The sequence below is a fragment of the Isobaculum melis genome (assembly GCF_900111355.1).
GTDB classification, from domain to species: Bacteria; Bacillota; Bacilli; order Lactobacillales; family Carnobacteriaceae; genus Isobaculum; species Isobaculum melis.
The window spans coordinates 172,788-288,130 of sequence record NZ_FOHA01000001.1; the positions used below are offsets into that span (position 1 = coordinate 172,788).

Here is a 115,343-nt window from a genome sequence, read left to right on the forward strand (position 1 = left end):
ATTAAAAATGCGCAAGCGATGGTTCAAGTATTTAAAGAGAAAAACATTAAAGTCATTAGTGGTGGGACAGATAACCATTTATTCTTAGTTGATGTGACAGATTTCCATTTAACAGGAAAAGAAGCAGAAGCGATTTTAGATCATGCAGGGATTACAGTGAATAAAAATACGATTCCTTTTGAAAAATTAAGTCCATTTAAAACTAGTGGTATCCGGATTGGAACACCAGCGATGACGACAAGAGGCTTTAAAGAAGCAGAAGCAACAAAAATTGCAGCATGGATTGTCCAAGCACTAGCCTCTGGTGGCGAAGGCGAAACTATTGAAATGATTCGTACACAAGTCTATGAATTAACCAAACAATTTCCACTCTATCAATAAATTGAAAAAAATTCCTTTTTTTTCTAGCCAAGAAGCTACTTTTCATATACAATGTTAAATAGTGTATTGAGACCAATTTATGAATGGGAGAGTTGCCAAATGGGAAAATTTGAAGTTATGGATCATCCATTGATTCAACACAAATTAACAATGATTAGAGACAAAAATTGCGGAACGAAAGTATTTAGAGAAGTTGTCAATGAAATTGCAACACTGATGGCTTATGATGTATCTCGCGATATGCCTTTAGAAGATGTAGAGATTGAAACACCAATGGGCAAAACAATTCAAAAACAAATCTCAGGTAAAAAAGTAGCGATTGTACCAATTTTAAGAGCTGGTTTAGGAATGGTTGATGGGATGCTAGAACTCATTCCTGCTGCTAAAGTAGGACATGTTGGTTTATATCGTGACCATGATACACTAGAGCCTGTTGAATATTTTGTGAAAATGCCTGCGGATATTAATGAACGTCAATTACTAGTTGTAGATCCAATGTTAGCGACTGGTGGTTCAGCAATCATGGCGATTGATGCGATTAAAAAACGTGGTGCTAAAAATATTAAATTTGTCTGCTTAGTAGCAGCTCCTGAAGGTGTGAAAGCACTTCAAGAGGCACATCCTGATGTAGATATTTATGTTGCTTCACTTGATGAAAAATTAAATGAAGAAGGTTACATCGTTCCTGGTTTAGGGGATGCTGGTGACCGCTTGTTTGGTACTAAATAGTAAAAATAATAGAAGTGATAGAGAGGTCAATTGACTTTTCTATCACTTTTTTTGTTGAAATGAATGCTTTTTTAACTAAAAGGCTCCTTTTCAACAAATTGTTATTCTAGTATAATATCTGGCCGCTGAAAGAAGCGGTTAAATAAAAGAATAGTTAAATGAATCATTGCAACCAACAGCTCATTTAAAAAGGAACAACTAAAAGGGTTCTTTTGCAAAAATGCTTCAATTGAATTCTTGTTAAAAATAGTGAGCCATCTGAACCATTTTTAAAGAGAAAATGAAAGTAAACTAAATTTTTTCTAATGTAAAAAAAATATCTAAAAAAAGCGCCGATTTTAGCCCTTTAAAGTTAAAAAATAGGGGGATAAATACTAAGCTAATAGGCTTTTTCTGAAAAACAGAATTGTTTTTCAAAAATCTTTGTATTTTAGTTTGAATGGTGGTATGATAACGAATGTTATGAGAACATACACAACATTCTTTCCTATTTAAAATAAAAATTATTTTTTAGTCCATTTTAGCAAGGGTTATTAAGTGAGATTTGTTCAATGTTTATGCTAGAATGGAGGCATAGAAGGTAACACTAATTGTTCCCTCAAGCCAATTTTAGTCATAGCTAAAAAATGGAAATTGTGTCACTGTTTTCGAAAGTAAAGAATCTTTTGATATAGAAAAGAGGTGAATCTTGTGGAAAGTGAAAACCCCATTATTCAGTTGTTTGGTATCAACTTTAATGTGACCAATATGATTACAATTGTCGCTGCATGTGCAATTGTTTTTATCATTGCCGTTGTTTGTACCAGGAATTTGCAAATGAAGCCAAAAGGAAAGCAAAACTTCATCGAATTTATTGTTGATTTTGTTAAAGGGATTATTTCCAGTTCTATGGACTGGCATGAAGGCGCTAGGTTTCATATGTTAGCAACAACACTGTTACTTTTTGTGTTTGTTTCTAATATAATGGGCTTGCCATTGTCTTTAATGATAGGTGGACAACAATATTGGAGGAGTCCAACAGCTGATCCAATGGTAACATTATCAATGGCGTTTATGGTCATTTTGTTAACGCACTATTATGGTGTGAAACTTCATGGTTTGAAAGGCTATTTTGTAAACAGTTATTTAAAACCAGTACCATTTATGCTACCAATTAAAGTGTTGGAGGAATTCACAAATACCATTACATTATCCTTGCGTTTATATGGAAATATCTTCGCAGGTGAAATGTTAGCAGGCTTAATTGCATCATTTGCAGTAAGCAATGCCGTTTTCCCAATTATTGGGATACCGCTGGAAATCATATGGCAAGGATTCTCCATTTTCATCGGAGCCATTCAAGCATATGTATTTACAACATTAACGATGGTGTATATGTCTCACAAAGTTGAAGTCGAGTAAAACAAGATTCGCAAGAAAAAAACAAGATAATGATTATCTAGGGGGAAATTTAACATGGAAAATATTCAATATTTAGCAGCAGCAATTACAGCATTTGGAGCAGCGATAGCAGCATCACTTGCCAATGGGAAAGTTATTTCAAAAACAATCGAGTCAGTAGCACGTCAACCAGAATTACAAAGTCGCTTACAAACAATTATGTTTATTGGGGTAGGTTTAATTGAAGCTGTTCCAATTATGGCGATTGTTATTGCATTTATCTTAATGAATAAATAATTCGTTCAGTCCAATAAAAAGGCAGTTTTGCTGCCTTTTTAAATAAGATTTGACCGATTGGCTGAAGGGAGTGTAAAGGATGTTTGGACATTTAGTAATGGGTGCAGCAACAACATTGGGAGACATGATTGTAACCAGTGTCTCTTTCTTGATTCTATTAGTATTGTTACGTATTTTTGCATGGAAGCCTTTAATGAACGTCATGAAGCAACGTGAAGATCACATCTCAAGTGAAATCGATAGCGCTGAAAACGCAAGAGCGGAAGCCAATCGTTTGGTTGCTGAGCAACGAAAACAAATAGATGCAACTCGTGATGAAGCTGCAACGATTCTAACAAACGCAAAGGATGCAAGTCAAAGAGAGCATACAACGCTTATTCAAGCAGCTCATGAGGAAGTTGAAAGAATGAAACGCGATGCAAAACGAAGTATTGAATCGCAAAGACAAGAAGCAATGGATGAAGTCAAAGAGCAAGTGAGTACGTTATCACTGCAAATTGCTTCGAAATTAATTGAAAAAAATCTATCAACCGAGGACCACAACGCTTTAGTAGACGAATTTATTGAAGGGCTAGGGGATCAAGATGAAGTTAGATAAGTATACAGTAGCAGTCCGCTATGCAAAAGCTTACTTCTTACTAGCTGAAAAAAAAGGTTGTTTAGAACAAGCTTTTGACAATATGATGGATTTGCGTCAAATATTTCAAAATAACCCAGGATTAGGACCTATTTTGACAGATGCAAGGTTAACCCTTCAAGAGAAGAGACCCATGGTGGCGACGTTAACTGAGTACTTACCAGAACTCATGCAAAACTTTGTTCAAATGGTATTTGACTATGGTCGAATGGAAGATATGGAACTAATCATTGATGAGTTTGAGAAATTATATGATTTAGAAAAAGGAACGATTTTGGCAACTGCTAAAACAGCTGTTCCATTAACCGAAGAACAAATGACAAAGCTTTCTGATGCATTTGCTAAAAAAATGAAGGCAACAAAAGTCATGTTAACCAATATTGTCGATCCTAGTTTATTAGGTGGCGTTATTGTTGAAGCAGGAGATCTTGTTTTTGATGGGAGCATTAAAACAAATTTAGAAAAATTAGAAAAACAAATGAATAATTGAGCGAAACAAGCAAAGAGGTGAATACGTATGGGCATTAAAGCTGAAGAAATCAGTGCTCTGATCAAAGAACAGGTAGAGAATTACCGTAATCAGTTAATTGTCAGTGAAGTAGGTACAGTAACGTATATCGGGGACGGAATTGCTCGTGCGCATGGTTTAGAAAATGCAATGTCTGGAGAATTAGTAGAATTTTCTAATGGCGTATACGGAATGGCACAAAATTTGGAATCAAATGATGTTGGGATTATTATCTTAGGCCCTTATGAAGAAATTCGTGAAGGGGATAAAGTGAAGAGAACCGGACGCATCATGGAAGTTCCTGTAGGAGAAGCGATGATTGGTCGTGTGGTCAATTCCCTTGGACAGCCAGTTGATGGAAATGGTCCAATCGCTACAACCAAAACAAGACCAGTTGAAGCAATGGCACCAGGTGTCATGGAGCGTAAATCTGTCAGTGAACCCTTACAAACAGGGTTAAAAGCGATTGATGCTTTAGTTCCAATTGGCCGTGGTCAACGTGAATTAATTATCGGTGACCGTAAAACAGGTAAAACCACCATTGCGATTGACACGATTATCAATCAAAAAGATCAAGATATGATTTGTATTTATGTGGCAATTGGACAAAAGGAATCCACTGTCCGTTCACAAGTTGAAACACTTCGTAAGTATGGTGCAATGGATTATACCATTGTTGTCACTGCAAGTGCCTCACAACCAGCACCCATGTTATATATTGCGCCATATGCTGGTGCTGCAATGGGTGAAGAATTTATGTATAATGGCAAACATGTTTTGATTGTCTTTGATGATTTATCAAAACAAGCAGCTGCTTATCGTGAAATTTCTTTACTACTTCGTCGTCCTCCAGGTCGCGAAGCCTATCCAGGAGATGTTTTCTATCTACATTCACGTTTATTAGAACGTGCTGCAAAATTGAATGATGAATTAGGTGGCGGTTCAATGACTGCTTTACCATTTGTTGAAACACAAGCAGGAGATATTTCTGCTTACATTCCAACAAACGTGATTTCAATTACTGATGGACAAATTTTCTTAGAAAATGACTTGTTCTATTCTGGGATTCGTCCAGCTGTAGCTGCAGGTTTATCTGTATCTCGTGTTGGGGGATCAGCTCAAATTAAAGCAATGAAAAAGGTTGCGGGAACATTGCGTCTTGATTTAGCAAGCTTCCGTGAACTAGAAGCATTTGCTCAATTTGGTTCGGATTTAGATGAAGCGACACAAGCAAAATTAAATCGCGGTCGTCGAACTGTTGAAATTTTAAAACAAGGCTTACATGAACCGTTAGCTGTAGAAAAACAAGTTGTGATTCTTTATGCACTAACACATGGTTTCTTAGATTCAATTCCAGAAGAAGATATTTTACGCTTTGAAAAAGAATTGTTTGCTCAAATTGATCATCAACATGAAGAAATTTTCACAACCATTAGAGAAACAAAAGACTTGCCAGAAACAGAAGTTCTTGATCAAGTTATTGAAGAATTCAAAGGGATGTTTACACCAAGTGTCGGCATGCGTTCAAATATGACAACTGCTACTGGCGGAGAAAACAAATAATTTAGATAAGATTCTGGTAAATAAGGGTGGTGAATATCAATGGCTGGTTCGTTAATTGATATTAAAAGAAGAATCGCATCAACAAGTAAAACAAGCCAAATTACAAATGCTATGCAAATGGTTGCTGGTGCTAAATTAGGTAGAGCGGAATCCGTTTCTAAAAACTTTGCGATTTATGCCTCTAAAGTGAGAGAAATTGTCACTCATATTATGGCAAGTCAACAATTAGAGCAATCACAAGAGGATTCAGCACAAAAAGCGGTAGCTGGTGAAATTGATTTTCATTCATTACTAGTGGAGCGTCCAATTAAAAAAAGAGGTTATATTGTGATTACCGCAGATAAAGGCTTGGCAGGTAGCTATAATAGCTCAGTGATTAAATCAGTCATTGATTTGCTAGTTGATGGTCATGAATCATCAGATGAATATGTCTTTATGGCTGTAGGTAGTGCAGGCGCAGATTTCTTTAAAGCACGTGGGATGAATATGGCTTATGAATTAAGAGGGATTTCTGATCAACCAAACTTTGAAGAGGTCAGAGATATCGCTACTACAGCAACACAAATGTATGAAAATGAAGTGTTTGATGAATTATATGTTTGCTATAATCACCATATTAATTCTCTTTCACATGAGTTTCGTGCAACCAAAATGCTGCCTTTGAGTGACCTCGATATCAGTGAAGCAACAACATATGAGGACGAGTATATCTTTGAACCATCACAAGATGCAATCTTAGATACCTTACTTCCTCAATATGCTGGAAGTTTAATTTATGGTGCAATTTTAGATGCTAAAGCAGCAGAATTAGCTTCTAGAATGAGCGCAATGAAGAGTGCAACTGACAACGCTAAATCGATTATTGAAGATTTGACTATTGAATATAACCGTGCACGTCAAGCTGCTATTACCCAGGAAATAACTGAAATTGTCGGTGGCGCATCAGCGTTAGAATAATGACGGGAGGAATAAAAGCATGAGTGTTGGGAAAATAGTACAAGTAGTTGGACCCGTCGTGGATGTAGAGTTTCCACTGGAAGGTTCTTTACCTGATATTAACAATGCATTAGTAGTAGAAACAAATAAAGAAAATGGCAAAAAAGCCGTATTAGAAGTAGCTCTTGAACTGGGAGATGGGATTATTCGTACCATTGCAATGTCATCAACAGATGGTTTGCAAAGAGGCATGAATGTGGTTGATACAGAAAAACCAATTTCTGTCCCAGTTGGAGATGTGACTTTAGGTCGTGTCTTTAATGTGCTAGGAGAAGAAATCGATTTAGATGAGCCGCTACCAGCGGATACGCGTCGTGATGGCATTCACCGTTTGGCACCAGTATTTGCTGATCTTTCAACAAATACTGAAATCTTAGAAACAGGGATTAAAGTCATTGACTTATTAGCCCCTTATTTAAAAGGTGGTAAAATTGGTTTATTCGGTGGTGCTGGGGTTGGTAAAACCGTTTTAATCCAAGAATTGATTCATAATATTGCACAAGAGCATGGTGGGATTTCAGTCTTTACAGGTGTTGGCGAACGAACACGTGAAGGAAATGACCTTTATTATGAAATGAAAGAATCAGGCGTTATTGAAAAAACAGCTATGGTCTTTGGACAAATGAATGAACCACCTGGTGCACGTATGCGTGTGGCCTTAACTGGTTTAACCATTGCCGAATACTTCCGTGATGAAGCTGGACAAGATGTGCTATTATTTATTGATAACATCTTCCGCTTTACTCAAGCAGGTTCTGAAGTATCAGCATTACTTGGCCGTATGCCATCAGCCGTTGGTTATCAACCAACTTTAGCGACAGAAATGGGGCAATTACAAGAACGTATTACATCAACAACAAAAGGCTCAATCACTTCAATTCAAGCGATTTATGTGCCTGCTGATGACTATACTGACCCGGCTCCTGCAACAGCCTTTGCCCATTTAGATGCAACAACGAACTTGGAGCGTAAGCTAACAGAAATGGGGATTTACCCAGCTGTAGATCCACTTGCTTCATCATCAAGTGCTTTAGCACCAGAAATTGTTGGGGATGAGCACTATAAAACAGCAATGGAAGTTCAACAAACTTTACAACGTTATCGTGAATTACAAGATATTATTGCCATCTTGGGGATGGATGAGCTATCAGATGATGAAAAAATCTTGGTAGCAAGAGCGCGTCGTATTCAATTCTTCCTTTCACAAAACTTCAATGTAGCAGAACAATTTACCGGACAACCGGGTTCATATGTACCTGTAGAAGAAACCGTTAGAGGATTTAAAGAAATTTTAGATGGTAAATATGATCATTTACCAGAAGACGCTTTCCGTTCAGTTGGACGTATTGAAGATGTCGTTGAAAAAGCAAAACAAATGGGATATGGTGCATAAGTTAAAAACAATTCTCTTTTAGATGTCTCTGAAGTAGATGGAGAACACTGTCATTTTCAGATACATCTTAATCTAAATGAAAAAAGAAAGGTGGATAACCAATGTCTTTTATGCAAGTTAATATTGTGACACCTGATGGGATTGTATTTAGCCACCGTGCTGAAATGATTGTTGCTAAAACACTTGATGGAGAAATCGGTATTCTTCCAAAACATGCACCGATTATTGTTCCTTTAAAAATTGATGAAGTTCGAGTGGAAAGGGTTGGTCCTGAAAACTGGAATAACGCAATTGCGGTCAACGGTGGTGTCATGGAAGTTCGAGATAATGTTTGTAATATTATTGCGGATAGTGCGGAAAGAGCACGAGATATTGATTTGAGTCGTGCTGAAAAAGCCAAACTTAGAGCAGAAAAACGCATTGAATCTGCGAAACAAGTTGCAGACAGTGATGAGCTGCGAAGAGCAACAGTTGCTTTACACAAAGCAATCAATCGTATCAGTGTTTCAGGTCACCGAAGATAAGAAACCCATTCATTATGATGGAAAAAGAGAGATCACAAATAGCTCATGTGATCTCTCTTTTTTGTATGGCTGTAAACGAACCGAATTGCTAAGCATATTTTTCCTTTCCTACCGAACATTTTTACTTTATCTATCATTACAAATATGTTACACTATACTTTGCTTTAAGAAAAAGAAAAGAGGAAGAAAATGGCGCAATTTGGATGGAATGCACTCTTACAAATCGTTTCACATTTTTTCTTTATTATGGTCAGCTTTTGGGCGCTACAAGCTTTAAGAATTGAACATCTTATAAAGAAAGATCAAGTAACACGAGCAAGATTACTTTATATTTTGTTGGCTGTTGCAATTGGCTTGAATGTAAGTAACTTCTTTTTGGATATTGTGGTGCAAACTAAAAATATTCCATTTATCTTTTCAACCTAATGAATAAAAAAATTAACTTAAATCATACAACAAAGGCTTCTTATCGGATTGAGTAATGATTATGGAAGCAAACAATCTTCGGAGGGATAATCATGGAAAAAATAATTGTTCGTGGTGGGAAAAGCCTGAAAGGAACAGTTAAAGTTGAGGGCGCTAAAAATGCCGTTTTACCTATTTTAGCAGCTGCTATTTTAGCAAGTGAAGGAAAAAGTCAATTAACAAATGTACCAACATTATCAGATGTCTATACAATTAATGAAGTCTTACAACATTTAAATCTAGCTGTCCAGTTTGATACAGCAAAAAATGAAGTTACATTAGACGCAACAAAGGAATTAGAATATGAAGCACCATTTGAATACGTAAGTAAAATGCGTGCCTCAATTGTTGTTATGGGACCATTATTAGCGCGTTTAGGTCATGCAAAAGTGGCTTTACCAGGTGGCTGTGCAATTGGCACACGTCCGATTGATTTGCATTTAAAAGGCTTTGAAGCAATGGGTGCTAAGGTCATGATTGAAAATGGTTATATTGAAGCCTTCGCTGAAAAACTAGTTGGCGCAAGAATCTATCTTGATTTCCCAAGCGTAGGTGCGACACAAAATATTATGATGGCTGCGACCCTTGCTGAGGGAACAACCATTATTGAAAATGTAGCGCGTGAACCTGAAATTGTTGATTTAGCAAACTATTTGAATAAAATGGGCGCAAATGTGAAAGGTGCAGGTACTGAAAGTATCCGTATTGAAGGGGTAACCGCTTTACATGGTACTGCACACTCAATTATTCCAGACCGTATTGAAGCGGGCACCTTTATGGTTGCTGCTGCAATGACACAAGGAAATGTTCTAGTTGAAGATGCTTTGACTGAGCACTTATTACCCCTTATTTCTAAATTAAAGGAAATGGGTGTAGAAATTGTTGAAGAAAAAAATGGGATTCGTGTGATTGGACCTGAGAAATTAATAGCCACAGATGTTAAAACAATGCCACATCCAGGTTTCCCAACGGATATGCAGGCGCAAATGACTGCTATTCAATTAATGGCTCAAGGAACAAGCATGATGACTGAAACTGTGTTTGAAAATCGTTTCATGCATATGGAAGAATTAAGAAGAATGAATGCTAATTTTAAAGTAGAGGGACAATCTTTAATTATTGAAGGTCCTACTTCATTAAAAGGAGCAGAGGTAGCAGCAACAGATTTACGTGCAGCTGCAGCGCTCATTCTATCTGGCCTTTGCGCAGCTGGTTATACAACCGTTACACATTTAGAATATTTAGATAGAGGCTATTTTGAATTCCATAAAAAATTACAGCAATTAGGTGCTGATATTGAACGAGTAGATAGTATGGTGATTGAAGAAAAAGGTAGTCTTGATAAAATATTTGCTTAAAACACAAAATAAGAAAAGAGGAAAATCTTCCTTTTTTCTTATTTTGTTTTATTTTTTAGTAAAAATTTAATAGAAATAGTTATTTCAGATTTTTTCGAACTATGGTATAATTTTAAATTAGATGGTTCTGCTTTGACAGAACTAAAAGAGACTGTAACGATATTGGGAGGAGAACAAGGTAATGGCGAAAGATATTGGGGTAGATTTAGGCACAGCTAATGTGTTGATACATGTAAAAGGAAAAGGAATCGTATTGAATGAACCATCTGTTGTTGCAATTGATACGACGACTGGACGCGTACTAGCCGTTGGTTCTGAAGCATATAGAATGGTAGGACGTACTTCAGGAAATATTCGTGTGATTCGTCCATTAAAAGATGGTGTGATTGCAGATTTTGATATTACAGAAGCAATGCTCTCTCATTTTATTGACAGTTTAAATGTAAAAGGATTTTTATCTAAGCCAAGTATCCTCATTTGTTGTCCAACAAATATTACTTCTATTGAACAAAAAGCTATTCGCCAAGCAGCTGAAAAAAGTGGTGGAAAAAATGTGTTCTTAGAAGAGGAACCAAAAGTTGCTGCAATTGGAGCAGGTATGGATATTTTCCAACCAAGTGGAAATATGGTCATTGATATTGGCGGCGGAACAACTGATATTGCCGTGTTATCAATGGGAGATATTGTAACGAGCCGTTCTTTAAAATTAGCTGGAGATAAATTAGATACTGAACTGATTAACTATGTTAAAACAAACTATAAATTATTAATTGGTGAACGGACTGCTGAAACCATTAAAATGGAAATTGGTACTGTCTTCCCAGGAAATCAAAGTGAAACAATTGAAGTTCGTGGCCGCGACTTAGTGAGTGGTCTTCCTAGAACCATTACTATTTCCTCTGAAGAAGTAGAAAGTGCTTTACATGAATCAATGGCATTAATTGTCCAACAAGCAAAAGATGTGTTAGAACAAACACCTCCAGAATTAGCTGCGGATATTATTGACCGAGGCATTATTCTAACTGGTGGTGGCGCATTACTAAATGGGATTGATCAGTTACTTTCTGAACAATTAAAAGTACCTGTATTTGTTTCAGATCAGCCATTAGATGCTGTTGCGTTAGGAACAGGGATTTTATTAGAGAATATGAATAAAAGACGTCGCTAAGTTAGGAACTCTTTTGAGGTGAACAAATAATGAGTGAAGTAGAACAACAAGGAAAAAAAATAAAAATTGCTTTAATTCCTGTACCATTAAAAATTTTGGCTTTTATTGTAAGTTTTATTTTGTTAGTCATTGCTGGTTTGATGATTGGCTATGGTGTTCTTGGAGATGGAAAAGCAACTGAAGTTTTCAATTCCAGTACATGGTCTCATATTATGGAATATTTTCAGAGTGGAAAATAGCTTTTGCTATTTCCGCTCTTTTTTTTATCTGATAAATATGATAAACTATTAGCACTAGATGCTAAAAGAGGTGCGAAATGGAATTAAATATAGACGAAATTAAAAAAATATTACCCCATCGTTATCCATTTTTATTGGTGGATAAACTATTATCAGTAACAGAGGGACAAACAGCAATTGGTCTCAAAAATGTCAGTGCAAATGAACCCTTTTTTGAAGGACACTTTCCTGATTACCCAGTGATGCCAGGTGTTTTAATCATTGAAGCCTTAGCGCAGACAGCAGGTCTTTGCTTATTTGCTGGTGGCAATCCAGAAAATAAACTAGGTATGTTTGCTGGTATTGATCGTGCAAGATTTAAACGAGAAGTACGTCCTGGAGATGTTTTACAACTAGAAGTGAACATTACAAGATATCGTGGCAGTATTGCAAAAGCGACTGGCACAGCAACTGTTGCTGGAGAGCTTGCCTGTGAAGTAGACATGATGTTTGCAGTTGTTACTAAATAAGTGAGAAAAGAAGACAAATTTGTCTTCTTTTTTTAATGCCTTTTAGCTTTATTTACGTAAATTATCTAATAGGAGGTGAGAAAGATGAATCAAGTATCAATGATAGGTCGTTTTGTAAGAGAGGTAACCTTAAATTTCACAACTGAAAATAAGCCTGTCTTAAATAACACACTAGCTGTCAGAAGAAGATTTAAAAATGAGCACCATCAAACGGCCGATTTTATCCCCGTTATTGCTTGGGGAAGTGTTGCAACTGTCATCGCAGACCATTGTGAAAAAGGAATGCTAGTTGGAACCACAGGCAGAATTCAATCCCGCACTTACATGAATAAACAGGATGAAAAAATATTTTCTTTAGAGTATATAATAGAAGAAATTCAATTTTTACAACCTAAAAAAAGTGAATAAATGCTTATTTAACGTTCTTTTTGCTAGAAAAAGGGTGTATTACTTGTTAAAAATGTGTAATAAAACATGTTTAATGGGGAATATTTGCCCATTATGAGAGAAAAATGGGTCTAAAGGACTAGTTTTTTATGAATTGTTGTAACAGAATTTCACAAAATTTATAGAAAAAACTTTTTTTAGAAAATGATTCACTAAAAAAATCAAAAATTCCCATTTTTTATCATTGGCTTTATATCAGTGTTTTAAGCCGTTTATTAAGTGTTTTATTGAAAAATATTCTAAAATTATTTTTTTAGAATTGTCAGAATCATTACGAATGTAACAATAAAAACTGTGAAATCGCCTTTTAAGTCACACACCCTTAACTACCTAGTAACCTAACATAGTTTTTTAAATGTTAAGATTTTTCAGGTAAGATAAAGGGAGGGAATAATTCTTATGAGAAAGACAATCGTATCAGCTGCAGTAGTTGGCATGTTAGCCATTGGTGCTAGTGTATCTACAGTATTTGCTGCAACAGGTGAAACAGTGTCAGATAAGAATGAAACACAAACAAACACAGTGACAGAAATTGGTCAACTATTTAATGGGGAAACACCAGACCAGTCATTTGAAACAAAAATGGTGAACTTAAACGAATTGACAGCAACAGAAAAAATGAATAATAAAGATTCAAAAGGCGTAAAAGAACCAAAACCATTGGTTTCATATACAGTACAAAAAGGAGATACTCTTGAAAGCCTTGCGGCAACATTTGAAGTAGATGCTAATGAGCTACACAAATGGAATCAAGAGGTAGATGCAGCGACAGTTGTTGAACCTGGACAAATCGTTGTTTTCAAAACCTATCATGATGTAGCGGCTTATCAAGCACAAAGAGAAGCAGAAGTTGCAGCTCAAGAAGCAGAAGCTCAGGCAGCAGCAGAACAAGCTGCTCAAGAAGAAGCGGAAGCTCAAGCGCAAGAAGTAGCGGCTCAAGAAGAGGCTCAAGCGCAACAACAAGCAACAGCTCCAGTTGGAACACCAGTAGCACCAACATCAGGTACTACCGTAACGGTTAGTGCATCAGCTTATAGCTATGCGCAACCAGGATTAAGCAGCTTCACTTCATTAGGAATTGATTTATCAGTTAATCCACAAGTGATTGCAGTAGATCCAAGTGTGATTCCATTAGGCTCACGTGTTTACGTTGAAGGTTATGGCGAAGCCATTGCTGGAGATACCGGTGGCGCAATTAGTGGTAATAGAATTGATGTTCACTTTTCATCTGTAGCAGCATGTTATGGTTGGGGAATGCGCACAGTTCAAGTAACAATCTTAGACTAAAAAAATAAATGAAGCACAGGCCAAGTGGTCTGTGTTTTTTTATTCAATCATGAATTTTTTATGAAGAAAGTAGCATCTTTTTAAGTCTTTATGCCCCCTTTCTTTTTTTGTGAGACGAAGCATAGTATAATACTAAATAGGAGTAGTAGAAAATGATGAGGTGAGCAGATGAAACTATTAATGATAGAGGATAATGTTTCAGTAAGTGAAATGATGGAGATGTTTTTTTCAAAAGAAGGCTGGGATGCTACTTTTAAATTAGATGGTAAAGAAGGGCTAGAGACCTTTTTAGCTTGCCCAGATGAATGGGATATTGTGACCTTAGATTTAAATTTGCCTTCAATGGATGGGATGCAAATTTGTAGAGAAATGCGTAAAGTGTCAGCAACCGTTCCAATTATTATGCTCACTGCAAAAGATTCAGAAAGTGATCAAGTGATTGGCTTAGAAATTGGTGCAGATGACTATGTTACGAAGCCTTTTAGTCCGCTGACATTAATTGCCCGTATCAAGGCCTTACACCGGCGTGCTGATTTACTCACAACAGATCCTGTCAAAACAGCAGCAGAAGAAGCTTTTGATATTGTCACAAAGCATTTTAAATTAAGTACAAAAACAAGAGAAGTTTATATTGATGATTATTTAATTGAGGGCTTAACACCCAAAGAATTTGAGTTATTGTATACATTAAGTAAAAATCCAAAGCAAGTTTTCTCAAGAGAACAATTATTAAGTTTAGTTTGGGACTATCAATATTATGGTGACGAACGAACTGTTGATGCTCATATTAAAAAATTACGACAAAAAATTGAAACAAGTGGACGTCAACTCATTCAAACGGTTTGGGGTGTTGGGTATAAGTTTGATGATGCTGGAGATGAGAGTTAGATGAGATATTTATATCAACAAATGTTAACATCCTTTATTATTGTGATGGCAGGGTTTGGAATTGTCACATTGGCTTTTTTTAAAACGACAACAGATACAGTTTATGAAAGTACAGAAGCGCAATTATTTGGTTACGCTGATTCGTTGTTGAGCATTGTGGAGAATAGTGGTGGACTTCATAAAGAAACGGTTGCAGGTGCAGAGCGTTTATTAAAAAATCAAGGCGTTGCTTTTTATATTTTTAATGAGGATAAAGAGCTGACTTACCCTAATTACCAAGAAGCTTTTACTTTAAAATTATCTAAAGATGATTGGGAAAAACTAGAGAATGGTAAAAATGTCTCCATTCGCAAAGAAGAAGAACGAAAATATGCTTTTATTGTGATACCTTATGTTGTTGATGGGGAATTTTTAGGTGGGATTGCTGCATCTGAACCTTTGAGTGGTATTGAAGAAAGCTTAACGCAATTAAAACGAAATTTTATTATTGCCATCTCTCTTTCTAGCTTAGGCGCAGCAGCTCTTAGCTTTATTTTTGCTAAGTATCAAGTGAAGCGTATTAACCGGATGCGAAAAGCAACACATGAGATATCAGAAGGAAATTTTGAAATTCAATTAGAAGATAAAGGAAAAGATGAGTTTGATGAATTATCTGGAGACTTTAATCAAATGGTAACGAATTTAAAGGCCTCTCATGAAGAGATAGAGCGTCAAGAAAATAGAAGAAGGCAGTTTATGGCAGATGCAGCTCATGAGATGCGTACGCCGCTGACAACGATTAATGGCTTATTAGAAGGACTAGAGCATGATATGATTCCTGAGGATAAAAAAGGAAAAAGTATTACATTGATGCAAAATGAAACTAGAAGGCTAATCCGCTTGGTGAATGAAAATCTTGATTATGAAAATATTCGCTCCAATCAAATTGTTTTAAATAAACAACACTTTAATTTAAAAGATACACTAGATATTATTGGGGAACAATTAGAGCAGAAGGCTGCTGATTCTGGGAATATCATTAAATTGGCGGTTGATCCAAGGCTTAAGGTTTATGCAGATTATGACCGCTTTATTCAAATTGTTGTGAATATTGTCCAAAATGCCATTCAGTTTACAAAAGATGGTGAAATTACATTATCAGCTACAGAAAACGATACAGCTGTGAGGTTGGAAATCCAAGATACAGGAATTGGAATGAATGAAACGGAATTAAAAAACATTTGGGAACGTTACTATAAGGCAGATCCTTCACGCAAAAATACGAAATATGGTGAATCAGGCTTGGGTCTAGCAATTGTGCAACAGCTTATGACACTGCATGGTGCAACGATTGAGGTCACAAGTGAAAGCAATCAAGGAACAACCTTTATCCTACAATTTCCTAAAAAACCATCAGAAACAGAAAAAAGTTAACCCATTGGGTTAACTTTTTTTGTTGACTGCTTGCTGAAGCCAATCCAGCATTTCCTTAGCAATCCATCCTTGTTGCTGCCCATCCGCCAAAATAGTATCATTGTCGCCTCTTTGTGGACCATAGCTACCAAAACCAGCATGATTTCCATCAGGCAATTGATGAAAAATAGTTGATTGCGGTAAAAGGGTTTTGCTTTCTTGATAATTCTCCCAATTTAAGACCCCATCTTCAGTTCCTGTTAAAGAAAGAACTGCTAGCTTAGTATCAGCAATTGCCCCTTTAGTATCTGGATAGCTAGCTAAGAAAAAGACGCCTTTTAAATGTTGATCCTGCAAGTGTTCTGCAGCATAACGACTAGCAGCTGTTCCTCCTAGTGAATGCCCGCCAATGACATAATCTTGTATCTCATATTTTTTAATCACTTTTTGAGCAAAATCAGTTGCTAAAATTGGTAAATTTAAAGGTTGCTTACAAAGATAAACAGGATAGCCAGCAGCTGCCAATTCTTTTGCCCAAAGACTATAACTTTCAGCTTCAACTAATGCCCCTTGATAAAAAATAACAGCAGGTAAGGTGGTTTGTTTTTTAGTGTTTTTCAAAATAATGACGTCATTTGTTTCCGTAATGCTGATTTCAGTAGTTGCTGTTAAGGCTTGCTGTGCTTCTGAGCTTGCGCCATAAGTAAAATAACGAAGGGCACCATAAGCGAGTCCAATCAAAAGAAATAAGATGATCAAAATAGACAGACAGATTTTTTTCCAACGCTTCATTCTTTCCCTCCTCAAACGTGCTAATTACTTCAATCGAACATTATTACATAAAACCATCATAAAAACAAATTTTTACCATTAAAGTGTTAAAAAAGTGCAAAAGATGAATAGATAAGCTACAATCAACTTGAAATAGATAAATGGAAAGAAACTGTAGCGAAAATAGGAACCTAGATATTCTATTTAACAGGCATTTGGAGGGATAAAAAATGAAAAGGAAAATAATTTTTAAAGCGGTAACAATTTTATTTTTTTTCTTCGCTATTTTTGTGCCTTTAATGCTTCCTGTTTTTGCAGAAGCTGAACAGCTAGCGGAACCTAATTTATCAAGTGACATACAAGATACACCACAAAATGGTGGGTGTGCCATTATTCCAACAGAGGAAGAAGCTCAGGTTATCCCTAAACTGGAAAATAACGTAGAGGCTGTCGCCCAGCTTGAACCAGACACGAGAGCATTAGCACTAGGCAACAGTAGTATTGCTGGCACCTTTACAAATGGGGCTTGTAATCAGAATATTGTCAGCATTAACTATTCTTACTCATTGATTCTTTCATTAGCGATTAATGATACACCTGTGATTGCCATTCAAATACCAGAAGAAGTTGCTTCACAAATTAATAATAGTCCAACAAAGCAAGCAGCTTTTTTAAAAAGCTTAACTGGAAGCGTTACCTATCCTTTAAATCTATTGGGGAACCAAACCTATCCAATTCAGGCAACCAATAGTAATGTCAGTATGGTCTATGATGTAACAAAGAATGCGGTTGTTTTTACTTTTCCAAGCTCATTTTTAACCTTATCCTTGCTTAATAGCTGGAATGTGAATTTAAGCTTTGACCCAGTTGCACTTTACAAAAAAGGGATTGCGATTCCACCTGCAACAAATGGTCAAAATTATGTGATTAGAGGCAATATTCTTTCCCTATATGGATTGATTGATTTTACAACAGGAAATGCTAAAACAGGCGCTATTTCCCTTAAATCAATGAGTCTAGGAAATTGTCCAGTCTTAAATGTAATCCCACCAGTAGTGAGTAGTCCAGTGCTTCATCAAACCAATCAAATCAATGGAACTATCAATCAAACACAAAATAGTGGCTACACTTACACCGTGGATCTCACAACGAAAACCACTACAGGCATCACAACCAGTTATCCCAATATTCCAGTTGATGCTACTGGAAGTTTTCATGTGACAACCAAAACAAATTTAGAATATGAGGATCAAATAACAGGCATTGTGCGCGCCACTTCCAAAAGCAATGCCGATTTATATGAAAGTCAGATAAGCGCTATTACAACAGTCGTATGGCCACTTGCTACTCCGACAATTCAAAGTCTAGTGGCAGGAGCAACAGCCATTAGTGGATTGTCTCATCAAACGGTGATAGGCAATTATCAAGCAGTGGTTGTCATCAATCAAAATGCGCTGACAACTTATACCGTTCCAGTTGATTCACAAGGTCATTACCAAGTAGCAAACCTTCCGCCTTTAAAGGGGGGAGATACCGTTCAAGTCACCGTTAATGGTTATAGCTCAAGAGATGGTTATTTACTGGTTTCTACAGCACCCGTCACAGCAACGGTTCAATTTAACAAGCCTTCATTTATTTTAGACTTGGCAGTTTATCGTAGGAATGGAAATGACCAGTGGGAAGCAGCACCAAATGCCGTCACAGGACAAGCTATCAAATATGTGACCAAAGTGACACTGCAAAATGCCCATGCGATTTGGGATCATCAAACGGTAACGAGTCACATTCCTGCAGGGTTAGTCAATGTAACGGATATGAGTTTATATAAAATCAATGTAGATGGTACAAGGCAGTTGGTAGGTGTCCCACAAGTGATTGCGGATGCTGCTAGTCCATCTGGAAGCAGTTTATATTATCAGAATTTGAATACTAGTGATTCCTTACAAAACATGAATGAGGCTTTAGAGTTTCAATATACAGCAACGATTACCAGTATTTCACCTCCAACCGCTCTTACTTACAAGATTACTTTTGGTGGACAAAATGGTGGTGGACAAGGAATTACACCTTTATCAATTGGGACAACTACTGAAGTTGGTGATGGCAGGCTGAGATTAATGAGTGTTCCAACTACTTTTGGTTTTCAACAGACAACGATTCCCACCAGTTCAACTATTTATAATCGCACAACGACCACGAGCAATCTTGTGATTTATGATGGACGAGTCAAAAAAAATAAATGGAACTTATATGTCAGAGAAATTCAACCATTAACAGCTGGCTCCACGCAATTACCAGGAGCCATCATTTATGGTTTAAATGGACAGAATAAGGTGCTAAATGCAGAAAATAATCTGATTTATAGCCAAACCGCTCCAGATAATCAGCCTTATATTATTCCCTGGGAGCAAGCAGATGGTATTCGCTTAAAGGTAGGACCTGGTCCAATGCTTAAAAGCAATCAGAGGTATCAAGGACAACTAGAATGGAATTTAACAGATGCACCACTTTAAATCAATTTTATCTTCTTTAAAAAGAAGTGAAATAAATCATCATCACACAGAAAGAGGGAGAAGAAAATGAAAAAGAAAGTTACTTTATTATTGGTTAGTGCTACGTTATTAGGTGGATTTTTAGTCAATAGTCATTCAGCTTCAGCAGAAATTGCTGGAACCATGAATTCCATTACAGATGTGACCTTTACCCAAGATACAACTCCGACAAATCCAGTGAGTCCAACAGATCCTAACACACCCGTGAGTCCTGTTAACCCGACAGATCCTAATGATCCACATACTCCTGGAACGGCTGGTCCGCTGAGTATTGATTATGTGTCAAACTTTCATTTTGGCAGCAAGATTATTAATGATGAGGATATGATTTACTATGCAAAATTAGATAATGTCTTACAAGCTGGAAGTGTTGTGCAAGTACCAAACTTTGCTCAGATTACAGATAAACGTGGTTTAAATGCTGGTTGGAAATTAACTGTGAAACAAAATGGTCAATTTAAAACAACAGATGGAAACGATACTGAGCTTGTGAATGCACAATTAAAAATGGTTAAGGCAACTACTAACTCATTACTAAGTCCAACGTTGGCACCCGTCACCTTACCAGCTAGTTTAGATCCTACTGGAACCAATTCTTCAACGATTGCCACTGCTTTACCTGTAACAGGTATGGGGACTTGGACAATGGCCTTTGGTGCAGATAATACAGCTGGAGTAGAAGGGGTTTCTTTACATGTCCCCCTCACAACTTCAAAAGTGAAAGATGTTGCTTATCGTACATCCTTAACCTGGAATTTAGAAGACGCACCTTAGAGAATGATTGTGTCTGGGATGAAATTGAAAAAGTTTTATCCCAGGCTTTAATGGTTAAAAAGTGAAAGAACAGAATCGACTTGTGTCATGACAGCTGGAGGAGAGAAGAAAATGAGAAGATATTCTTTTGTTTTTGCACTGATATTATTGTTTAGTTTATTTTTGGCAAATCCTGCCAGTGCGAATGAAATGGGGTTTTCTGTGCAGGCTATTTTACCTGAAAATCAAGTGACTGCTGAGCATTCCTATTTTGATTTGAAAATGACACCTGGTCAAGTACAAACGATTCAAGTGGCGCTTACCAATGATACAGAGCGAGAAATTGAAGTTGCTATGGCCGCGAACGCTGCGATTACAAATGGCAACGGTGTGGTGGAGTATAGTCAAGAAAATCCAACTTTAGATCCAACCTTAAACACATCATTTTCAGAAATAGCTCATGTGGAACCTACAATTATTTTGCCACCAAAAGCAGTGAAAGTTGTAGATATTCAATTAAAAATGCCAGTTGAAAGCTATGATGGCGTCATTTTAGGTGGTCTTTATTTCATTGAGAAAAATAACCCAGAAAATCCAGCTCAAGCAACAAATGTCCAAATAGACAATCATTTTTCTTATACAGTGGGCGTTTTGCTGACTGAAACAGAGACAAAAGTCCATCCTAATTTAATCTTAAATCAAGTGTCAGCGAGTCAAACTTTAGGGCGTAATGTGATCTTAGCGAATTTACAGAATCCTGAAGCAGCGATGTTAAGCAATCTGAGAATTGAAGCAAAAGTGTATCAAGGAAAAGAAGAGACCCCACTTTATGAGCAAGTAACAGATGAACTTAGAATGGCCCCTAATTCTAATTTTGATTATACAATTGATATGAATGAAGCCTTTTTTGAGCCTGGTGATTACCGTGTTGAGATTGTCGCCATTTCAAATGGCAAGACCTGGCAATTAGAGAAAGAATTTAACATTCAAGCCAAAGATGCAAAAGCATATAACGACCAAACAGCGTATCAAGACAAACGACCTAAAATAGATTTAATGCCCTATTTTATTGGCGGCGGTATCATTTTAGTTCTTTTTGTTGGGGGAGCTTTCTGGTTAGGAAAACGAAGCAATAAAACGACTAAAAATGACTAAAAAGTTCACAAAAATGTCACAGTTATATTCCGTACGGAATATGGTTGTGGCATTTTTGTGAACTTTCTTATTTTGGCGTATCTAACTGTAAAAAATATGATAGTGTAAAGAATAAGGTGGTGATTTTACTGATGTTAGAAGACTTGATTCAGAAAAAAGAATATGAAGGAAAAAGGAATCATTATGAAGATTTGTATCAAAAATTAGATAGGTTAATCGAGCGGCATCAAGAAACCTATCAGCACATCAAGCAAACCAATCAACAATTTATTTCGATGATGCCAGTCATTGATCAACAAGCTTATCCAGGCTTAGATTTTGATTTCAGACAAAAAGGATTACACGAGGAGCTTGAACAGTATATCAGTAAGGAAGGCGCTCACCTCATTCATCTAAGCTCAGCACGAACAGAGAGCTATAACCGCTATTTGCACTATCAAGAATTATTAAACCAATAAAAAAGAGGTGAAAACAATGGGACATTTTAAAGTAGAAAGTGAAGGATTAAGTAAAATGATTCGCGCATCTTTGAGAGTAGATGCAGCAGTAGAGGACGCATTGAAAAAGTGTGATCTGCTAAAAAGTGAAGTAGCATCTGCTCAATGGCAGGGTGAAGCAAAAGAGGTTTTTGCGTCTTATTTAGATATTATTCAGCAGTATCATCAAGGCTTAAAAAAAGCCACAGCACTGCAAGAAAAAGCCTTGCAAACCTTGTTAAGTGACTGCATGAAATACCATCAGTTTTATGAAGTAGAAGCCGTGAGGAAGTTAGTATGAAAAAAGAAGATGTCTTCAGCTTAGAGGAACTTTATTTTATCTGCTCAGTCATCGGTGCTGGAAACCTGTATGGGTTACCAGATTTATCAATGTTTACGATGATTAAGCAAGAGGCGGCTCACAAGGCTACGCAACAAATGCAAGCAAAAGGCCTATTGGATAAGAATGGTAAGCTCACACCTATTGGGGGCTACATTTTAAATGCCTTCAAACAATACCATGAGAGTAAAACATACTTAGTAGTAAATGGGGATTTTATCGGCTTTAACAATGAGCAAGAGCTGATTATTTTATCTAGTCCTGATCAAGTAGGTATTCAGATGGAAATCACTACAAAAGAAGCTTATTTCCGCAAACTCTATCAAAATGTTCGCCTCATTAGAAGAGAGGCAGAGGAAGAAGAGCAGACCTTTTTAAAAAAACTTGTTCCACGTAGTGAAAGAGCAGCATTAAACCAACTGCCACTTGAAGGTGGCTTACTCTTAAAAAAAGTCAGACAGCCAACAGAAGAAACCTGGTTTATCAAACGACATGAAGGCAAACTATATGGCTATCAAGGAAGCCGCGTGTATCAGCTGAGCCAATATTGGCTCATCAAGTGGTTATTAGACGAATTAAACATTCCAATCAGCAAAGAGGAAGTGAGACAGCAATGAGTGAAGCAGAAATTTATATTGACCCAGTAGAAATGTTAGATTTATCTAGAAGATTAGAAGAAATACTAGATATTTTTAATGGCGAAATAGCAGAACAGATTGAGATATTAGCGAGCACTACATTTTATGAAGAAGGAGCAGCCAAGCCAGTCATTGATATTTATCCCCAAATTTCCAAAAGTATTTATAAAATTGCGGAAGACTATACAAGACTTTACGCCTTTATTCATTACACCACAGAAAAAGTCACAGAGAAAGACCGCATCTTGGCAGAGCGGATTCAAAATAATGAGGTTCAGAGCACATGAACATTCAATATGATGACAATCATTGGCGACAAATGGAAGCAGCTTTGGGTATGTTACTTGGATCAGGCTATGGCAGTTATGGACGACCTTTAATAGAAGAAATGATTGAACTATCTGACATTGTAGATGAAGCCATTCGGGCAGTGGACACCTATGATGTAGATGGTGTGGTTCATTTAACGGATCACACAGATGCAGCATTATATGAAGAGTTTAGAGATAAGTATAAATGGTTAGCAGAATTTTCATCAGCAGTAGGAAACAGCCTATACCATGAAGTAGACCGTCCCTTTTATGAAAACATTGATACCTATGCAGTGGCAATGAGAGATTTAGATATCAACCAATTTACAACTGAAAATAAATATGGTATTACCGGAACAACAACGGATAGTAGTGGCAATAAACAACCTTTTACAAAAACGGAAATAACGTTAAGTGATTTACTATCAGGAGGAACAGAGCTAGAAAATTTTGTAAGAGAAGAATTTGAGTTATGGCAAGAAATGACCAAAGATATACCAGAAGCACAAAAGCTAAACTATGAAGACTATCAGCAATACCTGATGTATTCCCATGCATTTATCTATCATTCTCTAGATGATAAAACAGCGGATATGATAAAAGGAGTTGTTGTGAATGCGGCAGTTATTAGTTTAGGCTTTGTGCAAAAAAAAAACTCAGGAAGAGAGCTAGATATTTTTGAACGAATCTTTAAAGGTGCGCTTGCTGTGACTTCTATTAGTTTTAGTGGCTGGAAATTAGTGAAGGATATTGGTGGGTTGAATGCGTTTAAGGGAGTTAGTTCATTTGGAGAAATGAGCCCATCAGATGCTAAAAAATATAATCAATTTTGGGATGATGTAGCCAAAGGCAAAACAGTCAATCAACGTATGGGTGTCGAAAGTGCAATTGATAAATTATTACCTTCTAGGAAAGTTCCATATGAGTTTGGAGAGTATATGGCAGATCCAGCTAAAACTTACACAGGAATGGGCAAAAATAGTCATCCAAATGAATGGGGAAATTCAATCAATGATTTAAGAAATAAAGGAGTAGAAGTTGTCGAAAAACCAAATGGTACAATGGGATATGCTCCAAAAAATGATTTCCATCCACCGCAACTTAATATAGATGGTGAAGCTTCGTATAGTGCTTTAATACACGAGCAACAGCATTATTTGGATGATTTAGCAAAGGGATTCCCTGGAAATGAATTTAATTATCAAATAAAAAATAGGATACAAGCTGAGTTAAATGCATATATGAAAGAAATACAGTTGGCGGAACAGGCCGGCAATAAAACATTAGCGAACCAATTGTTTGAAAACTATGTTAGAGAACGAAATCAAATATTATATGGATTTTAACTCTAAATGAAAGGATAGAAGTTTATATGAATTCAGTATTTAAAATCGAAAAAAAACTAAAAGCAAAAGATTATTCAAATCAAGAAATATGTCAATATTTAGAATCTAAAAGTGTTTCTTTAGTCTACATGACATTAAAAGAAATTAGTGATGAAAAGATAGACAGTAAAGATGTAATTGATACAGTATTAGCAATTGCAAATAATGATAGAGAGATATCATCAAGAGGATTAGGAGTAACGACACTTAGGATAGTGGCAATTGCAACATTAAATAAATTAGGAAATAGTGAAATATTTGATAGTCTAGATGAAAATGAGAAAAACTTAGTTAGAGGAGCATTTTCATAGAAGAAATTAGTAGTGACAAGTATCAGTTTAAAGAAATTATATTTTTAAAATCAAAAGGCACTCTTCCACTTGATTGGAATCGAGAAAATAGAGCCTTTACTAGTAAGCGCGAACTCACTAATCAAGTTGCCAATGGCTAATAAAAAGTTAGGTTTATTTATTGTACAGAAATTCAAAGGGATTTTCTAGTCTTTTTGAATGTTTATTAAGTGTACAGTAATTTCAGCAAGAAGAGTGTGAAGTTATTGAAACGGTATTAGTGAGTGTGTAACCACTGATGCCGTTTTTTTATGTGTATCAAAAATAACAATTGAAGAGTAAATACGATATTGCAAACAAGGAGTAATCAACTAGTAAGAGAAGAGTTTGAGTTGTGGCAAGAAATGACTAAAGATATACCAGAAGCACAAAAGCTAAATTATGAAGACTACCAGCAATATCTGATGTATTCCCATGCATTTATCTATCATTCCCTGGATGATAAAACAGCGGATATGATAAAAGGAGTTGTTGTGAATGCGGCAGTTATTAGTTTAGGCTTTGTGCCAATAGTTGGCCCCATATTAGGCGTTGGATTTGGTATAATGGAGATGAAGGAAGCCATTCAAGGAGTAGATGGATCAGGAAGAGAGCTAGATATTTTTGAACGGATCTTTAAAGGTGCGCTTGCTGTGACTTCTATTAGTTTTAGTGGCTGGAAATTAGTGAAGGATATTGGTGGGTTGAATGCGTTTAAGGGAGTTAGTGGGGCTAAAGGAACAGGAAATTATAACAAAGGTTATGTGACAGGAGAAGAATGGGAAAAATATTTTAAGAAAAAATATGGGACAGAAAATGTAGAACATGTGACAAAAACAACTATAAGTAGTACCGAGAGGGCTAAACTAAATTCTTGGGGATGGCCACCATCAGATGAATTGTATTTAAAATATAAAGATATTTATAACAATGATTTGTACTTTAATCAAGTAACAGGAGCCCCAAGATATCCTGCTAATGATGGATTTTTAAGTGACTGGCCAGATATAGTAGGTATGGCTAAGGGTGATGTAATAGATCGTATTGGAAGCAACGGCAGTGGTCAATATTTTTCACCAGTAGGAAGTACATTTGAAAGCAGAGCATTACCCCCATTTATGCAAACACAGCCTTATACAAAATATAAAGTCTTAAGACCATTTGAAACAACAACAGGAAAAGTTGCACCATGGTTTGGACAGCCAGGTGCAGGAACTCAGCATTATACTAATTTTTTAATTAAAGATAGGTATGGAAATTTAATTAAGGCTAATGTAGAAAATTTATTGGAATGGGGATATATTATTCCAATTGAATAGGAGGAATATTAATGTTAACTTTAAATAAAATTGTAAAGCTATTAAATGAAAAAAGTATTAAAGTAATAGTAACTGAAGACAAAATATATATTGATAATAGATTAGATGAATCTATCCCAATAGAGAACCATTATGGAATATCTATACAAGATGGGAAATGGAGTTATTGTTTTTATGTGTTAGAGAGAAAAAATAATATACAGACTGAAGTTTTAAAATCATTTATTAATAAAGAAGAAGCTGAAAATTATTTGTTTCTTCAACAAATTAATAAGTATTTTATTAATAATTATGTGATCGCTAGTAGAAATCATGAAATAGAAAATTGGACTATTGAGCTAGTAAGAAAAGAAATGAAAAGAGTGGGAATCCCAAGCAATTATTTATCTTATGGTTCTGAAATATTTTCCAATTCTATTTTATATTCTAACGAGTCAGGAAAATGGTACAGTGGATATATTAATACAAACAATGAATTAATATATAAGACAAAATGCGGAAATGATGAGCAAGATTGGTTTTTATCATTATATGGAAATGATGTTTATATTTTATATTTATTTGATATCTACCAAAGTGAATTATTGGATAAAAAAGAAGTTTTAAGACCTTTTTCAGATAAAGAAAAACTCATAGTACTTGGTTATGAATAAAAAATGGGTGAATTCTTTTTACATTAGCAGAAAAATATAGAAAAAAGTCAATACAAATAATAAAAAAGTGAGTTTACTTTTTGGTATTGAAAAGATGTGCATTAATTAAGTGGCAGAAGCCTAAAAATATCGTATTAATGATGGGTTTTTATATTTAAGTGGGTTAGTAGAACTAATATCTATTGCTAGAATGGACTTGAAAAGATAGAGACTTGACTAGTAAGAATAGCCCCCGACTAATCAAATTCTAGTTATATTTATTGAAACGGTATTAGTGAATGAATAAACACTAATACCGTTTTTTTGCATGTATCAAAATAACAATTGAAGCGTGAACAAAATATACTTCAAACGGAAAGTAATCAATTAAAGAAGAATTTAAGTTATGGCAAGAAATGACCAAAGATATACCAGAAGCACAAAAGCTAAACTATGAAGACTATCAGCAATACTTGATGTATTCCCATGCATTTATCTATCATTCTCTGGATGATCAAACAGCGGATATGATAAAGGGTGTTGTTGTGAATGCAGCTTTTATTGGTTTAAGATTTGTACCAGTAGTTGGCCCCATATTAGGCGTTGGATTTGGTATAATGGAGATGAAAGAAGCCATTCAAGGAGTAGATGGCTCCGGAAGAGAGTTAGATATTTTTGAACGGATATTTAAAGGCGCACTTGCTGTGGCTACCATTAGTTTTGATGGCTGGAAATTAGTGAAGGATATTGGTGGGTTGAATGCGTTTAAGGGAGTTAGTGGGGTTGAGAAAACTAGTGGGGCTGATTTTTCAAAACCAAAACACTACTTAGATGATGCTCTTAAGCAACAAGGATTAGATAAAGTACCTGAAAAATTGAAACAGAAATGGATACACGGTGATTATAATTATGAGGTGAGAGTACATCCAGGAGACCCTAAATACACAGATGCTAAAATAATATATAGAGTTTCAAGAAAGGCAAAACCAGTCCCAGGAAAACAAGGGTCCGGTATGGAGTATATGGATAAAAATGGAAAATGGTGGCATCAAAGTGAGTTAAGAGAATTTAATGGAGATGGCACTCTTAATCCACTTTTTAATCATGATGCTGCAAAAAATACTCATATTCCTACAGACTAACAACTAATAAAAGGAGAATTTAAAATGGAAAAAAATGAAATTATAAATGAACTAGATAAAATTAATGAATATTTAAAAAAATGTATGTGGATGGATTTTGAATTTGCTCAAATGAATGCGAGTAATGTAATTATAGGTGGTAGAAAAGATGTAAGTTATGATGAATGGGCTATTAATATTGATTTTGGTAATCCTTTTTATGTTACAACTTTATTTTCTTGGCAGCTAGACAATTCTAATCCTTTTATTAAGTTAGTAGAAGGTGATGAAATGTGGGATATTATCAATAAATACCAAGTAGAAGAAGGCAACTATATTTTTAAAATTAATGCTGAAGATTTTGAAACGGCTCCGATAGTAATTGCAAGTAAAAGTCTTAAAGCCAAAATTATAAATGAAAATCCATTTTAAAAAATAAAAAGGCACTTTGCTATCTGATTGGCGTCGGATAGTAAAGTCTTGACTAATAAGGAGCAACTCACTAATCAAGTTGTCAATAGCTAACAAAAAGCTAGCTGTATTTATTGTGGAAAAAATCATGATTAAAAAAAGAAACGATTTAACTTTATCGTTTCTTTTTCTGTACTTATGGGAGTCAGTCCCCCACCCCGAGAAAGCCAGTGGACTTACCAAAACACAAAAAGTTGAGAATTTCCAAAATAGGGTTGATAATATTAGGAACCAAATGCCAAATTCTAAGTTGAAAAATCAAGGGAATATGGCTGTTGCTGATGTTAAAATAAAGGATTTACCAGATGAGTTTATGGCGCATAGTAAAATTCATGGTCCAAATAGTAAAGGTGCTGATTTAGGTAATTTTTCTCCTTCATCAGAAAATAGAATTTTTGAATCATACACCATAGATAAGTTTCCAAGATATAATGATACTGAGGTTAAAATTTTGGAAGATATAGCATCTAAAATTAAAGACCCAAATATTTCTGGTAAGATAGATTTGTTTACAGAATTACCAGCGTGTCAAAGCTGTACAAATGTCATATTAGAATTTAGGAAAAAGTTTCCAAATATAGAACTTAATATATTTACGAAGTAGGTGGAAAAATGAGCGAAATCAGTTATTTAGAAGCAAAAGAATTAACTTTAGAAGATTATGAAGATTTTATTGAAGATGAAGGGTTTAGTCCGAGTCAAGCAATAGCCGCAACTTTTGAAGACTCTGTATTAATGATGAAAAAAAGTCATAAAGTTTACGTATCAGTTATGATAAATCTTTCAATTTTAAGTTTAAAAGAAAATTTCATACCAGATTATTTATTAGAGAGAAAAGAAAATCTATCTAAACTCGAAGGCTTAAACGAAGAGGAACAATCAGCCTATAATTGGGATATTAATGCTTTGAATCAATTATTAAGTAATCAAACTTTTGAGATTGATAAAGATGAAGAATACAGATTAAGAGTGAACATGCTGCTAGGGTAATACTCTAAATGAAAAAATTGGATTTTTAATCTGCTATTTTGCTAGATTCTGAGGGTGAAGTAGAAAAGGTATGAAAGAACAAATTCAAATGTTAAAGCAAACGGTGGTTATGTTATGCTGAAAAGGCTCGAGGAACAAGTCAAAGTGCTAGCTATTTAGTGAGTTCCTCGGGCACCAACAAACAGACATGCCCAATAAATAAAGTCAATAGCAACGTTGGGAGAGCCTAGCAGTCTATTGACTTTATTTATAGTGTCTTACGGATTAGAAGAATTATATTTCTTTTTTTCATTCATTTCTTTAAGAAAATTTTTTATAATAATTGCTTTCATAAGCGCCATTTCCTGTAGATAAGAGTTTGATCTAATCATGTTTTTAATAATCATCCACGAAACAATCAAATGAAACATAAACAGACCTATGATAGCTATTTTAATTAAAATAGGAAACAGATGAAAATCATATCATCCTTCATTAATATCCTATGAGACAAAGTCTTTCCCTCTTTTCTCCCCAAACCTATTGGCAGTTTTCCCTTAATATGGTAGGCTGTTCTATGAGCTTAAAAAGGGGGAAGAAAGAAATGATTGAACTGATAGCTACAGCTGAATCAGTTGCACAAGGAAAAGCCTTAATTGACTGCGGTATTGACACACTTTATATTGGCGAAGATTTTTATGGACTTCGTTTGCCGTATTCCTTTTCACTTGAAGAAATTGAAGAATTAACAACATATGCACATCAAGCAAATAAAGAAGTTTGTGTGGCGGTAAATGCACTCTTTCATCAGGATAGAATTGAAAAGGTTGCACCTTACTTAAAGGCATTAGAAGCCATTAAGATTGATCGTGTGACAGTAGGGGATCCTGGTGTGATTCGCATTTTGAAAAAGGAGGCACCGACTTTAAAATTTGTCTATGATGCACAAATTCTTGTAACGAGTGCCAATCAAATTAATTTTTGGGTCAATCGAGGTGCTGTCGGTGCTGTTTTAGCACGTGAAGTAACCTATGAAGAGCTACAGATTATTCGTCCACAAGTGCAAGTCCCAATTGAAATGTTGGTCTATGGTGCAACTTGTATTCATCAATCTAAACGACCTTTAGTTGAAAACTATTTTCATTTTATCGAAGAAGAAGAAGATACTTCTAAAGAACGTGGCTTATTTATTTCTGAACCAAAAAAAGAGGATACGCATTATTCTATCTATGAAGATATTAATGGGACACATATTTTTGCGGACAATGATATTAATTTGATGCCAGAGTTAGACAAATTAATCAACAATGATTTTGCGCAATGGAAACTGGAAGGTATTTATACTAAAGGAGACACATTTGTCGCAATTGTTCAATTATTTGTGCAAGCAAAAGAGGCTTTTGAGGCTGGAAAATGGACACCAGCATTGATGGAAATATTGAATCAACAGTTAATCGAACTGCATCCAGCAGAACGTGGCTTAGATGAAGGGTTCTTTGTGAAAAATCCAGGGGATGTAAAATAAAAAGGAGCAAGGCTATGAGAACAATTACCAAAAAACCAGAAGTACTTGCACCAGCAGGTACTTTAGAAAAATTAAAAACCGCCATCCATTATGGGGCAGATGCCGTCTATATTGGGGGCGATGCCTATGGCTTAAGAAGTCGTGCTGGCAACTTCTCCTTTGATGAAATGCGTGAAGGGGTTGCTTTTGCTAAAGAGCGTCATGCCAAGGTTTATGTAGCAGCGAATATGGTGACTCATGAAGGGGATGCTGATGGTGCTGGAGAATTTTTCCGTACGCTTAGAGATATTGGCATCCATGCAGTGATTGTATCAGATCCTGCTTTGATTGAAATTTGTGCCACAGAATCACCTGGTTTGCCGATTCATTTATCAACACAAGCATCTGCCACCAATTATGAAACATTAGAATTTTGGCGTGAAGAAGGACTAGAACGTGTTGTATTAGCGAGAGAAGTTGGTATGGAGGAAGTTCAAGCGATTCGTGAAAAGACAAGCGTTGAAATTGAAGCCTTCATTCATGGGGCAATGTGTATTTCTTATTCAGGCAGATGTGTACTATCTAATCATATGTCGCAAAGGGATGCTAATCGCGGTGGCTGTTCACAATCTTGTCGTTGGAAATATGATTTATTTGATATGCCTTATGCAGGGGAGCATCGTTCCTTAGTTGGTGGAGAAACAGAGGAGCCTTTCTCAATGAGTGCGGTAGATATGTCAATGATTCATCATATTCCTGAATTAGTGGAAAATGGCATTGATAGCTTGAAAATTGAAGGACGGATGAAATCTATTCATTATGTGTCCACTGTTTCAAATGTTTATCGTCAAGCAATTGATACTTACTGTGCCGATCCGGATAACTATGTGTTTAATCAGGAATGGGAAGATGAGCTATGGAAAGTCGCACAAAGAGAGCTTTCAACAGGCTTTTATTATGGGGTGCCAACAGAGGATGAGCAACTATTTGGCAAACGCCGTAAGATTCCTGTTTATGGTTTTATTGGACAAGTTTTATCCTATGATGAGGAAACTCAGATTGCAACCATTCAGCAACGCAATAATTTTGGTGTGGGGGATGAAGTTGAATTTTATGGTCCAGGCTTTACACACTTTACACAAACAGTGGATGTTTTGTGGAATGAAGATGAAGAAGTGATTGATCGTGCACCAAATGCCATGATGATTGTCAAAACAAAAGTTGCGGCACCTGTGAAACCATTTGATATGATGCGGAAGAAAAAATAAATTAAGAAATAGCCAGTAATCTTTGAAGTTAAGATTGCTGGCTATTTTTTGAACTGTAAAATAAAATGATATTTTTAATAGTGCACACTATATATAACTATTGCATCTTAATGTGACATACTATATAATAAGTGACATACTAATAGAAAATGCTTTAAAACAAGCAAAGGAGTGTCGTAAATGTCAACATTGGTTTATTTATTTGAAGAAGGAAACCGTTCAATGAAAGGTTTATTAGGTGGAAAAGGGGCCAATTTAGCAGAGATGACCAATTTAGGCTTACCCGTCCCTCCAGGATTCACCATTACAACAGCAGCCTGTAATCTTTACTTTAAAGAAGCAGAAAAAATGTCACCAGACTTAATCAAGCAAATTAGAATTGCCATTTTAAGCTTAGAAGAGAAAATGAATCGAAAATTTGATGACCATGAAAATCCTTTATTGGTTTCAGTCAGAAGCGGCTCTGTTTTTTCAATGCCAGGAATGATGGATACGATTTTAAATCTTGGTTTAAATGATGATTCTGTTCAATCATTAGCAAAACAATTAAATGACCAGCGTTTTGCGTATGATTGTTATCGTCGATTGATTCAAATGTTTGGGGAAGTTGTAAAAGAAATTCCTAAAGCAAAATTTGAAAACGCTTTAGAAAAATTAAAAAAAGCAAAAAATGTTCAGAATGACACCGATTTAACGGCAACAGATTTAATGGCTTTAACTGAAACCTTCAAAGAAATTTATCAACAATATACAAAAGAAGCCTTTCCACAACAAGCTGAAGATCAGCTATTATTAGCAGTTGAGGCTGTTTTTAAATCTTGGTTTAATCCACGCGCAAAAATTTATAGAGACTTACATCAAATTTCTGAAAGTCTTGGTACAGCAGTGAACATCCAAGCAATGGTTTTTGGAAATGCAGGAGAAACGAGTGGTACTGGTGTTGCCTTTACACGCAATCCAGCAACCGGAGAGAAAAAATTATTTGGTGAATTTCTACTAAATGCACAAGGGGAAGATGTGGTAGCTGGTATCCGTACACCAGAACCAATTGCTGATTTGAAGGCAAAAATGCCAGCTGTTTATCAACAATTTGAAAAACTAGCAGCACAACTAGAGAAACATTATCAAGATGTTCAAGACATTGAATTCACGATTGAAAATGGCAAGCTTTATTTACTACAAACAAGAAATGGCAAACGAACTGCTCAAGCAGCCATCCAGATTGTTGTAGATATGGTCAACGAAGGGCTTATTACAAAAGAAGAAGCTATTTTAAGCATTGATGCACCACTGATTTCTAAATTGCTTCATCCAATATTTGATGAAGTTAATGAGAAAAAGACCCCTTTAATCGCTACAGGTTTACCAGCAAGTCCAGGGGCGGCATCAGGAAAAGTTTACTTTGATGCCGTTTCAGCAAAAGCAGCAGCAGAGCAAGGCGAAAAGGTCATCTTGGTTCGTTCAGAAACCTCTCCAGAAGATATTGAAGGAATGGTTGTGAGTGAGGCGATTGTCACCAGTCGTGGAGGAATGACGAGCCATGCAGCAGTTGTGGCTCGTGGCATGGGGACTTGTTGCGTTGCCGGATGTGGGCAATTAATTGTTCATGAGCAAGAAAAAGTAATCTTTTATGATCAAGGAGAAATTCATGAAGGCGAAGTGATTTCTGTTGATGGTGGAACAGGAAAGCTTTACCTAGGCGAGATTCCAACACAAGTCGCAGGAGAAAATCCAGCGTTTAAAGAATTCTTACAATGGTTGCCTGCCTTCTCCGATTTAAAAGTTCGCGCAAATGCAGATACACCTCGAGACATTCAAACAGCCTTAGATTTTGGTGCTTCAGGTATTGGATTGGTTCGTACGGAGCATATGTTTTTTGAAGGAAAACGTCTTTTCAATATGCGTAAGCTCATATTAGCCAAAGATTTTGTTGAACGAAAAGGCCCATTAGCTAATTTATTAAAAATCCAAACACAGGATTTTGAGGCGATTTTTAGAGCGACCAAAGAACATGCTGTAACCATTCGTTTATTAGATCCACCCTTACATGAATTCTTGCCAAAAACTGAAGACGAAATTGTCACAGTAGCGGGACAAATGGGCATTCGACCTGATCAGCTAAGCGCAAGAATTGGTGAACTAGAAGAAGTTAATCCAATGTTAGGGCACCGCGGCTGTCGTTTAGCCGTTACCTATCCTGAAATCTATGAGATGCAAGTGGAAGCAATGATTAAAAGTGCGATTACAGTCAGTAAAGAGGGACATCAAATCACACCAGAAATCATGGTACCATTGATTGGTAGTAAAAAAGAATTACAAGTCATCAAAGCGAGTCTCATTAAGAAAATAGAAGAAGTGTTAACGGTTGAACGTGTGACATTAAACTATACAATTGGCACAATGATTGAAATTCCGCGCGCATGTGTAACTGCGGATCAAATTGCAGAAGAGGCTGATTTCTTTAGCTTTGGAACCAATGATTTAACTCAGCTGACTTATGGTTTTTCAAGAGATGATATTGCAAAGTTTGTGGGAGAGTATTTAGGTAAAGGGATTTTACCACAAGATCCATTCCAATCATTAGATATTGAAGGTGTGGGTAGCTTGATTCGGATTGCAGTTGAAAAAGGTAGACAAACAAAACCAAATCTGAAGATTGGGGTTTGTGGAGAAGTAGGGGGAGATCCAGCTTCTATTGCTTTCTTTAAAGAGGTTGGCTTAAATTATGTTTCTTGCTCACCTTATCGTGTTCCAATTGCCTTACTTGCATGTAGTCATGCAACCTTAAAAGCATAACCAAAATAAGAGTCAGTCAAATTGGGTTTTGGCTGACTTTTTGCTGTTCTCTATTTGATTTGAAACCCTGAGAAAGTTATGATAACATTTTTAGGTAATAGATTAATACGGAGAAGGGAACGAAGCAAATGCAGTTAAAACGAAAATTAGGGTTAACGCTTTATTTAATTGGTTTTCTTGTTTTATTGGTAGGCTGTGGTGGCAAAATAAATTATCAAGGAGAATGGTATGGTGCCCTACCCAATAATGAAGAGGTCAAGATTACGATTTCAAAAGATACATATACAATTCAAGGAGATACTGAAGAGAAAAAATCAGTGTTAGCTTACCAACAAACTGGGCAGGGCTTTGAGAATAAAACCAGATATGTGTTGCTAAAAATTAAAGGGGAAGCCTATACACTCTCTTTTCCAACTGGTAAAGAAGCAGATGGTGCTGTTCTAATTAAAACATCGGATAAAGATGAACCACTTTATGGAAATGCTGTCCATGTGATGAGTAGAGAGGATTATCCTGATTATCAAGAGTATATTGATACCTATCTTGAGCAATAAAATGAAGAGAAGGAAAATACTAAAACGTATTTTTGCTTCTCTTTTTTTATGATCAGAGAAAAAATAGCGCTTAACCTAACATGGCTATGGAATCTTTTTTTCAAAGGTCGTTTATGCTATACTGTTAAAACAGATTAAAATTTAATGAGGAAAGATAGGGTGAACTGGATGGAAGAAACAAACAAAGTAAGTACAACATCTAAAAACAATGGGTGGATGTTATTTGCTCTATTTCTAGGCTATGTCATGATTTATATTGATAAATTAACGATAGGCGTAGCGTTAGTGCCAATGGCGCAAGAATATGGCTTATCAGCTGAAAATAAAGGGTTGATTATGAGTGCCTTTTTCTTAGGTTATATGTTCTTACAAATCCCAGCAGGTATTTTAAACAATAAAATTGGTTCAAGAATTATATTAATAGGGTCGATTGCTTGTATTGGACTCTTTATGTTTTTCTTTGGATTTGGCAGTTCATTATTATACTTTGTCGTGATTCGCTTCTTATCAGGAGCTATTGCACACTCAGGATATCCTTCATCTGCAAGTAAAGAGCTATTATTAAATTATCCTGTTGAAAAACGAACTTTTGCACAAGGAATTCTATTAGCAAGCTCAGGCGTTGCTGGTTTTATAGGACCAATTTTAGTATCACCATTGATTAAAAATGTCGGTTGGAGAACTGCTTATCAAGTCATAGCTGCTGTAGCGATTGCCGTTGCTGTTTTTATTGCGATAAAGATTCCTAAAAATAAACCAGCTGCAGCTGTTGAAACGAAGAAAAGTATGTCAATGAGAGAAGTCTGGTCTGATTACCGTGTTTGGGTACTGACATTCGCTGCATTAGCCATCAATTCTTTATTATATGGTTTTACAAGTTGGTTACCTACTTACTTAATCGTTGAAAAAGGTTTGGATTTAGTCCAAGCAGGTTATATCAATTCAATTACAGGATTATTCGCTTTGGTGGGTGCAATAGGCGGGAGTTATGTGATTGGAAAATATTTTGCAGGCAAAGAGAAAATGATTATCTTCACTTTTTGTTTAATTGGTACATTATTAATGTTTAGTGCTTATTTTGTAGGAAGCTTTGTCCTATTAACCATCATTTTAGGTTTAGCAAACTTCTTCTTAATCATCACCTTCATTACAATGATGAGCTTGCCATTAAAATTATTTGCTGGCGAACGCTTTACACCAAGCTATGCGACAATCGGTACAGGTGGGGTTCTAGGTGGCGTGTTAGCACCTATTATCATTGGGAAATTACTGACCTTGTTTAATGGTGCATTTTTAGGGGCGTTTTTCTTCTTCCTCATTGCAGGAGCCTTAACCAGTATCATTATTTTATTTATTAAAATTAAAAAATAGATGGGAGTTTTGAAGATGAGCTTAAAAGAATTAATTCCAGTAACGGATATGATTAAATGGAGAAGACATCTACATCAACATCCAGAATTGTCTTTCCATGAAGTAGAAACAGCTAAATACATTTATGACGTATTGAGTGGCTTTGAGCATTTAACCTTATCTACACCAACAGAAAATAGTGTAATCGCAGTTTTAAAAGGTGCAAAAGATGGTGAAACGATTGCCTTAAGAGCAGATATTGATGCTTTACCGATTGTAGAAGAAGCAGATGTTGAGTTTCCATCTCAAAATCCAGGAGTGATGCACGCTTGTGGACATGATACCCATACAGCCATGCTTTTAGGTGCAGCAAAAATTTTATCTGGGATGCAAGCAGATATTGCTGGAACAGTAAAATTCATTTTCCAACCAGCAGAAGAAGTACCACCAGGTGGTGCGAAAGCCATTGTTGAAGCAGGCGTGTTAGATGATGTGGATAAAGTTTTTGGCATCCATATTTTCCCAACCATTCCATGTGGTGCAATTGGTATGCGGACAGGTGCGGCATCAGCAGCATCAGATGTTTTTGAATTAAAAATTCAAGGACGTGGTTCACATGGTTCAACACCAGAATTATCAGTAGATCCCATTTTAATTGGTTCAGAAATTGTGACTAATTTAAACCATATTGTTTCTAGAAATGTTGCCGCATTAGATAGTGCCGTTATTTCCATTGGTGAATTTACAAGTGGTAACTCAGCGAATGTGATTCCTGATACAGCTAAATTACAAGGAACTGTTCGTACAAACAGCAAAGAAACAAGATTATATGTTAGAAAACGTATTGAAGAAATCATTGAGCACATTACAAAAATGTATGGTGCAACCTATGAATTAAACTATACAATGGGCTATAGTGCTGTGATGAATGATCCAGAAACAACCGAACTAGTTCGTGAAGCCGCACTAAAAGTTGTTGGAGAAAAAGGCATTTTTGCGGCACCAGCAATGATGGGTGGAGAAGACTTCTCAGCATATACAGATGTTGTTAAAGGAACCTTCTTCATTTTAGGTGCAGGAGTAGCAAAAGATGGTTATGGCTTTATGAATCACCATCCAAAATTCAAGATTGACGAAGCTGCCTTACCAGTTGGTACCATGATGGAAGTTCAATTAATCTTAGACTTATTAGTCAATAAATAAAAAAGTAAACGTCTAATGATTACTACATCATTAGACGTTTTTCAATATCATCCTAAGGTCTGATGGCAGGGGAAAAATCATCTGCTATACTTTAAATATAATAAAGATTCAAGAAAAGGAGTGTTGTGTTATGAATAGAAATACTTCACCAGCTGTTTACATCCTAGCGTTTATTGGCGCTCTTGTATTAATCCCATTTGTATTAGGTTTTTTTGGCTTAGCGATTGGTTTAACTTTTGCACTCATCTTTAAAGTAGCAGTTCCAGTTTTAGTCATCTTGGGAATTGTTTACTTAATTGGTGGAAATCGACCTAGAAGATACTAATAAGAAAAAAGCAGTAGTCTGTTAAGTAAATAAGCTTACAGCTACTGTTTTCTTTTTTGTTGTTACCCTTTTATATTGTATCTTTTCTTTCTCACAACTTATCTCAATATCTATGTATCATTAACTCCCCTTTTGATATAATTAGTGTAGGAGGAATGACGTAAATTATACATATGGATATGAAAGGGTTAGCATACGATTCCAAGAATTAAATAGACAATTAGATATTTTAGAAAAAATGACTAATTTCATGGTTAAACAATAATATAAGAGAATGACGAACCGTTTAGAGTAAACAACATGACATTTTTACAAGAGGAGTATAAAAAACTTCAGAATCTGATACAGAGTATTATCAAGAAGTCGTAAAATGGAAGAATGAGTTTAAAAAATTTAATTTTATGGAGTGGATACAACTGAATAAAAAGAGTGCTGATATTTATCGTGAAGCAATTGAATATATTTATCGTTATTTTGAAAAAGATGGTTACAAATTGTTAAAGAATAATGTTATCAAAAAAAGAGATCATGATTTTGTTTACGAAATCACTTTTAGTTCGAGTCATTACAATTATATTGATTTTCATAAAAAAGTGGGTAGCGTTAAGCTACATATACATTGTGATATTATACTAAACAAAAGCTCTGCATATCGTTTTTTCTTTATAGAACCACAAAATAGAGCTCCTTTTATTGAACTTTTAGATAACCAATTAAAAATTAGATATGAGTTCTTAGATTCAATAATGTTAGATGTTGATAAGCATTTTTTAAAAGTGATTGAAAAAATAAAAAATAATCCTAAAGATTTTTTGCTCAAAGAATTGAAACTAATGCCAGAAGGACAATCAAAAGATTATTCTTATCAATGGTGTTTAAACAGAAGTTTAGTAGACTATTATGGAGATGATAGTATGTTATGTATTTATGATAAGAATAAGCAAGTGTATAAAGAAATAGCTAATATTGTGCATCGGATATCACAAGAACATTATATATGTATGAAATCTAAAGGGAGAATAAATGAAGTTTGGTGTGAAAGAATGGGGCAAGACTATTTCTATGATATAACAAAAAAAGTCAAAGTTTATAAAAAAAAGACAAATTCTCTATCTGAGTATGATAAAGAACGTTTCAAAGAGATAATGGCGATGAAAAATAGTAATGTTACAAAGCTTGCAGTAATAAGTAGAATATTTTGTTTGGATTTGCTATCAGATTCTAGGCTAGAGACAAGTGATTTAAAAAAAGAGATTCAACAACTGTGTGAAAATGTTTTGTACTAGTGTTCTTGGAGAATCATTTGAAAGCTGTGTTTTTAGATACATAAAAAATCTCAAAAAGGAACGATAGGAGTATTTTTTTAAAGTAAATCAATCGGATTAAAAATTGTGAAATTGGTAGAAACCTTAGTAACAAAAAAACTGAAGGAGTTGATGATTTTGAACAGTCAGAAATTTGAAAGTATCTCAATAAATGGGAGAATAGCATTTGCAATAAGTTGTTTGGAAAAGGTATTAGATGAAGAAAATATAAAAAATCATTTGTTAATCAAAAATATTGATTATTTCTGGGAGTTTGTTTCATCAGATAGCTTGGACATTTGGGATGATCAAGTATCTAGTTTTCCAACGAATTTAAATGACTTTATTGAGAGGTATCATTTAAAGAATCATAAATCTGATAAAGTAATAATTATCTTTGAATTATTCGATCTTATAATAGACATAGGTAGAGCTAATCTGTATGGAGCGTTTCAATCGGAATTAACGCTAAAACAATTGGATAAGATTATAGAAATAATGACAGTGAATAGTTATAAACTTCCTAATTTATTGTTTTTTCAGAAATCAAAAGTAACTGATTATCATGGATGGGGACACAGAGTTTCCCCTGCTTATTTCAAGTGTCTATAGTTTCTCAAAAAAGAAGGTTGAGGAAGAAATGAAAAAAATAATAATCAGTATGATTAGTGTTTTTATTACGATATTCTTAATGATTATAACGAATGTAAATTTTGCGAAAAAAAGTGGAATAGAAGTTAGCGTACCAAACTATCACGAAAAAGAGACTATCCTAAAAGTTTGCACTAATAATAAAGGGAATTTTAACCTTGAAAAATTACCTGTAAGTGAATATATAATCCAGGAAAACGAAGATAAACTTATAGATGGAAGAGTAGAATATGTAAAAAAAAAGAGATAATATTATTAAATTCTCAAAGAGGATATTTCGGAATTTGGAAAATTGATTCTTACAAACAGAGAAGCAGTGGTAATAGTAAATGGAATAATCAAATTCTATAGCAAGATTATTTTTAGATTCTCAAAAAAGAACAGTAAGAGGGATTACGATGATTAACGAACAATACGAGTTTATGAATAATAGGATGAAAGAACTTGAACTATCTTTTGATAAGGATAATCTAACGTCGTTATTTGGAATGATAGATCTCTATGGAGAATTGCAAGATACTACTTTTCACGATCTTTCCAACGCTATTGAATTATGGATAGATCAATATTCTAATACAGAAGTTCTAGAATATATTCATAGAAAAAATGATTCATATTATAACAATTTAGTTCATTAGATAAAAAATATTTCACTCAATATGTGATGGCTAACAGGAACTAGATTCTCAAAAAAGAATATTTAAGGAGTGATTGCTATTAAAAGACCATTTGTTGTGAGTAAAAAAGAGTTGATAAAAGATGCTACCTTATTTTTAAAAGAAAAAGGCTTTAAAAAGAATAAAAATACTTGGCTAAAATTTGATACTAAAGTAATAGCAGGATTTAATATTCAAAGTTCTTATTACGATGGAGAGACCTACTATATTAATGTTGGAATAATTATAAAAGGAGTGGATAAAAAATTAATAACGAGTCCGTCGCATTGGCATTTTTCACAACGAATAGATGAAGTAAGGAAATCAACAAAGGACATACTATCAGAAGGTTACAATTGGATAGAATTACATTCTGATTTAGAGTATTTGAAGATACTTTGTAGTTTAGATTATCAAGAAAGGCTACCAATAGTAGTTTATAAATCAGTAATTGACTATTTTCTTGAAAAATAAACTCTAAAGATAGATATGTATTAAAATTTTCTCAAAAAAGAACGATAGAAGAATGCATGAGATGCGAAAAAGATAACTAAGGAGGATTTAAAATGAAAAAGATGAAAAGAAAAAAATGTTACAGGAGTGGAAAAAGCAACAAAAGCTGGACTTTGAAAAGTCTCTTCCTATGAGTCGAGAATATTTTGAAGGGTTGTTTGATTATCTAGATATAAAGTTGGAAAAAGGATGCTCACATAACCAAAAACTCACGATAGAGTATCTACAGAAATATGAACTTGAGGAAGAAAGAATTCTAAGTTGGTTGAGAGATAATGGTGGCTATTGTGATTGTGAGATTTTAATGAATGTAGAAGAAAAGTTTTATTAACCTATTAAAGGAGACGATATGAAAAATCGTACACAAAAGCTAATAATCTGTACTTAATCGTATCAAAGTGATGCAGAATGGATTGGTTTACCAATAAAATACTTAAAAGCATAGTTTATAAAGGTTGATTAATTTTTTTCTCAAAAAGGAAGGGTTGTGGGCTGCCAAATAAGCTTGAATTTTTATGATTGCTTCTTTTTAAACTTATTTTAGGATACAAGTTAATGATTTTAAATACTTGATATATTCTGCTATATGGAGCTATAAAAATTCATCAAAAAGAATGAAAGAAGATAGGTCCCTAGGCTGATGAGAAAATGCTGCTTTATTGCTATACTTAGTCCATCAAGAAAATCGGAACAAAGAGGAGTAATAAACATGAGAACAAAGTCAATCGGCACATATATTATAGCTTTTTTAGGAGTAGCACTTGCACTAACAGTCATTTCAGCAATTTTAGGAATCTTCTTCTTCCTATTATTTAGAGTCGTATTACCAATCGCCTTATTCCTATTCTTAGTTTACCTAGCAAAACAGTATCTAGATCAGCGCCGCTACGGTAAAAATTGCAGAAGACGTTAATGAAAAAGTTCTAACTAATGCTTCATCATTAGTTAGAACTTTTTGTGTGTAATGGCTTTTTCTCATGAATCGCTTGTTTTAAAGCTTGTTGCATATAACCAATGCCGCCAAGACCAAGTAGTGGGAAAGTTAGTTGAATGGTTGATGGAACAATTTGTTCAAGCAGAGGCTTAAATTTTTCGCCTCCTAAAACCACCATTTCTTTTTCTTCAAAAGCCAAAGCAGTCCACTGTTTTTTTAAATCAGTCAGTGAAATCGTCTGTTCAGTTGTGCCTTTTTGCGTAAACCGAACATCATAGGTTGTGCCAATCAATGTATTGGGTGTAAGAAATCCATAAAAAGGGGACAGAATCAGATAGTCTGTATCAAATAATGTAGCATATTCCTGACAAAGCTTATGAAAGGTTCCTGTATAAGCTTGGTTTGCTGGCATAGTACCTGCATCAGGTTGTTTGTCCCAAATTTTTGGTTTTCCAGAAGGGATAATCATCATGATATCAAGCTCCTTTAAAATAATGTCATGATAGGGTGCTGATTTCATGTTATACTAAAACAGTAAAAAAATACATAGTAATAGGAGTGTTTGGATGAAAAAAGTAACATTACTAATTGTAACTGTGTTGATGTTAGTAGGCTGTGGCAAAACTATTTCGATTTCAGAGTATAATGAAGAACGCCAAAAGATAGAACTGGAAATGTCAGATGAAAAACTCAAGTTGTATGAAGGGGAAACTGAGGATATTGAAAAAATGCTTTCTGGAAATCGTAAGATTGAAGAAACCTACTATAAACAGCTAACGGAATTAGCGAAACCTAAATCATTGGAAAAAGAAAAGCAAGAATATGATCAAGTCTTAAAAGATATCATGGAGCTAGCAAAAGATACTGAAAAAGAAAATATTGAATATATCAAAACTGGGGAAGCTAGTGAAAAATTCAAGGAAAAGCTTGAAGAAATGATGAAACTGAATGAGAAAAAAGAGGAACTAGAAGCAAAGTTTGATAAAGCAGAGGAATAGTTAAGTGATAAAACATACTGAGATGAAAAATCTTGGTATGTTTTTTTAACTCAAATAAATAAGTAAGAATCCTTGAAAAAAGGCTTCATTTTTAGGACAATAGATAAGAGAAGTAAAGAGGAGGACAAATAGAATATGACACATTATGATTACATTGCAATTGGTGGCGGAAGCGGTGGCATTGCTTCTATTAACCGAGCAGCAAGCTATGGGGCAAAATGCGCCTTAATAGAAGGAAAAGAATTAGGTGGTACTTGTGTGAATGTAGGCTGTGTTCCCAAAAAAATTATGTGGCATGGTGCACAAATAGCAGAAGCCTTAAAGTTATATGCTCCTGACTATGGTTTTGAGGTAACACAAGAAGCCTTTCATTTTGACACTTTACGCAAAAATAGAGAAGCTTATATTGACCGTGTGCATCAGTCTTATGAACGTGGCTTAAGCAATAATAAAGTAGATGTGATTAGAGGCTATGCTCGTTTTATTGATACACATACGGTTGAAGTCAATGGTGAGCAAATAACAGCAGATCATATTTTAATAGCAACCGGTGGCAAAGCAACTTATCCAGAGATTCCAGGTGCTGAATATGGTATTGATTCAGATGGTTTCTTTGCTTTAACAGCGCTACCTAAAAAGGTAGCAGTAGTTGGTGCTGGCTATATTGCAGTTGAATTAGCAGGTGTCTTACATGGCTTAGGCAGTGAAACGCACCTATTTGTCAGAAAAGACGCGCCTTTACGTTCATTTGATCGTTTAGTGAGAGAAACGTTAGTTGAAATCATGGCTGAAGAAGGACCAACCTTACACACCTTTAGCGTGCCTAAAGAAGTTGTGAAAAATCAAGATGGTACCCTGACTTTACATTTAGAAAATGGACAATCTGAAACAGTTGATACCTTGATTTGGGCGATTGGGCGTACACCATTAACAGAAGGCTTAAACCTTGCAGCAGCAGGTGTAGCACAAACTGAAGCAGGTCATATTGCTGTAGATGATTATCAAAATACCAATGTCGAGCGCATTTATGCAGTAGGTGATGTCACTGGAAAAATTGAATTAACACCTGTTGCCATTGCAGCTGGTAGAAGACTATCAGAGCGCTTATTTAACAATAAACCGAATGAGCATTTAGATTATACCAATATTCCAACGGTTGTTTTCAGCCATCCACCAATTGGGACAATCGGCTATACAGAAGAAGATGCTATCCAAAAATTTGGTGCTGAAGAAGTCAAAGTCTATCAATCTTCTTTCACAGCAATGTATACGGCAGTTACCGCACATAGACAGCCATGTCGAATGAAATTAGTTTGCTTAGGAAAAGAAGAGAAAGTAATTGGCTTACATGGTATCGGTTATGGTGTGGATGAAATGATCCAAGGCTTTGCAGTCGCGATTAAAATGGGCGCAACAAAACAGGATTTTGACAATACTGTAGCCATTCATCCTACTGGGTCTGAAGAGTTTGTGACAATGAGATAACTAAGCTGTAACAAGATAACAGACAGCTAACGAAATAGGCTACTTTGATGACAAAGTAGCCTATTTTTACTAGAGAAGCTTAAGCTATGGTATACTTTTCCTCTAATTAAAGTAGGAGGATTCTCAAATGAAGAAAATATTGGCTGGGCTTTTATTGATGGTACTCATTTTAGCAGGCTGTTCAGGTTCAAAAGAAGAAAAGGAAAAACAAGCCAAAACAGATCGCATTATTATGGAGCAGGTTCAAAAAGCAGTGGAAAAAACAGAAAAAATCGAACAAGTGACCTGGTCAGCTGACGCCTCTGATTATGGGATAGAGAAAATAGAGGATTTAAAAGAAATTGAAACAGGGAAAGTTTACAAAAATATCTATGCAACTAGTGGTATCTTTGAATGGGAAGGGAAGAATTACAGGTTTGATGTGATTGTTGCCATCAATGATGAGGAACTACTATCAGATCGAAAAGTAATTTTTCTAACAACTGATTTAGGTGGTTATCTAGAAGTTCCAGTAGAACCGGTTTAACCAAAAAAAGAGAGCAAAATGGCTCTCTTTTTGTTAAACATCAAATTGGCGTAAATACTCAGATAGCTTAGCTAAACCATTTTTTAAGGTATCTGTATGCGCACAATACCCTAATCTAGCATGACCTGGTACATCAAAGCGTGTTCCTGGAACAAGTAAAACACCTGTATCCTTTAACAACTTGATACAGAATTCCTCCACATCCATTGGGATATCTAGTTTAATAAAGGAGGTGGAAACATGCTTAGGTAAAACTAATGAGACGAGGGGTTCAGCAGCAATCCAAGCTGTTAAAATAGCCAAATTATCTTGTACAATTTTGCGGTTACGTGCTAAAACAGCCTCTTTATTTTTTAAGGTATGCACCGCTAAATAATCATCAAAAACACCTGCACAAATCATGGTATAATCACGATATTTTCTGAAGATATCTGCAATTTGATGATTGCTAGCAGTCCAACCAACACGAACGCCAGGCACAGAATAAGTTTTAGATAAGCTATTGGTAGCAATTCCTTTATCATATAAATCAACAATAGAGGGAACAACCATACCTTCTTCTAATGGTGCATAAACTTCATCAACTAAGATATAAGCGCCAACTTCCTGAGCTAATGTAACAATTTCTTTTAACATGGCTTCATCCAAAATGGTTCCAGTAGGATTATTCGCATTGTTTAAGCAAATCATTTTTGTATTTGGACGAATCAGTTCCTTTAAGTCTGCTAGATGAGGCAACCAATCGTTGTTTTCATCAATTTCCCAAAAGCTGACTTCTGCACCTAATGATTTTGGAATATCATAGAGCTGCTGATAACTTGGATGCATGGCAATCACATGATCATTTGGTTCAATTAATGCATATAAGGCTAAAAAGTTGGCACCAGTAGCCCCATTAGTTTGTAAAATATTTTCTGGTGGTACCGTTTGGTAAAGCCTGCTGACTTCTTCTTTAAAGCTAGGAGAGCCTTCAATCCAACCATAATTCATTTTTGTTTTAAGCAACTCAGCAAAAAAAGCTTCAGGAGTTGTTTTTCCATCAATCCGAATAATTTCATCCAATGTAAAAGAAGCAATTGAACTCCCTGCAATGTCATAAATGGCATCGTTTTCCCACACATTCAGCCATTCTTCTACCCCAAAATTTGCAATATCCATGAAAACGCCTCGTTTCTTTTTAATGATAGACTTACATTATGATTTCAACTGATTATAACATAAAAAGAAGCGCTAAAATGTTATTAAATGCTCATTTTAAGTCCGCTATTAGCCTAAAAAATACAGCTGTTTTTTGAAATAAACTATTTATTCTGAAGATATGATGGTATAATAAATTCATATTCAAAAAAAGGAAGGAATTTAAAAATGAAAAAATTAAGTAAAACGTTGTTACAAATTGGTTTAGTTGCAGTGCTTGCATTAGTGTTAACAGCTTGTGGTAAAAAACAAAGTGTTACATATGAGAAAGAAGAATCTGGCATTGAAATGGAAATGACACTTCATGCTAAAGGTGATAAAGTTTATGAACAAATCATTAAAACAAGCATGCCTTATGAAATGTTTGGCATCTCAGATAAAGAGGAAGCAAAAGAACAATTTGATGAAGTCTTTGAAGAGTATGAAGAGATTACAGGCGTAGAGCGAGAAATTGCCTATTCAAATGATAAAGTAAGCTTATCTTACACAATCGATTTGAAAAAAGTAGATTTCGATAAAGTTGAAGAACAATTAGGCGCTGAGTATGAAGACAATGCTAAGAAAAATGGCGTGAGCTTTAAAGCAACTTCTGAGAACTTAGAAGAAGATGGCTGGACTAAGAAATAAAGAATGAAAAGAAGCTAAGACAATCCTCTTTAATGAGTTTGTCTTAGCTTCTTTTTTTAGACCTTAACCTGTCCAGTAAATAATAGTGTTAATGCAATGATTGAACCAATGACAATAAAAATCGTGGCAATCACTTCATTTTTGCTAAATAAGGTTTTACGGCCAGCCTCTTTTCTCGCTTTAATAAAGAAGTAAATACCTGGAATGTAAGCTGTGAAGCAAAGTAGTGTAAAGAAAATACCAGAAGCGAAGATTGCCCAAATTTGAAAAATGGATCCAATTAAGCCAATGATGAGTTGTTTTTTTGCGCCCTGCTCATTCAAATGCTGATAAGAAAATTTCACTTGGTAGAGTGTGACAAATAAATAACAAATCAAAATCGCTGCGGTACATAATGAATACGCAAAGTTATAAGCTTTATCTGTAAATAAGAAGGTAAAGACAAAGACTTGAATCAAGGCAGCTGTAACCATTAATGAAAAAGTAGGTGCCCCTTTTTTATTTGTTTGTCCAAATTTTTTAGGGAGCATTCCAGCACGTGACATCAACATAGTCGCTTCTCCTGGAAACATAGTCCAAGATAACCAGGCACCTAAAATCGAAATAATTAAGCCAATACTAATAAAGGCTGCCCCCCAAGAACCAACAATATGTTCAAATACATAAGCCATTGAAGGCTGCTTTAAACTAGCCAATTCTTGTTGCGACATAATCCCATAAGGTATCATTGAAGCTAACACATAAAGAGATAAAAGTCCTAATAAACCAATCACAATTGATTTACCAACATCTGATTTTTTATTGGCACGAGTAGATAAGGTTGAAGCCCCTTCAATCCCAACGAAGACCCACATCATGACCATCATACAATTTTTAATTTGATTCGTCACTTCGCCAAATTCAAAGTTTGTTGAAAAAGTTCCCCAAAAATTAGCGGTAAACAAATCTGCTTTAAAAGCAACAATCCCAAGAACAATAAAAACAAACAAGGGAATCAATTTACAAATCGTTACAATTGCATTAATAAAAGCGGCACTTTCTACTCCTTGATTGACAATAAAAGTTAAGCCCCACATTAAAAGACTTGCAACAATAATAGAAGGAATATTTTGACCATCATCAAAAACTGGAAAGAAATAAGAGACTGTACTCATCAGCATTGTTGCAAAAGCGACATTTCCTAGCCAAGCAGAAAGCCAATAGCCCCAACCACTGATAAAACCAGCAAATTGTCCAAAACCAGCTTCTGCATAACTAAAAATACCATTTAAGTCTGGCCGCTTTAAAATCAGATTATTGAAAGAAAGAGAAAGCATTAAAATGCCAACTCCGACAATGACCCAGGCAATCAAGGCAGAACCAGGTGCTGCGCCAGCAGCTAAATCGGTAGAGATACCAAAAATCCCGCTTCCTAAGGATGAGCTAATTACCAGTGCTATCAGTGAGAATAAGCTTATTTTCTTTACTTTATCAGTCATATGACAAACTCCTTCATCGTGCTTTTTTCTTTTATTGTAGCCGAGATTCCCTTGAAAAAAAGAGAATTTTCTCTCATTTGTTACTAAAAATTTGCCTGAGATAGGAAGCCTGTTATTTTTTCTGATAGATAAAAAATGAATTACACACTAAAGTCCTTTAATTTTAGTGTGTAAGGAGAATTCCTGAGATTGTGTAACTAGTGAAATGTTGATATAACAGCGTTTTCATAGTTTCTAAAGTTGGCACGATACTTGCTTTATAGTAAAGTAGTAGAAGAAAAATAATGGTGTTGCATTACTTATATTGTATTCATGAGATTTTGTTATCAAAATGACAACCATTGTTTTCAGACACTAATTGATTTTTTGTATCTTAAAAGAATGTAAACGTATTCAAATCTGAGTCTTTTATATTTATTTAAATGATACAAATACTTTTTAGGGGGAATTATAAAATGAACGGATTTATTGCTTTTATGGAGAAACACTTCATGCCAACCGCTGGTAAAATTGCCGCACAACGTCACTTGGTTGCAATTAGAGATGCTTTCCTAGTAACCATGCCTTTAATGATTTTAGGCTCGTTGGCAGTTTTAATTAACAACTTTCCAATTGATGCTTTCCAAAAATTTATGACATCAATCTTTACTGAAGAAGTTTGGAAAAGCTTTGGTGGAAATATCTGGAATGGTACATTTGGTATCCTTTCAGTGCTTATCGCTTTCTTGTTAGCTTATAACTTATCAAAAAGTTATGGTAAAGATGGCGTAGCAGCGGGTGTTGTTTCATTAGCTTCATTCTATGCTTTAGGTGGCGCTACTGGAACTGGTACAACTGGACTATTTATCGCTTTATTAGTTGGGATTTTCTCAGCAGAAATCTTCTCACGCTTAAGTGGAAGTGAAAAATTAATCATCAAAATGCCTGAAGGTGTTCCACCAGCAGTTGCAAGATCATTTGCTGCATTATTACCAGCAATGTTCACAGTGATGATCTTCGCTTTCATTACAACAATCTTCTTTGCTTTTGGCGTAAAAGATATTATTGCTTCTTTCTATGAAGCAGTTCAACAACCATTTATGAAATTATCAAATTCTTTCCCATCTGCTTTATTATTAGCATTTATTACACCATTCCTATGGTTCTTCGGTTTACATGGCGCAAACATGATCGAACCTTTAATGCAAACAATCAATGCGGATGCAATTGCAGCTAACCTTGCAGCAGTTAATGCAGGAGATGCAGCTCCTTATATTGTCAACAAACCATTCTTTGATTCATTTGTAAACTTAGGTGGTACTGGTGCTACTTTAGGTCTAATCATTGCGATTTACCTATTTGGTCGTCGTAACAAAGCTTATAAAATGGTCACTAACTTAAGTGCAGCACCTGGTTTATTTAACATCAATGAACCAATGATGTTTGGTATTCCAATTGTCTTAAACCCAATTATGTTTGTACCATTTATTTTAACGCCAATGGTATTAGTAACAGTGGCTTATATCGCAACTGCAACAGGTCTTGTGCCAGCAGCAATCGTTATGCCACCATGGGTAACACCACCAGTTATTGGCGGTGTCTTAGCAACAAGTAGTATTGCCGGTGGTGTCCTTGCCGCTGTCAACCTTGTCATCTCTGTTTTAATCTATGCACCATTTGTTAAGATTGCAGAAGTACAAGAAATAAAACGTGAACAAGCAGCAGAAGCAGCGATGAAACAAGCAGAATAAAATAGTCTATTAAAAGACCTGACAGTAGCGAATAGCTATTGTCAGGTCTTCTTTTGTCTGCTATCTTTTGCCATCCATCATCATACTAGTATGCATTTGATGGCGGCTTTCTGATGATGGCTGATGATTATTTATATCACGTGTAGAAGAATAAGAATGACAAGGTTTTTGATGGCGTTCCATTCTGTCATACATATCATTTGCTTGTTCTTCAGAGATAATATCATCTTCTACCATCTCATTGATGTGCTGTTCACGGTTTTCTGATGAATGTGGTCTGATATCATGATGATTCATACCAAAACCTGGAGAAAAAGCACTTACAACTCGATTTGTTCCTAAGATAATAATTAATAGTAGCGTACCTACAACAGCAATTCTTTTAAATTTTTCCATTTTTTCACTCCTTTTTTACTTGTGGCTAAAGTATAATCAGTAATTGTGTCAAAAGTATGTTTTTGGCACATAAAAAGCAACTAAAGAAAAACACACTTTCGCCATGATTATCATGTACAATAGAAGGGAAAAGAATGAAGGAGCGTTGAGGATGAAAAAAATGCTAATTGTAGATGATAACAAGCAAATTACAACAGTCTTGGAAAGCTATGCTAAAACTGAAGGTTATCAGTGTGAAATAGCCAAAGATGGTGAAGAAGCCATTGTTTTATTTCAGCAATTTCAACCTGATATCCTTTTATTAGACGTGATGATGCCAAAAAAGGACGGATTTCAAGTCTGTCAAGAAATCAGAAAGCAATCTACAGTTCCAATCATTATGATTACAGCTAAAAGTGAAGATTATGATAAAATTATGGGCTTAGATATGGGGGCCGATGATTACATTGTGAAACCTTTTTCACCAGCTGAAATCATGGCAAGAGTGCGGGCTATTTTGAGACGTGTGTCTGTACAGGAAGCAACCAATGAACAGCAGGTTTGTGAAGATTTAGTCATCGATATGCAACAGTATGAAGTGAAGATAAAAGGGATTGCTGCTTCATTAACAAAAAAAGAAATTGAACTATTATGGTTATTAAGTACAAATAAAAATAAAACATTTTCAAGAGAAAACTTATTAGATAGCTTATGGGGGATTGATTATTATGGAGATAGTCGGACCGTTGATTCTCATATTAAAAGACTACGCGCTAAGATAGAAGCAATTGGTCAAACAAAATGGTCTATTCAGACAATTTGGGGAGTAGGGTATAAATTTGAAGACAATTAATATCACACACAATAAAATTGCTAAAAAACTTCTGCTTTATTTTGGTGGCACCTTACTATTTTTTTCTTTCATTATTGGTGTCTTATTTACTTTGTTGTTTCGTTCGCATACATTAACGATTCATCAGCAAGAAATGAAAAAGCAAGGAAATGCTATTGCAGCTTCAATGGCTGAATATATGGAGGACTCACATAAAGGCATGATGGGACAAAGACGATACTTACAAACACTTGATGACGTGATGACTGGTGATGTTTGGCTCATTGATAAGAATCATGATTTGATTACAGCAGATACTCATAATAGTGGACACATGGGTGGAATGATGAATGATTCGACGCCTCTTAACTATCAAGATTTACCAGAAAATGCTTCTCAAGTAATTGAAAATGCATTACAGGGAGAGGCATCCTTTAATGAAGAGTTTAATACCATTCTAAAAACACCCGCTTTAACTTTTGCGACACCAATTTGTTCAGCAAATGGCAAAATTCTAGGTGTTGTTTTATTGCATAGTCCAATTACAAACATTGCTAGTGGCACCACTGCTGGATTAAAAATACTTGGATTAAGTATGCTGATTGGCCTTGGCTTATCCACTATAGTGACCTATTGGTTAGCACATCATTTTACACATCCTTTAAATAAAATGAATGAGACGACTAAGCAATTGGCAGATGGAAAATATGATGTCAAAACTCAAATTGCTCAAAACGATGAAATTGGTGAGCTAGCACAATCTATTGACCAGTTATCAATGACCCTCTATGATGCAAGTCTTGAGACAGAAAAGCTAGCGCAATTACGAGCAAGCTTTATTGCCAATATTTCACATGAACTAAAAACACCAATCACAGTCATTCGTGGATTTTTAGAATCTTTACAGGACGGCGTTGTGACAAATCCAAAAGATGTTGCAAGTTATCATCAACAAATGCTTGCAGAAGTTCTGTTTTTACAGAGATTGGTAGGAGACCTACTAGACTTATCTAAATTACAGCATTATGAGTTTGCAATCAAAAAAGAAGCAATAGATATAGCAAGCCTGATTCAAGATCTTAGTCGTAGCTTAAAGCCTCTTTTAACAACTAAGCAGCTTCAATTACTTGTTTCATTTGAAGAGGAGCAGCCTTTGGTTGAAGGAGATTATGGTAGACTTAGACAGCTATTGATGATTTTGTTAGATAATGCAGTTAGATACTCACCTATTTCTGGAATGATCAAGATCAAGCTTTATCAAGGGGCTTTGGAAATTCAGGATCAAGGTCCTGGTATACCGATAGCTGATCAGCCTTATATATTTGACCGCTTTTATAAAGCAAGAGATGAGTCGAATAAAAAAGGAACAGGGCTTGGTTTAGCAATCGCAAAAGAAATTGCGAAGCGCCATGACATGGATTTAACCGTTTCTGCAACAACTGAAGGAACCACTTTTAGGTTAATCTATTGAGTAGCTAGACTAAACTAACAACCGACAAACTAACTGATGAGGATGTCGGTTTGTTTATACTTCATATTCAATGATATACGGCGTTAGTTCTGTATTGTAAAAGGAGTAAGTGACTTGAATGATTTTCTGCTCTGGTGTGTAAACTTTTCTGATACGTTGTAGCATATTAGCTTCATTTGTTGAAAAGACTTTTTGTTGTTGCTTTGAAAGTTTTCCAATTGTGAAGGAATCTGTAAAAGAGCAGGTGCTCTGTTGATTTTTGGTGAGCCATTTAGTTAAAGTTGTCTGTTCTAATTCCGTTTGGATGGAAATGAGATCTTTATCTTGTTGTAGAGGAATAAAGTGTTCTAAAAGTAGATAAGGAAGCCCATTTAAAAGAAAGATTTCTATGATAGAGAGACATTCGCTACCAAATATGGCATAAAGTGGATGGTCTTTTTTTAAGGCTATTTTGGTAATAGAAGAGCTATCATTTGTTAATATTAGACCCTGTGCTTTTAAAATATCAACAAAAGAATGGACTCTTGTTAATTTATTAAATAAACGATTGCTAAGGACGACTGTGCCAATGCCTGTTTTTTTCTGAACATATCCATCAGCTACAAGGAGGTCAATGGCTTTCCGAATGGTAATTTTACTGACCTTAAATTTATTTTCTAAGATGATTTCAGTTGGAATATGTGCACCAACAGGGTAGATTCCTTTTATAATTTCTTGCTTAATTTGATGGGCAACTTGTTGATAAACTTCTTTTTCTGGTTTCATAAAGCACCTCTTCATTTTATTGAAATTACTAGTAGAACAGCTGGATTAATTCATCTTTTTTTTATAATATTTTGACAGTTAACGGGGAGATTGTTAATAGTAAATGTAGTGAAAAACACTTCGTTTTATCCGCTTCTTTTTAATGGGTTTATATTATTTTAACATATCTTTTTCGATAGGTAAAAATATATACATTTATATTTTTGATTGTTTTTGAAGATAAAATTAAAAATAAAATAGGGTTAGGTTTTGTTTTTAATTGTATTTATGAATAATTTTTGGTAGGGAGAGGAGAACAAAAAAACTGTCGGCAGGAGAAGCCGACAGTTAAGGAGTTTGTTCATTTTACTTTGGAGGAGTAAAATTGAAAAAGTTTGGTTTGTTTGGTATGACTAAAGTATACAAATAAAATGTGAAGAATGATTGAAGAAAGAGTAAAGAATTCCTTTAAAAGATTAAGAAAGTTTATGGTTTCTGCTGATAAATTTGTTATACTAGCTTTTGAGAGCAATGATGATTGGGGTGTCAAATAATGGGGAATAAAAGGTCTAACTGTCCAGACTACGGTGCAGCAATAACAGTTGAACAGACTCGTTGCGAGGATTATTATCCTCAAGAGCGTCAACTGCTAACACCAAGTGAGATGACAGAAAATTTAACAAAACAACTCAATCAAGCAGCAGCTTATTTTTCAAATCAGATAAGCTTAAAATGCTTTAAAGGTTTTTTTTATTTTGGTATATTAAGCATACTGATTGGTGCAATTGAATTATTTAATGATAGAAATAGTGGGATTGAAATTCTTATTTTTTACTTGCTTTGGACAGTCATTTTTTATTTTTTAATCATTATCCAAAAAAATAAAATAGCGTCAGAACAAGAAATTGATCAGCTACATCAAGTTGTGGTGAATCAAGTGATAAAAAAAATATTTTCAGAAGAAAAACAAGTCAATCAAAGGATTGCTCAGCCCATTCAGCTGGATGATTATGATCTAGATAAAAGAGCCCATTTGCGTTTGGTTAAAGGAAAAGATGGTAGGGTTAGATCCTCTCAATATCAGGTGGCATCTATTCAATTTTATCAGGAATATTTAGCCATCTACACCTATCATTTTTCATTATTAAAAAATGAAGGTAGTGCGTCTTTTATTCAGGTACCATACAGTAAAATAACAGCTGCGACGTCTATTGTTCAAGCTTATATAGAGATGGATTGGCGTGGGAAAAAACAAGAAATCCCTATTGAACAGTTATTCATTCAAGGAGAGAAATTGGCATTTTTAGAAATGACTTTGCAGGGAGAAAACATTGGTCATGCTAGCACAAAAATAAAACAAATGATTCAGCAAAAAAGTCATGTTTATTCATCATGAAAAGGAAAGGTCTAACCAGGTGTTAGGTCTTTTTTTATATTTTTTAAAAGTAAAAGAAAAATAGGATGTATCAATAAAGAATGATTTTTACTTTTCTCGAAAGCTTGTGTCCCTTGTTTCTGTTGGTGTTTTTGGGTGTTCTGATACTTGCTGAAATAAATATTATCTTTAAGTTATAAAAACTATATGCTAGAATATAGCTGATTTACTATTCTGATATAAGAGGGTGTGGCGAGTGAAAAAAATATTGTTTGTAGATGATAATGAGGAGTATCGCCTGTTTTTTAAAGAATTATTAATCGTATATCATTATGATGTAACCGTAGCAAGTAGCGCTAGTGAAGGATTAGAAATGTATAAAACAGAATTCTTTGATTTAATTATCAGTGACTTAAAAATGACAATTATTGATGGTCTGCAATTCCTCTATCTGATTCGAAAAATGGATGAAAATGCAAAGGTAATTTTATTGACTAGTTCAGATGAGGATGAAGATGAAGTAAAAGGCTTAGAGCTTAATGCAAATGATTACATAAAAAAATCAGCTTCAATCAAGGTTTTATTAAAACGGATTGAGAAAGTATTAAATGAATCCATTGTTTTTGAAACAGCAGAGTTAAGAAGTAGCGCTGAAAATATAAAAATTGATTTAAAAACACGAAAAGTCTATAAAAACGAAGAAGAAGTCAGCCTGACCTTAAAAGAATTTAGTATTTTGGTGCTTTTTTTAAGAAATAAAAATATTGTGCTTTCAAGAGAATTGATGATTAAAGAAGTTTGGCGAACGAATGATGAATTTGTAGATATAAGAATTATTGATACACATGTTAAACGCATTCGAGCCAAGCTTTTTGTGAATTGTATTTTTTCAATAAGAGGAGTTGGCTATGAATGGGTGGAGTAGAGGTATGAAAAGGATATTTAAGGATCGGTTTATTTGGGTAATGACACCAATTTATCTACTTGTGATTTGTTTATTAGTGTGGCTGATTTATTCTTTACCAGCAATCTATAATCAAATTGATACAAATAGGGTGGAGGAGATACGTGAAGATATCACGCAAATCATTCAGAGAGAGGAGCCGGATGATTTAGAAGAGAAATTAGCAGATTATGTGGCAAAACAACCATTAGAATTAGCTGTTATCAATGAACATGGTTTTTATTATGCGACAGTTCCAACAACAGATTTTGCAACATTGGATCAATGGGTCAACGAAGCTGTTCTGAGTTATCATTCAGCGTATACTATTCAAAAAGATCAAGAAGAATACCAAGTTTGGCTTGCTATTTATCAATTAGAACCACAAAACTTTTTTGAAATTTCAACTTTTTTTATTTTTTTAGGTATTATTCTGTTATTTAGTATTGTATTGCTTTTAGTATTGATGATGCGTAAACAAATACTGCATCCATTGAAACGTTTAAGAATGAATATTCTCAAGTTAAAAGAATTTCGTCTTTCTGAAGTTTCACCAATAGATAAAACATCTGCTTATGATCGTTTATCTGTTGAGCTCCATGAATTTACAGATGATCTTCAAGGGAAAATGGAAACGATTGGTACAAAATACACGGCTTTAGAAAAAGAGTTACAAGCTAAAAATGAGGAGAGTATTTACAAAGAACAATTAGTGCGTTCTGTGATTCATGACTTAAAAACCCCAATCAGTATTGTTTCGCTAGAATTGGAGCAAGTGAAGGAGCAAGCTTCATTAAATCCAGCCTTAGTTCAAAAAATAGAAACCATTGAAAAACGAAATCAAGGTGTTCTGACAGAAATTAAGGAAGCAATTCTATTGATTCATGGAGAAAGGGTAATCAATCAATGTGAAAAAATCGATTTAGTAAAAGAGGTTCAAAATACGATTCGTAGATTTAACCCGATTTTATCGAAACGTCAAATTCGTTGTATTGTAGATGTGCCAGCTGAGTTAATGGTTTATATGGATGTGATTGAAGTTAAGCAACTATTACACAATATTATGTCTAATATTGCGCAATATACAGATGAAAAAGGTGTCTTTGAATTTACTTTATTTGAAGAAAATCAATCTTTAAAAATGAGTGCCTATAACGAAAGTGCGGATATTGATGCGATTGATTTTGAACATGTTTTTGATTTGTTTTATCAAGGAGAAGTACTTGCTAAAACAAGTACAGGTGTCGGAATGTATACAATTAAAAAGACAGTTCAAAAATATCAAGGTACTTGCCAGTTTTCTAAAAAAGAAAACGGTGTTGAGTTAAGGATTGAGATACCACTGGAGGCTGTCCAAGATGAATAGAAAAGTGAAATGGACAGTCTTTTTTTTAGTCTCCTTTTTTAATCTATCACATCCCGTATTGGCGCAAGAAGAAATAGCAGATAGCTATGAAGAAGCCTTTCGCAAAGAAACAATTCGTTTACAAGAAACCATTGATTCACCAGGAACATACTTTGTAGATTTGACCTATGACCATCAAGGAGAAATGATCAAAAAACAAGTGAAGGTAACCGTCACAGGCGAACAGACTATTATTGAGAAAGAAATAGCGATTGATGCCCAACCAATTGAAGTCACTACAACTGAGGTCAAAAGCTTCACAAAAGAAGACTGGATTCGTTTAGGGCAAGCGAAAGCTTGGGAAACCAAAGATGGTGAAACCTTACCGATTATTGATGTTGGGATGCAGGAGCTAAAACCAGAAATTGGAAGCTATCCTTTAACCTTTCAAACCATTCATGATGTTTCAATTACTGTGCAAGTGAATGTATTAAGAGATACTAAAACTGATTTTAAAAGCAATCAGGAAAATGGTTGGCATGAAAGATTACCTAGCGATCATCCTATAGGCTGGGAGCAGTATGAAGTTTTTTTAAAATGGATGATTCAAATTGGTTTATTTGCATCACTATTGATACCATTGGTTTTTCTATTAACACAATACTTTGTAACAGAAGCAACCATTAAGAAAATTATTCAAGCGATGATTCAAAATTTAAAATGACATAAAACTCCGCAATTGTCCTGTTGGATAACTTTGAGTTAGTTGGGTGGGTTAGATATTATAAGTGTATAAGAAAAATGCAATACACTTATGATTGATACAGGAGGAAAAAAGATGAAGAAGAATGTTTTTTTAGGGAAGCTCATGATTTTGCTAACCGTTGCCTTGATGATATTTAGTCAAGTCAATCTAACCGTATTAGCTGATTCGTTACATAGTGAGGGTGAAGCACCTGAACAGTTAGAGTCAAATGATACAACAGAAATTTTAGATGAATCAGAAAATGAGGCAGAAGAAGATCCAGCGGTAGATTCAGCAGTAGATTTGATTCAGCCAGAAACAAACAACAACATTCAACCAGAAAACAACAACTTAGGAGAATTATTTGAAAACCCATTATTACCAGTAAAAGAAGAACCAAAAGGACCAGTTCAAAGAATTGGCGAGGAAAAAGAAACTGTAAAAGTTTCATTTACAGTTAAATATAATATTCATGAAAAAGATCCATATACTAAGCCTGAATGGGCTACAAAAGAAGTTTATTCAGTTGAAAAAAAACCTGGTGAAACAATTGATGTGGCACCAGAAATTGATTTGACTTTTGAGGATAATTTACTAGAAGGCTATACGCTTCGTGAGTGGTGGGATCGTTATCCAAATCCTTCAACAGGAGAAGGATTGATTTCATTTCCTTATGTAGTGGGAGATGAAGATATTACCTTACAAGGACGTATTAATAATTATTATACTCTTTGGTATTTGGGTACAGGTGATAAAAAATATGGCGAACTTCTTAAAGAAGACCCATATCCACCTACAAAAGAAGGGTATACATTTATAGGCTATTCTGAAATCTATAATGATGATCCTGAAACTGCTAAATTGTGGGATTTCGCTGTAGATAGAATGCCAGCACATGATTTAAGATTACATCCAGTGTTTGCACCAATTGTGCCAGAAGAACCAGAAAAACCTGAACCAAAAGAATACCAAGTAACTTATAATGTTGATGGTGTTGAAACAAAAGCAACAGCTGTGGCGGGAGAGTTTTTAACAGAACCACCTGCGCCAACAAAACCTGGTTATACCTTTAAAGCTTGGTATACAGAACCAGTTGGAGGAACAAATTGGATTTTTTCTTTTGGAAAAATGCCAGAAAATGATATGACACTTTATGCACGATTTGAGAAGATTAAAACTTACTATTTAGTAACGATTATGGATGGAGATACAAGAGTTTACTTTGGTCTTGTATTTGAAGATAAGCTGATCAAAGAACCAGAAACACCATCAAAACCAGGCTATACTTTCTTAGGCTGGAAACCAAATAAACCAAATGCTCCTTTCTGGAATTTTGCGACAGATACAGTTTCAGCTATCACAACATTGAATGCTGTTTATCAAGCAGATGATCAAACCATTACATTTGATGTGAATACAGGTGATCCTGCCAGTCAACCAAATGATTTAATTTCACCAACAGATAGTGATGTAGACGTAGATGCGATTCAAGTACCAACAAAACCAGGTTATACCTTTACAGGTTGGTTCAATGGTACAGAGCAAGTATCAGGAAGCATCAAAATGCCAGTAGGTGGACTAACACTGACTGCGCATTGGACTGCAGCTGATCAAACGATTGCGTTTGATGTCAATACAGGTGATCTTGCGAGTCAACCAAAAGACTTAGTTGCACCAACAGATAGTGATGTAGATGTAGATGCGATTCAAGCACCAACAAAACCAGGGTATGCTTTTGCAGGCTGGTTCAATGGAACAGAGCAAGTATCAGGAAGCATCAAAATGCCAGCAGATGGCTTAACACTAGCTGCACATTGGACAGCCCTTGATCAAACGATTACATTTGATATTAATGGTGGAGATGCAGCAAGCAAACCGCAAGATATCATTGCACCAACAGATAGTGAATTAGATATTGATGCAATCGAAGTACCAACTAGAGAAGGCTATACCTTTGCAGGTTGGTATGATGCAGCTGATAATAAAGTAACTGGTAAAATGATGATCCCTGCTGGAGGTTTAACGCTTAAAGCAGTATGGGATGAAATCGTAGTGGAAAGTGAATTAACAATTCAAGCGAATGATTTTGAAATAAAATTGTCTGAATTAAAAGACTCTCAAGCTAAAGGCACGTTAGAAGAAATCGTGTTAACTAGAAGTGGAGCGCAATTATGGGATAAAGTTACAAATCAATCAATTGATGGGGCAATTGATGTGAATGCAGCAGATTTATATCTTGTGAAAGAGACTGGAAATTATCTAGTTGAGATTTCTCATACCATCGATAATGGTATCACTAGAGCAATGCCAAAAGTTGTGACTGAAACTGTTCAAGTAACGGTTACAAATGATGTGACTGAAAAACCAATTACAGAAGATCCAGTAATTACAGAACCAAAAGCACCAGTAGAAACAGCGGAAACACCAGTAGCAAGTAAAGAAGAAACAAAAGAACTTCCTTCAACTGGAGAAAAAGTATCCTTTGAATTCTTAGGTGGTATGATGCTGTTAGTAGTAGGTTATTTCATCCAAATGAATAAAAAAAGAGCAACAAAAAATTAAGTTTATTTAAATACAGATAATGAAAAATAAAAGTATCCGATCTTAGTTATTGAAAAAACTAGGCATCGGGTACTTTTTCCTTTATGATAGTAGAAGTGACAGAATAGAGAAATAGAGGAATCAATATGTGTATAAAAGAAAATAGAACAGTTGAAGTGACAAAAGAACATCATCCAATTCATGGTGTCATTGCCTTAAAAGCAGAAAATGCAAGTGAATTGATTTTTGAGAATGCGATTGTATTGAGTCGCATTTTATTTGAGCCTAACTTGATGAGACAAGCTGAACAGGTCGCTGAACCTTATCAGCAAGAGAAGCTCATGAATGTCTTAAAAGCCGAGACTGAATTTACAATAGAAGTATTTAAAGAAGGCATAAAAGGCGAATCACAACAAACCTTATCGATTACCTATGATCAGGAATACATAGGCATTCATTTTATTATCCCTTATCATTGCTATCAAAAACATGCGACATTAATCACAGATTTTATCGAACAAACTTTGAAGGAAACGGGTCTATTTGCCTATTTACGTAGTAATGAAGAACGACTATTTAGTAATATTTGGCAACCAGAATTACGACAAGATGGCTGTGAAGGGCTAACGATGGTTAGAAATGAACAGGGGCAAGTCATTGTTGATTTAAACCAATTTCCTGGACAAAATTTGACTTATCAAGCCTTACAATTTACTTCATGTTGGCAGATGTGGTTTTGTCAACCTTATTATCAATGGCTACCAAAGCAAGTATTGAAAGATTTCCGTGAAGGTGTATCTAATGAAGCAAAAGATTTTGGCGTAACCCATATTACCTTATATAAGGATCCTACAAAGTGGCAACAAAAGGAAAATATTATAAGACAATGGGCATTTAGAAATCAGTGTGGTATTGATGAAGTGACCCAACATTTAGTGTTAAGAGAGCCTTTTGTAGAAGTTGCAGCGGTAACTGAAAAACAGGCCATTTATAGTGTGCAATATCTGGATGATTACTGGCGACCAACCAGTAAATTAACCGCAACGAGAGGCTTATTTCGAATTTATGATGATAGAGGAGAAGAGATTCTATTTGAACAAAGGAAAGGAACAGTAGCGCACCCAGAAGATTATTTCACAAAAAAGACGTTCTTTACACAAGAATGGCTGACAAAAATTGAGATTTTTACAGAAATGTTAATAGATGGAGGCTTACAAATTTGTCAATTCTATCTCCATCGTTATTTGCATTTGAAAATGGATTTAGATAAGAAAAAAAGTAAACGTAAATTGGTTATTTTAGTGCCAAAGGGTGGACTAGAAGCTTTAAATGTAGAAGTGTTATTAGCGCCATATGTTGTCCAAAAAATGAAAAAAATCAAGCAAGGTTGTAGTTTTGTCATTAAGAAAAAAAAGACAGTTTTACATGTGGTCATCTTTGAAGGAAAGAAAAAAGAAGCTTAATGTTTTTTATTCATTAGGCTTCTTTTTTGTCAGATATTCTTTTTCTATCGTAGTCTCTCCATTTAAAAACAAAGCTTTATCTTCAAGTAATAAATCAATTAAATGCTGTTCCTTTAACAATTCTAAAATCTGAATGGCTTCATCCATTTCTTCATTTTCTATCTCCGGGTAGTTTGCTTGCAGTAAAGCTCCTTTTCGAAATAATGCGACAGCATAACAATCATACATGCCGTTCTCTTTGGATTCTATCAAAATTTCTTCTAATAAATCTAAGGTTGTTTGAGAAAACTTTCCGTTTGTAAGTAATAAGCCAGTCAGATTTAATTTAAAGGCAACCTTTAATTGACTATCAGGTAAAAATTGCTTATATTTTTCTAATTGAGAAATTGCATTACGGCCAATATTAATCGCGACTTCAATTGGAAAGATAAATAGGATACAATTAATTAGCTTTAAATCTGAGATTGTCCAAAGATCAACTTTAGAGAGTCTAGTCCAAATGGGTTCAACTAATCTAGTTGCATTTTCAAAATTATTTTTTCTAATATCAATAATAGCTAAGGCGACTTCCTTTAACTCTTTAATATAGAAACTATCATGTTCATTTAAATAATCTGAAAACTCCGTTACTAGATTTGATAACTTATCAATATCTGAATTACTTAAACTAGAATAAAATTTATTGGTTAATTCTTGATATTGGGTGAGTCCATAATTTCTGTGTATAAAGAAAAATTCATCAAAAGATAAATTTAATTGTTGTAAAATTAGTTGGAATTTATGGATGCTAGGTATCACTTCATTTTTTTCAATTTTAGCAATCAGGGAGCGATTAAATTTACCATCAGTCGCACTTTTTTGAGAAATACGTCTGGCAATTCTAATAGATTTCATTGTATTACCATAGTAATCTTTGGCCATATCATCACATCTCGCTTCTTTATATATTTTAAATAGAAATAAGTATTTGGAATAAGGGGTATGCCTACATTATACATCATAAAATGTGTTATGATAAGGGCAAGAAATAAGGAGGTGAATGAATATGTTCGATATTTTATTAGGATGGATTATCCGTTAAAGAAATGAAAAATTGGTGCAAAATTATGTATGCATTTTGCATCAATTTTTCTTGTTTCTAACAGAAATTAATTTCATTATATTTCTCATCTAAAAAATATTGCTCTTCATATATACCTTTTTTCGCTTCATAAGACTTTTTGACTAGCTACAACACAACCTCTAAAGTACTCTCAAATTCCTTCATTGCTTTAGGAATCCTCTTAATGATTTCACTTGGTAGAGTGACATAAGACGTTTCGGCAATTAAGTCACTAATATGGCTGTGTAAAAAGACCGCAGCTAAGATGGCTGATTTCTTATTATGCATTTGAGCCAAGAAGCCACCTAACATACCAGCAAGCGTATCCCCCATGCCACCAGTTGCCATTGCAGCTGTTCCGCTTTGATTTTGCCAGACATCTTGTGGAAAATAAATTTCAGTGAGATGCTTTTTCAGCACAATCACACTATTCAATTGCTCTTGACTTGCTTGATTATTTTTAACTGTTTGCTTGTCAATTGGGAGACCACTTAATCGTTCCCATTCTTTTTCATGTGGCGTATAAACGGTAAAGGCCTTTGATTGTGGTAACGGATTTTCAGCTAATAAGGTAATTGCATCACCATCAATAATCAGGCTTTGCTCAGCAGTTAAGCTTGAACAAATCGTTGAAAGCAGTAATAAATCAGCTCCTGTTCGACCTAACCCCGGACCAACTACCACCACATCTGTGGCTTGAAGTGCCGCCATTAACTGCGCTTGATCTTTGATGTCTAACACCATTGCCTCTGGTAATCGAGCATGGAGTGCAGCATGGTTACAAGAATGTGTTGCAACCGTCACAAGCCCTGCCCCACTCGCTACAGTTGCACTAGCAGCTAAAATGATAGCACCGCCCATTTGTTCATTTCCGCCAATTAATAGCACACGACCATAGTCACCTTTATGTGAATATGCTTGTCTTTTAGGCAACAAGCCTTGCACGATTTTTTTCTCTAATAAATGCATTATCAGCACTCCCTTCAGTCATTTCATGCTTTTATTATACTGCTTATAAAGCTGATTTTCTACAGAGGAGGGAATTTTTTGCATAAAGCCCATAACTTTCCCCTTTTTTTATTCAAAAAATGATATGATAGACTTAGTTGAAAAAAGGATTGGAGTGGATAAAATGACAATTGATTGGCAAAAAGAAGCAGAAGCACGCAAAGAAGAAATGTTAGCAGACTTATTCTCACTACTAAAAATTGATAGTGTGCGCGATGATAGTCAGGCAACAGCAGATGCACCCGTTGGCCCTGGACCAAAAGCAGCTTTGTTAGCCTTTTTAGAAATGGCAAAACGTGATGGCTTTGAAACCAAAAATATTGATAACTTAGCAGGTCATGCCGTTTATGGTGAAGGTGCTGAAACAATGGGCGTTTTTGCACATGTAGATGTGGTTCCTGTAGGTAGTGGCTGGGATACCAATCCTTTTGAGCCAATAATTAAAGAAGGTAAGCTATATGCCCGTGGCTCAAGTGATGATAAAGGACCAGGGATTGCTGGTTACTATGCAATTAAAATGATTAAAGAACTAGGGCTTCCTATTTCAAAACAAGTGAAGTTTATTGTTGGAACAGATGAAGAAAGTGGTTGGAAATGTATGGACCGCTATTTAGAGGTTGAACCTAAACCTGATTTTGGTTTTTCTCCTGATGCTGAATTCCCAATTATCAATGGAGAAAAAGGGATTTTAACGGTTCATTTAAGTTTTAATGGTAGCAATGCTGGTGGAACAAATGAACTGGTCAGCTTTGAAGCAGGCTTACGTGAAAATATGGTGCCACAAGATGCAACTGCGGTCATTACAGCAGTGGATGTAGCACAAATTGAACAAGATTTTGCTGCCTTTATTGAAAAAAATCCGATTACAGGTACTGTAACAGCTAATGGCAACCAAGTGACGATTGAAGTCATTGGTAAAGCAGCTCATGCAATGGAACCAACTGGTGGGATTAATGCTGGAACCTATCTAGCAACTTTCTTAACACAATATGATTTCGGAAGTGATGCAAAAGCTTATCTTGAAGTAACTGCGAACGATTTACATGAGGATTCTCGTGCTAAAAACCTTGGCATTGCTTATACAGATGAAAAAATGGGCGATTTAACCATGAACCCAGGAATTTTCAATTTTTCATCAGACAAAGGTGGCACTATTGCACTGAATTTCCGTTTCCCACAAGGGGTAACAGCAGATGGCCTTGAAGCTGATATCAGCAAAAAATTAGCAGCTTATGGTGTGACTTTAACAAGAGGTAAATATCAAACACCGCATTATGTTCCTGCAAATGATCCATTAGTGAAAACTTTGCTAGATGTGTATGAAAAGCATACAGGACAAAAGGGTGCTGAAAAGACAATTGGTGGCGGCACATATGGTCGTTTATTAGAGCGTGGTGTAGCTTATGGGGCATTATTCCCAGATCGTCAAGATACCATGCATCAAGCCAATGAATTTATGTGGGTGGAAGATATTGTGAAATCAGCTGCAATTTATGCAGATGCAATTTATCAGCTGATTAAATAAGTACTTGTTTTAAAGCTAAAAATTAAAGATTCGTGTGTTATTTTTACAAAAAAGTAAAAATAGCACACTTTTTTTAGAAAAAAGAGGATGCAATGAATCATTACGAATGAGCTAGAAAGGATGATAAAAATGCAAAGTACTCATATGAAAGAAATCGGTTTTACAATAGGGGAAAAAGAAAATGAGAGGCGTAGAGCGATATTACCAGAGGACATCCTAAAGGTCAGATATAAAGAAGCTTTATATTTTGAAGAACATTATGGAGAAATTCTGAATATTCCAGATGAAGCTTACCGTGCGCTGGGGTGTCATATTGTTTCCCGAGAAATAGTTTTAACAAAGGATATTATTTGTGAACCAAAAATTGGGGATGCCAGTTATCTTCATCAATTAACCGAAAAGCAAACAATTTTTGGCTGGATTCATGCAGGGGAAAATAAACAAAGAAATCAATTGTTACTTGATCATAAAGTGACAGCTTATGAATGGGCGAATATGATGAAGGATAATCGTCATTGTTTTTGGAAAAATAACTACTTAGCAGGTGAAGCAGCCATTCTTCACGCGTATCAATGTATTGGTAGCCTGCCTAGCAGAGCAAAGGTTGCGGTAATTGGACGTGGCAATTCAGCACAAGGCGCCATTGCGATGTTAACAAAACTAGGTGCAGAAGTGATTGTTTATAATCGCAAACAAGAAGCGCTATTGCGTAAAGAATTACCAGTCTATGATGCGTTGGTCAATGCTATTTTATGGGATAATCAGCGAAAAGATCATATCATTTATGAAACAGATTTAGCAAAAATGAAAAAAGGTGCGTTGATTATTGATATTAGTTGTGATGAAAATGGTGGTATTGAAACGTCTATTCCCACAACCATTGAAGCACCTACTTATGTTGTGAAGGACATTGTACACTATGTTGTTGATCATACACCGAGTATTCTCTATCAAGAAGCAACCCGTTCGATTTCACAAGAAATTTGTAAATACTTAGATGATTTGATTGAAAGCAAAAGAAATCATGTATTAGAACAAGCCTTGATCACACAAGCTGGCCGACAAGTCAATGCTGTTTGAGTGAAAAATAAGTCTATTAGCAGCGTTCTTGCTAGTGGCTTATTTCTTTTATCAGAATGTGCTATGATAAAAGAAGGTTTATTTAGCATAAATTTGATGGAAAGTTGACAAAAAAATCGTTAGCACTTATAGTAACAGTACTAAGTGGTCATTACCACTTAGGAGGAAGGAGGCTTACACTTGATTAATAAGTTTAGTAAAATCCCGCTATATTCTCAATTAGTAGACATTTTAATTAAGAAAATTGAAACAGAAATGCAACCAAATGATAAGATGCCATCAGAAAGAGATATTTGCCAAATCTATAGTGTGAGTCGCACAACTGTTAGATTGGCGATGTCTGAGTTAGAAACAGCTGGTTACATTTACAAACGCCATGGAAAAGGAACTTTTGTCTCTTCACTTAATAAGGATAAGCAAAACTTAATGGACAACTATAGCTTTACAGACCAGATGCGTCAAAATGGAAAAGTGCCTCAAACAAAGGTTTTAGCATTTGAAATTATTGAAAGCAACCACTTTGTAGCAGGTCAAATGGGCTTAGAAGTTCCTGAAAAAGTCATCCGTTTTGTACGATTAAGACTGGCAGATAATGTCCCTATGATGGTAGAAACAACCTATATTCCTTATGGTGATTTTTCTGGTTTAACAGAAGAAGAGCTCAGCCATAAACCGCTTTATGATATATTTAAAGAACGCTATGGTGAGTTTGTTGAAGTAGCTGAAGAGCAGTTTTCAGCAGGATTGGTCAAAGAAAAAGAAGCAGATCTTTTAGGGATTGATAAAGGGGATGCTTGTTTAAATCTAAAAAGATTAAGCTATGACCAATTTAATCGTGTGATAGAGTTCACTTTAAGTGTGGCGCGAAGTGATCAATTTATCTATAAAGTCAGACATTTAAGACAATAAGATGTGGTCTATTGACCACATCCTAGTTTTGAAAGGAGAGGGAAATATGATAGGAATGGTATTAAGCGGACATGGCAATTTTGCAACAGGTGTTTATAGCTCTGTTCAATTAATTGCAGGTGCCCAAGAACAATTTGAAGCGATCGATTTTACAGAAGATTTAAGCTCAGAGGAATTAACTAAAAAGATTCAGGCAGCGGTTGCTAAGGTTGATACTGGAAGTGGTGTACTGATTGTAACGGATATTGCTGGTGGCACACCTTTTAATGTATCTTCTAAGTTAACTGCAGAAGTAGCAAATCTAGCAGTTGTTGCAGGAACAAATGTCGCCATGCTATTAGAAATTCTATTTATGCGAAACCAAGCTTTAGAAACTTTTTCTGATCAAGCAATAACAGCTGGTATTAATGGTATTAAAAAATTTAGTCTGAAGAAAATAGTAATAGATACAGCTGAAGAAGGCATTTAACAAAAACTTTTCGTTTGACAAGTAAGCGTTTACAGTATATGCTTATGATGCATAAAGGAACGAAACAAAAAATAACTGATACCTCAGTATATTTTTTTAGACTTAAAAGTGGTAATGACCACATTACCATACAGAGACATGGAGGGTTCAAAATGTTTAAAAAAACAAATCAAGAATTAGCTGCAATTGGCGCAAATATTACAGTTAGAGAAATAGAGCAGCAACCAGAGTTATGGCTAGAAACCTTAGCGATTGTGAAAGAGCATGAAACAACCATCCAAGCTTTTTTACAAGGAATTAAAGAGAAGCATGGACAGGCAAAAGTTATTTTTACAGGAGCGGGTACATCAGCTTATGTTGGAAATACAGCGCTTCCTTATCTATTGCCATTACCATCAATGAAAGCATTTACCGTGATGAGTGTGGCAACAACGGATATCGTTTCTAATCCCTATGAATTTTTAGAAGCAGATATTCCAACCTTACTTGTTTCATTTGCAAGAAGTGGTAATAGTCCAGAAAGCTTGGCAGCTGTGAATTTAGGAAAAGAAATTGTGAAAGATTTTTACCAGTTAAATATTACTTGTGCGGCAGAAGGTCAATTAGCTAAACAGAGTAAAGGTTTAGAAAATGCTTATTTATTACTCATGCCTGAGCGTTCTAATGATGCAGGCTTTGCGATGACAGGAAGCTTTAGCTGTATGCTACTTGCAACTTTACAAATTTTTGATGGCTTATCTTATGAAACACATCAAGCTATCATCAAGGAAATTAGTAAAATGGGGCAACAAATGATAGTAGATGAAGCAGAAATTGATAAAATTATGGCTTTAGATTTTGAGCGCATTATCTATTTAGGTTCCGGTTCATTAGCTGGCTTAACTCGTGAAGCACAATTGAAAGTATTAGAGTTAACAGCTGGCCAAATTACGACCCTATTTGATTCATCAATGGGCTTCAGACATGGACCTAAATCATTCACACAGGATCAAACGTTAGTCTTTACCTTTGTATCAAATGATGTCTATACGCAAAAATATGATGTGGATATTTTAGAAGAAGTTAAAGCTGATGGCATTGCACCATTAGTTATGGGAATCTTCGCTTTAGAAGAAGGAGCAGCTCTTCCTTTTGATGGTGACCATTACCGCTTTAATAAAGGGAAAATTGAAATTCCAGATGTTTATCTAGCCCTTCCTTACTTGATGTTTGCACAAATTTTAGCTGTTAAAGCATCTATCAAGGTTGGCAATAAACCAGATACACCATCACCAACAGGAACAGTAAACCGCGTGGTTAAAGGGGTAACAATCCACTCTTATGGGAAATAAAAAATATCTAGCTTCACAGGCTAGCACTACGCTTTGCTTCGATCTCAACAATTCCTAAGAGCTAAAGCTCTAAGGATTGAAGGTCTTCGGAAAAAAGATAAAATCTGTCTGTGACAAAAAGCGTCACATTCATATTTTCCTATTTTTCTGTCAGAGCTGATGAGCCTGTTCAGCTTTTAATGTTATCTAGCTTCACAGGCTAGCTCTAGGCTTTGCTTCGATCTCAATAATTCCTATGGAGTAAGGTTCAGAGTCGAACAAGTTCGATCTGTATCATGTTTTTAAGATGTGATTAATGTTCAGAGTTGAACTGTGTTCAATCTGTATCATGTCTCTAAGGATTAAAAATCCTAAGAGGCATGACAAGAGGCATGACAAGAAGCATGACAAATGAGCCTGTTCAGCTTTTAAATTTAAAGGAGGCAGAGGAAATGAGTACACCAAATATTTTAGCAACAAGAATTGATAACCGATTAGTTCATGGTCAAGTAGGGGTTACTTGGACCAATACCCTTGGCGCCAATCTAGTCGTTGTAGCAAATGATGAGGTCGCAACAGATCCTGTTCAACAAAGTTTAATGGATATGGTTTTACCTGATGCGGTTCAAATTCGCTTCTTTACAATTGAAAAAACAGTGGCGATTATTGGGAAAGCTGCACCTCATCAAAAAATCTTATTAGTAGTTAAAACACCGCAAGATGCCCTTCGTTTAGTAGAAGGTGGCGTACCCATTAAGGAAGTGAATGTTGGTAACTTACACTTTTCAGAAGGAAAAAAACAGTTAGCACCAACATTATCAGTAGACCAAGATGATATTGATACCTTTTATAAATTGCATGATTTAGGTATTAAATTAGATGTTCGCGGTATTCCAAGTGATCGAAGCAAGGACATGATGGAATATATTAAATAGTTGTAAGGGGTAGTAGGAAAAAATTTTGATTATGTTTGATTTGTATCATGTCTCTCAGGATTTTTAATCCTGAGAGACATGATAACAACAAAGGAGGAGAAAGTATGTTAGTTCAAGCAATACTCATTGGTCTTTGGGCAGGAATTGCGGGGGTGGATTTATTTAATGGGTTAACCCATATTCACCGTCCACTTGTTACAGGGGCAGTCGTTGGATTGATTTTAGGAGATTTCCAAACAGGTTTAATTGCAGGTGCAACATTGGAATTGGTTTGGGCAGGGATGGTACCACTTGCTGGTGCACAACCGCCAAACGTTGTTATTGGAGGAATTATCGGAACGGCCTTTGCTATTTTATCTAAACAAGATGCAAGCGTTGCAGTTGGGGTTGCTGTACCTTTTGCTGTAGCTGTTCAAGCTTGTATTACATTTATCTTTACTGCTTTTTCACCAGTTATGCATAAAATGGATGCCTATGCTGCAAAAGCAGATACAAAAGGTATTGATCGTTTAAGCTATTATGAACCAATGTTTTTATTCGTTTTCTACTTTATTATCTCATTCTTACCAATCTTCTTAGGCGCAGACAAGGCACAAGGCTTAGTAGAAATGTTACCTACTTGGTTAATTGGTGGTCTAAGTGTAGCTGGAGGTATTATGCCAGCAGTTGGTTTCGCAATGTTGATGAAAATTATGTTTAAAGTTTCTTATGCAGCCTTTTTCGTTATCGGGTTTGTTGCCAGCGCTTATGGTGGGATGGATATTTTAGCTGTTGCCTTAATTGGTGGCGCGATTGCAGCTTATGATTACTACTCAGGTAAAGGTGATGGAGAAGATAGTGGCGGGAAAAAAGCCATTGTTACACAAGATGTTGTAGAGGAGGATTATAGTAATGGAATCTAATCAAATCAGTGAATATCAAGACCCTAGTGTAGAAAAGGTCTTAACAAAAAAAGATTTAAATAAAATGGTTTGGCGCTCATTATTACTCCAAAGTTCTTTCAACTATGAGCGTATGCAAGGTGGGGGTTGGACTTATGGTCTAATTCCTGGACTGAAAAAAATTCATAAAAATGATCATGATTTATCAATGGCCTTAAATGACCATTTACAATTCTTTAATACGCATCCATTTTTAGTAACTTTTATTCAAGGAATTACTTTAGCGATGGAAGAAAATAAAGAATCTCGTGATACGATTCGTGGGATTAAAGTTGCCACCATGGGACCTCTTGGTGGGATTGGGGATGCCTTATTCTGGTTAACCTTACTGCCAATCACAGCAGGTATTGGCGCAGCCTTAGCATCACAAGGCAATATTGCAGGACCCATTTTATTCCTAGTAGCCTTTAACATCGTTCATTTTGGCTTAAGATTTGGTTTAATGCATTATGGCTATAACACTGGAACCAATGCAATTGTGACCTTAAAAGAAAATACGAAAAAAATCTCTCGTGCAGCATCAATCGTCGGTTTAACCGTTATTGGCGCATTAGTTGCTTCATATATCAACTTCACATTAACACTAAATGTCAAAGCTGGCGATATTACGTTTAATTTACAAGAAGGCGTATTAGACGCGATTATGCCTAAATTGTTGCCATTACTCTACACATTCTTCTGTTTCTGGATGTTGAAAAAAGGCAAATCACCGCTCTTACTCATTTTAATTACTGTATTAGTAGGTGTCCTAGGTCGTTTAGTTGGCGTGGTTTAATTAAAAATAAAAAAGGGCAAATCTGTGCCCTTTTTTATTTGTTTTGATAAGATACTACTATCATAAAGGAGGCAAAGAACATGAAAACATATCTTCATGGTCAAAAATTTTTCCTAGCAAATGAAGTCAAAGAAGCAGGTTATTTAGACATTACAGATGGTCAATTTGGTGCCTATCAAGTAGAGAAACCAACTGAAGGAGAGATAATCGAATACGGTGAGCAATGGATTGCGCCAGGCTTAGTAGATACCCATATTCATGGCTTAGTCAATCATGATGTGATGGATGGCGATTTTGAAGGGTTAAATGAAATTTCAAAAGGATTGCTAGCCTGTGGTGTCACGAGTTTCTTACCAACAACTTTGACAGCTTCAACAGAAGAGTTAAATCAAGTGGTAGAAATGATTGGAGCGAATCAAACCAAAGTAGAAGGTGCAAAAATTGCTGGTATCTATTTAGAAGGACCATTCTTTACAGAAAAGCATAAAGGGGCACAAAATACGGCTTATTTCTCTGATCCTGAAATTCAAACGTTAGAAAATTGGCAAAAATTATCAAATGGATTGATTAAAAAAATTGCTTTAGCACCGGAGCGCGCAGGTGTTCCTGCCTTTGTAAAAAAAGCAACGGAAGCTGGAATTGTTGTGGCATTAGGTCATAGTGATGCTACTTATGATCAAGCCAAAGCAGCTGTAGATGCAGGGGCTAGTGTCTTTGTGCATACTTATAATGGTATGAGCCCACTAAATCATCGTGAGCCTGGTATGGTTGGGGCTGCAATGTCGTTACCTGCTGTCTTTGCGGAATTAATTTGTGATGGGCATCATGTCCATCCTGTAGCTGCAGAAATTTTAATGGATGTACGTGGTAGAGATCATACGGCTTTAATTACTGATTGTATGCGTGCAGGAAGTATGCCAGATGGCGATTATACACTAGGTGAATTTCCTGTGATTGTGAAAGATGGTATGGCTAAACTTCATAGTGGGAGCTTAGCTGGTAGTGTTTTAAAATTAAAAGAAGCGATTAAAAATGTAGTGGATTGGGGCATTGCAACACCTGCAGAAGCGATTCAAATGGCTACCTCAGTTCCAGCACTAAGTTGTAAAATTGCAGATAGCTGTGGGGAAATTAGCCCAGGTCGTGCTGCTGATTTTATTGTATTAAATTCAGATATGACCCTACAAGCAACTTTTTTAGATGGAAAATGTCGATTTGAAAAATAATGGCTCATTTTGAATCAAGCTATTGTATTGCTAAAGCCCAATACAATAGCTTTTTTCTGATATAGAAAATAAAAGTGTGAATATATTACACATTTTGAAAAAATAGCCAACAATGATGTTATACTAACGGTACATCTTAGAAAACGATTTGTTTCACGGTTATACATAGCGATCAGACATCATGAAACAAAAATCTAGCGTAATCACATCATAGAAGGTTTGGCTCTAGACTCACCCATCGTATTGAACATCATTGAGCCAAACCTACATCTGGATACCGCAAGTTGATAATAGCGTAAAGCTATTTTTTTTTGCTTTTTTTAATCATGTCCCTTTCTGACAAAAAAGTCATGTGGAGGGGGCTTTTTTTGTATATAATAAATGAGAGGTGAACAAGATGAAAATATTACTGGTAGAAGATGACCAGGCGATTATAGCAGGATTAGAATATTCCTTAACACAGGAAGGTTATGAGCTAGTTATTTGTCCAAATAAACAAAAAGCATTACAAGCTTTAACTGAAACCACATTTGATTTATTATTACTCGATGTGACACTGCCAGATGGTACAGGCTATGAAATTTGCCAAGAGATTAAAAAGAAGCAAGATACGCCTGTTATTTTTTTAACAGCTTGTGATGATGAAGTTAATGTGGTGATGGGCTTGGATATGGGGGCAGATGATTATATTACTAAACCCTTTAGAATTCGTGAGTTATTAAGCAGAATCAAATCTGTTTTACGTCGTTATATGAAAGAAGAGCAACAGGATGGGGTGCATGTTATTGGTGATCTTGAAATTCAAACCAAACAAGCAAGAGTGCTTAAAGCAGGCCTTGAAATTCCTTTAACAGCATTGGAATATCGCTTATTATTAGTTTTTTCCAATCATTTAAATCAAATATTAACACGTGATCAATTGTTAGAGGGGATTTGGGATGTAGGCGGAAATTTTGTGAATGATAATACGCTGACGGTTTATATTAAACGCTTAAGAGAGAAATTGGATACGCCAGGTGAAGCGCCTTATATTCAAACGGTAAGAGGGATTGGCTACCGAATGGAGGAAAAAAATGCTCAAAAATAAAGAAGTAAAACGTTGGTTGCTGATGAGTCTAGTGGTAGTTGGAATCAGTACCTACTTGATTTATTCAATCAGTCCCCAAGCAGCACTGTATACTTTTTGTGCAGAAGGGGTGCTCATTGGCTTATATTATATGGAAACAAAGCAACGTTATCGCAAAATCAATCAACTCAGTTTACATTTAATGGATATGTTTGCTGGAAAATCAGCTTTAGATATTAGTGACAATCAAGAGGGAGAATTAAGTCTACTTAAAAATGATATTTATAAAATCACGCTGATGTTAAGAGAAAAAACGGAGTTATTACAAAAGGATAAAATTTATTTAGCAGATACCTTATCTGATATTTCCCATCAATTAAAGACGCCTTTAACCGCGATGTTTATGATGACTGATTTACTGTCAGATCCTCAGCTACCAGTAGCCAAAAGAGTAGAGTTTATTGAGCATATTAGACAACAGCTAGAAAGAATTGAATGGTTAGTTGGTTCATTATTAAAAATGTCGAAAATTGATGCAAAAGCAGTTGTCTTTAAAAAAGAACCGATTCTAATGAAAGACTTAATTGAGCAAGCCTTAAACCCATTGTTGGTGCCAATTGATATGAAGGAAGTTGCGATTCAGTTTACAGGAGATGACACAATTTTTTGGCATGGAGACAAGCATTGGACTGTTGAAGCCTTAGTGAATGTGCTTAAGAATGCGATTGAACATGTCTCACAAAAGGGACATGTGAGCATTCAATGTACTAAAAATCCGCTACATATTGAGCTGATTATAGCAGATGATGGAGAGGGCATTCCAGCAAATGATATCCCACATTTGTTTGAAAGGTTTTATCGTGGAGAAAATGCAAAGCCTGATAGTGTAGGGATTGGTTTAGCGATGTCTAAAAGTATTCTACAGCATCAACAGGCAACCATTGAAGTCACAAGTGAAATTGGAAAAGGAACAACTTTTCTCATTAAATTTTATCTCCCTCATGTAAGTGACTAAATTGTTAGCAAAAGGTCATTTAAAAGTCATTTCCATTTAATAAAATAAGGACAAGCAGTACAAGGAGGGAAAGTGAATGAAAATTTTAGAGGTTAAGAATTTAACCAAGATATATGGCAAAGGAGATACTCAAGTTTGTGCTCTTGATAATGTCTCTTTTTCTGTTGATAAGGGTGAATTTGTTGCAATTGTAGGACCTTCTGGATCTGGGAAATCAACTTTACTTCATCTTTTAGGTGGTGTAGATCAACCAAGTAGCGGTAAAGTCTGGATAGACAATACAGATATTTATGATTTAAACGAAAGCCAACTAGCTATTTTTAGACGCAGACAAATTGGTCTGATTTATCAATTTTATAATTTAATTCCTATTTTAAATGTAGAAGAAAATATGACTTTGCCTTTATTATTAGATGGTAAAAAAATCCATCAAAAGCATGTGACGGATATGCTTCATGCTTTAGGACTTGAGACAAAACCAACCAGTCTTCCTAATCAATTATCTGGTGGACAGCAACAGCGTGTTTCTATTGGGAGAGCTTTAATGAGTCAACCAGCAATTGTCTTAGCAGATGAACCAACCGGTAATTTAGACCGTCAGAATAGTGAAGAAATTTTGACACTGTTGAAAATGTTTAATGAAAATCATAACCAAACATTATTGATGATTACCCATGATGAGCACCTGGCGTTACAAGCAGATCGAGTGATTACAATTGAAGATGGTCGGATTATGAAGGATGAGAGGATTCGCTGATGAATATTGTAAATAAGCTGACAGTTAAGCATCTGAAAAAAAATAAAAGAAGAACTCTTATTACAATGATTGGTGTCATTATTTCGGTTGCGATGACTACAGCAACTATCACATTAGCTATTTCAATGGTGGAGATGTTTCAAAAAAATACACGGAATTATACAGGGGATTGGCAAGTTGCGTATCAGCAGGTTCCTGTTAAAAATATCCCAATCATTGAGCAAGATCATAACACCGCTCATTTGATTATTGAAAATGAGCTTGGCTTTGCAAAATTAGTGAATCAAAAAGAGCAGGTCCGTCCTTATCTGTATCTTACAGCAGTCAATCAAGAAAGTTTTAACGATTTACCCTTTACCTTGACCTCAGGGGAATTACCACAAACGCCACAAGAAATGGTTGTTTCAGACCAACTAAAAGGAGTGGCAATTGGCGATCAACTGACGCTTGCAATGGGAAAAAGAGTTTCAATAGCAGATGAGAATAATGGAGAAGAATTAGCGAATGATCTATATGAACCTTATCAAGAAAAAGAAGAAACCTTTATTCAAGATGAAGTTAAAACTTATACAATAACTGGCTTTATTAATACTGAGCGCATTTCCCAGTCGTCTGCTGCTGATATGGCTTATTCAGTCATTGGCCCGTTGACTGAAAATAAACAGGTAAATGTTAAAGTTGAATTAAAAAAAATTAACCGTTCGCTGTATCAAGATAGCCGACTACTGAGTGAAGCGATTGATAGTAGTGAGGTAACCTATAATCAAGAATTACTAAGGTTTTATGGTGTCACAGATAATAAGGAAGTACAGGTGACATTGCTAACCTTAATGGTTATTGTTGGTTTGATTATTTTAATTGGTTCAGTTGTACTGATTTATAATGCCTTTATGATTTCTTTAGGTGAAAGAAGCCGACATTTGGGCATGTTGGCTAGTATTGGCGCTACCAAACGGCAGAAACGTAATTCGGTTTTCTTTGAAGGACTAATTGTTGGGAGTATCGCAATCCCTATTGGATTAATGATGGGAATTGTTGGAATTGCTCTTTCTTTACAGGTAGTGAGTCCCTTGATAAAAAATATATTTGATAGTACAGAAGATATCCATGTTGTCCTCTCGCCACTAGCTTTAATAGGCGTTGTGATTTTTTCAAGTTTGATTATTTTACTGTCTACTTGGATGCCAGCGCTGAAAGCATCGAGAATTTCACCAATTGATGGGATTCGTCAAACAAAATACTTACCTGTTAAAAACAAGTCTGTTCGAACTTCTAAATGGGTTAGAAAAGTATTTGGTTTTGAAGCAGAACTAGGATTAAAGAATATCAAAAGAAATCGACAGCGTTATTTAGCCACACTATTTTCGATGATCCTGAGCATTGTGTTATTTTTAAGTACAGTCACCTTTACACATGTTTTATCTAGCTCCTTTGATATGTCTTATGAGAATACAAAGGCAGATATAGCAGTCATGTTTTTTAATGATCAAACGACGACAGATACTATTGAACCAGATATAAAGAGCTATGAACAGATTGATCGAATAGACAAAGTTACACAAGTTGATTCTTATGTTGTCACAACAAAGTTAACAAAAGAAGCATTAAATCCTAAAATAAGTACGCATTATTCAGATGGTAATGGATCCTATCAGGTTGGCGTAAATCTAATGAGTGTTGATGATCAAACAATGGAAGAAATTTATCAAGCAGCTCATATCGATCAAGCAGCTTTTGAAAGTCAAGAAATGGGTGGTATTCTTTTTAATCGTGTTTCATACCATCATGAGGCAAGCTATGAAGTGTTAAATATTTCAAATTTAAAAGCAGAGGATGAAGTCTTGCTTTATTCATATGATCAGGGCGCAGAGCAAGAAAAAGTCAGTGATAGCATAACATTAAGTCAAGTTTCAGATTATCAACTCCCTTTTATGTCTTATATCCAAGAATTTCCTGAATTAACCATTGTTGTTTCAAAACCAACAATGGAAAAAATAAGAAAGAAACAAGAAGCAGAAGGAATGTATGCTGGCTTTTCTAATATCTATATTCAAACGGAAGATGCATCTTTTGTAGAAGAAAAAATAAACGACATCATGTTAGATTATCCAGATGCTAATGGTCATGTTTATAATATTAAAGCATCAAAACAAAAAGAAGAAGCCATTCATTTCTTAATCGCCTTTTTCATTTACAGCTTTATTGGACTGATGACTTTAATTGGGCTTGTGAGTGTTTTTAATACTTTAACAACAAACATTCAGTTACGTAAACAAGAATTTGCGATGCTAAAATCTGTAGGCTTAACGCCACAAGGTTTTAATAAAATGATTCGTTTTGAAAGTCTTTTTTATGGCTTGAAAGCCTTACTTTATGGTTTGCCCATCAGCTTTTTAATCATGTATCTACTTTATCAGGTCATGATGCCTCAATTTAATGGTGGTTTTTATATTCCATGGGGAAGTATTGCTGGTGTGATCCTAACCGTTTTTGTATTAACTTCAGGTCTGATGTATTATTCCACTAAAAAAATGAAGATGGCTTCAATTGTTGAAGCGATGAAAAATGAAATGCTTTAGTGGTAGATAAAAAAGAGCTTGAATATGAGTTTTAATCTCATGTTCAGGCTCTTTTGATTAGTCTTTTTTATCTGTTCGAATTAAGGCATCGCAAGGTGTTTCAATATGGCTCATAAATTCTTCACCATAATAAGAACGGACAACACCAGTTGCTTCCATAAAACGAGGTTTGTTGCCAAATAATTGTTCAATAGGCATCGCGCTTTTAACAATTAAACTTTCTTCAGCTTGCCATTTATCTTCTAATTCTTCAACAATTTTTTTTCCTGCTTCAGTAATTTCAATATAATTAACACGTTTATCATGTGTATCTTTTTCAAAATGAATGAAGCCAGCAAGCTCTAGCTTACGTGAATAGTTAACTGCAGTTGAGACATGCATCATACCGTAAATAGATAGATCTGTTAGCTTCATTTTGCCATGAAGATAAGCAGATAGTAAAATATGGTGTTCATTGATGGTTAATCCTGCACTTTCTACCCAAGTGCTCCAATCCTTCTCCACCATTTTCCATAACGCTTTGCTGATTTGATATGTACGATGACGAAAACGCACATTTTCTGCATAACTATTTTGTTCTAGTTCATTCATTTTTCAACCATTCCTTCCCCATCAATCAATATTATTATCCCCTTAAGTTATGTAGATATTGTATCAGAAAAGAATAAAAAAAGAAAGTCCTTTGAGAACTTATTTAAAATCTTTTTTGAAAGGTAATGTTAAGTCAAGTAGAATAAGAATTTCGTTTGAATAATACCAGGTGCTATTGTTTGAATAGATTTTATCTTTTTATAATAATGAACAAGTAATCGTTTTTTGTATATAATAATTTTGAACTTATAAAAATTTCGTAAGAAAAACAGCATTTCCTTTTTTTAATTCAGTAAGTCATATATAATAGAGTAGATGAATTAAAATAGATATTTTATGATAGAAGGAGATAGATAAATGAGTTCAAATGAATCAAGTCAAGACTCAAAAATAGATTATGGGATTATTTTATCTCTGATTATGTTATGCATCGTTAGTTTGACCTCGATTTATGCTGCTGCACCTAGTAACAAATTGAGGCTTACCTTGATGCAATTAGCTTTTTATATCGTTGGGGCGATAGCCATTATAGTGATTATGCAATTCGATTCAGAGCAGCTTTGGAAAATTGCACCCTATGCCTATTTATTGGGGATTATTTTGCTAATATTGGTGTTAATTTTTTATGATCGTGCGACCTATGCTGCAAGTGGTGGGAAGAGCTGGTTTAGATTTGGCTCTGTTAGTTTTCAGCCCTCGGAGGTCATGAAATCGGCGTTAATATTGATGCTAGCAAGGGTTATTACAAAGCATAATAGTCAGAATCGTATGCGCAATGTGAAAAGTGATTTTATTTTACTAGCTAAAATGGCAGGTGTGATGTTTGTGCCAATGCTTTTGATTCAATTACAAGGCGACTTAGGAACGGTCTTGGTATTCTTGGCAATTGCGATTGGGATGGTTTTGATGTCTGGGATTACTTGGAAAATTTTAGTGCCAGCTTTTGGTTCTGTTGCAGGTGTGCTTGGAACAGCCTTTTACTTTGTGTTATATAATAGGAACTTTTTAATCAAGCTTGGCTTTAAGAATTATCAATTTGACCGGATTGATTCTTGGTTAAGACCGTATTCTGATACCAGTTCAAAAGGCTATCAATTGGTTCAAAGTATGAAAGCAATTGGTTCTGGAAAAATATCTGGTAAGCATTATATGGTCAGCGAAGTGCATGTACCTGAACGCCATACCGATTTTATTTTTTCGTCAATTGGTGAAAGCTTTGGTTTTATTGGTGGCTGTGTTGTTTTATTCTTATTTTTCTTATTAATTTATCAATTAATTCGTGTGTGTTTCGATAGTAAAAATGAGTTTTATGCGTATATTTGTACAGGTGTGATTATGATGGTTTTATTCCATGTGTTGGAAAATGTTGGGATGACAATTGGTTTGCTACCTATTACAGGAATTCCATTACCATTTGTCAGCTATGGAGGTTCCTCGCTATTGGGGAATATGATCGCTATTGGGATGGTCATGTCCATGCGGTATCACCATAAGAGTTATATGTTTTCTGAGCAAGAGCGTGATTTTAAAAGGAAATAACTTGCAATCTTTTTCCTTTTCTTGCACAATAAATGAAAGATAATGGAAAGAAAAGAGGCAAAGAAAATGATTAAATTTTATTGGTATCCAAAGTGTTCAACCTGTAAAAAAGCGAAGGCTTGGATGGATGAGCATCAGATAAAATATGAAGTGATTGATATGATCCAAACGCCACCAACAGCGAAAGAATTAGCACAATGGATGGAAAAATATCCAGCATTACCAATTCGTCGTTTCTTTAATACAAGTGGTATTCGTTACCGTGAGCAGGGCTTAAAAGATAAAGTTCAAGATATGACGATTCAGGCAGCAAGTGAGTTGCTGGCAACAGATGGGATGTTAATCAAACGACCTATTTTAACTGATGGAAAAAGCTTAACTTTAGGTTTTAAAGAAGCTGAATTTGAAAAAACATGGCAAGCATAAAATAATGGGGGTTAAATCATGATATTTCCTGAAAATTGTAAATTTAGTCGCACACATCGTTGGGTTGAAAAAGTAGGAGAAAGCTATACTGTTGGTTTTACACCTTTTTTACAGGAAGAGCTAGGAGACATTACCTTTATTGATTTACCTGAAGTCGGTGAAACCGTTGTAGCAGATGATTCTTTTATGAGTGTGGAAGCAGCAAAAGCTGTAACAGAGCTTTCTTTACCAATCAGTGGTAAAATTGAAGCGGTCCATGAAGCCTTATCTGACGCACCAGAATTATTAAATGAAGCAGATGTGAAAAAAACATGGCTTGTGACATTAACAGATGTTCCTAAAAAAGAATATTTAGCTTTAATGGATGCAGCAGAATATGAAGCATTTTTAGCTGCAGAGTAAGCATAGCAAGTGATGAATCTCGTTGAGGTTCATCACTTTTTTTATGAGTAGCAAGCTGTTTTGGGAAGCTAAAAGAATAAAAATAGTGATTGACAGTATAAAAAATCAATGATAAATTGTAGGTGTAGAGTAAACGTTTACTCAGATAAGCGGATGTGCATCAGGGGGAGCAGAGATGAATCAAAGAAAAGTATCAATTAAGGAGATTGCTGAACTAAGTGGTGTTTCAGTTGCCACTGTTTCAAGAGTGATTAATAATAATGGGCGCTTCTCTGAAGAAACCAGAAAAAAAGTGTTACAAGTGATTAAGGATACACATTATGAAACGAATAATATTGCGAAAAGCTTGCGTATGAAAAAATCAAATACGATTGGCATTCTTGTTCCAGATATTAGCAATTCGTTTTTTGCAAATGTTGTTCAAGAAATTGAAAGCATTTTATTTAAAAAAGGCTATTCAACCATTATTTGTAATACAGATCGCAATGAAGAAAAAGAAGAAGCTTATCTTCGCATGTTAGAGGGTAAAATGATTGATGGTTTAATTGTCATTTCCGGTGTAAAAGAATTTGGTTCGACAGCCATCAATAAAAAAACACCTTTGATTTGTATTGATAGAAAGCCAAAAGATACTAAATCAACGATTTTGATTGAATCTGATCATTATCAAGGTGGTTTCTTAGCCACTGAGGAGTTAATTTCTAAAGGCTGTCATAATATTGCCATTATTATCCACCGAGATTTTTTATCTTCTTCTAAAGAAAGACTATTGGGGTATCAAAATGCTTTAAAAAAATATCAGATTCCTTTCAAAGAAGAAAATGTCATTCATGTAACGGTTGAAGAGAAGATGTCAAGAACGGAAGCTGCAAAAGCTGCCTTGTTACAGAAAATTTCTGAAGGGTATCAGTTTGATGGTGTCTTTGCTTTAAATGACCGTCTGGCAATAGGTGCAATTCATGCGATATTGGACTTAGGAAAGAAAGTTCCTGAGGACATTAAGGTGGTTGGATTTGATAATGATCCAATTTCAAAATATTGTTATCCTTGTTTAACAACCATTAGACAAGATAATATGTTGATTGCAGAGCAGGCTTGTGAGAATTTACTCGCTTTAATTGATGGAACAAGAAAAGACATGAAAAAACATCAAGTCATTCCGGTTACATTAGTGAGTCGTGCATCAACTTAAGAAAAGCAATGCTTTTCTTTACTCTTTGAGTAAACGATTACTCAAATTTGAGTAGATGTATGTTGAATAAAAAGGTTTTATAATCAATGTAATTATTTTTTTACCATTTGAGTAAACGATTACTCAATAAAAGGGTAAAAGTTAATTAAATAAATAGCTTGGAGGATGGAATATGGAAAGACTGATTTGTCCATCAATGATGTGTGCGGATTTTAGTTCATTAAAAGAGGAGGTGAAAGCGTTAGACGAAGCAGGTACAGACATTTTTCACATTGATTTTATGGATGGTGTATATGTCCCAAATTTTGGAATGGGTTTGCAGGACTTTGAGTTTATCAGAAAAGCAACAAACAAATTAGTAGATGTTCACTTAATGATCCAAAATCCAGCAGAATATGTAGAAAAATTTGCAGATATGGGTGCTGATATTATTTATTTTCATCCAGAAACAGATCTTCATCCTGCAAGAACCTTAGATAAAATCAGAAGCAAAGGGAAAAAAGCAGGGATTGCCATTAATCCAGGAACTGCGATTGAAACGATTAGTGAGCTGTTACCGTTAGTGGATTATATCATGGTCATGACTGTGAATCCTGGGTTTGCAGGACAACCGTATTTAGCCTATGTAGAGCCTAAGATTGAAAAATTGGTTCAGTTACAAAAAGATTATCATTATGAAGTGATGGTTGATGGAGCGATTTCTCCAGCAGTCATTGAACGACTAAGCAAAATTGGTGTTAAAGGATTTGTTTTAGGAACATCGGCATTATTTGGGAAAGAAAAGAGTTATCAAGAAATTATACCTGAATTAAAAGGAGCGCTTTAAGATGAAATTAGCGATTGGCAGTGATCATGTAGGAATTGAGTTAAAACCAATAATTATTGATTATATCCAAGAATTAGGACACACAGTTGAAGATTTTGGCCCTTTTTCATCAGATAGAACGGATTATCCAAAATATGGAAAAAAAGTAGCCGAAGAGGTTGCCAGTGGAAACTTTGATGCAGGTATTTTGATTTGTGGCACAGGTGTCGGCATTTCTATTTCTGCAAATAAAGTTAAAGGAATTCGTGCAGTTGTTTGTAGTGAGCCTTATTCTGCAAAGCTTTCTAAGGAACATAACAATACCAATATTTTAGCTTTTGGCTCAAGAGTAATTGGGAGTGAACTTGCTAAGATGATTGTGAAGGAATGGTTAGACGCAACTTTTGAAGGTGGTCGCCATGGTACTAGAGTTGAAATGATTAGCGATATCGAAACAAATTGTTAAAAAAATGAATGATACTGAAATGAAATTGCGTATAATAAGTATAAGAGCGTTTCATTTTCAGTACCAATAGCGTATTCATTCATTTCAGTCATTCAACTTGCATTTTATGTTAGCGCTTTATTTATGTTAGAACACAAATAAAAACTTAAAAATAAGGAGAAAAATGATGAAGGATAAATTATTTGGTGTATTACAAAGAGTGGGACGTTCGTTTATGTTACCAATCGCTTTACTTCCTGTAGCAGGTTTAATGTTGGGGATTGGCGCATCTTTTACCAATCAAACAACGATTGAAACTTATGGCTTACAAGGTGTTTTAGGTGATGGTAGTATTTTACATGCTTTATTAACGGTTATGAAGAGTGCAGGGGATATTGTCTTTGCAAACTTACCGATTTTATTTGCAATTGGTGTTGCAGTAGGGATGGCGAAAAAGGAAAAAGAAGTAGCCGGAATTGCTGGAGCAGTGGCATTCTTTGTGATGCATGCAACCATTAATGCATTACTAAATTTAAATGGTTTATTAGAGCCAGGCGCATTACCTGATGGTGCTGTTGGTTCAGCTGTAGGGATTGAAACCTTACAAATGGGTGTTTTTGGTGGGGTAATTGTTGGGCTAGGTGTTTCAGCACTTCATAATAAATTTTATAAAATTGAATTACCAACCGTTCTGTCTTTCTTTGGAGGAACTAGATTTGTACCCATTATTTCAGCTTTAACTTATGTGGGTGTAGGGATTATTTTATTCTTTGTTTGGCCTGCTATTCAAGATGGCATTATGATGGTTGGAAACTTAGTCAATAGTACTGGGTACTTTGGCACATTTATTTATGGTGTAACCGAACGCGCGTTGATTCCATTTGGTTTGCATCATGTGTTCTATATGCCATTCTGGCAAACGGCTGTTGGAGGCACTGCTTTAATTGATGGTCAAACAATTGTCGGCGCACAGAATATCTTTTTTGCAGAGTTGGCAAGTCCAAATACAACACACTTCTCAGTGGAAGCGACACGCTTTATGGCAGGGAAATTCCCATTCTACTTATTTGGAATTCCAGGTGCAGCGTTAGCGTTGTATCATACTGCAAAACCAAGCAACAAAAAATTAGTTTCAGGGTTATTGATTTCTGCTACATTAACTGCTGTTTTAACAGGGATTACAGAACCAATTGAGTTCTCATTCCTATTTGCTGCACCATTACTTTATGTGATTCATTGTATTTTTGCTGGTCTATCATTTATGTTCTGTCATATTTTCAATGTTGGTGTGGGACAAACGTTCTCAGGTAGCTTAATTGACTTTGTTCTGTTTGGTGTAATGCAAGGTAATGATAAAACAAGTTGGGTTAATGCGATCTTAATTGGGATTCCAATGTTCCCAATTTACTACTTTACATTTAAAACATTAATTTTGAAATTTAACTATAAAACGCCGGGTAGAGAAGATGCAACTGAAGAAACTAAACTTTATACAAGAAAAGACGTAGAGGCTGTTAAAAATGAAAAAGCTGATACTTCAAATGTTTCAGCGTTAATCGTTGAAGGTTTAGGTGGTAAAGATAATATTGAGGATGTTGACTGTTGTGCAACGAGATTGCGTATTACCGTTAAAGATAGTGAAGCTGTTGTAGAGGCACATTTAACACAAAGTGGCGCTAAAGGGATTATTCGAAAAGGAAATGGTGTACAAGTGATCTATGGTCCACAAGTAACCATTGTTAAATCTAATTTAGAGGATTATTTATCTCATCATTAAGAAAGGATGATACAACATGAATGTATTGGTAGAAAAAAACAATTTCCCATTATTATTAAAACGAGGGATTGCTTATGCAATTGATTTGGCTATTTTTGGAAGTAGTCTGTTCATTTATCGTTTAGCAGCAGGTGTCTTTTATAGTGATCCTGCTACTTATAGTCAAGGACATTTAATGGGAATATCAGCAGTTTTAATGATATTTTTCTTGTTTTCATATATCCCAGTGAAAACGCAAGGTCAAACGATTGGCAAAGCTGTTGTAGGAATTAAAGCAACAAATGTGGATCAAAGTCCAATGGGGTATTTTAAGACCTTTGTACGGGAATTTGGCTTTAAAGTAACCTTTATTGTCTTCTTTCTACCTTTTACAGTTGTGTATCAGCTTCTTTCAATTGTTCGAACGAAAACTTTTGTCTTTCAAGGTGCACATGATTTATTGCTGCAAACAAAGGTGGAAGAGAAATAGTCCTACGATAGAGAAATATATAGTGAGCCATGAAGTAACATTCTTAGATGTTACTTCATGGCTTTTTTATGTTTCATATAAGGAATGTTTTTTCAGCATTAGCTGAAACAGAGAGGGTGGGTCTTTTTTTATTTGTTCATTTCATGTTTAGAGTAGAGGTTAGGAATTGTTTTTCAAAAAAATATTGAACTACTTATAGTATTCGTATATAATAAAAAGTAGGTTGTGTTGCTTTTTTTGCTTAGGAGTAAACTTTTTTTCAGGAGTAAATATTCATTTTTAGCAATAAGATAATAGCCATCTATTTAATTTTAATGAAATCGTATGAGATTTATGATAAACAAATTTTATGGAAAATGTGAAGGAGTTATAATGAAAAAAAAGAAGAAAAGTAAGCTGAAATTAAAAAGAAGAAATCGCGTATTGTTACTGGTGCTAATCAGTCATTTGGTTCTTACGCCAATCATGACATTGGTATCCTTTTTTATCTTAGGTGGTGTACATATTTCTGCTGCGGCATTAGATTATGAAATTTTATCTAATATGAAAAGTTCAAATAACAGTGGGACAACAATTGAAGATAGCTGGTCAGCTGATGGTTCTTCGCAAAAGGTTGATTTTAATCTATCAGGTGATCCATTGAATGGCACACCAATTATAACAGGTAAAACGAAGTCTGCTGTTTTAGCGATTCCACCTGAATTAACCAATCAAGTATTGCCAGATGAACCAGCACAAATTAAGACAAATGCTAGTTTGCAAGTTGTTGATGTTGCATTATTGGAAGAGACGATACTGGCGTCTGATCAATTAATACAACTCATCTCGAGTATTGCTGCAGGTAGTTTAGGTTCTCTAACCTATATTCAATTTGATGCAATTGAAATCCAACAAAAAATAGACCAATTAAATCATGACCTATTATTTAATCAACTCATATTTAGTACGATGCCGATACTTTCCGCTGATGGTTCATTTATTCAAGTAGACCTTCATGAGAGCTTAAATAGTGTTATGAGGGAACGACTTGATGCTATTCTACTAGATATAGCTGAGTGCACGGAAAGATTACATGCAAAAGGCACAAACATGCTAGGAAACATAGTAGCAAAAAACATCAATACAGTGCTTGATCCCGCTAAAACACAGCTAATAACAGCCATTACTGCTGCACGCACTTTACTGCAAACGAACACAGGAGGTGCTGAAGAAATTGCGCGCTTTTCTGTTTTAGGTGCGACAGAGGTTACGATACCAACAATTGTTACTGCGCCTCAACATTTAGCACAGAATCTAGCAGCTAATTTTGTTGGCACTGTTATTCAAGTAGATGTGATTGATATTGAAGCAATCCGTCAGGGACAGGGCATTTCAACCATTTACTATCAAGGGGATGCACCTAAAATGGGTTCGTTTACGTTCTCTTATCGAGATGAGCAAGGTCTTGAGATTGCACCGAGCGAAACGGTAGAGCTAGTTGTAGGTGAACCTTATCATTTTACTCCTAAAGAGATTGATGGTTATACAGTAAAAGAAATACCAACTAATGCAACTGGAATTGTGACAGAAGAAGAACAGAAAATTACTTTTATTTATGAAAAAAATCCTGTCAAAGCAGCTGATGTAACCGTTCGCTATCAGGATACTGATGGTAATGAAATTAGTGATGTGATTACTTTGAAGGGCTTCCTTGGCAATGATTATGTAGCAGAACAAAAAGAAGTGTCAGGCTATACATTCAAAGAAGTGATAGGTCATCAAACTGGACCATTTACTGAGTTAGCACAAGAAATTATTTTTGTTTATGAAAAGAATCCTATCAAAGCAGCTGATGTAACCGTTCGCTATCAGGATACTGATGGTAATGAAATCAATGATGTCATTACATTAACCGGTCTCCTTGGCAGTAATTATGTAGCAGAACAAAAAGAAGTGTTAGGCTATACATTCAAAGAAGTGATAGGTCATCAAACTGGACCATTTACTGAGTTAGCACAAGAAATTATTTTTGTTTATGAAAAAAATCCTGTTAAAGCAGATGTTGAAACGGTTCACTATCAAGATACTGCTAGTAAGGACATTAGTGATACGATGACGTTAACGGGTTCCCTTGGCAGCGATTATGTAGCAGAACAAAATGAAAGCCAGCCTAAAGGAGAACAACCAGTATTACCTTATACAGGCGAGCAGGCCGAGCTACCAATTTGGGTAACGCTTGTGATGTTATGTCTAGGAAGTACGCTTTTGATTAGCAAAAAATTTCCCAAAAAATCTTAATGATTGAGGGGATAAAGCCATAAAAATAGACGATGCTGCGTCTGTTTTTATGGCTTTTTTTTAGACTTTTTAATGCGTTGATAGACTGGTTATGCTATGATAAAAAGATAGTATACATATAAAAGGGTGTGAAAATAATTGGCATTAATCGAATTAAAAAAGGTTTCTAAATATGATAAGCAGCAAGTGCTGTTAAATAATGTGCAACTGAACATCGAAGCAGGAAAATGTTTGGGCATTAAGTGTCAAGCGATAACAAGCAGTACGCTGTTTGATATTATTGAGCAAAAAACCAAGCCTTCTAGTGGTGGTGTCGTTTTCCATTCTTGCTCGGTTCTATCTAAGCGGAAAGATGATGGCTTTTATGAAAAAATGACAGTCGGCAGTTACTTACAAATGTTTGCAGTTTTATCCGCAGTTAATTCTGATAGCGCAACGATTCAAGAAGATTTTGCGTTAAATGATTTACTAGAGCAGCCAATTCATTCTTTGAGTGTTGGGCAAAAAAATCGTTTGGCTTTGGCTAGAATGTTACTATTTCAACCAGATATCTTATTAATCGAGAATCCATTGCATGATTTAACGAGTAGTGAAACGGAAATTTTATTAAGGGCTTTTCAAAAGCTACTAGCAAAAGGGATGAGTTTATTGCTTACTTCAAGCTATTTAGAAGAACTGGCGCTTATCACAGAGCATTTATATGTCTATGATGATGAAGGTCTGCGTGTGTTAGAAATAGAAGAAGCTAATCCTCAAACAAATACAGTGGTTACTGAGCTTGATGAGAAGCAGAGTGTCTTAAAAATTTCATGTAAAATAGAAGATAAGATTTTATTGTTTAATCCTAATGAGATTGCTTATATTGAAAGTATGAGTGGTACCAGTCAGGTTTATGTAGCGGGTGTTGCGTATCCTTCTCCTCTTAAAATTAGTGAGCTAGATGATAAGCTAAAGAATTTTGGCTTCTTTCGATGTCATCGTTCTTATTTAGTTAACTTACAAAAAGTAAGAGAGATTATGAGCTTCTCTCGAAATAGCTATACTTTGGTTTTAGCAGATACCGAAAAAACCATGATTCCGTTGTCTAGAACACGGTTAGATGAGATGAAACAGATATTAGATTTTTAAGTACATAGCAAAAGATAAATGAGTGCTTCATTTATCTTTTTTTATGCACCATTCAATTGATTATTTGCACCATTCGCTGATAATTTGTCACAGGGGCAGGGGTTTCTGGCATGATAGAGGTAAGCCAGGAGCGAGCAATATTCCCTGGGAAATAACAGACAGAGGAGTGGCATATGATGAGCAAAGAAGTCAGACTAGCATTAACAAATGTAGTTCAAACATTTGGCAAAAAATCAGCATTAAAAGATATTTCAATATCCGTTAAAAAAGGTGAAATCTTTGGTTTACTTGGCCCATCTGGAGCAGGGAAAACAACGACTATTAAATTGTTAACTGGACAATTGAAACCAACAAGTGGAAGTGTAGAAATATTTGGGAAGCCAGCAAGTGAAATGAAACAAGAGGTTTACCGTAAAGTAGGAATCGTTACAGATAATAGTGGGTTGTATGAAAAGATGAATAGCTATGATAACCTAAAGCTATTTGCAGAGCTATTAGATGTCAAGAAAGAACGAATTGAAGAAATCTTAGAACGTGTTGGATTAGCAAAAGATCAAAAAACTTTAGCTGGGAAATTATCTAAAGGAATGAAGCAACGCCTTATTTTAGCAAGAGCGATGTTACATCAACCAGAAATTTTATTTTTAGATGAGCCAACTAGTGGCTTAGACCCAGTTACTATGCAAGAAATACATGCACTTATTTTAGAATTAAAAGAAAAAGAAACAACAATTTTTATGAGCACACATAATATGGAGGAAGCAACAAAGCTTTGTGATCATATTGCGTTATTAGATCAGGGTAAAATCATGGAATATGGAACTCCGATGGATTTGAGATTAAAATACAATGATGCCCACGAATTTCATGTCATATTAAATCATAATAGAGAACTAAAGCTTCCATATAATGAAGAAAGTGGACGTCAAATTACCGAATGGATTCGTACTGGAGAACTACTTTCAGTTCACTCCTCAGAACCAACCTTAGAAAATGTCTTTTTACAAGTGACAGGAGGAAATAAATAATGAAAACAATCTATATACTATTTAAAAAACAATTAAAAAATATGTTAACGAACAAACAACTACTAGTGATGTTACTTTTCTCTGTTTTATATCCAGTAGGGATGAAAAGTTTAATGCCAGAAGAAGCAAGTCATGAAATGCCCCCTGCTTATTTCATTGGATTTGGCGTGTTATTCTGTGTTGCAATGGTGGGACCCATGATGATGGCGTATCCGTTAGCTGAGGAAAAAGAAAAGCATACATTAAGAGTTTTGATGACAAGTGGTGTCAAACCCGTTGACTACTTATTAGGTAGTTTACTTGCAACAGGATTAGTCAATATCTTGGGTTGTTTGTTTATATTAGTTACAGTCAATGCTACATTCATCAATATCTTCTATTATTTAGTGGGTGTTGTATTTTCTCTGATACCTTCTTTAATCTATGGTGCAGTGATTGGTATCATTTGTAAAAATCAAATGAGTACAGGACTTTTGACAATCCCATTTGGGTTACCATTGATGCTCGTTCCGATGCTTAGTTCATTAAACAGTACACTTGGTAAAATAAATGATTACTTATTTACCGGTCAATTAATGAATTTTCTAAATAAGCTCATGTTAGGAGAACAGCCTTTTACTGTTCAATTCTTTCTTGTAACTATTGTAACTTCAATTGTGTTAGGAATTGTTTTCATGATTTTCTATCGTAAAAATAAATTTGATTAAAAAAAGAGCCTAGTCCAAATTTTTAGTAAATTTCAATTTGGACTAGACTCTTTTTTTGTATTCTTAATCTTAAGGCGTTATTCCTCCAAAATCTTTTAATTGATAGTCCCAGCTATAAGGACGAATCGTTGCATTGGAAATAGGTTTTAAATAGATGGTTACCCAATATTCTTCATTTGTAGTAAAGTTCAAGATGGGTCTGTTTTGTGTAGCAGTTGGGACTATTTTATCTGCTTCATGATGTTCTGTAGCAGTCCCACTAATGGCTTTATCTGTTTTTGCAATATATCCCTCGTATTGATAATATTCAGGAATGGTTGGTTGAATCATATACAACCAATGATCAAAAGTCAGCTCTAACTTAAGCGCTTCAAAGGTTTGATCACTGTCCCTAGTTAGGAGAGGATGACTTGTATTTATTTCTTGAGAAAGGCTCATTAGAGCTGCTGCATCTATATTTTTCCATGTTAGATAGCCTTGATTTGGAATAACTAATTCATCTTTTCCATCTAGAACTACTTGTCTGACATGAAGCTTAGCGATATTTCCACTAATATGTGCGGTAGGTAGATGATTTGTGGCGGTTATCCCACTGCCGTTATCATAATCGAATTTTACTTTGTAAGAACCGACTGCTTCTACTTTATTCAATCCAGTTAAGTTGGTATTTGCTGGATCAACATGATTTAAATCAACTGTTAAATGAGCTAGTGGTAAGGCATTATGATCTTTTTCCCAATCCATTTTAAAGTTCCAAACAGTTGCTTGTGAAGCGGCAATAACTTCTGAACTAGTAATCTTTTTGACTTTTTTGATGGACTCTTCAAAGTCAAAGCCATAGATAACCACATGATTATCTATCATAGTTGTATCATCTGTAATAAAAACTGTAATCACACGTGTTAAATCATTGGAATAGCTAAATGTTAGAGGATAAGGTTTGACTAGCTTTGCTTTTTCTTTGGGAGTGATATTTTCTAAAGCATGATAAGCTACTTTAGCATCCGTGATTGCTTTTAGCTGGTCTTTATCAACTGAAACGATATTTTTTATATTTTTTCCACTATCTAGCTCATCTCCAGTTACTTTATCCCAAGCAAGCATTTTTGCAAGTTTTTTTGCTTTATCTTCATCTAATTGATTTAAGTTATTTACATGAATCGCAAAATTTGAGGCAGCTAAGGCAGTATTTTCTTGGGAAGTTGTCTCATTATCAAGTTTATTTATCCATCTTGAAGTGCTAGACAGTTGACCTTGGCTATCTGTAACAAAATAAGTGACTAATTGCGGACCTCTTTTAGTTGGATCAAATCCTAAAGCTGGCCAATCGATATTTTGTATAGCAGGTGTTAAACCAGATTTGTAATTGTAATTAATTCTATTATTTAACCAGTCTTGGTCATATAAAGACAAACTACTTTCCAAATCAAAACGATCATAGACTTTAATCGCACTTGTATCTGTTAATTTTCCATTTTTAGTTCCAGTAATGAGCCAATTAGAAATGGCTGTTTTATTTTGAGAGAGAATATCGACATCATCAATGTTGATATCAATACTTCCAGGTGCTTGAATAGCAGGTGCGTAGTCATCTGTTACTTTTAAAATACCATAAAGAAAGTTTTTGGAAATAGGGAGGTCGTTTTGGTTTGGTGCTGGATTTTTTTGTTTTACAGACCAACCTGCTCCAATTGAATTGTCTGTTTTAATTTGTTTGATTTCGTCTACTAGTAGTGTTTCATGATTGTCAAATGCTCCTGCTAAAAAGTAGTCTGTCTGAGTTATTGGAATTAAGCCATTGATCACGATTGGTACATTTGTACTAACAGTAGATAGAGTGGTTAAATTAAAATTGGTATCCGTTAAGCCAATAACGACACCTGGAGTATTTTCATAACCACTAAACACACCAGAAAAATCTGAAACATAGCCATAAATAGAATAGCCGCTAATTGATTTTGAAAAATTAATATTAGTCCCTTTTGGATAAGTCTTGATAGTTGAAACGACACCAGTAAGAGTATCTATTTTCTTTAAATAAACTTGATCAGAAACATATTCCATAAAATAATAATTGTCTTTATCAGAAATAGCAGCTTGTACCACAATTTCTCCTGATGAGATATAAGGTTGACCTTCTATTTTTCCAGTCGTATCCCATCGAGTAATTACTTGATGGATCTTTTTATTAGAGACATGAGAGGAGTAGCCAACAATGCCAATATACCCATTTTGTTTATTTTTAAAAGTTCCTGATTGCATTCCTAACCACCAATCATTTGGTTTTATGGGAACAACACTTTCGTAAGATAAAAAATCAAACTCTTTTCGTTCTATATATGTTGCAGCAGAATTGGTGTCTGTTTTAAAAGCATAAAGTTTATTTTGTTGACTACTTATTCGATCGAGATAAGTTAAATCCCAGTATTGTGCTAAATAATCAAGGGATGAGCGATTACGATGTTGTCCATCTAGTTTAAATTTATTCTCATTAAATACTCCTCTTTCTAAAATATTTAAGTCTTTATCGATTTTGATATATTTTCTTTCACCGGAGATTGGTACATAGGGTATAAAGTAAATGTCACCCAGTTGATATAAAGCACCACCTGAAGCATAGGAACCATCAGTTGTACTATTTTTCCATTGTGGGATATTTTCACCAACGAATATTGATTTTACAATATTTCCATTTACATCTACTTTCTCAGCTTTAAAAAAAGAAATTTCTGCTGGCATTCCTGTGCCCCAATTTGAAAAACCTCGTAGATAAATGATATGGTCGTCACTTGTTTTTGTATAACCACTTCCATCATCGTTAATGATAGAGCTTGATGCAAAGATTTTATTTTTTTTAGTCAAGTTAAGTAGCTTAGTATTTGTTTGTACAAAATCTGGATGAGAGCTCGATAGTGTAGGTTCATAGATTTGATTTGAATCAAAAGGAATTTCTAGATTTTTATTACTGGTAGTTAGGTGTTCATCTATATTAATCTTTGGTGAGCCATCATTTGGGTTGGGCTTGGCTAGTATATTTTCTTTTCCAAGTACAAACATTGTGAGTATGAGTAAAAGAACACCTAATAATCGTTTGAATTGCTTTTCCATTTTCGTCCTCCTTTTAAGGCTTTTTTCTCTGAATCATATTGAAAAAAACATGTGTTTATTGCACTTTACAAAGGAGAAAATCAAAAAAACTTCAAAGCATTGCCAAAGCAATATTTTGAAGTTTAAAGTTTTTTTGATTTACATATTTAAAGTATAGATATTTGCTGTTGCAAGTAACACATGTTACTTGCAAACTACATTATAATGAAATAAATTAGCATGTCAATTGCTTTATAAATCGTATGATAACAAGTTTTTGGGTCTATTGTATAAAGGAAAAGTATAATGAATCTTTTATAAACGTTTTTTTACTTTTTTGGAATACCCTAATAACAAACCTGGGTTAGGGATTGAAAAATAAAAGATTAAAAATAAACGATAAAATCTGATGAATAACTCAGAATGGTTACGCATCAGATTGATATTATTTTTTTACCAAATTCACAAAGCCCTGAAAAATAGCTTTCATCATCACATCATCCTGCCAAGCCAATTCTGGATGCCATTGCACCGCAATAATATTAGGCTGTTCCATGCTTTCATAAGCTTCAATCAACTCATCTTCCGCCCAAGCAACCGGTCTAAAATTTGGGGCTAAGGTTTTAATTCCTTGATGATGCAAAGAATTCACCACATGCTTTGTTCCTAAAATTTCTGCAAGCGCACTATCTGGAGCAATACTAACTGGATGGGTTGGAATGTCCACATCATCTTTTGGTTCATGAATGACAGTATGGGGTTGATGCTGGCTTAAATCTTGATAGAGTGTTCCTCCAGCAACAACATTTAACAATTGCATCCCACGACAAACCGCTAAAATAGGTTTACCTTGTTTTAACGCTTCTTCAATTAAAGCTTGCTCAGATAAATCACGTTCTAAGCTGACTTTCCCCAATTTTTCATCTGGTTTTTCTCCATATAAAGCAGGACTAATATCTTGTCCACCTGTCACTAATAAAGCATCAATCAGTTCAACATAATGCTTCACAGCTTGTGGCTTTGAAACAGGAATCACAATGGGTAAAACATGCTCAATCTCTTGTAAATCTAAGACAAATTGATGGGGTGTATAACTTATTTTTTGACCATGAAAAGTCGGGATACTATCGGTTAAGATATTCCCCGTAATCCCAATTTTAATTTTCAATGCAGATCACTCCCTTTGAAGAGCATTTTACAGGATATTTTTTCCTTCGTCCAACTTTAAAGATTGGGGTAAAGCACTTGATAAAGAGGCCAATGTATGTTTAAATGATAATGATTCTCGATTACGATTTACATAAAGAAAATCCTTTGTTATCAAGGTTTTTGTTGAAATGGCAATCGGGTTTTCAGTCGGTAAGTGAAAAATAAGTAAAAATAGATTGCAACAAAAAATGGAGGGAATAGCATGTCAGTATTGGAAATCAAGAATTTACATGTTTCAATTGAAGATAAACAAATTTTAAAAGGTGTGAACCTTACGATGAAAACTGGTGAAATTCATGCCATTATGGGACCTAATGGAACTGGTAAATCAACTTTATCAGCAGCAATTATGGGACACCCTAGCTATGAAGTCACTGAAGGGGAAATCCTTTTAGATGGGGAAAATGTATTAGAGATGGAAGTAGACGAACGCGCGCGTGCTGGTCTTTTCTTAGCGATGCAATACCCAAGTGAAATTGCAGGAATTACCAATGCTGAATTTATGCGTGCTGCCATTAACGCGCGTTTAGATGATGACAATAAAATGTCTGTCATGAACTTCATTAAAAAATTAGATAGCAAAATGGACTTATTAAATATGCCAGAAGAAATGGCTGAACGTTATTTAAATGAAGGCTTCTCTGGTGGAGAGAAAAAACGCAATGAAATCCTACAACTATTAATGATTGAGCCAACCTTTGCAATTTTAGATGAGATTGACTCAGGCCTTGATATTGATGCCCTTAAAGTCGTTTCAAAAGGTGTCAATGCTATGCGTGGCGAGAACTTTGGTTCATTGATTATCACTCACTACCAACGCCTATTAAACTACATTACACCAGATATCGTGCATGTCATGATGGATGGTCGCGTTGTCAAAACAGGTGGCGCAGAGCTTGCAAAACGCTTAGAAGCAGAAGGCTACACTGGTATTCGCGATGAACTAGGTTTAGATATTGAAATAGACGAAGCGTAAGGAGGAGATAAGAATGACAGTAGCAAACATGACAGATTATCTTGACGACTTACGTGCCTTTTCGGTGAGTCAAGAAGAACCACAATGGATGCTAGACTTACGTATCCAAATGTTAGAAAAAATTGAGGACTTAGATTTGCCATTTATTGAACGTGTCAAAATCAATCGTTGGCCTTTACTAGATGTCACCAGACCAGAGCACATTGTAAGCGAAGGCAACTTAAACGCTTTTAATATTCTAGATGAAGCCAAAGATAACGGTATGGTGATTCAATATGGACAAACCACTGTGATGGAACAATTACCGATGGATTTAACTGAGCAAGGGGTCATCTTTACAGACATCTTTACAGCGATGCGCGAGCATAGTGAGCTAGTGAAGGAAGCCTATATGCAATACGCAGTGAAAGCAGACGAAGATAAGATGACAGCTTTCCACGCAGCCTTTATGAATTCAGGCTTATTCTTATATGTGCCTAAAAATGTTGTGATTGAAGAGCCATTAGAAGCGATTTTCATTCAAGATAGCACTAGGACACAAAACTTTGTGAAGCATGTCCTTGTTTTAGCAGAGACAAACAGTGAATTTAGCTATGTAGAGAAATTCTATACCCATGGTGAAGAAAAGAATACAGCCAATATCATTGTAGAAGTCGTGGCGAAGCCAGGTGCAAAAATCAAGTTTTCAGCAGTGGATCAATTAGGTAAGGAAACAACGACTTATTTTAACCGCCGTGGTCACTTACTGAAAGATGCGACGATTGATTGGGCGCTTGGGATTATGAATGATGGCGATGTGGTAGCGGACTTTGATTCGGACTTAATCGGCGAAGGTAGTCACAGTGAAGTTAAGGTTGTGGCGATTAGTACAGGCAGCCAAATTCAAGGGATTGATACTCGTGTGACAAATTATGGCCGCCATTCAATTGGGCATATTTTACAACATGGTGTGATTCGTGATAAAGCTACGTTAACGTTTAACGGGATTGGTCATATTATTAAAGGGGCAAAAGGTGCGGATGCGCAGCAGGAAAGTCGTGTGTTAATGCTTTCTGATAAGGCTCGTGGTGATGCTAACCCGATTTTATTAATTGATGAAAATGATGTAACTGCGGGACATGCTGCCAGTGTTGGTCGTGTGGATCCTGAAGAAATGTACTATTTAATGAGTCGTGGAATTGCGAAAATTGAAGCAGAACGCTTAGTGATTCGTGGGTTCTTAGGTTCTGTAATTTCAGCGATTCCAGTGAAAACTGTCAGAGATGAGCTAGTAAATGTGATTGAAGGGAAGTTGACGAAATGAGTTTAGATGCTGCAACGTTACGCAAAGATTTTCCGATTTTAGATCAAGTCGTGAATGACGAAGCTTTAGTTTATCTAGACAATGCAGCAACCACTCAGAAGCCAACTGCTGTGATGGATGAAATGGTGAACGGGTATTATTATAAGAATAATGCCAATGTCCATCGTGGGGTTCATACTCTTGCTGAGCGTGCAACAGTGCAATTTGAAGCCGCTCGGGAGAAGGTTCGTCGCTTTATTGGAGCGAAGGAGACAGCTGAAGTCTTGTTTACTCGTGGGACAACCACTAGCTTAAACTGGATTGCGAGAAGCTATGGTGAGCTTGCCATTCAAGAGGGCGATGAGATTGTGATCTCCTATATGGAGCATCATTCCAATATTATTCCTTGGCAGCAATTAGCGAAAAGTAAAAAAGCAGTTTTAAAATATATTGGCTTAACAGCAGATGGTCAGCTGGATTTAGCAGACGCTGAGAAACAAATTACGGCGAAGACGAAAATTGTTTCGATTGCTCATGTATCCAATGTGTTAGGTGTGATTAACCCCATTGAAAAAATCAGAGATTTAGCCCATGCTCAAGGTGCAGTAATTGTTGTGGATGGTGCGCAATCTGTCCCTCATATGCCAGTGGATGTTGTCGCTTTAGATGTTGATTTCTACTGCTTCAGCGGACATAAGATGCTAGGACCAACTGGGATTGGCGTGTTATATGGGAAGCGCGCGCACTTGGAGCAAATGGAGCCTGTTGAGTTTGGCGGGGAAATGATTGATTTCGTGAATTTGCAGGACAGCACATGGAAGGAATTACCGTGGAAATTTGAAGCGGGTACACCGAACATTGCTGGTGCCATTGGCTTAGGCGCTGCTGTAGATTATTTAGAAAAGCTTGGGATGGACCAAGTGGAAGCCCATGAGCAAGAGTTAGTGGCGTATGTGTTGCCTAAATTGTTAGCCATTGAAGGATTAACGGTTTATGGACCACAAGACCCAAGCCTGCATACAGGTGTGATTACCTTCAATTTAGACGGTTTACATCCACATGATGTAGCGACTGCTTTGGATATGGAAGGTGTGGCTGTGCGAGCAGGACATCACTGTGCCCAACCATTAATGAAGTATTTAGACGTGTCTGCAACGGCACGAGCTAGTTTTTATTTATACAATACCAAAGAAGATGCCGACCGCTTAGTGGAAGCTATTCTTGCAACAAAGGAGTTTTTCGGACATGGCGCTTTCTAGATTAGATAATTTATATAGACAAGTGATCCTGGACCATTCCAGTCATCCTCATCATCATGGTATTTTGGATGCTTCTACGAATCAAATTGAGTTAAATAACCCAGCTTGTGGCGATGTGATTCAATTACAGTTGATTGTAGAAGATGATATGATTAAGGATATCAAGTTTTCAGGCAACGGCTGTTCCATTAGTACAGCGAGTGCTAGTATGATGACAGATGCCGTGATTGGCAAAAAAGTAGCGGACGCCTTAGAAATGGTGCAAGAATTTTCACTATTGGTACAAGGCGAAGAGCCGAAGAACCTAGATGATTTGGGGGATGCAGCGATGCTGAGTGGCGTAGCAAAATTCCCAGCAAGAATCAAATGTGCCACCTTATCATGGAAAGCTTTAAACCGTGCATTAACCGAAGGCAAACAAACGACTGTTGATGGTCACCTTCATAGAGACGAAGAATAAAATAAGGGAGTGACAGACATGAGCGAAGTACCAGAGTTAGAAGAATATAAATTTGGTTTCCATGATGACGTGGAGCCTGTTTTCAGTACCGGTAGAGGACTAACAGAAGACATTGTACGAGAAATTTCTCGTGTCAAAGAAGAGCCAGAATGGATGCTAGACTTCCGTTTGAAATCATTGGCACAATTTAATAGCATGCATATGCAAACATGGGGTCCAGATTTATCTGATATTGATTTTGAAGCGATTAAATATTATCAAAAATCCAGTGACCGTGCAGAGCGTGACTGGGAAGATGTACCAGATAAGATTAAAGAAACTTTTGAGCGGATTGGGATTCCAGAAGCAGAGCGTAAATATTTAGCTGGAGCTTCTGCGCAGTATGAATCAGAAGTGGTTTATCACAATATGAAGGAAGAATTTGAGAAATTAGGGATTGTCTTTACGGATACAGATTCAGCTTTGAAGGAATATCCTGAATTGTTTAAAGAGTATTTCTCGAAATTAGTACCGCCAACAGATAACAAATTGGCTGCGCTGAATTCAGCTGTTTGGTCTGGTGGAACCTTCATCTATGTACCAAAAGGGGTGCGTTGTGATGTGCCGTTGCAGACTTATTTCCGGATTAATTCTGAGAACTCTGGGCAATTTGAGCGGACGTTGATTATTGTGGATGAGGGTGCCAGTGTGCATTATGTTGAGGGCTGTACGGCGCCGACTTACACGACAAATAGTTTACATGCGGCGATTGTTGAGATTTTTGTGCGTAAAGATGCATATTGTCGTTATACAACGATTCAAAACTGGTCGGATAATGTTTATAACTTGGTGACAAAACGTGCCAAAGCTTATGAAGGTGCGACCATGGAGTGGATTGATGGGAATCTTGGTGCGAAAACAACGATGAAGTATCCAAGTATTTTCTTAGATGGTCGTGGGGCTCGTGGAACGATGCTGTCAATTGCCTTTGCGGGTGAAGGTCAGAATCAAGATACTGGGGCGAAAATGATTCATAATGCGCCGAATACTTCTAGTTCGATTGTGTCTAAGTCAATTGCGAAGGATGGTGGGGAAGTGAACTACCGTGGGCAAGTGACGTTTGGGCGTAAGAGTGAAGGATCGATTTCGCATATTGAGTGTGATACGATTATTATGGATGATTTGTCGAAGAGTGATACGATTCCGTTTAATGAGATTAGGAATAGTAATGTGTCTTTAGAGCATGAGGCGAAGGTTTCTAAGATTTCTGAAGAACAGCTTTATTATTTGATGAGTCGTGGGTTGAGTGAACAGGAAGCGACTGAGATGATTATTATGGGGTTTGTGGAGCCGTTTACGAAGGAATTGCCGATGGAATATGCGGTGGAGTTGAATCGATTGATCCAGTATGAGATGGAGGGATCGGTTGGATAAGGCTGTAAGTATAGGACAGAAACGCTGTTTTAAAGGCGTTTCTGTCTTTTTTTGTTTGTTTAGTAAAACAATAAATAAAGTATTATGTAAGTTTGATTTTTTCCTTCATCATTAATTTCTCAAGCTGATTTTCTAGATTATCTGTACAGATTGAAAAGTCATCCATGAACATGCCGTAAATTCGAGATAAAGAGTGGAATTCTTTGATAATTTTTTTCTTGTCTAGTGGAAGCTGCTTATTGGAAAAAAATTCATCTAATAATTCAAGTATTGCAGTCCATGATTGGAGTTGTTCTAGGGTTTCTTTCATAAGATAAAGGTCCTGATAAGAAATTGCTTTGATTGGCTGTTTGTTTTTTATGTGTAGAATTCCTACTTTATTTTTGGACATTTTTTTTATCCTCTCTTTTCCATTATGGATGGTTGATAAATTAATTTTATCTGTATTACAGATAAAAGTCAATATCTTTATTACAGATATCTATAATGAGTTTAGGTGATGAAATGATGTATGTAAATATTCGATCAATAAGAGAAGATAGTGATATTACACAACAAGAGATGGCAAAATTATTGAATGTATCACAAAATACTTATTCTCAATATGAAACAGGAAAAATTGAGTGGACAGCAAGTTCTTTAATAAAAATAGCCGATTATTTTGATGTGAGTGTTGATTATTTGCTTGATAGGACAGAAAACAAAAAATAATTTATATCTGTATTTCAGATGAAAATGAATATCTTCATTACCAGTACTTATAATGAAAATAGGTGATGAAGATGATTTATACAAATATTCGATCAATAAGAGAAGATAACGATATAACACAGCAAGAAATGGCTAATTTATTGAATATTTCGCAAAATACTTATTCCCAATATGAAACAGGGAAAATAGAGTGGACAGCGAGCACATTAGTGAAGATAGCTGATTATTTTGATGTGAGTATTGATTATCTGCTTGATAGGACGAAGAATAAAATTGTGTTGAAATAATATAAAAAACCTTACATAGTTGTACAGGTTTTTTTATGGTTAGCAAGGTTGTTTAAAACTCTAGTAAAATTTTGTGTTACGATAGAGTTTTTCTAAAGAATTGAAGGTGTTCAACTAGCTTTCAAATATAACATAATATAAAGAACGGGTGTTCTTTTCTTTTTTGTGGTATTATATATATAATCTTTAGTTTGTTAACTTTCTTCTCATTTAATGTAATTATTATATGGTAAAGTACATTTGGAGGTTGTTAAAATGATTGAATTTAAAAAGATGATTGCTCATAAATTAAATGTTAAGAATGCGCTACCTATACTTAGTGGAAGTTGTATAGATTTGGAACATGAAGATATTCAACTAGCATTGCCTTTTTTTGAAAAACATATTAATAATTCGAGAAATCAATCATCAATTAAGCGTTGTCAGTTTGAAGCAATAGAAGATAATGTAGTGCGGAAGTCAATGTCACTTTTAGTTGATGCTATTGAGAACGATGAATATGAAGATATTTTTATACAGGAGTCAAAAAATTTGGCTTTAAATTTGTCTAAACGAATCAAAGATTCCACTTCAACTAGTGATGGAACTTTATTTGTACTAAGTTATAGAAATGGTGAAAATGATTTAATAGGGCTATTAAAGATGGATCCAAATGACGGAGTTCAAATTAATGATGATTTAACCATTACAGTTCATAAGCAAATGCTTCCTTCAATAAATGAAAAACTCCATAAATCAGCATTAATATATCTTAAGGAATATAAGAAAAATGAAGAACATTTATTAGTACTTGATAAACAACAAGGAGTTAATGAGCCTGCAAAGTTTTTTATAGAAAACTTTTTGAATGCGAAAGAACTTTCATCAGATAAGAAGATGACTCTTTATGTTCAATCAAAACTGAGTTCAGAGTTTGACCAAATAATTGATAATATTATTGAATTTGATGTGCAAGTAAAAAATAAACTAGCAACATGTAAAAAGTTTAATATTGATTCCGACTTGGAAACGTTGTTGCGACAAAATCTTAGACCTGAATTTGAGACTCTGGATCTTTCTCCAAGTATTGAAGAATTCAAAGTCTCATTGTTAAAAGAGCAGCCGGATGCTGTTTTTGAATTTACCCCTGAGTTAGATTACGTGAATGAAAATGTTTTTAGAACTCCAGATAAAAAAGTTGAGTTTAGGTTTGCCCCAACACTTGAATTGGAAAAAGATTTTACAATTCAGGAAGTTAATGAAGAGGTTATTATAACAATAAAAAATGGTAGGGGACATGGACTTGAACCTATAAAATCAAGGAGGAGATAAAGATGGAGAATCAATTATTAAATTTTATAGAAACATATAGAGAAAATATAGTAATTGATTCCTCGAATATCTTCGAGCTTGAATTTAATATTGCGCTTCAAGAAATTAAATCAATTGATTTTCCAGAGAAAAGTTCAGATATAGATTATTCATTATTATACAGAGGTAGCTCAGTTGATGAAACGTCAGTTCAAGATTTTATTGAAAAATATGAAGAAAGACTACATTTCGATACTTCTGATGAAAAAATAACTATCTTTATAACAATAAAAAAGGCCCAATTAAATTTTTTTTCTTTTACCAATTTTTATGTTTTTAGTGATGTAACAAATTTTATTAAGTGTGTTAATAATTTAGAAATTGTTTCTTGTGAACATAAATTAATAGTGTTAATTATAGATGATCATATAAAATTTGAATCAGAGTTTATCAAAATAATTAGCTCGGACTTTGATAATACAAATTATAGCTCTTTGATTTGTAATAATGCGTTTGAAAAGTATACTACTTTGAATACACTTTTCAAAGATAGAACGCTAAAAAATTTCTTAGAGTATCCATTAAGCTGGATTGATATGTCTAATGGATTAGATGCTTTTAATGTTAGAAGCATACAAACTTTTTTATCAATTGTATGTAATAAAATATTGGATACAGATCACAGTTCTTTTCTGATACGTGGGTATAAAACAGTATGTTTATCTATAGAAAATGAACCTAGAATATCAAGGGATACCGTTTTTAGTATAGAGAAGTTAACTAATTTTATTATTGATGATAAACGTATTCAAGATAAACTTTTAATTCTTAGAAATACAATGACATTATTCTTAAATAGCGATGAAAATATATCTGGTCTTGACAAATCAATGAAAGAAATTGAAATGAATGTTGAATACAATTTTAATACCTATATTCAAGATAAGATACAACTTTTCTTTGATCAAAAGAATAAGCTATTATTAGAGTTTATTGCTACTGCAAGAAAATTAGAAGAACAAACAAATAGTATAATTTCTCAGTTTAGAACTGTAGTGTTAAGTTTGTTAGGAACTATATTCTTGAGCTTAATGAACAACATAACCAGTGCTAAAACTTCGGCAATAGTAAATATTGTTTTGTTGAGCTACCTAATTTTTTATGTCGTAAATTTCTTCTTAGTACTTAATCATAAAGAGGAAGTAAACGCAATCCTTAGTAGTCTTAGAAAATATACGAAAGAAATTTCAATTGATGGTAAAAATAATTCATTTGAAGAATTAAAAAAAGACTATTTAGATTACCCTTTATCTTTATATAATTGTTACAGGAAATGGGTAATACGATTTCTTTTACTATTAATTGTCGTATTCTTATCACTGTTCATATCAAATCGCATAATTGAGTTATCTTTTTTGAAAAATTTTATTAAATTTATAATTGGATACTGATTGCCGACACTAATTGATCAGTTTTTATTAGGGGAATGAAGTATGGAGATTTAGTTTGAGTACAGTAGTAACCTCAATTATACAAATGTAAAAATATTCTATATGGATTTTGTAACGAACATTATGGATTTTTTATTTCTTAGTGTGATTAAATAAAATATTAGTGTATATATAATTGTGTAAAAAAATGTGAAGAAAAAATCCAGTAAAGAGTTATTTCTGATAAATAAAAAAACTAGCATTCTATTGTGAAAATTGAGCCGACCCCCAAAAGTTAGACCAAAAATCTAACTTTTGGAGGTCTTTTTATATGGCAAAATATAGCTTTAAATTTAAGCTTAAAATAGTGCATGAATATCTAGCTGGAAAGGGCGGTACCCCTTATCTTGCAAAAAAATATGGTTTTAAAAGTAATTCTCAAATAAGAAAATGGATTAATATTTATAAAGAATTTGGTGAAGAGGGACTACTTCGTAGTCGAAAAAACAAAAGTTACTCTGTTCAATTTAAGGCAGATGCGATAGAGTTGTATTTAACAACAGAGATGTCTTTTCAAGAAGTTGCAAATCAATTGGAGATAAATAATTTTTCAATGATTGCCAATTGGCTTAGAAATTACCGTGAGAATGGTTTGGAAGGACTATCAAAACCGAAAGGACGTCCTCTAAAAATGCCTAAAAAAAAAATTGATGAAAAGATTGAACAAACGAAAAATAGTGATATAGAAAGAATCAAGGAATTAGAAAAGCAATTACGCATGGTTCAAATTGAGAATGCCTATTTAAAAGAATTGAGGAGGCTACGTTTGAAAGAACGACACAAGAAAATGAAACTTGTGCGAGAATCATCCATAGTCTCCGAGAAAAATTTAGATTAAAAGATATTCTGGAAACCTTAAGGTTTCCAAGATCAACTTATATGTATTGGCAGAAAAGATTCAGTCGTAAGAATCCAACTGAAGAGATTGAACAAATCATGAAAGAAATCCGAAAACAACATAAAGATTATGGCTATCGTCGAATGAATCAAGAACTTAGAAAACGTGGTTGTATTGTAAATAAGAAAAAAGTACAACGGTTAATGCAAAAGCTGGCGTTACAAGTTCGCTCATTTACACGTAAATCACGCAAGTATAGTTCGTACAGAGGAACTATCGGAAGAATAGCCAAAAACCTTCTTAATAGGCACTTTTGTACTAGCGTTGTTCATCAGAAAATTACAACTGATACAACTGAGTTCAAATATTATGAAAAAGATTCCTCTAATGTTTTACAGATTAAGAAACTTTACTTAGATCCTTTCATGGATTTGTACAATAGTGAAATCATTTCTTATCGTATATCAAAAAGGCCGAATGCGGAAACAATTATGGAAGCTTTAGGAGAAGCTATTGAACGTACAAAAGACTGTCCTTTTCGTCGTACCTTTCACTCAGACCAAGGTTGGGCTTATCAAATGAAAGCATATAGTCACACATTAAAAGAAAAACAAATTTATCAAGGCATGTCCCGCAAAGGAAACTGCTTAGACAATTCTCCTATGGAGAATTTCTTCGGTATCCTCAAACAAGAACTTTATCATGGTAGAGTATATAAAAGTTATAATGAGTTAAAACAAGCGATAGAAAAATATATTTATTATTATAATCATTCACGTATGAAAGAAAAATTAGGTTGGAAAAGTCCAATTGAATTTAGGAAGGAAAAGGAAATATTTGTATAAAAAATAGAGTGGATTTTTTCCACTCTATAAAAAGTCTAACTTTTGGGGGTCACTACAAATAGAGTGCTAGTTTTTAAGTTTGGATAGAAATAATTTTTAGTATTAGATTTAGCTCGCAACTAAATCTAAGCTAACTACATTTTGATAAAAATTATCAAAATCTTGCAACATTATATAAAGGGAAAAGTTGTTACTTCAACATTCAGTTAAACTGTGTCATTCTTTCTTGCTCAAATAGCATAGACTCCTTAAATAATTTTGCAAGGTCGATAACATTCTCTTCAGACAACAAACGAATATACTGCCCTCGTTACTCTTCCTGTACAATAGCTGGAGCATATCCATAGCTAAATGATAAGAATATATTTATCAGTCTACCAGTTCTCCCATTCCCATCGCTAAAAGGATGTATACGTTCAAATTGAATATGACTTTCTGCTAATACCTCAGCTGCTTCATCAATAATTGAAGCTACATTCATACGGAACGTAGTATTATCCACCCACTGTAGCATTAAGAAAGGTGTATCTTGCGGTGTTGCAGTTTGAAAAGTAGAGCCAAGAATCGCATTGTGTATTGTTATGTATTGTCCCTTGTCATATTCTATGCGATCAAGTAATAGCGCATGGAATTCTTTTATCATTTCAACAGTTAGCTTTTGCTTGTTTTCTATTTGTTCTATTAGATAACTAAAGGTGTGTTTATGATTTTCAACTTCGTAAAATTCACGAATACTATAGCCTTTTTCATTAGTTGAGATCACATTTTCTAAAATAATAGAAACTGTTTCAGCTAAACTGATAGTATTTCCTTCAATAGCACTAGAGTGATAAGCGAGACGGATAAGAACGTCTTCTAGATATTCTTGAGGTATGCTCATGTCTATATTCCTCCTTTGAGATGATAGTCTTAAAATGTTGTATTTTCCTGCTGAGCTGTAGTTCTTTATAAAATATATTTTTAATTTTATTTTGCATAATGTTTTTTATTAACCTTATGTGATATATCTAAGCATAACTCATTTCGAATATTTGTGAATAACATTGTTCATTTGTATTTTTACTTTACTAAAATGTCGGTGCATTGATTATATCTTAGTGTTAGGTTTCAGTACATAAAAGAATATCATTTAGTAAAAAATGCTATTCTCTTTGTTAGGAAAAATAAGTTGATGCTTATTCGTTGCTCTAATGCCTAAAACCTTAAACTCGAACTGCTGTCTAGTTTGCCATTCCTGTAACATAGCCATTGTTTCTGAATCACTTGAAATGCTTCTTTTACCAGCATTTGTTTACTAATATAAAAATTTAATGTAAAATAGCTTTAGGAATAAAATCACATTATGGTCGGTAGTCCATAAGTATGAAGAGATTCATATTAGTATCCTGCCCCTCCGGGTTGTCCTTTTCCTGTATTAATTAAAAGGAGGGCATCGTCATGAAGTTAACAATTTATTTCGATGGTAGTTATTGGTGTGGTCTTATTGAATACGAAGGCGTAGAAGGAGATTATAGAGCTTGTAAATATCTATTTGGTGCAGAACCTAAAACGTCAGAAGTTGAAGCGTTTATAGCAAATCAAATGGATTATATCATCTATCTAAATGATCAAAAGTTGAAAAAATCTTCTAATAAGATTAGCGTCAAAAAAGAGAAAAAAAAGAATCCTAAGAAAATGCAGCGCGAAATTAATAGACAAAAAAAGAAACCAATTTTATCTACTAAAGCGCAGCAGTCTATGAAAGAAGCTCAAGAACAATTTAAGCTGATTAAAAGGAAGAATTCTAAAGAACGAAAAGAGCAGATGAAAAGAGAGCAATTTTTGTTAAAGCAAGAAAAAAACTTCAGAAAAAAAGAGGTCATTAAGCTTTAAATGAATTGATAATTCTGTTAAATGCTCTAAAAAATATGAGATAAGTTGTTTGATTTAAAAGCAGTATCATTAGAAAATTTCATAAGAAGATAAAATAAAACTCGTATGAGACTCCTTTCTTAGGTAGTGGCTTCATACGAGTATTTATGTTCATCTGGAAAGTTGGAATTTAATCAATTTTGCTTCTAAAGTGAAGCTAATTGAGTTAAGAACCATATAAAATTAATTTGTACGATGTGATGAATATTTTTTGAAATCAAATCAACAAAGGTTGGAAATCCAATCCATCTTTTAGACATATTTTATACAACTATGGTCGAAAATCACTTGAAATGAGATTAATTTTATATTAGAAAGAGAATATATGGTGGAGATAGATATCATTCATCCAATTTTGAATATTTCTTATTATTTTTTTCAATACAAAAGAAAATCATACTTTAAAGGAGAGTAAGTATTATGACAATTAGGGTAAAAGATCTTTTATCATTGCCTTCTATGAAGCATACCAGATTAATTGGGGGAGACGAGGGGAAAAATAAAGTGGTTTCCTCAATCTCAGTTTTAGAGTCAACAGATCCTAAAGTGCTCAAGAATATGTATTTTAATCATGCGGCTTTTAGAGTAGATGAGATTCTCATCACAGGATTTATTAATAATCCAGATAAAATTAATGAGCAGTGTGAGTGTGTTTTAGGACTTTCAAAAGCAGGGGCAAGCGGGCTCATTATTTTTTATGAAGGTCTTGTTTTGAAAGAAATTGATTCGAAACTAGTTGATTTAGCAAATCAATTGGGGTTCCCATTATTAGTTATGCAGAAAAATAAGATTATTCTTTATGGTGAAGTGATTAGTGATGTGCAAGGCTTGTTGCATAGAGATAGTAAAAAAATAGGTTTATTTTCTAAAGAAATCATAAAAAGGATGTCACTTTCAGAGAAATCTGACCAGAATGGAGACTATCTTTTGAGATTGATTAGTAATAAATATCATTATTCTATTGCGCTAATTACGCTAAATAACGAAGTTGTATTCTCAGCGTCGTGGCCATTAAGTTCAGAGATAGTGTTACAACAGATAAATAATGGTGATGTTGATTATCAAGGAACCAATAGTTATTATAAGCAGCTGTCATTTGAAGCATCTGATATCAAATATATGTATCTTAAAAATGAGTATGGAAATATTGATGAACAGATTGTGTTGGAAATTATAGAAATCCTACAAATTTTTTCAACATATTTCAAATTTAAACGACCAACTATCGACGAGCTAGGTAGTAGCTTATTGAATGATCATATCTTTAAAAGACAGCGCTTAGCAAAATATTTTAAGATAAATCTTGATACAATAGAAAAATTTTGGATAATCACGAACTTGAATCATTCTATTCAACAAGTTGAAAAAATTTCTTTGCTTTTAAAACAGTACTATAAGATTGTAATCGTCTCATCTCAAGATGAAGATACTTATTTCTTTCTTGGAGAAGAACAGATTAAGTTTGATTACCTTGAATTGATTGGAATAGTTAATGATGAATTGAAGAAATTGGACAACTGTAAATTTTATAGGCAATTAGAAAAATTTAGCTTTGATGAATCAAGAAGGCAAAAGCAAGCGTATCGTGAGCATCGACATTATGTTGAAATTATTTTTCCCTATAAACAAATGTACACTTCAATAGATTTAGATTTTATCGAAAAGTGTGTGGTAATTATTGAAGGGGAAAAGCAAAATCTGGATGCATTTTTATATCCTCTTTCTCCATTGTTAGATGAAAAAGAAGAGCGAAGAGACGAGTTATTATTGACTTTACAAACATTGTTATTGGATACAGACTTAATACTGAATAAGGCAGCAAATTTATTAGATGTCCATATAGGAACAGTGAAATATCGACTGAAAACATTGAATAATTTATTAGGCTATGATATACGTCATACATCGAATCTGTTTCCAATTTATTTGGCGGTAGGGCTATATAGAATGATTCATTTTACTAAATAAACAAAAATAGAGGCAAATATTTAACCTTTAAGTTAGTTACTTTTTTTCTGTAGATTGAGATAATGAATGAGCTAGTCGTTTAACTTTTATGAACGAAGGAGTGAGATGATGCGAGTAGAGAATATTGTCATCGTTGACTATAGTGAAGATTGGGCAAAGGAATTTGAAAAAATCAAAACAGATATCTTAAAAAAGATATCCGCAGACATTATTCGAATTGAACATGTCGGAAGTACTTCAGTTGAAGGTTTGTGTGCTAAACCAATTATTGACATTGATATTGTGATTGAGGATTACAGTAAATTTGAGGCTGTAAAATCTGGCTTGGCATCTTTAGGGTATGAGTATGAGGGGGATTTAGGTATTACGGAGCGGGAAGCTTTTTCTTATGAAATTGATCAAAAAAATCAATTTATGGAGCACCATATTTATGTATGTCCAAAGCATTCTGTAGAATTAAACCGTCATGTCACTTTTCGAGATCATCTTAGAAATAATCAATCTGATTGCCAGAAGTATGGTGAGATAAAACGAGCAGCAGCGAAAAAGTTTCCAACTGATATTGAAGGATATTTAGATATGAAGGGTGTCGTGATTTCCGAAATTTATCAACGCTGTGGGTTGCTGAAATAGGGGGTGAATAAAATGGTTATTTGTTTGGTTAGATACAATCGCAAGTATTTGCCAGCTATCGTAACATTGTTTAATAGCACGATTCAACGAGTAAACAGAAAAGACTATAGTCAAGCTGAATTAAATGAGTGGATTCAAAGTAATCCTGATTTTGATTTGTGGCATGAAACGCTAACAAGTAGCTATTGTTTATTGGCTATTAAAGAAGGAACTTTAGTGGGATTTGGTAATATAACAAGCGAAGGGTATCTCGATTTATTTTATGTTTCTCATGCTATGATCCATCAGGGTGTAGGTCGCTTAATTTACAATGAACTAGAGAAGTATGCAGTGCTAGAAAAAGCGGAGTCTATTTACACAGATGCTTCAATAACGGCAGTTCCATTTTTTACGAAAATGGGTTTAGAAGTGGTCAGAAAACAAGACAATCAACGAAATGGTGAAAATCTAGTCAATTATCGCATGGTAAAGAAATTAGTTATGAGGTGAAACGTATTGAGAAGTGAAAAAGACATAATGGATTTATTAGAAACCTTTTTTTATCAGAGTGACGATTTACTTGTTTTTCTGATGAACGGTTCTAAAATCAATGTTAATATTCCAGATGATAAGTTTAAGGATTTTGATGTTGCTTTTTTTACAAATAATAGCGCTAAATATAAAGGAAATTCAGAGTTTATAAAAAAATCTTTTGGAGAAATACTATTGATGACAGAACCATTTAATCCATTCAATTTAGAACTTTTCAAAGATGAATCAGATGGTAAAAGGTATAGTTATCTGATTCAGTTTGTTGATGGGAATAGAATTGATATGAGTTTTTATGAGCTTGATTATCTAGAAGAATATTTAAAAGCAGATAGCTTAACTAAACTAATTTATGACAAGACAAATAGAATCAAGAAAGAAATGATTCCCTCAGATGCGGACTACTTATTAAGATATCCATCTAGCGAAGTGATTAAAGAGTGTATCAAAGAGTTTTGGTGGCAGTTTTTAAATACCTTAAAAAGTATAGCTAGAAACAATTATTTACTAGCCCAAAAATTTCTTAACTATACTAGAGAACAGTTGATTCAAATGCTGACATGGCAAGTAGCGTTAGATAATGGGTTTGATAAAAATTATGGGAAAGAATTTACAACTATTACCAACTTTCTATCGCCAAAAACCTTGAATATTCTGCAACAAACGTTTAATACTACCGATTTTGAAAGTATGATAAGCTCTTTAAAAATCATGAAAACGCTAGAAGTAAAGGTTGAAAAAATACTGGCTGATAGAATGTCATTTGACTATACAGATTATTCTTATATTCCAAAAAGCTATTTGATTAGTAAGGATGAGGAAGAATTAGCGAGTTACTTTTAGAAACGAAAAACCAAGCAATTGAATTTTATCACAAGCATATTTTGCCTAAATATGAAGAAGAAAAAGGCTATTATTTTGCTATTTGTCTGAAAGAAAATAATACACCAATTGGTTATGTAGCAGTAAGTGGCAAGGATAGCCGTGATTTTGGTTATGGGTTAATGCAAGAGTATTGGGGGCAAGGGCTTGTCACTGAAGCAAGTGAAGCCGTTCTTGATTTTTTGAAATCTACGGATATAAAATTTATTACTGCCACCCATGATATCCACAATGTTGGCAGTGGGAAAGTCATGGAGAAAATTGGCTTAGAGTATAAATATACTTATCAAGAATTGTGGCAGCCTAAAAATATAGTTGTCACTTTTCGTATGTATCAACTAAACTTTGACAATAAACAGGATAGCATTTATATGGAGTATTGGAATAAGTACTCTGAACATTTTATTGAAACAAGCTTAGACTAATAAATTAACGGTTTGCTGAAAAAATATTTTAAAAAGTAGAGTACTAAATAAATAGTTATATAGGAGTGAATAAAAAATGGAAAATTGGTTTACAGTAGAAAAAATTTCAGAGGATACATTTGCAATCAGTGAATATAAGCATTGGGAAGAAACACATTGTTACTTAATTATAGGAGAGCAAAAGTGTGTACTGATTGATACAGGTATGGGGATTTCTAATATTAAAGAAATAACAGATACGTTGACTGATAAGCCTATTGTTGCGATTCCTACACATACACATTGGGATCATATCGGAGGATTAAAAGAATTTGATGAATTTTATCTTCATGAAACTGAAGCACCTTGGTTAAATGGGGAGTTTCCTTTATCGTTAGATTATATCAAAAGCTTAGTAATTGAAATCCCTTTTGAACAACCGAAAAGTTTCAATTTGGAAAATTATACAATTTTCCAAGGAATGCCAAAGATGATTTTAAAAGATGGGGATAAGATTGATTTAGGAAATCGTCAACTTAAAGTCATTCACACACCAGGACATTCCCCCGGTCATATTTGCTTATATGAAGCAGATCGTGAATGGCTGTATACGGGAGATTTGGTATACATGGATAAATTAACTGCATTTTTCCCTACCAGCGATCCAGTTGCCTACAAACAATCCATTGATAAAATTAGAAAGCTTGAGGTAAAGAAGATTCTCTCTTCACATCACAAGTTAGAAATACCAACTTCTTTAATTTCAGAAGTTTGGGAAGGTTTTTCAGAAATTGAAGAAAAAGGTAAACTCCATCATGGTGGAGGGCTATTTACTTTCGAGAACTTTCAGATTGAAATCTAACTTTGGAGGAGATTGAGTGGATAAGGTCATTATAAAAAAAATAGCCCAGCAATTAAACTTAGGAATGATACTATCTCCGCCAGAACAATTACATGGTGGTTTAATGCATAAAATGTATTCTTTAGTTACAGAAAAAGGGAAGTACGCTATTAAATTGTTAAATCCATATATCATGAAGCGAGAAACAGCAATGGCAAATTTTCAAGCTGCGGAGCAATTAGAAAAATTAGTTGAGCAGTATCCTATACCTATTCTTCCAGCTATCACCTTTAATGGTCAGAAAATGCAGGAAATAGATGGACAATTTTTCTATTTATATGAATGGTATGAAGGGGCATCTTTAAAAAATGAAGTCATTACCATTACACATTGCCGCGAAATAGGTAAAACGCTTGCGAAAATTCATCAAATAAATCGAAAAAAAGTTCCATTTAAACGTAATGAAATTCAGATTGACTGGGATACGTACATTGCTAAAATGGCTTTTCAAGATGAAAGCCTCTATGAACTTTTGAAACAGAATCGTTCTTTGCTGTATGAGAGTCAGGAAATAGGAAATCAAGCTATTAAGAAAATCCCCCCCATTTTATCGATTTGCCATAATGATATGGATAGTAAAAATGTGTTGTGGTATGGATTTGATTACCGGATTATTGATTTGGAAACTTTATCGTATTCAAGTCCTTTCATAGAGCTTTACGAGGTGGCGTTGTGCTGGTCTGGGTACGAAATCTGCAAGATAGATTATCATTTATTTAGAGCGGTAATCCAGTCATATCATGAGGCTGGCGGACAGCTTCCAATAGATTGGAGCATTATTTATGATAGCAATTATGGTAGATTAGAATGGCTAGAATTCAATATTAAACGTGCTTTAGGTATTGATTGTAGTATTGAAGAAAAAGAAATTGGTCTATCAGAAGTGCGAGAGACGGTTGCTCATATTGTCTATTACCATGAAGTACGTGAGAGTTTATTAAATTGTTTAGAAGAATTCAACAATTGATTTTCAAAATTAAAATTTAATTGGAGTTAATGGATAATGAAAATTATTAGAATGGATGAAAAATCAGTAAATGATTTTTGGCAGCTAAGACAGCGGTTGTTTGAAGAATTAAGTGAAATTGAGTCTCTTGAAGACAGACAGAAATTAGAAAATACAACAAAAGAATTCTACTTATCACATATAAATAAAGATTTAATTAGTTG

General features: G+C 34.8%; 117 protein-coding genes and 1 pseudogene (2 of these 118 cut by a window edge). 105 read left to right on the forward strand and 13 right to left on the reverse strand.

What is annotated here, in order from left to right:
- From glyA to BMW29_RS00935, 19 genes are all read left to right on the forward strand, one after another.
- Window positions 1-381, forward strand: partial view of a serine hydroxymethyltransferase gene (gene glyA / locus BMW29_RS00845; protein WP_092649327.1) — the 3' end only. It extends 852 nt beyond the left edge of the window; 381 of the gene's 1,233 nt are visible here — the last part of the coding sequence; its start codon lies beyond the left edge, outside the window; the stop codon is at window positions 379-381.
- 99 nt (window positions 382-480) lie between these two features.
- Window positions 481-1,110: a uracil phosphoribosyltransferase gene (gene upp / locus BMW29_RS00850; protein WP_092649328.1), complete on the forward strand. Its 630-nt coding sequence runs from the start codon at window positions 481-483 to the stop codon at window positions 1,108-1,110.
- Between the two features lie 690 nt (window positions 1,111-1,800).
- Window positions 1,801-2,511 (forward strand): F0F1 ATP synthase subunit A, encoded by a 711-nt coding sequence (gene atpB / locus BMW29_RS00855; protein ID WP_092649329.1) that lies wholly within the window; start codon window positions 1,801-1,803, stop codon window positions 2,509-2,511.
- A 54-nt stretch (window positions 2,512-2,565) separates the two neighbouring features.
- Window positions 2,566-2,787 carry a F0F1 ATP synthase subunit C gene (gene atpE, locus BMW29_RS00860; RefSeq protein WP_177165623.1) on the forward strand — a complete coding sequence of 74 codons (222 nt, stop codon included), beginning with the start codon at window positions 2,566-2,568 and terminating at the stop codon, window positions 2,785-2,787.
- 79 nt (window positions 2,788-2,866) lie between these two features.
- Entirely contained in the window at window positions 2,867-3,385 is a 519-nt protein-coding gene (gene atpF / locus BMW29_RS00865) for a F0F1 ATP synthase subunit B (RefSeq protein ID WP_092649330.1), read from the forward strand.
- Window positions 3,372-3,914, forward strand: coding sequence for an ATP synthase F1 subunit delta (gene atpH / locus BMW29_RS00870; RefSeq protein ID WP_092649331.1), 543 nt, complete (start codon window positions 3,372-3,374; stop codon window positions 3,912-3,914). Before atpF ends, atpH begins: the two co-directional genes overlap by 14 nt.
- 27 nt (window positions 3,915-3,941) lie before the next feature.
- Window positions 3,942-5,495 carry a F0F1 ATP synthase subunit alpha gene (gene atpA / locus BMW29_RS00875; protein ID WP_092649332.1) on the forward strand — a complete coding sequence of 518 codons (1,554 nt, stop codon included), beginning with the start codon at window positions 3,942-3,944 and terminating at the stop codon, window positions 5,493-5,495.
- A gap of 39 nt (window positions 5,496-5,534) precedes the next feature.
- On the forward strand, window positions 5,535-6,452 hold the full coding sequence (locus BMW29_RS00880) for a F0F1 ATP synthase subunit gamma (RefSeq protein WP_092649333.1): 918 nt from the start codon (window positions 5,535-5,537) through the stop codon (window positions 6,450-6,452).
- A 19-nt stretch (window positions 6,453-6,471) separates the two neighbouring features.
- Window positions 6,472-7,884, forward strand: a complete 1,413-nt coding sequence (gene atpD, locus BMW29_RS00885) for a F0F1 ATP synthase subunit beta (protein WP_092649334.1) — start codon at window positions 6,472-6,474, stop codon at window positions 7,882-7,884.
- Window positions 7,885-7,985: 101 nt separating this feature from the next.
- Window positions 7,986-8,408, forward strand: a complete 423-nt coding sequence (locus tag BMW29_RS00890; RefSeq protein WP_092649335.1) for a F0F1 ATP synthase subunit epsilon — start codon at window positions 7,986-7,988, stop codon at window positions 8,406-8,408.
- A 189-nt stretch (window positions 8,409-8,597) separates the two neighbouring features.
- Entirely contained in the window at window positions 8,598-8,834 is a 237-nt protein-coding gene (locus tag BMW29_RS00895) for a DUF1146 family protein (protein ID WP_092649336.1), read from the forward strand.
- A 92-nt stretch (window positions 8,835-8,926) separates the two neighbouring features.
- Window positions 8,927-10,231 (forward strand): UDP-N-acetylglucosamine 1-carboxyvinyltransferase, encoded by a 1,305-nt coding sequence (gene murA, locus BMW29_RS00900; RefSeq protein ID WP_092649337.1) that lies wholly within the window; start codon window positions 8,927-8,929, stop codon window positions 10,229-10,231.
- 181 nt (window positions 10,232-10,412) lie between these two features.
- The gene (gene mreB, locus BMW29_RS00905) at window positions 10,413-11,399 is read left to right on the forward strand and encodes a rod shape-determining protein MreB (RefSeq protein WP_092649338.1); all 987 of its coding nucleotides are present in this window, start codon (window positions 10,413-10,415) and stop codon (window positions 11,397-11,399) included.
- A gap of 29 nt (window positions 11,400-11,428) precedes the next feature.
- Entirely contained in the window at window positions 11,429-11,638 is a 210-nt protein-coding gene (locus tag BMW29_RS00910; protein WP_218139621.1) for a DNA-directed RNA polymerase subunit beta, read from the forward strand.
- 77 nt (window positions 11,639-11,715) lie between these two features.
- On the forward strand, window positions 11,716-12,147 hold the full coding sequence (gene fabZ / locus BMW29_RS00915; RefSeq protein ID WP_092649339.1) for a 3-hydroxyacyl-ACP dehydratase FabZ: 432 nt from the start codon (window positions 11,716-11,718) through the stop codon (window positions 12,145-12,147).
- Between the two features lie 84 nt (window positions 12,148-12,231).
- Window positions 12,232-12,555, forward strand: a complete 324-nt coding sequence (locus BMW29_RS00920; RefSeq protein WP_092649340.1) for a single-stranded DNA-binding protein — start codon at window positions 12,232-12,234, stop codon at window positions 12,553-12,555.
- 438 nt (window positions 12,556-12,993) lie between these two features.
- Window positions 12,994-13,881: a 3D domain-containing protein gene (locus BMW29_RS00925; RefSeq protein WP_092649341.1), complete on the forward strand. Its 888-nt coding sequence runs from the start codon at window positions 12,994-12,996 to the stop codon at window positions 13,879-13,881.
- Window positions 13,882-14,049: 168 nt separating this feature from the next.
- Window positions 14,050-14,769, forward strand: a complete 720-nt coding sequence (locus BMW29_RS00930) for a response regulator transcription factor (protein ID WP_092649342.1) — start codon at window positions 14,050-14,052, stop codon at window positions 14,767-14,769.
- Window positions 14,770-16,182: a sensor histidine kinase gene (locus tag BMW29_RS00935; RefSeq protein WP_092649343.1), complete on the forward strand. Its 1,413-nt coding sequence runs from the start codon at window positions 14,770-14,772 to the stop codon at window positions 16,180-16,182.
- Between the two features lie 9 nt (window positions 16,183-16,191).
- Here the strand turns inward: BMW29_RS00935 and BMW29_RS00940 are convergent, their stop codons facing one another.
- Complete coding sequence (locus tag BMW29_RS00940) at window positions 16,192-16,953, reverse strand: alpha/beta hydrolase (protein WP_092649344.1); 762 nt, start codon at window positions 16,951-16,953, stop codon at window positions 16,192-16,194.
- A gap of 209 nt (window positions 16,954-17,162) precedes the next feature.
- Here BMW29_RS00940 and BMW29_RS00945 point away from each other — a divergent pair, with 209 nt between their 5' ends.
- The 29 genes from BMW29_RS00945 to BMW29_RS01085 all read left to right on the forward strand — a co-directional run bounded on the left by BMW29_RS00945 (window position 17,163) and on the right by BMW29_RS01085 (window position 42,420).
- Complete coding sequence (locus tag BMW29_RS00945) at window positions 17,163-19,445, forward strand: carboxypeptidase-like regulatory domain-containing protein (RefSeq protein WP_092649345.1); 2,283 nt, start codon at window positions 17,163-17,165, stop codon at window positions 19,443-19,445.
- A 66-nt stretch (window positions 19,446-19,511) separates the two neighbouring features.
- Window positions 19,512-20,258: a WxL domain-containing protein gene (locus BMW29_RS00950; protein ID WP_092649346.1), complete on the forward strand. Its 747-nt coding sequence runs from the start codon at window positions 19,512-19,514 to the stop codon at window positions 20,256-20,258.
- Window positions 20,259-20,369: 111 nt separating this feature from the next.
- Window positions 20,370-21,392, forward strand: coding sequence for a WxLIP family cell surface protein (locus BMW29_RS00955; protein WP_177165624.1), 1,023 nt, complete (start codon window positions 20,370-20,372; stop codon window positions 21,390-21,392).
- A 131-nt stretch (window positions 21,393-21,523) separates the two neighbouring features.
- Window positions 21,524-21,850 (forward strand): hypothetical protein, encoded by a 327-nt coding sequence (locus BMW29_RS00960; RefSeq protein ID WP_092649348.1) that lies wholly within the window; start codon window positions 21,524-21,526, stop codon window positions 21,848-21,850.
- A gap of 16 nt (window positions 21,851-21,866) precedes the next feature.
- Window positions 21,867-22,169, forward strand: a complete 303-nt coding sequence (locus BMW29_RS00965; RefSeq protein WP_092649349.1) for a WXG100 family type VII secretion target — start codon at window positions 21,867-21,869, stop codon at window positions 22,167-22,169.
- Window positions 22,166-22,825, forward strand: coding sequence for a DUF5081 family protein (locus tag BMW29_RS00970; RefSeq protein ID WP_092649350.1), 660 nt, complete (start codon window positions 22,166-22,168; stop codon window positions 22,823-22,825). Before BMW29_RS00965 ends, BMW29_RS00970 begins: the two co-directional genes overlap by 4 nt.
- The gene (locus tag BMW29_RS00975) at window positions 22,822-23,133 is read left to right on the forward strand and encodes a hypothetical protein (RefSeq protein ID WP_092649351.1); all 312 of its coding nucleotides are present in this window, start codon (window positions 22,822-22,824) and stop codon (window positions 23,131-23,133) included. Before BMW29_RS00970 ends, BMW29_RS00975 begins: the two co-directional genes overlap by 4 nt.
- Window positions 23,130-24,503: a hypothetical protein gene (locus BMW29_RS14050; RefSeq protein ID WP_218139622.1), complete on the forward strand. Its 1,374-nt coding sequence runs from the start codon at window positions 23,130-23,132 to the stop codon at window positions 24,501-24,503. Before BMW29_RS00975 ends, BMW29_RS14050 begins: the two co-directional genes overlap by 4 nt.
- Before the next feature lie 26 nt (window positions 24,504-24,529).
- Window positions 24,530-24,853, forward strand: a complete 324-nt coding sequence (locus tag BMW29_RS00985) for a hypothetical protein (protein WP_092649352.1) — start codon at window positions 24,530-24,532, stop codon at window positions 24,851-24,853.
- A gap of 383 nt (window positions 24,854-25,236) precedes the next feature.
- Window positions 25,237-26,190: a TNT domain-containing protein gene (locus BMW29_RS00990; protein ID WP_143047318.1), complete on the forward strand. Its 954-nt coding sequence runs from the start codon at window positions 25,237-25,239 to the stop codon at window positions 26,188-26,190.
- A gap of 11 nt (window positions 26,191-26,201) precedes the next feature.
- Window positions 26,202-26,843 (forward strand): hypothetical protein, encoded by a 642-nt coding sequence (locus BMW29_RS00995; protein ID WP_092649354.1) that lies wholly within the window; start codon window positions 26,202-26,204, stop codon window positions 26,841-26,843.
- A 395-nt stretch (window positions 26,844-27,238) separates the two neighbouring features.
- Window positions 27,239-27,964 (forward strand): hypothetical protein, encoded by a 726-nt coding sequence (locus BMW29_RS13945; protein ID WP_177165625.1) that lies wholly within the window; start codon window positions 27,239-27,241, stop codon window positions 27,962-27,964.
- A 24-nt stretch (window positions 27,965-27,988) separates the two neighbouring features.
- A complete protein-coding gene (locus BMW29_RS01005) occupies window positions 27,989-28,375 on the forward strand; it encodes a hypothetical protein (RefSeq protein WP_092649355.1) in 387 nt (128 codons plus the stop codon).
- A gap of 127 nt (window positions 28,376-28,502) precedes the next feature.
- Window positions 28,503-29,018 (forward strand): deaminase domain-containing protein, encoded by a 516-nt coding sequence (locus BMW29_RS01010; RefSeq protein WP_092649689.1) that lies wholly within the window; start codon window positions 28,503-28,505, stop codon window positions 29,016-29,018.
- 8 nt (window positions 29,019-29,026) lie between these two features.
- Window positions 29,027-29,404 carry a hypothetical protein gene (locus BMW29_RS01015; protein WP_092649356.1) on the forward strand — a complete coding sequence of 126 codons (378 nt, stop codon included), beginning with the start codon at window positions 29,027-29,029 and terminating at the stop codon, window positions 29,402-29,404.
- Window positions 29,405-29,987: 583 nt separating this feature from the next.
- Window positions 29,988-30,908 carry a peptidase U32 family protein gene (locus BMW29_RS01020; protein ID WP_092649357.1) on the forward strand — a complete coding sequence of 307 codons (921 nt, stop codon included), beginning with the start codon at window positions 29,988-29,990 and terminating at the stop codon, window positions 30,906-30,908.
- A 14-nt stretch (window positions 30,909-30,922) separates the two neighbouring features.
- On the forward strand, window positions 30,923-32,155 hold the full coding sequence (locus BMW29_RS01025) for a peptidase U32 family protein (protein ID WP_092649358.1): 1,233 nt from the start codon (window positions 30,923-30,925) through the stop codon (window positions 32,153-32,155).
- Between the two features lie 180 nt (window positions 32,156-32,335).
- Entirely contained in the window at window positions 32,336-34,951 is a 2,616-nt protein-coding gene (gene ppdK, locus BMW29_RS01030) for a pyruvate, phosphate dikinase (protein WP_092649360.1), read from the forward strand.
- A gap of 128 nt (window positions 34,952-35,079) precedes the next feature.
- A complete protein-coding gene (locus BMW29_RS01035) occupies window positions 35,080-35,505 on the forward strand; it encodes a hypothetical protein (protein ID WP_092649361.1) in 426 nt (141 codons plus the stop codon).
- Between the two features lie 168 nt (window positions 35,506-35,673).
- Complete coding sequence (locus BMW29_RS01040; RefSeq protein ID WP_092649691.1) at window positions 35,674-36,876, forward strand: MFS transporter; 1,203 nt, start codon at window positions 35,674-35,676, stop codon at window positions 36,874-36,876.
- 15 nt (window positions 36,877-36,891) lie between these two features.
- Window positions 36,892-38,058, forward strand: a complete 1,167-nt coding sequence (locus BMW29_RS01045) for an amidohydrolase (RefSeq protein ID WP_092649363.1) — start codon at window positions 36,892-36,894, stop codon at window positions 38,056-38,058.
- Window positions 38,059-38,188: 130 nt separating this feature from the next.
- Window positions 38,189-38,383, forward strand: coding sequence for a hypothetical protein (locus tag BMW29_RS01050; RefSeq protein ID WP_092649365.1), 195 nt, complete (start codon window positions 38,189-38,191; stop codon window positions 38,381-38,383).
- A 401-nt stretch (window positions 38,384-38,784) separates the two neighbouring features.
- Entirely contained in the window at window positions 38,785-39,669 is an 885-nt protein-coding gene (locus BMW29_RS01055) for a hypothetical protein (protein WP_092649367.1), read from the forward strand.
- A 105-nt stretch (window positions 39,670-39,774) separates the two neighbouring features.
- Window positions 39,775-40,299 carry a hypothetical protein gene (locus tag BMW29_RS01060; protein WP_092649369.1) on the forward strand — a complete coding sequence of 175 codons (525 nt, stop codon included), beginning with the start codon at window positions 39,775-39,777 and terminating at the stop codon, window positions 40,297-40,299.
- Between the two features lie 28 nt (window positions 40,300-40,327).
- Complete coding sequence (locus BMW29_RS01065; RefSeq protein ID WP_092649371.1) at window positions 40,328-40,588, forward strand: hypothetical protein; 261 nt, start codon at window positions 40,328-40,330, stop codon at window positions 40,586-40,588.
- A gap of 148 nt (window positions 40,589-40,736) precedes the next feature.
- Window positions 40,737-40,976, forward strand: a complete 240-nt coding sequence (locus BMW29_RS01070; RefSeq protein WP_092649373.1) for a hypothetical protein — start codon at window positions 40,737-40,739, stop codon at window positions 40,974-40,976.
- Window positions 40,977-41,045: 69 nt separating this feature from the next.
- The gene (locus BMW29_RS01075) at window positions 41,046-41,468 is read left to right on the forward strand and encodes a DUF4304 domain-containing protein (RefSeq protein WP_092649375.1); all 423 of its coding nucleotides are present in this window, start codon (window positions 41,046-41,048) and stop codon (window positions 41,466-41,468) included.
- Between the two features lie 115 nt (window positions 41,469-41,583).
- Entirely contained in the window at window positions 41,584-41,838 is a 255-nt protein-coding gene (locus BMW29_RS01080) for a DUF2695 domain-containing protein (protein WP_092649378.1), read from the forward strand.
- A 378-nt stretch (window positions 41,839-42,216) separates the two neighbouring features.
- Window positions 42,217-42,420 (forward strand): hypothetical protein, encoded by a 204-nt coding sequence (locus BMW29_RS01085; RefSeq protein ID WP_092649380.1) that lies wholly within the window; start codon window positions 42,217-42,219, stop codon window positions 42,418-42,420.
- A gap of 28 nt (window positions 42,421-42,448) precedes the next feature.
- Here BMW29_RS01085 and BMW29_RS01090 read toward each other — a convergent pair whose 3' ends face one another.
- Window positions 42,449-42,913, reverse strand: coding sequence for a DUF6884 domain-containing protein (locus BMW29_RS01090; RefSeq protein WP_092649382.1), 465 nt, complete (start codon window positions 42,911-42,913; stop codon window positions 42,449-42,451).
- A gap of 94 nt (window positions 42,914-43,007) precedes the next feature.
- Here BMW29_RS01090 and BMW29_RS01095 point away from each other — a divergent pair, with 94 nt between their 5' ends.
- From BMW29_RS01095 to BMW29_RS01105, 3 genes are all read left to right on the forward strand, one after another.
- The gene (locus BMW29_RS01095; RefSeq protein ID WP_092649384.1) at window positions 43,008-43,439 is read left to right on the forward strand and encodes a hypothetical protein; all 432 of its coding nucleotides are present in this window, start codon (window positions 43,008-43,010) and stop codon (window positions 43,437-43,439) included.
- Between the two features lie 135 nt (window positions 43,440-43,574).
- Window positions 43,575-44,924, forward strand: coding sequence for a glutathione-disulfide reductase (gorA, locus tag BMW29_RS01100; protein WP_092649386.1), 1,350 nt, complete (start codon window positions 43,575-43,577; stop codon window positions 44,922-44,924).
- A gap of 127 nt (window positions 44,925-45,051) precedes the next feature.
- Entirely contained in the window at window positions 45,052-45,450 is a 399-nt protein-coding gene (locus BMW29_RS01105; RefSeq protein ID WP_092649388.1) for a putative periplasmic lipoprotein, read from the forward strand.
- A 33-nt stretch (window positions 45,451-45,483) separates the two neighbouring features.
- Here BMW29_RS01105 and BMW29_RS01110 read toward each other — a convergent pair whose 3' ends face one another.
- Entirely contained in the window at window positions 45,484-46,608 is a 1,125-nt protein-coding gene (locus BMW29_RS01110; protein ID WP_092649390.1) for an aminotransferase, read from the reverse strand.
- Window positions 46,609-46,815: 207 nt separating this feature from the next.
- On the opposite strand from BMW29_RS01110, the gene BMW29_RS01115 reads away from it, so the two are divergent.
- Window positions 46,816-47,274 (forward strand): DUF1307 domain-containing protein, encoded by a 459-nt coding sequence (locus tag BMW29_RS01115; protein WP_092649392.1) that lies wholly within the window; start codon window positions 46,816-46,818, stop codon window positions 47,272-47,274.
- 56 nt (window positions 47,275-47,330) lie between these two features.
- On the opposite strand, the gene arcD is transcribed toward BMW29_RS01115, so the two are convergent.
- Entirely contained in the window at window positions 47,331-48,752 is a 1,422-nt protein-coding gene (arcD, locus tag BMW29_RS01120; protein ID WP_092649394.1) for an arginine-ornithine antiporter, read from the reverse strand.
- 455 nt (window positions 48,753-49,207) lie between these two features.
- Here arcD and BMW29_RS01125 point away from each other — a divergent pair, with 455 nt between their 5' ends.
- Window positions 49,208-50,482: a PTS sugar transporter subunit IIC gene (locus BMW29_RS01125; RefSeq protein ID WP_092649396.1), complete on the forward strand. Its 1,275-nt coding sequence runs from the start codon at window positions 49,208-49,210 to the stop codon at window positions 50,480-50,482.
- Between the two features lie 60 nt (window positions 50,483-50,542).
- Here BMW29_RS01125 and BMW29_RS01130 read toward each other — a convergent pair whose 3' ends face one another.
- A complete protein-coding gene (locus BMW29_RS01130; RefSeq protein WP_092649398.1) occupies window positions 50,543-50,878 on the reverse strand; it encodes a hypothetical protein in 336 nt (111 codons plus the stop codon).
- A gap of 151 nt (window positions 50,879-51,029) precedes the next feature.
- Between BMW29_RS01130 and BMW29_RS01135 the strand changes: the two genes are divergently transcribed.
- Both BMW29_RS01135 and BMW29_RS01140 read left to right on the forward strand, forming a co-directional pair.
- Window positions 51,030-51,710 carry a response regulator transcription factor gene (locus tag BMW29_RS01135; protein ID WP_092649400.1) on the forward strand — a complete coding sequence of 227 codons (681 nt, stop codon included), beginning with the start codon at window positions 51,030-51,032 and terminating at the stop codon, window positions 51,708-51,710.
- Window positions 51,697-53,160 carry a sensor histidine kinase gene (locus BMW29_RS01140; RefSeq protein WP_092649402.1) on the forward strand — a complete coding sequence of 488 codons (1,464 nt, stop codon included), beginning with the start codon at window positions 51,697-51,699 and terminating at the stop codon, window positions 53,158-53,160. The genes BMW29_RS01135 and BMW29_RS01140 overlap by 14 nt, the downstream gene beginning before the upstream one ends.
- Window positions 53,161-53,214: 54 nt before the next feature.
- Here the strand turns inward: BMW29_RS01140 and BMW29_RS01145 are convergent, their stop codons facing one another.
- A complete protein-coding gene (locus BMW29_RS01145) occupies window positions 53,215-53,925 on the reverse strand; it encodes a GntR family transcriptional regulator (RefSeq protein WP_177165626.1) in 711 nt (236 codons plus the stop codon).
- A gap of 532 nt (window positions 53,926-54,457) precedes the next feature.
- On the opposite strand from BMW29_RS01145, the gene BMW29_RS01150 reads away from it, so the two are divergent.
- The 6 genes from BMW29_RS01150 (at window position 54,458) to BMW29_RS01175 (ending at window position 62,316) form a co-directional block, all read left to right on the forward strand.
- Window positions 54,458-55,300, forward strand: a complete 843-nt coding sequence (locus BMW29_RS01150) for a hypothetical protein (protein ID WP_092649406.1) — start codon at window positions 54,458-54,460, stop codon at window positions 55,298-55,300.
- A gap of 235 nt (window positions 55,301-55,535) precedes the next feature.
- Complete coding sequence (locus BMW29_RS01155; protein ID WP_177165627.1) at window positions 55,536-56,204, forward strand: response regulator transcription factor; 669 nt, start codon at window positions 55,536-55,538, stop codon at window positions 56,202-56,204.
- Window positions 56,205-56,208: 4 nt separating this feature from the next.
- Window positions 56,209-57,588: a sensor histidine kinase gene (locus tag BMW29_RS01160; RefSeq protein WP_177165628.1), complete on the forward strand. Its 1,380-nt coding sequence runs from the start codon at window positions 56,209-56,211 to the stop codon at window positions 57,586-57,588.
- On the forward strand, window positions 57,581-58,291 hold the full coding sequence (locus BMW29_RS01165) for a hypothetical protein (RefSeq protein WP_092649413.1): 711 nt from the start codon (window positions 57,581-57,583) through the stop codon (window positions 58,289-58,291). The genes BMW29_RS01160 and BMW29_RS01165 overlap by 8 nt, the downstream gene beginning before the upstream one ends.
- Window positions 58,292-58,405: 114 nt before the next feature.
- A complete protein-coding gene (locus BMW29_RS01170; protein WP_177165629.1) occupies window positions 58,406-60,874 on the forward strand; it encodes an InlB B-repeat-containing protein in 2,469 nt (822 codons plus the stop codon).
- A gap of 125 nt (window positions 60,875-60,999) precedes the next feature.
- Entirely contained in the window at window positions 61,000-62,316 is a 1,317-nt protein-coding gene (locus BMW29_RS01175) for a hypothetical protein (RefSeq protein WP_092649418.1), read from the forward strand.
- Window positions 62,317-62,322: 6 nt separating this feature from the next.
- Here BMW29_RS01175 and BMW29_RS01180 read toward each other — a convergent pair whose 3' ends face one another.
- Together BMW29_RS01180 and BMW29_RS01185 are read right to left on the reverse strand one after the other, a co-directional pair.
- A complete protein-coding gene (locus BMW29_RS01180; RefSeq protein WP_092649420.1) occupies window positions 62,323-63,237 on the reverse strand; it encodes a helix-turn-helix domain-containing protein in 915 nt (304 codons plus the stop codon).
- Window positions 63,238-63,544: 307 nt separating this feature from the next.
- Window positions 63,545-64,387 carry an NAD(P)H-hydrate dehydratase gene (locus BMW29_RS01185; RefSeq protein WP_092649422.1) on the reverse strand — a complete coding sequence of 281 codons (843 nt, stop codon included), beginning with the start codon at window positions 64,385-64,387 and terminating at the stop codon, window positions 63,545-63,547.
- A 163-nt stretch (window positions 64,388-64,550) separates the two neighbouring features.
- Here BMW29_RS01185 and pepV point away from each other — a divergent pair, with 163 nt between their 5' ends.
- The 13 genes from pepV to BMW29_RS01250 all read left to right on the forward strand — a co-directional run bounded on the left by pepV (window position 64,551) and on the right by BMW29_RS01250 (window position 79,013).
- Window positions 64,551-65,951, forward strand: coding sequence for a dipeptidase PepV (gene pepV / locus BMW29_RS01190; protein ID WP_092649424.1), 1,401 nt, complete (start codon window positions 64,551-64,553; stop codon window positions 65,949-65,951).
- Between the two features lie 129 nt (window positions 65,952-66,080).
- A complete protein-coding gene (locus BMW29_RS01195; protein WP_092649427.1) occupies window positions 66,081-67,031 on the forward strand; it encodes a N(5)-(carboxyethyl)ornithine synthase in 951 nt (316 codons plus the stop codon).
- Window positions 67,032-67,211: 180 nt separating this feature from the next.
- A complete protein-coding gene (locus tag BMW29_RS01200) occupies window positions 67,212-67,940 on the forward strand; it encodes a GntR family transcriptional regulator (protein ID WP_092649429.1) in 729 nt (242 codons plus the stop codon).
- 46 nt (window positions 67,941-67,986) lie between these two features.
- Complete coding sequence (gene agaF / locus BMW29_RS01205; protein ID WP_177165630.1) at window positions 67,987-68,409, forward strand: PTS galactosamine/N-acetylgalactosamine transporter subunit IIA; 423 nt, start codon at window positions 67,987-67,989, stop codon at window positions 68,407-68,409.
- Between the two features lie 152 nt (window positions 68,410-68,561).
- Window positions 68,562-69,740 carry an AgaS family sugar isomerase gene (locus BMW29_RS01210; RefSeq protein ID WP_092649433.1) on the forward strand — a complete coding sequence of 393 codons (1,179 nt, stop codon included), beginning with the start codon at window positions 68,562-68,564 and terminating at the stop codon, window positions 69,738-69,740.
- 431 nt (window positions 69,741-70,171) lie between these two features.
- Window positions 70,172-70,654, forward strand: coding sequence for a PTS N-acetylgalactosamine transporter subunit IIB (gene agaV / locus BMW29_RS01215; RefSeq protein WP_092649693.1), 483 nt, complete (start codon window positions 70,172-70,174; stop codon window positions 70,652-70,654).
- Between the two features lie 104 nt (window positions 70,655-70,758).
- The gene (agaW, locus tag BMW29_RS01220) at window positions 70,759-71,556 is read left to right on the forward strand and encodes a PTS N-acetylgalactosamine transporter subunit IIC (protein ID WP_092649435.1); all 798 of its coding nucleotides are present in this window, start codon (window positions 70,759-70,761) and stop codon (window positions 71,554-71,556) included.
- Window positions 71,546-72,370, forward strand: coding sequence for a PTS system mannose/fructose/sorbose family transporter subunit IID (locus BMW29_RS01225; protein WP_092649437.1), 825 nt, complete (start codon window positions 71,546-71,548; stop codon window positions 72,368-72,370). Before agaW ends, BMW29_RS01225 begins: the two co-directional genes overlap by 11 nt.
- Before the next feature lie 80 nt (window positions 72,371-72,450).
- Entirely contained in the window at window positions 72,451-73,596 is a 1,146-nt protein-coding gene (gene nagA / locus BMW29_RS01230; protein WP_092649439.1) for an N-acetylglucosamine-6-phosphate deacetylase, read from the forward strand.
- 397 nt (window positions 73,597-73,993) lie between these two features.
- Window positions 73,994-74,683, forward strand: a complete 690-nt coding sequence (locus BMW29_RS01235) for a response regulator transcription factor (protein WP_092649441.1) — start codon at window positions 73,994-73,996, stop codon at window positions 74,681-74,683.
- On the forward strand, window positions 74,670-75,677 hold the full coding sequence (locus tag BMW29_RS01240) for a sensor histidine kinase (RefSeq protein ID WP_092649443.1): 1,008 nt from the start codon (window positions 74,670-74,672) through the stop codon (window positions 75,675-75,677). The genes BMW29_RS01235 and BMW29_RS01240 overlap by 14 nt, the downstream gene beginning before the upstream one ends.
- Window positions 75,678-75,753: 76 nt before the next feature.
- Complete coding sequence (locus BMW29_RS01245; protein ID WP_092649445.1) at window positions 75,754-76,434, forward strand: ABC transporter ATP-binding protein; 681 nt, start codon at window positions 75,754-75,756, stop codon at window positions 76,432-76,434.
- Entirely contained in the window at window positions 76,434-79,013 is a 2,580-nt protein-coding gene (locus tag BMW29_RS01250; protein ID WP_092649447.1) for an ABC transporter permease, read from the forward strand. The genes BMW29_RS01245 and BMW29_RS01250 overlap by 1 nt, the downstream gene beginning before the upstream one ends.
- A gap of 57 nt (window positions 79,014-79,070) precedes the next feature.
- Here the strand turns inward: BMW29_RS01250 and BMW29_RS01255 are convergent, their stop codons facing one another.
- Window positions 79,071-79,604: an HTH-type transcriptional regulator Hpr gene (locus tag BMW29_RS01255; protein ID WP_092649449.1), complete on the reverse strand. Its 534-nt coding sequence runs from the start codon at window positions 79,602-79,604 to the stop codon at window positions 79,071-79,073.
- A 357-nt stretch (window positions 79,605-79,961) separates the two neighbouring features.
- Between BMW29_RS01255 and BMW29_RS01260 the strand changes: the two genes are divergently transcribed.
- The 12 genes from BMW29_RS01260 to BMW29_RS01315 all read left to right on the forward strand — a co-directional run bounded on the left by BMW29_RS01260 (window position 79,962) and on the right by BMW29_RS01315 (window position 91,799).
- A complete protein-coding gene (locus BMW29_RS01260) occupies window positions 79,962-81,143 on the forward strand; it encodes an FtsW/RodA/SpoVE family cell cycle protein (protein WP_092649451.1) in 1,182 nt (393 codons plus the stop codon).
- A 66-nt stretch (window positions 81,144-81,209) separates the two neighbouring features.
- On the forward strand, window positions 81,210-81,569 hold the full coding sequence (locus BMW29_RS01265; RefSeq protein WP_092649453.1) for an arsenate reductase family protein: 360 nt from the start codon (window positions 81,210-81,212) through the stop codon (window positions 81,567-81,569).
- An 18-nt stretch (window positions 81,570-81,587) separates the two neighbouring features.
- A complete protein-coding gene (gene gcvH / locus BMW29_RS01270; protein WP_092649455.1) occupies window positions 81,588-81,971 on the forward strand; it encodes a glycine cleavage system protein GcvH in 384 nt (127 codons plus the stop codon).
- A 175-nt stretch (window positions 81,972-82,146) separates the two neighbouring features.
- On the forward strand, window positions 82,147-83,163 hold the full coding sequence (locus tag BMW29_RS01275) for a LacI family DNA-binding transcriptional regulator (protein WP_092649457.1): 1,017 nt from the start codon (window positions 82,147-82,149) through the stop codon (window positions 83,161-83,163).
- Window positions 83,164-83,335: 172 nt separating this feature from the next.
- Window positions 83,336-83,989, forward strand: coding sequence for a ribulose-phosphate 3-epimerase (gene rpe, locus BMW29_RS01280; protein WP_092649459.1), 654 nt, complete (start codon window positions 83,336-83,338; stop codon window positions 83,987-83,989).
- Between the two features lies 1 nt (window position 83,990).
- Window positions 83,991-84,434, forward strand: a complete 444-nt coding sequence (gene rpiB / locus BMW29_RS01285; RefSeq protein ID WP_092649461.1) for a ribose 5-phosphate isomerase B — start codon at window positions 83,991-83,993, stop codon at window positions 84,432-84,434.
- A 166-nt stretch (window positions 84,435-84,600) separates the two neighbouring features.
- Window positions 84,601-86,190: a PTS transporter subunit EIIC gene (locus BMW29_RS01290; protein ID WP_092649463.1), complete on the forward strand. Its 1,590-nt coding sequence runs from the start codon at window positions 84,601-84,603 to the stop codon at window positions 86,188-86,190.
- A 16-nt stretch (window positions 86,191-86,206) separates the two neighbouring features.
- Complete coding sequence (locus BMW29_RS01295; protein ID WP_092649465.1) at window positions 86,207-86,659, forward strand: RDD family protein; 453 nt, start codon at window positions 86,207-86,209, stop codon at window positions 86,657-86,659.
- A gap of 372 nt (window positions 86,660-87,031) precedes the next feature.
- Window positions 87,032-88,936 carry a MucBP domain-containing protein gene (locus BMW29_RS01300; protein WP_177165631.1) on the forward strand — a complete coding sequence of 635 codons (1,905 nt, stop codon included), beginning with the start codon at window positions 87,032-87,034 and terminating at the stop codon, window positions 88,934-88,936.
- Between the two features lie 138 nt (window positions 88,937-89,074).
- Window positions 89,075-90,064, forward strand: coding sequence for a LytTR family transcriptional regulator DNA-binding domain-containing protein (locus BMW29_RS01305; protein WP_092649469.1), 990 nt, complete (start codon window positions 89,075-89,077; stop codon window positions 90,062-90,064).
- Between the two features lie 176 nt (window positions 90,065-90,240).
- Window positions 90,241-91,092, forward strand: coding sequence for an ABC transporter ATP-binding protein (locus BMW29_RS01310; protein WP_092649471.1), 852 nt, complete (start codon window positions 90,241-90,243; stop codon window positions 91,090-91,092).
- The gene (locus BMW29_RS01315) at window positions 91,092-91,799 is read left to right on the forward strand and encodes an ABC transporter permease (RefSeq protein ID WP_092649473.1); all 708 of its coding nucleotides are present in this window, start codon (window positions 91,092-91,094) and stop codon (window positions 91,797-91,799) included. Before BMW29_RS01310 ends, BMW29_RS01315 begins: the two co-directional genes overlap by 1 nt.
- Window positions 91,800-91,868: 69 nt before the next feature.
- Here BMW29_RS01315 and BMW29_RS01320 read toward each other — a convergent pair whose 3' ends face one another.
- Together BMW29_RS01320 and BMW29_RS01325 are read right to left on the reverse strand one after the other, a co-directional pair.
- Window positions 91,869-94,907 (reverse strand): hypothetical protein, encoded by a 3,039-nt coding sequence (locus tag BMW29_RS01320; protein ID WP_092649475.1) that lies wholly within the window; start codon window positions 94,905-94,907, stop codon window positions 91,869-91,871.
- A gap of 424 nt (window positions 94,908-95,331) precedes the next feature.
- On the reverse strand, window positions 95,332-96,054 hold the full coding sequence (locus BMW29_RS01325; protein ID WP_092649477.1) for a gamma-glutamyl-gamma-aminobutyrate hydrolase family protein: 723 nt from the start codon (window positions 96,052-96,054) through the stop codon (window positions 95,332-95,334).
- Between the two features lie 243 nt (window positions 96,055-96,297).
- Here BMW29_RS01325 and sufC point away from each other — a divergent pair, with 243 nt between their 5' ends.
- Genes sufC through sufB form a run of 5 tightly spaced genes read left to right on the forward strand, consistent with a single transcriptional unit; the run spans window position 96,298 to window position 101,485 of the window.
- Window positions 96,298-97,071, forward strand: coding sequence for a Fe-S cluster assembly ATPase SufC (sufC, locus tag BMW29_RS01330; protein ID WP_092649479.1), 774 nt, complete (start codon window positions 96,298-96,300; stop codon window positions 97,069-97,071).
- 13 nt (window positions 97,072-97,084) lie between these two features.
- A complete protein-coding gene (gene sufD / locus BMW29_RS01335) occupies window positions 97,085-98,374 on the forward strand; it encodes a Fe-S cluster assembly protein SufD (protein WP_092649481.1) in 1,290 nt (429 codons plus the stop codon).
- Window positions 98,371-99,612 (forward strand): cysteine desulfurase, encoded by a 1,242-nt coding sequence (locus BMW29_RS01340; protein ID WP_092649483.1) that lies wholly within the window; start codon window positions 98,371-98,373, stop codon window positions 99,610-99,612. The genes sufD and BMW29_RS01340 overlap by 4 nt, the downstream gene beginning before the upstream one ends.
- Window positions 99,599-100,072: a Fe-S cluster assembly sulfur transfer protein SufU gene (gene sufU / locus BMW29_RS01345; RefSeq protein ID WP_092649485.1), complete on the forward strand. Its 474-nt coding sequence runs from the start codon at window positions 99,599-99,601 to the stop codon at window positions 100,070-100,072. Before BMW29_RS01340 ends, sufU begins: the two co-directional genes overlap by 14 nt.
- Before the next feature lie 18 nt (window positions 100,073-100,090).
- On the forward strand, window positions 100,091-101,485 hold the full coding sequence (gene sufB, locus BMW29_RS01350; RefSeq protein WP_092649487.1) for a Fe-S cluster assembly protein SufB: 1,395 nt from the start codon (window positions 100,091-100,093) through the stop codon (window positions 101,483-101,485).
- Window positions 101,486-101,567: 82 nt separating this feature from the next.
- Here sufB and BMW29_RS01355 read toward each other — a convergent pair whose 3' ends face one another.
- A complete protein-coding gene (locus tag BMW29_RS01355; protein WP_092649489.1) occupies window positions 101,568-101,876 on the reverse strand; it encodes a hypothetical protein in 309 nt (102 codons plus the stop codon).
- A 95-nt stretch (window positions 101,877-101,971) separates the two neighbouring features.
- Here BMW29_RS01355 and BMW29_RS01360 point away from each other — a divergent pair, with 95 nt between their 5' ends.
- The 5 genes from BMW29_RS01360 (at window position 101,972) to BMW29_RS01380 (ending at window position 106,946) form a co-directional block, all read left to right on the forward strand.
- On the forward strand, window positions 101,972-102,196 hold the full coding sequence (locus BMW29_RS01360) for a helix-turn-helix domain-containing protein (protein ID WP_425431581.1): 225 nt from the start codon (window positions 101,972-101,974) through the stop codon (window positions 102,194-102,196).
- A 71-nt stretch (window positions 102,197-102,267) separates the two neighbouring features.
- Window positions 102,268-102,483, forward strand: a complete 216-nt coding sequence (locus BMW29_RS01365; RefSeq protein WP_092649491.1) for a helix-turn-helix domain-containing protein — start codon at window positions 102,268-102,270, stop codon at window positions 102,481-102,483.
- 255 nt (window positions 102,484-102,738) lie between these two features.
- Window positions 102,739-103,794: a nucleoid-associated protein gene (locus BMW29_RS01370; RefSeq protein WP_092649493.1), complete on the forward strand. Its 1,056-nt coding sequence runs from the start codon at window positions 102,739-102,741 to the stop codon at window positions 103,792-103,794.
- 2 nt (window positions 103,795-103,796) lie between these two features.
- A complete protein-coding gene (locus BMW29_RS01375; RefSeq protein WP_092649495.1) occupies window positions 103,797-105,224 on the forward strand; it encodes a hypothetical protein in 1,428 nt (475 codons plus the stop codon).
- Between the two features lie 310 nt (window positions 105,225-105,534).
- Window positions 105,535-106,946 (forward strand): IS3 family transposase gene (locus tag BMW29_RS01380; RefSeq protein WP_092649497.1). Its coding sequence is split into 2 segments (ribosomal slippage): window positions 105,535-106,087 and window positions 106,087-106,946, totalling 1,413 coding nucleotides; the frame shifts between segments, so codons are not numbered across the junction.
- Between the two features lie 202 nt (window positions 106,947-107,148).
- Here BMW29_RS01380 and BMW29_RS01385 read toward each other — a convergent pair.
- Window positions 107,149-107,826: pseudogene (locus tag BMW29_RS01385) on the reverse strand (Fic family protein).
- 557 nt (window positions 107,827-108,383) lie between these two features.
- Here BMW29_RS01385 and BMW29_RS01390 point away from each other — a divergent pair.
- The 9 genes from BMW29_RS01390 to BMW29_RS14095 all read left to right on the forward strand — a co-directional run.
- Window positions 108,384-108,818, forward strand: a complete 435-nt coding sequence (locus tag BMW29_RS01390) for a YjdF family protein (RefSeq protein WP_092649499.1) — start codon at window positions 108,384-108,386, stop codon at window positions 108,816-108,818.
- A gap of 459 nt (window positions 108,819-109,277) precedes the next feature.
- Window positions 109,278-110,825 carry a PucR family transcriptional regulator gene (locus BMW29_RS01395; protein WP_092649501.1) on the forward strand — a complete coding sequence of 516 codons (1,548 nt, stop codon included), beginning with the start codon at window positions 109,278-109,280 and terminating at the stop codon, window positions 110,823-110,825.
- 108 nt (window positions 110,826-110,933) lie between these two features.
- On the forward strand, window positions 110,934-111,458 hold the full coding sequence (locus BMW29_RS01400) for a GrpB family protein (protein WP_092649503.1): 525 nt from the start codon (window positions 110,934-110,936) through the stop codon (window positions 111,456-111,458).
- Window positions 111,459-111,470: 12 nt separating this feature from the next.
- On the forward strand, window positions 111,471-111,947 hold the full coding sequence (locus BMW29_RS01405; RefSeq protein ID WP_092649505.1) for a GNAT family N-acetyltransferase: 477 nt from the start codon (window positions 111,471-111,473) through the stop codon (window positions 111,945-111,947).
- A 6-nt stretch (window positions 111,948-111,953) separates the two neighbouring features.
- The gene (locus tag BMW29_RS01410) at window positions 111,954-112,829 is read left to right on the forward strand and encodes an aminoglycoside 6-adenylyltransferase (RefSeq protein ID WP_143047319.1); all 876 of its coding nucleotides are present in this window, start codon (window positions 111,954-111,956) and stop codon (window positions 112,827-112,829) included.
- 17 nt (window positions 112,830-112,846) lie between these two features.
- Window positions 112,847-113,293 (forward strand): GNAT family N-acetyltransferase, encoded by a 447-nt coding sequence (locus tag BMW29_RS01415; protein WP_281241485.1) that lies wholly within the window; start codon window positions 112,847-112,849, stop codon window positions 113,291-113,293.
- Between the two features lie 76 nt (window positions 113,294-113,369).
- Window positions 113,370-114,134 carry an MBL fold metallo-hydrolase gene (locus BMW29_RS01420; protein WP_092649511.1) on the forward strand — a complete coding sequence of 255 codons (765 nt, stop codon included), beginning with the start codon at window positions 113,370-113,372 and terminating at the stop codon, window positions 114,132-114,134.
- A gap of 16 nt (window positions 114,135-114,150) precedes the next feature.
- On the forward strand, window positions 114,151-115,140 hold the full coding sequence (locus tag BMW29_RS01425) for a phosphotransferase (protein WP_092649513.1): 990 nt from the start codon (window positions 114,151-114,153) through the stop codon (window positions 115,138-115,140).
- A gap of 36 nt (window positions 115,141-115,176) precedes the next feature.
- A protein-coding gene (locus BMW29_RS14095; protein ID WP_245706203.1) for a hypothetical protein crosses the window boundary here: on the forward strand, window positions 115,177-115,343 show its 5' portion. 1 nt of this gene lie beyond the right edge of the window; only the first 167 of its 168 coding nucleotides appear in the window; its start codon is at window positions 115,177-115,179; the stop codon is cut by the window's right edge — 2 of its three bases fall inside, at window positions 115,342-115,343.

Excerpts from the sequence above, each read along its gene's own strand:
- BMW29_RS01255 (WP_092649449.1), bottom strand. The coding sequence starts at position 79,604 with ATGAATGAACTAGAACAAAATAGTTATGCAGAAAATGTGCGTTTTCGT.
- BMW29_RS01395 (WP_092649501.1), top strand. The coding sequence starts at position 109,278 with ATGACAATTAGGGTAAAAGATCTTTTATCATTGCCTTCTATGAAGCAT.
- BMW29_RS01310 (WP_092649471.1), top strand. The coding sequence starts at position 90,241 with ATGAGCAAAGAAGTCAGACTAGCATTAACAAATGTAGTTCAAACATTT.
- BMW29_RS01110 (WP_092649390.1), bottom strand. The coding sequence starts at position 46,608 with ATGGATATTGCAAATTTTGGGGTAGAAGAATGGCTGAATGTGTGGGAA.
- nagA (WP_092649439.1), top strand. The coding sequence starts at position 72,451 with ATGAAAACATATCTTCATGGTCAAAAATTTTTCCTAGCAAATGAAGTC.
- BMW29_RS00925 (WP_092649341.1), top strand. The coding sequence starts at position 12,994 with ATGAGAAAGACAATCGTATCAGCTGCAGTAGTTGGCATGTTAGCCATT.
- BMW29_RS13945 (WP_177165625.1), top strand. The coding sequence starts at position 27,239 with ATGACCAAAGATATACCAGAAGCACAAAAGCTAAACTATGAAGACTAT.
- sufU (WP_092649485.1), top strand. The coding sequence starts at position 99,599 with ATGGCGCTTTCTAGATTAGATAATTTATATAGACAAGTGATCCTGGAC.
- arcD (WP_092649394.1), bottom strand. The coding sequence starts at position 48,752 with ATGACTGATAAAGTAAAGAAAATAAGCTTATTCTCACTGATAGCACTG.
- BMW29_RS01005 (WP_092649355.1), top strand. The coding sequence starts at position 27,989 with ATGGAAAAAAATGAAATTATAAATGAACTAGATAAAATTAATGAATAT.
- BMW29_RS01370 (WP_092649493.1), top strand. The coding sequence starts at position 102,739 with ATGATTGAATTTAAAAAGATGATTGCTCATAAATTAAATGTTAAGAAT.
- BMW29_RS01015 (WP_092649356.1), top strand. The coding sequence starts at position 29,027 with ATGAGCGAAATCAGTTATTTAGAAGCAAAAGAATTAACTTTAGAAGAT.
- BMW29_RS01245 (WP_092649445.1), top strand. The coding sequence starts at position 75,754 with ATGAAAATTTTAGAGGTTAAGAATTTAACCAAGATATATGGCAAAGGA.
- upp (WP_092649328.1), top strand. The coding sequence starts at position 481 with ATGGGAAAATTTGAAGTTATGGATCATCCATTGATTCAACACAAATTA.
- BMW29_RS00930 (WP_092649342.1), top strand. The coding sequence starts at position 14,050 with ATGAAACTATTAATGATAGAGGATAATGTTTCAGTAAGTGAAATGATG.
- BMW29_RS01010 (WP_092649689.1), top strand. The coding sequence starts at position 28,503 with ATGATTAAAAAAAGAAACGATTTAACTTTATCGTTTCTTTTTCTGTAC.
- BMW29_RS01070 (WP_092649373.1), top strand. The coding sequence starts at position 40,737 with ATGATTAACGAACAATACGAGTTTATGAATAATAGGATGAAAGAACTT.
- BMW29_RS01130 (WP_092649398.1), bottom strand. The coding sequence starts at position 50,878 with ATGGAAAAATTTAAAAGAATTGCTGTTGTAGGTACGCTACTATTAATT.
- BMW29_RS01135 (WP_092649400.1), top strand. The coding sequence starts at position 51,030 with ATGAAAAAAATGCTAATTGTAGATGATAACAAGCAAATTACAACAGTC.
- BMW29_RS01105 (WP_092649388.1), top strand. The coding sequence starts at position 45,052 with ATGAAGAAAATATTGGCTGGGCTTTTATTGATGGTACTCATTTTAGCA.
- BMW29_RS00895 (WP_092649336.1), top strand. The coding sequence starts at position 8,598 with ATGGCGCAATTTGGATGGAATGCACTCTTACAAATCGTTTCACATTTT.
- BMW29_RS01300 (WP_177165631.1), top strand. The coding sequence starts at position 87,032 with ATGAAAAAAAAGAAGAAAAGTAAGCTGAAATTAAAAAGAAGAAATCGC.
- agaW (WP_092649435.1), top strand. The coding sequence starts at position 70,759 with ATGTTAGTTCAAGCAATACTCATTGGTCTTTGGGCAGGAATTGCGGGG.
- BMW29_RS00890 (WP_092649335.1), top strand. The coding sequence starts at position 7,986 with ATGTCTTTTATGCAAGTTAATATTGTGACACCTGATGGGATTGTATTT.
- atpA (WP_092649332.1), top strand. The coding sequence starts at position 3,942 with ATGGGCATTAAAGCTGAAGAAATCAGTGCTCTGATCAAAGAACAGGTA.
- BMW29_RS01045 (WP_092649363.1), top strand. The coding sequence starts at position 36,892 with ATGAGCTTAAAAGAATTAATTCCAGTAACGGATATGATTAAATGGAGA.
- BMW29_RS01025 (WP_092649358.1), top strand. The coding sequence starts at position 30,923 with ATGAGAACAATTACCAAAAAACCAGAAGTACTTGCACCAGCAGGTACT.
- BMW29_RS01150 (WP_092649406.1), top strand. The coding sequence starts at position 54,458 with ATGGGGAATAAAAGGTCTAACTGTCCAGACTACGGTGCAGCAATAACA.
- BMW29_RS00970 (WP_092649350.1), top strand. The coding sequence starts at position 22,166 with ATGAAAAAAGAAGATGTCTTCAGCTTAGAGGAACTTTATTTTATCTGC.
- BMW29_RS01210 (WP_092649433.1), top strand. The coding sequence starts at position 68,562 with ATGTTTAAAAAAACAAATCAAGAATTAGCTGCAATTGGCGCAAATATT.
- BMW29_RS00880 (WP_092649333.1), top strand. The coding sequence starts at position 5,535 with ATGGCTGGTTCGTTAATTGATATTAAAAGAAGAATCGCATCAACAAGT.
- BMW29_RS01090 (WP_092649382.1), bottom strand. The coding sequence starts at position 42,913 with ATGATGATTATCCCTTCTGGAAAACCAAAAATTTGGGACAAACAACCT.
- BMW29_RS01125 (WP_092649396.1), top strand. The coding sequence starts at position 49,208 with ATGAACGGATTTATTGCTTTTATGGAGAAACACTTCATGCCAACCGCT.
- murA (WP_092649337.1), top strand. The coding sequence starts at position 8,927 with ATGGAAAAAATAATTGTTCGTGGTGGGAAAAGCCTGAAAGGAACAGTT.
- BMW29_RS01185 (WP_092649422.1), bottom strand. The coding sequence starts at position 64,387 with ATGCATTTATTAGAGAAAAAAATCGTGCAAGGCTTGTTGCCTAAAAGA.
- atpF (WP_092649330.1), top strand. The coding sequence starts at position 2,867 with ATGTTTGGACATTTAGTAATGGGTGCAGCAACAACATTGGGAGACATG.
- BMW29_RS01170 (WP_177165629.1), top strand. The coding sequence starts at position 58,406 with ATGAAGAAGAATGTTTTTTTAGGGAAGCTCATGATTTTGCTAACCGTT.
- mreB (WP_092649338.1), top strand. The coding sequence starts at position 10,413 with ATGGCGAAAGATATTGGGGTAGATTTAGGCACAGCTAATGTGTTGATA.
- BMW29_RS01065 (WP_092649371.1), top strand. The coding sequence starts at position 40,328 with ATGAAAAAAATAATAATCAGTATGATTAGTGTTTTTATTACGATATTC.
- sufB (WP_092649487.1), top strand. The coding sequence starts at position 100,091 with ATGAGCGAAGTACCAGAGTTAGAAGAATATAAATTTGGTTTCCATGAT.
- BMW29_RS00995 (WP_092649354.1), top strand. The coding sequence starts at position 26,202 with ATGTTAACTTTAAATAAAATTGTAAAGCTATTAAATGAAAAAAGTATT.
- BMW29_RS00945 (WP_092649345.1), top strand. The coding sequence starts at position 17,163 with ATGAAAAGGAAAATAATTTTTAAAGCGGTAACAATTTTATTTTTTTTC.
- BMW29_RS01250 (WP_092649447.1), top strand. The coding sequence starts at position 76,434 with ATGAATATTGTAAATAAGCTGACAGTTAAGCATCTGAAAAAAAATAAA.
- BMW29_RS00990 (WP_143047318.1), top strand. The coding sequence starts at position 25,237 with ATGACTAAAGATATACCAGAAGCACAAAAGCTAAATTATGAAGACTAC.
- BMW29_RS01160 (WP_177165628.1), top strand. The coding sequence starts at position 56,209 with ATGAAAAGGATATTTAAGGATCGGTTTATTTGGGTAATGACACCAATT.
- BMW29_RS01390 (WP_092649499.1), top strand. The coding sequence starts at position 108,384 with ATGAAGTTAACAATTTATTTCGATGGTAGTTATTGGTGTGGTCTTATT.
- agaF (WP_177165630.1), top strand. The coding sequence starts at position 67,987 with ATGATAGGAATGGTATTAAGCGGACATGGCAATTTTGCAACAGGTGTT.
- BMW29_RS01360 (WP_425431581.1), top strand. The coding sequence starts at position 101,972 with ATGAGTTTAGGTGATGAAATGATGTATGTAAATATTCGATCAATAAGA.
- BMW29_RS01240 (WP_092649443.1), top strand. The coding sequence starts at position 74,670 with ATGCTCAAAAATAAAGAAGTAAAACGTTGGTTGCTGATGAGTCTAGTG.
- BMW29_RS01035 (WP_092649361.1), top strand. The coding sequence starts at position 35,080 with ATGCAGTTAAAACGAAAATTAGGGTTAACGCTTTATTTAATTGGTTTT.
- BMW29_RS01260 (WP_092649451.1), top strand. The coding sequence starts at position 79,962 with ATGAGTTCAAATGAATCAAGTCAAGACTCAAAAATAGATTATGGGATT.
- BMW29_RS00935 (WP_092649343.1), top strand. The coding sequence starts at position 14,770 with ATGAGATATTTATATCAACAAATGTTAACATCCTTTATTATTGTGATG.
- pepV (WP_092649424.1), top strand. The coding sequence starts at position 64,551 with ATGACAATTGATTGGCAAAAAGAAGCAGAAGCACGCAAAGAAGAAATG.
- BMW29_RS00955 (WP_177165624.1), top strand. The coding sequence starts at position 20,370 with ATGAGAAGATATTCTTTTGTTTTTGCACTGATATTATTGTTTAGTTTA.
- BMW29_RS00910 (WP_218139621.1), top strand. The coding sequence starts at position 11,429 with ATGAGTGAAGTAGAACAACAAGGAAAAAAAATAAAAATTGCTTTAATT.
- BMW29_RS01265 (WP_092649453.1), top strand. The coding sequence starts at position 81,210 with ATGATTAAATTTTATTGGTATCCAAAGTGTTCAACCTGTAAAAAAGCG.
- sufC (WP_092649479.1), top strand. The coding sequence starts at position 96,298 with ATGTCAGTATTGGAAATCAAGAATTTACATGTTTCAATTGAAGATAAA.
- BMW29_RS01165 (WP_092649413.1), top strand. The coding sequence starts at position 57,581 with ATGAATAGAAAAGTGAAATGGACAGTCTTTTTTTTAGTCTCCTTTTTT.
- ppdK (WP_092649360.1), top strand. The coding sequence starts at position 32,336 with ATGTCAACATTGGTTTATTTATTTGAAGAAGGAAACCGTTCAATGAAA.
- BMW29_RS01195 (WP_092649427.1), top strand. The coding sequence starts at position 66,081 with ATGCAAAGTACTCATATGAAAGAAATCGGTTTTACAATAGGGGAAAAA.
- BMW29_RS00965 (WP_092649349.1), top strand. The coding sequence starts at position 21,867 with ATGGGACATTTTAAAGTAGAAAGTGAAGGATTAAGTAAAATGATTCGC.
- BMW29_RS01085 (WP_092649380.1), top strand. The coding sequence starts at position 42,217 with ATGAGAACAAAGTCAATCGGCACATATATTATAGCTTTTTTAGGAGTA.
- BMW29_RS01340 (WP_092649483.1), top strand. The coding sequence starts at position 98,371 with ATGAGTTTAGATGCTGCAACGTTACGCAAAGATTTTCCGATTTTAGAT.
- BMW29_RS01020 (WP_092649357.1), top strand. The coding sequence starts at position 29,988 with ATGATTGAACTGATAGCTACAGCTGAATCAGTTGCACAAGGAAAAGCC.
- BMW29_RS01315 (WP_092649473.1), top strand. The coding sequence starts at position 91,092 with ATGAAAACAATCTATATACTATTTAAAAAACAATTAAAAAATATGTTA.
- BMW29_RS01115 (WP_092649392.1), top strand. The coding sequence starts at position 46,816 with ATGAAAAAATTAAGTAAAACGTTGTTACAAATTGGTTTAGTTGCAGTG.
- BMW29_RS01405 (WP_092649505.1), top strand. The coding sequence starts at position 111,471 with ATGGTTATTTGTTTGGTTAGATACAATCGCAAGTATTTGCCAGCTATC.
- BMW29_RS01225 (WP_092649437.1), top strand. The coding sequence starts at position 71,546 with ATGGAATCTAATCAAATCAGTGAATATCAAGACCCTAGTGTAGAAAAG.
- BMW29_RS01235 (WP_092649441.1), top strand. The coding sequence starts at position 73,994 with ATGAAAATATTACTGGTAGAAGATGACCAGGCGATTATAGCAGGATTA.
- BMW29_RS01375 (WP_092649495.1), top strand. The coding sequence starts at position 103,797 with ATGGAGAATCAATTATTAAATTTTATAGAAACATATAGAGAAAATATA.
- BMW29_RS01365 (WP_092649491.1), top strand. The coding sequence starts at position 102,268 with ATGATTTATACAAATATTCGATCAATAAGAGAAGATAACGATATAACA.
- BMW29_RS01080 (WP_092649378.1), top strand. The coding sequence starts at position 41,584 with ATGTTACAGGAGTGGAAAAAGCAACAAAAGCTGGACTTTGAAAAGTCT.
- atpE (WP_177165623.1), top strand. The coding sequence starts at position 2,566 with ATGGAAAATATTCAATATTTAGCAGCAGCAATTACAGCATTTGGAGCA.
- gcvH (WP_092649455.1), top strand. The coding sequence starts at position 81,588 with ATGATATTTCCTGAAAATTGTAAATTTAGTCGCACACATCGTTGGGTT.
- fabZ (WP_092649339.1), top strand. The coding sequence starts at position 11,716 with ATGGAATTAAATATAGACGAAATTAAAAAAATATTACCCCATCGTTAT.
- BMW29_RS01400 (WP_092649503.1), top strand. The coding sequence starts at position 110,934 with ATGCGAGTAGAGAATATTGTCATCGTTGACTATAGTGAAGATTGGGCA.
- BMW29_RS00920 (WP_092649340.1), top strand. The coding sequence starts at position 12,232 with ATGAATCAAGTATCAATGATAGGTCGTTTTGTAAGAGAGGTAACCTTA.
- agaV (WP_092649693.1), top strand. The coding sequence starts at position 70,172 with ATGAGTACACCAAATATTTTAGCAACAAGAATTGATAACCGATTAGTT.
- BMW29_RS00975 (WP_092649351.1), top strand. The coding sequence starts at position 22,822 with ATGAGTGAAGCAGAAATTTATATTGACCCAGTAGAAATGTTAGATTTA.
- BMW29_RS01420 (WP_092649511.1), top strand. The coding sequence starts at position 113,370 with ATGGAAAATTGGTTTACAGTAGAAAAAATTTCAGAGGATACATTTGCA.
- BMW29_RS00950 (WP_092649346.1), top strand. The coding sequence starts at position 19,512 with ATGAAAAAGAAAGTTACTTTATTATTGGTTAGTGCTACGTTATTAGGT.
- atpD (WP_092649334.1), top strand. The coding sequence starts at position 6,472 with ATGAGTGTTGGGAAAATAGTACAAGTAGTTGGACCCGTCGTGGATGTA.
- BMW29_RS00940 (WP_092649344.1), bottom strand. The coding sequence starts at position 16,953 with ATGAAGCGTTGGAAAAAAATCTGTCTGTCTATTTTGATCATCTTATTT.
- atpH (WP_092649331.1), top strand. The coding sequence starts at position 3,372 with ATGAAGTTAGATAAGTATACAGTAGCAGTCCGCTATGCAAAAGCTTAC.
- gorA (WP_092649386.1), top strand. The coding sequence starts at position 43,575 with ATGACACATTATGATTACATTGCAATTGGTGGCGGAAGCGGTGGCATT.
- sufD (WP_092649481.1), top strand. The coding sequence starts at position 97,085 with ATGACAGTAGCAAACATGACAGATTATCTTGACGACTTACGTGCCTTT.
- BMW29_RS01320 (WP_092649475.1), bottom strand. The coding sequence starts at position 94,907 with ATGGAAAAGCAATTCAAACGATTATTAGGTGTTCTTTTACTCATACTC.
- BMW29_RS01050 (WP_092649365.1), top strand. The coding sequence starts at position 38,189 with ATGAATAGAAATACTTCACCAGCTGTTTACATCCTAGCGTTTATTGGC.
- BMW29_RS01180 (WP_092649420.1), bottom strand. The coding sequence starts at position 63,237 with ATGGCCAAAGATTACTATGGTAATACAATGAAATCTATTAGAATTGCC.
- BMW29_RS01295 (WP_092649465.1), top strand. The coding sequence starts at position 86,207 with ATGAATGTATTGGTAGAAAAAAACAATTTCCCATTATTATTAAAACGA.
- BMW29_RS01290 (WP_092649463.1), top strand. The coding sequence starts at position 84,601 with ATGAAGGATAAATTATTTGGTGTATTACAAAGAGTGGGACGTTCGTTT.
- BMW29_RS01040 (WP_092649691.1), top strand. The coding sequence starts at position 35,674 with ATGGAAGAAACAAACAAAGTAAGTACAACATCTAAAAACAATGGGTGG.
- rpe (WP_092649459.1), top strand. The coding sequence starts at position 83,336 with ATGGAAAGACTGATTTGTCCATCAATGATGTGTGCGGATTTTAGTTCA.
- BMW29_RS00985 (WP_092649352.1), top strand. The coding sequence starts at position 24,530 with ATGAATTCAGTATTTAAAATCGAAAAAAAACTAAAAGCAAAAGATTAT.
- BMW29_RS01175 (WP_092649418.1), top strand. The coding sequence starts at position 61,000 with ATGTGTATAAAAGAAAATAGAACAGTTGAAGTGACAAAAGAACATCAT.
- BMW29_RS01145 (WP_177165626.1), bottom strand. The coding sequence starts at position 53,925 with ATGAAACCAGAAAAAGAAGTTTATCAACAAGTTGCCCATCAAATTAAG.
- BMW29_RS01275 (WP_092649457.1), top strand. The coding sequence starts at position 82,147 with ATGAATCAAAGAAAAGTATCAATTAAGGAGATTGCTGAACTAAGTGGT.
- BMW29_RS14050 (WP_218139622.1), top strand. The coding sequence starts at position 23,130 with ATGAACATTCAATATGATGACAATCATTGGCGACAAATGGAAGCAGCT.
- BMW29_RS01095 (WP_092649384.1), top strand. The coding sequence starts at position 43,008 with ATGAAAAAAGTAACATTACTAATTGTAACTGTGTTGATGTTAGTAGGC.
- BMW29_RS01355 (WP_092649489.1), bottom strand. The coding sequence starts at position 101,876 with ATGTCCAAAAATAAAGTAGGAATTCTACACATAAAAAACAAACAGCCA.
- BMW29_RS00960 (WP_092649348.1), top strand. The coding sequence starts at position 21,524 with ATGTTAGAAGACTTGATTCAGAAAAAAGAATATGAAGGAAAAAGGAAT.
- BMW29_RS01055 (WP_092649367.1), top strand. The coding sequence starts at position 38,785 with ATGGAGTGGATACAACTGAATAAAAAGAGTGCTGATATTTATCGTGAA.
- rpiB (WP_092649461.1), top strand. The coding sequence starts at position 83,991 with ATGAAATTAGCGATTGGCAGTGATCATGTAGGAATTGAGTTAAAACCA.